This window comes from Streptomyces sp. NPDC001544 (assembly GCF_042894285.1).
Classification (GTDB): Bacteria; Actinomycetota; Actinomycetes; order Streptomycetales; family Streptomycetaceae; genus Streptomyces.
The window spans coordinates 113986-229328 of record NZ_JBIAVN010000001.1; the positions used below are offsets into that span (position 1 = coordinate 113986).

The following is a 115343-nucleotide window of genomic DNA, read 5'->3' on the forward strand; positions in this document are numbered from 1 at the left end:
CCCTCGCCCTCGAGGAGCCCGCACTGCGCGCGACCCTCGTCGACATCGACGACCAGTTCGACCACGTGGACGACCTCGTGCAGGAGCTCCTCGGCAACAGTCCCGAGGACGAAGTCGTCTGGCGGGCGGGCACCCGCAAGGTCGCCCGGCTGTCGCCCGCCGACTGCGCGGAGCAGCAGTACGAGGCACCGTTCGTGCGCCGCAGCGGTTCCTACATCGTCACCGGCGGCCTCACCGGCCTGGGGCTCGCGACGGCCCGCCGCCTGGCCGAACAGGGGGCCGGCCGGCTGGTCCTGTGCGGAAGACGGCCTCCCGGCCCGGAGGCGGAAGAGGCCATCGCCGGGCTGCGTGAGCTCGGGACGTCCGTCGCCGTGGCGCAGGGGGACATCGCCGACCCGGACGTGGCTCCCCGCCTGGTGCGGGCCGCGATCGAGGAGGGGCACCCGCTGCGCGGGGTCGCCCACTGCGCCGGCGTCCTGCACGACCGCATGATCACCGACCTGGACCCCGACGACATCCACACCGTGCTGCGGCCCAAGGTCACCGGGGCACTGCGGCTGGAGGCGGCCGTCGACTCCCACGACCTCGACTGGTGGGTGTTCTACAGTTCCGCGGCCGCCCTCCTCGGCTCACCCGGCCAGTCCGCCTACGCGGCCGCCAACGCCTGGCTGGACGCGATCGCCCAACGCCGCAGAGCGGAGGGCAGACCTGCCACGTCCATCGCCTGGGGCCCCTGGCGGGAGGCCGGCGCCGCGCCCGAAAACCCGGCCCTGGCAATGGAGTCCCTCACCGTGGCCGAGGGACTGGACGCCCTGCAGACCCTCGTCGTCCACCGCCACACGCACACGGGTGTCGTGCACCTCGACAGCCGGCGAGTCCTCGAGGCCTTCCCCTCCCTGGCCGACATCCCCTTCTTCAGCGACAGCCTCCGAGTCCATGACACCTCCGTGGACGACTGGCCGGGGCCCGGCGCCCTGGACACCCTCGGCGAGCGGGCCGCCGACAAGATCTGCGAGCGGCTGGCCGAGCGAACCGCCGCGATCATGGGCTTCCGCGCCCCGGACCTCGACGACACGGTTCCGCTGCCCGCGCTCGGGCTGGACTCCCTGATGGCCGTCCGCATCCGCAACGCCGTCCTGCAGGACTTCGCCGTCGAGCTGTCCCCGGACCTCATGCTGCGCGGGGCGACCCTGACCGAGGTCGGTGACACCGTCCTGGCGGAGCTCGGGCTGCGACGCGAGGCACCCGACGCGCCACGACAGGACACCCCCGCGGGGGCCCTGCCCGCCGCGACGCTGCCGTCCTCCATCCAGCCACGCGACGCCGCCGAGCGTCTGGTGGCCGGTGCCTGGGCGGAAGTCCTGCCGGAGCCGCCGACGGACGTCCGCTGCCACCTCCTCGCGGCCGGCGCGGACCAGCGCGTCGCGGAGGAACTGATCGAGGCGATCCGCCGCCGCCTGGGCGAGGACACCGAGCTCACGCTGACCGCCGAGACGGTGCTCGAGCACGGCACGGTGGCCGCCGTCGCGGAACTCGTCCGGCCGGCCGTCAACCCCACCGGCGACAGCGTCGTGAACCCCCTGCGGCCGTCACGGCCGGGCTCCTCCAGGCCGCCCTTGTTCACCTTCCACCCCGCCGGCGGCCCGACCTCCGTCTACCAACCGCTGACCCGGCTCCTGCCCCGCGACCAGCCGGTGTACGGGATGGAACGGCTGGACCGCGTGAACTCGATGGAGGAGATGGCCGCGCACTACCTGTCCCTCATCAGGCGGATCCAGCCGCGGGGGCCCTACCGGCTCCTCGGCTGGTCCTTCGGCGGCTGCCTCGCCTACGAGACGGCACAGCAGCTGACCGACGCGGGGGAGAGCGTCGCCTTCCTCGGACTGATCGACACCATCCTGCCGGCCGCCCTGCCGGACCTGGACTCCGAGGAACTGCTGCTCGAACGCTTCCGCCGGTTCGCCGCGTACATCGAGAAGACCTACGGACAGCACCTGGACCTGCCCTACGACGAACTCGCGGCCACGCCCGACGACCAGCAGATCGACGTCGTCATGCGCGTGGCGGCGAGGGCAGGGCTCGACATGAGCCCGGGCGTCATGGAGCACCAGCGCACCTCCTACATCGACGCCCGGGTCGGCGAGCGCTACGTCCCCCGCCCGTACGGCGGCCCCGTGGTGCTCTACCGCGCGCAGCAGGCGCAGCGCCTCACGACGGCCCTCGACCCGCGTTACCTCAGGTCGGAGGCCGATCTGGGCTGGGCGCCGCTGTGCCCCCGTCTCGAAGTGGTGCCCGTCGAGGGCGACCACCTCTCCCTGATCGACCCGCCGCACGTCACGGCGATCGCCCGCCACCTCACGCGGTCCCTGACGGTGACCGGATGAGCCGCACCGCGCGCCGGCCGCGCATCCGGGCGTACCTGCTGGGCGGCGTGCTGCTGATGTCGCCCCTGGCCGCGGCGGGGCACGCCACAGCGGCGGGGGCCTCCCCAGCGGCGGGGGCCGTTCCGGCGGAGCATGTCCCAGTGGCCGGGTCCGCCCCAGCGGTGGGGGCCGTTCCGGCGGCGGGGCACGTCCCGGTGGCCGGGTCCGTTCCAGCGACCGGGTCTGCCCCAGCGTCCGGGTCCGCCCCGGCAGCGGGGCACGTTCCAGTGGCCGGGGCCGCCCCAGCGGTGGGGACCGTCCCAGCGGTGGGGGTCGTCCCAGCGGTGGGGGCCGTCCCAGCGGTGGGGGCCGTTCCGGCGGCGGGGCACGTCCCAGCGACCGGGTCTGCCCCAGCGGCGGGGCACGCCCCAGCGACCGGGTCCGTCCCAGCGGCGGGGCACGCCCCAGCGGCCCGAGACGCCCAAGCGACGGGGCACGTCCCAGCGACCCGGCACGTCACGGTCGCCGGGGGCCGCCCCGGGCCGGCCCTTGCCGACGACGGCGCCTACATCAGCCGTGTGGAACCCCTCGACGAGCGCGTGCTCGACCTCACGGTCGAGTCACCGGCCATGAGAGCCGCCATGCCGGTGCGCGTCATCCTCCCCCGGCACTGGCGGGAGGAACCGAACAGCACCTTCCCGGTCGTCTACCTGCTGCAGGGGGCGAGCGACGACTACACGTCGTGGACCCGTGAAACCGACATCGAGGAACTCGCCGCCGACACCGACGTCCTCGTCGTCATGCCGGAAGGCGGCCGGGCCGGCTTCTACACCGACTGGTGGGACCACGGCAGGAGCACGGCCCCGCGCTGGGAGACGTTCCACACCGGGGAACTGAGGCAGTTGGTGGAACGCGCGTTCCGCGGCGACGGCGCCCGGGCGGTCATCGGACTGTCCGAGGGCGGCCTGGGCGCGCTGAACTACGCCGCACGTCACCCGAACACCTACCGCTTCGTCGGTTCCCTCAGCGGTGTCGTCGACACCTCCGACCCGGTCATGCGGTTCGGCATCGCCGTCACCTGCCTGCGTGAGCACGTCGACCCCGAGCGCCTGTGGGGGCGCCCGGACGCGCAGCGACGGATCTGGGACGCCCACAACCCCTCCCGCATGGTGAGCAGGTTCAGGAACACCTGGGTCTACCTCTACGCCGGGACGGGAGTTCCCGGCGGACTGGAGCAGGGGTTCGACGCGGCCGCCTCCCTGCTGGAGAAGCCCCTGGGCCCCTCCACCTACGCGTTCGCCCGTGACCTACGCCGCAGCGACGTCAAGGTCACCACCGACCTGTTCAAGCCCGGCACCCACGCGTGGCCTTACTGGCAGCGGGAGTTGCACCGCATGTGGCCTTCCGTGCTCTCCGCGCTGGGGGCCGGCGCGTCCGAGCGCTGACCGCCGGTTCGCACCCGCCCGGAGGTCTTGGAGGTGCCGTCGCCTGCCCTCTGTGCTGGCATTGCACCTGGGGGTACTCGTGCCGACCCGCGGCCGAAAGGGGCCACCGTGACCTGGCAGGCTCAGCCGTCCCGCCCGCCCGGGGAGGCGCTCGGCGCGCACATCGTCGTCGTCACCATTCCGCAGCCAGGCCATGTCCTGCCCACTCTCGCGGTCGTGAGCGAACTCGTGCGGCGCGGCCACCGCGTGACCTACGTGGCCAGCGAGGAGTTCGCCGGGCCGGTCCGTGAGGCCGGCGCGGATGTCTTCCTTCCCCTGGTGGGCCGCCCGCCGGTGGGTGCCATCCCGGACGGCGACCTGGAGGCCGGGGTGCTGCTGCTGGCCCGCCAGGCGAGCGAACTGGTACCGCGCTTGCTCGACGTCTTCGCCCGGGACAGACCGGACGTCGTCCTCCACGACCTGCTGGCCTGGGGCGGGCAGGTGGCGGCGCACCGTATGGGTGTCCCGGCCGTGCAGCTCAACTGCAGTCACGCTCCGTACGCCGGCTGGGAAACCGAGATGTGCGGTGTCTCCTCGCTCCGGCAGGCCGCGTTCCACGACGCCTTCCGCTCACTGCTGAGCAGCAACGGCGTCGGCGTCGGCCTCGAGTCCTTCCTCACCGAGCCGTCGTCCGGCGTGGTGTTCACGGTCAGGTCCTTCCAGCGGCGTCCCGAGACGGTCAGCGAGGCGCACACGTTCGTCGGGCCGGCGCTCGGACCGCGGAGCTTCCAGGGGGACTGGCACCGGTCCTGCGCGGACCGGCCCCTGCTGGCGATCGCGATGGGTTCCTCCCCGGACGTGTCCCCCTCGTTCGTCGAGGCCTGCGTGGAAGCGTTCGAGCCGGTCGGCTGGGAGGTGGTCATGGCCGTGGGGGATCGGATCGACCCGGACCGGATCGGCCCGGACCGCGCCGGTCCGCAGGACGGGGCCGCGGTACCGGAGAACTTCCGGCTCATGCGCCGCATCCCCCAACTGAGCGTCCTCTCCCAGGCCGGGGCCTTCATCGGTCACGGCGGGATGGGCAGCGTCATGGAGGCGATGTACCACGGGGTTCCGCTGGTGGTCGTCCCCCGGATGGCGGAGCAGATGGTCAACGCGCGCCAGGTCGAGCGACTCGGCCTCGGCCGCTGCCTCCCACCGCAGGGCCTGACACCAGGGGCGCTTCGTGAGGCGTTCCTGGATGTCGTCTCCGACGACCGGATCGCGGCGCGGGTGCGGAGGATGCGGCAGGAAGTCCGGACCGCCGGTGGTGCGCGGGCGGCCGCGGACGTCGTGGAACGGGCCGTCAGGAACGGTCGGCCGTCCTTGCCGCCTGCCGGCGCGTCGTACCGAGTGGCGCGGGAAGTGGTGCGGGGGGCGCCGCACGGCGCCGGACTGCCAGACACGCCTCTGCCTCGTGCACATTGATGACCAGGGAGCCGATCAGGTCGAGCAGTGCCGCCTCGATCTCCCCGCTCTGGTCCCTCCGCCTCGGGCCGTGCCGTCCACCGGATGCGGCGTCCAGGTGGCGGTACAGAGCCCAGCGGGCCTCCAACTGCTGCTCGAGTTCGTCCGCCGGCAGCCTCCGCAGAACCGCGAGATCCAGTGGTGCGAGTGCTGACGCGGCGTCGGCGACGGTGACGGGGCGCGCCGGCCGGCTGGTGCGGCACCCTTCGTCGAAGTTCTCGTCTGCTGTCGCCTGAATTGCTGTCATGGGCGTGTCCCGGTTTCGATGGGGGCGCAGTCTTGCCACTACTGGTATAAGTGCAGGATCTGGAAATGCCCGCAAGCAACGTGAGATATTGTCACCCTTTTGGAGGGGCGTACCGCGGGGCGCAAGACGGGTTTGCGTGGGCCCGCGGTCCGTGGAACCCGTGCGTCCGATCAGCGCACGCGCCAGGCGGGTGCCTGCAGCAGGTCGCCGCGATCAGAAGGATATTCGTCCATATCCACATCGCACCAGACCACTTTTCCGCCCGCGCACAGTCTGTCGGCTCCCCATCTTCGGGTGCAGTACTGAATGATGCCCATTCCTCTTCCGCTCTCGGCGTACTCGTGGGCGGTGAGGTGCACCGGCAGACTGCGGTTGGTGTCGAGCACTTCGACCCGGATGTGGTCCATGAGTAAACGCACGGCCAGCTCGAAGTAGGCTCCGACACCGCTCCGGGAAGCCGGTTCGGTGGAGCCGGAATGCTGTACGGCGTTCGTGACCAGCTCGGAGACCACGAGCAGCAGTCTGTCCGTCGCCGCGGGACCGACCTGCCAGGACAGCAGGGCCTCGTGTACCTGCCGCCGTGTGACGGACACCGACCTGGCTGTGCACGGCAGTCTGAGAAGTATCGCTTCGGCGCCCTGATCGGCTAAGGACGTATTCAGCTGCGCGCATGTTCCCGGAATGCGGTGCAGGAAATCCAGGTATCGGCATGTTGCGCCGGAGGAAAGACAGCTGGGCTGGTTGACTTCTTCCACCTATGACTCCCGGGTGCGGTAATCCGTGACGGGCAGTTAGACGCTACCCAGGGAGAACGTAAAGGAGGGGGGAATTCGGGATGTGATTGTGGGCGCAGGGAGCTCGGAGTGGTTAGTCGGATGGTCCGAATGCCCCTGTGCGCGCTCCACAGAGGGATGCGTTTGGACGGTATCCGTTGACGGAGCCGTCTGTTGAGGCTGCTGCCCGCGGGCATGCCGGTGGCCCGGCTGTCGACCGGGCCACCGGTGGTGCTGTGCTGTTGTGGTTGTGGTTGTGGTTGTGGTTGTGGCGCTGTGGGTCAGGGGGTGTAGGTGAATCCGCCCGTCACGTTCGCGCTGCCGGCGGGGGTGGTCACGACGACCGGGGCGTTACCGGCCGCACCGGCAGGCGTCAGACCGGCGACGAACGATCCGGAGGGGTCGACGACGACGTTGGTCGCGGGCGCGTTGCCGAAGGTGACCTGGGCTCCGGTCAGATGCGACCCGGTGATCACGAACGGCGTACCGCCCGCGGCCGGCCCGGTCGCCGGAAGGATGGACGTCACGGTCGGCGGGGTGGGGGCCACGTAGGTGAAGCCCCCGGGGACGGTCGCACTGCCCGCCGGGGTGGTCACCTGGACCGTCGCGTTGCCCGCGGCTCCGGGGGGCGTCAGCCCGGTCAGGACCACTCCGCCGATGACGTTGACGTTGGTGGCCGGCACCCCGTTGAAGGTGACCGTCGCGCCCGTGAGGTTGGTGCCCACGATGGTGAACGGCGTACCGCCGGTCGTCGGTCCGGTCGGCGGGGTGATACCGACGACGGTCGGCGGCGGTGTGACCGGCGGGGCGACGTAGGTGTAGTTCGCGGGAGAGCTGGTGCCTGCGGGCGTCGTGACGACGACCGGGACGCTGCCCGCGGCGTGCGCGGGCGCGGTGACGACGAGCAGGAAGCCGAACGGGTCCTGGGTCACGATGGTCGCCGGTGTACTGCCGAAGGTGACGGAGGTGGCTCCGGCGAGGTTGGCTCCGATGAGCAGCACTTGGTTCCCGCCCGTGGTGGGACCGAAGCCCGGCACGGCGGCGAACAGGGTCGGCTGGGTGAGGACGGCGGGCAGGCCAGGCAGCAGATTCGCTGACATGTTGGTCTCCTGGAGGAGTTGTCGGTGACTGATCCGACCGATGGCGCCGGTGTACGTTCACACGGGAGCAGGCAGCGTCGCCCCCTGGTCGCGCGAGACGGACGAGCCCTGTGATGTCGTCGGCTTTGTCAGAGGTGGGTCTGCTCACTGAGAGACACGCATCGGAACGGCTCGCTGAGTGAGAGTGGCCCTGGGAGCGGACCACCGTGTGGCCTGCATGCCGCGTCGATGTGGGCATCACGACGCCGTAAGAGCTGGGCAGCTCCGCAGACCGGCGGACATTCGAGATGTCGCGCTGTCCGGCGCGGATGGGCTGCCCGCCGGTATTTCAGTGATACTTCGCGATCGGGCACGCGAACAAGGCCCCTCCATGGATGTCACCCGAACGGGGGAGCTCGCACTACGGCGGGCTGACCGGATGGCGAAGCCCGCTGACCGGATGGCGAAGCCTGCCGACCGGATGGCAGAGCCCGGCGGACCGGCCCGTCGCGAGCCGGTCCGTCAGGAAACGAACGTCACCTGCGGAACGCGTGGAGACGCTCCTCGCCGATGCGTGACCTGGCCTCCGGATCGGTGACGCCCATCCCGGGCCGCGGGGCGAGGCACAGGACCCCGACCTTGCCGATGTGCTGGTTGGTCTGGACGGTGCGCGCCGCCGCACCCACGTCGTCCAGGGTGTAGGTCCTCGACAGCGCCGGGACCAGTTGCCCCAGCGCGAACAGCCGGTTGACCTCCCACTGCTCGTGCAGGTTGGCACCGTGGCTTCCGATGATCTTCTTCAGCCGCATCCACAGGTACCTGTTGTCGTAGAGGTGCTCGTAACCCGTGCTGGATCCGCAGGTGATGATGGTGCCGCCCCGTCTGGCGAGGAAGACCGACGCCGCGAACGTCTTCTTGCCGACGTGCTCGAACACGATGTGCGGGTCCTCGCCGACGACGTCCCGAATGGCTCGGCCCATTCTCTTCCAGCCCTCGGGCTGCTGCAGGAGGGTGGGATCCCCCTCCTCGACGTCCGAGCGGTTGATGACGGCTTCGCACCCGAGAGACCTGAGAAGTTCCGCCTTCTCGGCGGAATTGACGACACCGACGGGGATGCCGCCCCCGTTGAGGACGAGTTGGACGGCATAGGCGCCCAGGCCGCCGGTGGCACCCCAGACGAGAACGACGTCGCCCTGCTTCATCCGGGCTCCGCGCTCACTGACCAGCATGCGGTAGGCGGTGCTCGCGCACAGCGGATTGACCGCGGCCTCCTCCCAGCTCAGGGCGGCCGGCTTCGGCATCAACTGGCTGGCCCGCACGATCGCGTAGTGCGCCAGGCCGCCGAAGTTCGTCTCGAAACCCCAGGCCTTCTGCCCCTCACCGAGCATCCCGTCCCGATGGGTGTCCGGGTCCTGCTCGTCGACGTACGCGGGTGAGATCACCACGTGATCACCCACGTTCCATCTGCGCACGGAGGAGCCGGTACGGACGATGACGCCCGCCGCGTCGGACCCCACGATGTGGTACGGGAGATCGTGCCGGGCCTCCCAGCCCCCCGCTTTCCCCATCTGCTTGAGGAACTGGAACGTGGGGACCGGCTCGAACATCGCGGTCCACACGGTGTTGTAGTTCACCGAGCTCGCCATGACGGCGACGAGGGCCTCGTCGGGAGCCAGTTCCGGCATGGGAACCTGGGTGACCGCGAGCGATTTCCGGACGTCTTTGTCCTCCACGGACCGGAAGGTGTCGACGTCCTCCGCCCGGACCGTGGCGGCGGGAAAGTACTTCGGCACGGGGAGGGACTGCAGGTCCGCGGCGCCGGCCTCTGCGATGACTGCTTCAGACATCTCAGAGATGTCAGACATGGAGGACTGCATCAGGACTCCCTCGGGCGGATGTCGCGGCGCCCGCTCGACGGACGCCGGTCTTCTCTCGGAACTGATCTCTAGCAAGCATCCGCCCCGTTGATGCCGCAACCGCAAAGTCCCGCAAAAGGGCTCAGGCAGGAGAGTGGTGCCACGTGTCACGGGCCCACCGGACCCGGCAGACCAGCGCGCCCCTGGGGAGAACGCGCGTGGCCGCATGCCCGTACGAGTGAGCCCGACGGGTGACGCGCCGCGCCGTACCGCTCCACCGGGCGGGGCCAGGACCAAGTGGTGTCGTTTCCCGCCACTTGCTGAACGAAGAGTTCCGCTTCGTGCTGCTTTTCTCACGCCTTATGACTGCGCATTTAATAACCCGCACCGGTCGCACCGGGTCGTGTCAGAATCCAGCCAGCATCAGTGGTTGTCGGGGGAATGGTGGTGGCCGGAATGACGCAGGCGAAAGCAATGATCATCGCGGCGGTCATCGGGGCGGCGGGCCTCGTTGTCGCGGGTCTCATCGCCCTGATCGGAAACAGCGGCTCCGAAGAAACCAATTCCTGCAAAGGCGGTCAAGGAGCCGTGCAGAATTGCGGCCCGAGCAATCGCATCGACATCAACACGACGCCGACGGAATCAGCGGCTGCCGACAGCTCCGCTCGATGATCACAACGAACGGTTGAGCGGATCCATGAGTATGGACGGAATGGTCGTGCGCGCCGTCAAGGGCCTGATCCTGACGGGGACGCTTCTCCTCGGCACCGGCGGCTGCGCCGAGCAGCACAACACCTGCACCCACACCACCAACTGCGGCAACCAGAACGCGGCGACGGAGAACTCCGCGGCGGCCGGCTCGCCGAAGTCCGTGCTCGGCACCGACGCGAAGTCGGCGGCCGAAGGCCCGCTGCGGCTCAGTACGCACTGGCCGGCGTTCCGGGACTGCGACGGTGCCACCTCCGTGGCCATGCCCGCCGGCGGACGGGCCCTGGACTCGTTCGCCCTGAAGCAGCAGGACTTCCGCACGGAAGTGACGCAGCACGGGGGCGGCGTCTGGGGGAGCGGGCACCTCTACCTGGACATCAGTGCCGAACAGGGCAAGACGATCGTCGTGGACGACATCCGGCCGCAGTCCCGCGTCCCCGAGCGCATCAAGCCGCCGGCCTGGGTCGCGCTGACCCAGGGCGGCTGCGGTGACGTCTACGGACGGGCCTTCGAGCTCGACCTCGACCGGCCCAAGCTGACCGACAAGGGCGTGCAGGGCATGCCCCAGTCGGGCGAACCCACGGCTCCCGCCAACCCGCTCGGCCCCGCCTTCAAGGTCACCTCCGAGGACCCGGCCGTCGTGCGTATCGACGCCCAGGCCTGCCGGGGCAACTATTCCTGGTCCCTGGTCATCGACTACTCCTACGACGGGAAGTCGTACAGCAAGGCCATCGGCCCGTTCAAGTCGATGGGAAAGGCCGACGCCCACACGGTCACGTACATTCCCGACCCCATGACCGGCAAGCCCGGAAAAGCCCAGCCGGCACCCGAGAAAGGGATCGGATGCGTGTGACGCCCAGGAAAGGTGCAGGCGGTGAGAGCGGCCGGTCGCGCGGCGCTGAGCGGGGCTGTACTCCTGACTCTCCTGACGGGCAGCGGGTGCGTACAGAACAACCACTGCGTCAAAACCCGCAACTGCGGGAACAGGAACTCGGACGTCGACGGCGGCCGTGACGACAGTGGTGACGGCAGTAGCGGCGGCGGTGACGGCAGTAGTGCCGTCGGAGGGAATCGGAGCCCACAGCCATCCCCCGACTCCCCGAACGACGGGACGGAGCAGAACCGGGCCGGCGCGATGTCCGTGAACGCGCGTTACAAGATGTACGTCACTCCGCAGACCTTCGTCGACCTGGACCGGCGGAGTGCGGTGACGGCGCCCGAAGACGCCGCCGACAGCGAGTTCTACGTGACCGTGGCCGGTCAGTCCTTCCAGTTCGCCGACGCCCAGGGCGGACCGGGCACCGCCCTGGTCGAGTACGGCCTCATAGGCCTCGACGACATCCCGAACTGCGCGGCCCTCACACCGACGAGCTCCTACGTCTCCCTCGACGCCCTGGAAGGCGGCACCGGACTCTGCGTCCACACCAGCGACCACCGCTGGGTCCTGGTACAGCCCTCCACGACAGACCCGTCGACCGGCGACGGGTTCACGCTCGACGTCAGCTACCTGGCATCGTCCTGACCGCCTGGACGCAGCTCCCAGGCCCGCCGACCATGCACCCTGGGAGCCGGTCCGCGAGAGTCCCGCAGGATGCTCAGTCGAGACAGAACTCGTTGCCCTCGACGTCCTGCATCGCGATGCACGACTCATTGTGCTCATCGGCAAGCAGCACCTGCACGCATGTCGCGCCGAGCGCCTCCAGCCGCGCTCGCTCGGCTTCGAGGGCGGCGAGGCGCTCCTCACCCACGAGCCCGGTGCCGACGCGCACATCAAGGTGCACCCGGTTCTTGACGACCTTGCCCTCGGGGACGCGCTGGAAGTACAGCCGCGGGCCCACTCCCGAGGGATCGATGCAGGCGAACGCCGACCCCTGCCGCTCGGGCGGCAGAGAGCGATCGAACTCGTCCCACGTGGCAAACCCCTCCGGCGGCGGCGGAACGACGTACCCCAGCACCTCGCACCAGAAGCGAGCGACACGCTCGGGTTCTGCGCAGTCGAAGGTGACCTGGAACTTCTTGATCGATGACATCGGCGCACCATAGCAGGGGGTGCCTGTCGCCCATCTCCCTTTGCGGGACCGGCCGTTGTCGCGCATCGCCACCAAGCGCGGAATCGGCTCCGGTCACAGTCCCGTGGACGGCGGGCGAGGTCGCCGGTCAGCCCAGCGAGGCGCTCGCCGCGCGCAGTTCGTCCAGGGCCGCCAGGGCGTACCCGGCCAGCTCGTCCTTGCCGTCACGGTCGCCCTCGGACCACCGGGCGTATCCCCGTTTGAAGGCGAGGACACCCAGCTCGCCCGCCAGAGCCGCGGTCGGATCGGGTGTGCCGCGGGCGACCAGAGCATTCGTCATCGCGGCCGCGAGGCTGACGCTCTTGAGGGCGTCACGCTCCTGAAGTTCGGCGCTGGCGGCGACGGCCGCCTTCAGGCGAGGTGCGAGCTCGCGGCTCATGGGGCCCATCGCGCTCGACGCGCGCTCCAGACCGGCGGCGACCGCCTCGAGCGGGCTGGCGTCAGCGGGCGCGTCGGCGATCCCCTCGGCCAGCAGCCGGCTCAGCGTCTCCTGCCCGGCCACCAGCAGCTCGCGCTTGTCGGGGAAGTGCCGGAAGAAGGTGCTCTTGGTGACTCCTGCACGCTCGGCGATCTGCGCGACCGTCGTGGCGTCGTACCCCTGCTCGGTGAACAGGTCGACGGCAGCCACGACGAGGCGTTCGCGTGCGCCTGGTTCCCATCTACCCATGGTCACCATCCTAAGTGATGGGACTCTTGTCCCATCACTGCGGTAGGGTCATGGGACAAGAGTCCCATCACTTCTGGGGGAGCTTCCCATGCGCGTTTTCGTCACCGGCGGCACCGGTCTGATCGGTTCCGCTGTCATCGCCGAACTGCTCGACAACGGCCACACCGTCCTCGCACTCGCTCGCTCCGACGCCTCCGCGCAGGCCGTCGAGGCGGCCGGCGCCGAGCCCCTGCGGGGAGCCCTCGCCGACCTGAACAGCCTTCGCGCCGGCGCCGCCCGGGCCGACGGGGTGATCCACCTCGCGTTCGACCACGACTTCAGCAGCGCCGACACCCTCGCGAAGTCGGTCGCGGAGGAGGGTGCCGCCCTCGCGGCCCTCGGCGAGGAACTCGTCGGCAGCGACCGCCCCCTCGTCACCTGCTCGGGCACGCCCGCCGTACCGGGCCGCGCATCCGTCGAGAGCGACCCGGTGCCGACCGACGGGCCGATCGGCGGTCGCGGTCGTACGGTCACGTCGGTCCTGGGCCTGTCCGCGCGCGGAGTCCGCAGCAGCGCCGTACGCCTGCCGCGCACGGTGCACAACCAGGGCCACGGCGGATTCGCCGGCCTGTTGACCGACCTCGCACGCCGCACCGGGGTGTCCGGTTACCCGGGCGACGGCGAACAGCGCTGGCCGGCCGTGCACGCGCTCGACGCGGCCGTCCTGTTCCGGCTCGCCCTGGAACAGGCGGAAGCGGGTACCTCCTGGCATGCCGTGGCCGACGAGGGGGACAAGGTCCGCGACATCGCCACGGTCATCGGCCGACGGCTGGGCCTGCCGGTCGAGTCGGTGCCGGCGCAGACCTTCGGTCCCCTCGGCCAGATCTTCGCGAACGACCAGCCCTCGTCCAGCGCCCACACCCGACAGACGCTCGGCTGGGAGCCCAAGCACCCCAGCCTTCTGGAGGACCTGGAGAACATCAAGCCCTGACCGCCGACCAGGACGTTCGGGCAGGTCCCACGTGACCTTCGACGACGCCCGAACTCCACGTGAGGACGAGGCCGGCGGTGACAGCGTCGAGGCCCTGGCGGAGGAAGCCGCCGAAGCCCTTCACGGGCTTCGGCGCGTCCTGTTCGGCCTGCCGGATCCACCCCACCGCCCGGCCCGTTGCTCGGACGGCCCAGGGACGGCCCAACGACTCAGTACCGGAAGCGTGCGGTATCGCCGTCGATCCGCAGCAGGAAATCTCTGATGACCTCACCGCCGTTTTCGGGCACCAATTCGACGCCAAGCGCATGGATGGCCTCGTCGGCCGCGATGGCCGCGTCCTCGTCCTTCCGCTCCCATGCAGCCCGCGATGCGTCAATGAACGGCTTGAGGGCCGGCCAGCCGGTCGAGGGCTCGAACCGGCAGTCGGTTCAGAACATGTCGACGGCTTCGAGTCTGAGGACGCCGACGACCTGATCACCTCGGCGCAACTGCCAGACCTGAGCTCCCATCACGGCCCCCTCCATGGAGGTCGCACCGTATCGTGGCCGGGCTCTTACAGAGCACGGATCCGTCACCGCTCGCGTGTACGACTGCATGGTCGCCCCCGGCAGGACTCGAACCTGCGGCCAAGCGCTCAGAAGGCGCTTGAGCCGACCAAGGCGGGTGGCCGAGCAGTCGCCTCCGCCGGTTGAGGAGTGAGCCACGATCAGGGCCCGGTGGCCAACCACATGGTCACGGCCGCGGTGGCGATGAGTGCGACATTGAGTGTGATCCGGCGGTCTTCTCCGGTCAGGTGAACGGCGATCGCACCGGTCTGCAGAAGTACGAAGCCGATGGCTGCGGCCGACGCCGGCCAAACTGCGGTACCGGTCAGTGGTGGCAGGACCAGACCGGCCGCGCCGAGTATTTCGACCGCCCCCAGCGCCCTGAGGGCGGGCAGGGGAATACGGTCGACCCAAGCCATCATCGGTCGGAGTTGATCGCGGCTGCGGATCACCTTCAGCGTGCCTGCGTAGAAGTAGAAGAGCGCGAGCATTCCCGCGACGATCCAGTAGGCGATGTTCATGGTTCCCGTTCACGGGGCCCCGGTTCGCGGGGTCCTGTCGATTGCGTCGAGTGCGAGGGAAGACCTGGAGACGGCCGGTCCGTCGTCCGAGGGGTTCGGATGCGAAAGGCGGGAGCGGCACGGTCCCAGAGGCCGGAGGGAGGGCGGCCGGGCCGTTTCCCCTCCCTCCGGCTTCAGGCGAGGTCGGTGGCGGGCCGTGTCGCGTAGCGGCTCATCGCGTCGAGGTTGGCCTGGGGCGTCAGCGGCCGGCCGTCGGCGAGCACCTCCTGGAGGTCTCGGAAGTACTGCAGGTACAGGTCGGGTGTGAAGGTGCTGAGCATGACCGCGGGTTGGTCGGTCAGGTTGGCGAAGGTGTGCGGGGCGCCGGGTGGAACCATGACGAGCGTCCCCGCGGTGGCGTCGTAGTCCTCGTCCCCGACGGTGAACCGCACGGTGCCGGAGAGGATGTAGAAGCCCTCGTCGTGTCGGCCATGGCGGTGCTGCGGTGGACCCTGCGTGTGCGGGGCGAGGACGGACTCGGCGATCGCGAGGCGGTGGCCGGTGTGGCTGCCGTCCTCCAGAACGCGCATGCGCGTGGTGCCCAGAACGATCGTCTCGCCGTCGCGGGGACCCACCACCGATACGGCGGGGTCGGCCTGCGGCTCGTTGGTCTTCACTTCATCGGTCATGGTCAAGAGTCCACCGCCGGGACGTCGCCGGTGTCCAAGACCCCTTCCGCGGAGCTGATACCTCATGGATATCGTTGCAGCGTGGAGCTACGGACCTTGCGCTACTTCGTGGCGGTCGCCGAGGAACTCCACTTCGGCCGGGCCGCCACCCGGCTGCACATGAGTCAGCCGCCGCTGAGCCGGGCGATCAAGCAGTTGGAAGCCGAGGTCGGGGCTCTGCTCTTCGCACGCTCGGCCACCGGCGTCACGCTCACTCCGGTGGGTGCGGTGCTGCTCGACGAGGCGCGGGCACTGCTCGACCACGCCGACCGCGTCCGGGTGCGCGTGAGCGCGGCAGCCGGCGTCGCGACCATCACCGTCGGCATCCTGGGCGACGGCACCGATCCGGGCGTGGCCAGGCTGGCCGCGGCCTACCGCCGAAACCACCCCGGAGTCGACATCCGTATCCGCGACACCGATCTGACCGACCCGACGTGCGGACTGCGCGCCGGACTGGTCGACGTCGCCCTCACCCGGGCGCCGTTCGACGAGACCGCCCTGACGGTGCGTGCGCTGCGGAGCGATCCGGTCGGCGTGGTCCTGCGCGCCGACGATCCGCTGGCCCGCCGCGATGAGCTGCGGCTGGCCGAGCTGCGCGACCGCCGCTGGTTCCAGTTCCCGCAGGACACCGACCCCGTCTGGCAGTCGTACTGGAACGGTGGCAGGCCGCGCGAGGGACCAGTGGTGCGCGCCGTCCAGGAATGCCTGCAGGCTGTGCTGTGGAACGGTACGGTCGGCCTGGCCCCGCTCGGGCACGACCTGCCCGTCGAGTTCACCGTGGTGCCGCTGATCGACATGGCGCCCAGTCGAGTGGTGGCGGTGTGCAACGAAGGAGACACCAATCCGTTGACCCGATCGTTCATCGAGATCGCGACGGCCGTGTACCGCCACTGAGGATCGGCAATGGCGCTGCCGCGGCTCGTGAACAGTTCGCACGCTCGTCATCCAGGGACGTAACGGAGTCGGCTCACCTTGGTCAGCCTCCGTGACCACCGTGCAGGGGTGCCAGCTGCCGGCTGAGGCTGAGGACGTTGTCGATGGCCCGGGGGTCGGTGACACCGCGGAAAGCGGGGACAGGCCGAGCTTCGGGGCCGATGAGCAGACCGGTCTGCCCGTCGAGCGATGCATCAGTGGCGGCGAAGACGGAGGGCCGGGCGGCAACGGAGGCCGGGCCGGCGGTGGAGCGCTCGAAGGTGCGGCGGACCAGGGGCCACAGCAGACGCGTACGGTCCGTACCCAGGGCGGCTGCGGGGTGTGCCACGAACGCCCGGCCTCTCTCCTGCCGAGTGGCTCGCGCCCTCCGGAGTACGCACCAGGAGCAGCGCGGTGCGGTGGACGGGCGTGTGAACGTACTGACCGAACGGCGTTTACTCAAGCTGGAGTTGAGTACGCGTGCTCATACCCTGCGCCCGCTGCGCGGTCAGGATGGGTGCACGGCGCCGACGAGAGCGCCGGTGTGATCCAGCTGAGCCTGTCAGGGGAAATTTTCATGTCGCGTCGCATCGTTTTGTCCGTGGCTGCCGGTGTCGTCGTCCTCGGGGGTGCCGGTGCCTTCGCCCTCGCCCACGCCGGGGGCCAGCCTCCGGCGCTGGCGCACAGCACGGCCCGCTACACCGCTCCCGACGGTGACCGCGACGGCTCGTTGACCTTCACCACTGACGTCACGGCGTCCTCCGACGTCAAGAGCGTGAAGGTGCTGGCCTGGCCGGCGAACTCGTCCTTCGCGAGGAAGGGGCTGACTGCCAAGGACATGGCCGCCGCCGAGTCGGCCGTCTGCAAGCCCTCGGGTGGGGACACCGAGCGGTGCACCTATGAGGTCACCGTCACCCGCGCCGATGCCGACGGGTCCCCGCGGGGTCTGTGGCACGTGGCTGTCCTGACCACCGCCGAGGACGGCGACACGACGCTGGACACCAAGGCAGCCGACTTCACACGGTGATGTGATCCAGGCTGGCATGTGGTCGCGCCACGCATACGGTCGGGGCCACGTCAGGTCGCTCACCGGGTAGATGGACGACCTTGGTCAACAGGCCGTGGTACTCGGTTGAGGGTTCGCCGGGGTTCGGCCCGCGCCCTCTCAAGCTGCGCACGATCACCGCTTCAGGCGGATCCGGGGCCCGTCTGACCTTGAGCGATGACCGCTTACACGCCATTTCAGTTGGCGTGATCTTGCGGCAGTCTGGGGCGATGACTGCTGCGCTTGTCGAGCGGATGGCGCCGGAAGACCTGTGGACGTTGTTCCAGCGGGTGGTGCCGCCGGCGCCGGTCCGCCCTCAGAGTGGAGGGCACCGGCGGCGAGGGGACCGCGAGGTGCTGGCTGCCATCGTCTTCGTGGCCACCTCAGGCTGCACCTGGAACCAACTGCCACCAGGCTTCGGGCTGTCGGGCGTGACGGCCTTCCGCCGGTTCACCGAGTGGACCGAGGCCAGGGTGTGGGCCAGGCTTCACCGCCTGGTCCTGGATGAACTCGGTGCCCGAGGTGAGCTGGACTGGTCGCGGTGCACGATCGACTCGGTAAGCGTCCGGGCCCTCAAAGGGGGCAGCTGACGGGACCGAATCCGACCGACCGCGGCAAGAAGGGATCGAAAATCCACCTCGTCGTCGACCGCCAGGGCCTGCCTCTGTCGGTCGGCATCTGCGCCGCCAACCTCCACGACAGCCAGGCACTCATCCCGCTGGTCCGCGGCATCCCACCCATCCGCTCACGTCGCGGCCCGCGACGCCGACGGCCCGCCAAGCTGCACGGTGACACGGGATACGACTACCGCCACCTGCGGCGATAACTTGCTTCCCGCGGCATCCGGCACCGCCTTGCCCGCAAGGGCATCGAGTCGTCCCGGCGGCTGGGCCGGCACCGCTGGGTGGTGGAGCGGACCGTGTCCTGGCTGTCCGGCTGCCGCCGCCTGCACCGCCGCTACGAGCGCAAGCCGGAACATTTCCTTGCCTTCACAGCCATCGCCGCGACTCTCATATGTCACCGCCGACTGGCCAAGTGAAATGACGTCTTAGGGCTGTCATCTGGCCAGGACCCAACTTACTCTTGATTGCCATGTACTTTGTGTTGCAAAGTTAGATCTTCAGTGGGCGACCTTCTGGCAGTCCGCTCACGAGCGCCGCCAAAGCGCCGACCACAAGGGGGACAGATGGGAACATCTGTATCGAGCAGCGCGGGATCAGAACCGAGGGCGACCGCAGCCGCCTTGTTGGCTGCGACGGAAGGCCTCCGGGCGAGGACCCGCACGCAGACCAACGGAGCATGGACTCCCCTTCTCGGCTTCGGGCTCCTTGCACTGGCGGCCGTTCCGATCGCGCGGTACGCCTTCAACTTCGGAGCCCACGGGCGCTACATCGGGTCCTATCCGGCCTTTGCCTATGCTGAGCTGACAGGCCTGTGCGTCGTCCACGAACCGGGAACCCCCTGTCTAAAGGGTGAATTCGACGGAGCTGTCCTGCGCTTTACGGCATGGGGCGTGTGGTTCGCGCTCCTCCCCCTCACATGGTTCGTCTTCGCCCGCTGGTACCGCCTGCGTGGCGAGACCCGGGGCGTCGTCCCCCGACGCGGCATGTGGGTCCGCGTGACCGCCACAGCCACCACTGTGATCACGGCAGCCCTGGGGGCGCTCCTGCTCGGCAAGGACCAGCCGTGGGAGGCCGTGCTGCTGGAGAACAGCTACGCCTCCCCGTGGTACCTGGTCGGCATCGGACTTCTCGCTCTCGGCATTACCGAACGCAGTTGGATCGCCGCGGCGGCCGGCACCGCTCACGCCCTGCTACTCACGGGGTACCTGGGAGCCTCCTGGGGCAGTGGATGGCTTCCCAGGCAGCACCCCGCCCACCCCGGCTGGGCCGACGGACCGCAGGCCAAGGCCTTTCTGCTCGCTGCCGTCCTGCTCCTCGCCGGTCTGGGCGAGTGGACAGCAATCCGACGCCGGGGCGAGCCCGGTGTCGCAGTCACGGGTGCGGTCGTCTCATGAGCGTCGAAGACTCGACCGCTACGCAGGACGACCAAGAGGAACTGCATCCCACTCAGGTGCTGGACGACACCGTCCACCAGCGCGTACGGCTCGGCGTCCTTACCATCGCTCGCGAAGCCGACCGGGTCGAGTTCAGCTTCCTAAAGAAGCAACTCGCCGTCACCGACGGAAATCTCTCCCGGCACCTGAAGGTGCTGGAGGAGTCCGGAATGATTACCGTGGAGAAGGGCTACGCCGGTCGACGCCCCCGAACATGGGTAACCCTCACCCGTGAGGGTGCGCAGGCCCTGGACGCCGAACTCCGGGCCCTACGCGCACTTGTGCTACGCCTTGAGGCTCCCCGCCCCGTGCCCGGTACACCCGACGCATGATCACCGATTTAGGAGTTCGATCGCTGCGTGGCACTGCCGGGGAGCCGCCTGGCCACGCTGACCGTGCCAGACCGCCTGGGAGTGCTGGTGTCCGGCGCCGTTGATGTCACTCGTGGATGTCAGAACGGGGCCACCGCGTGCACGCGCTGACACGATGGTCCCGTGGTTGACCTGGAGCGCATCCAAGCAGAAACCGTGGCGTACTTCCGAGCACTCGATGAAGCCGCCACCCAGCGGCACTACTTCCGCCATGCCGACGAGGAGGGCGGCTTGTGGTACATCGAGGCCGTACCCGACCGCGGTGAGTTGGTCGTCATCAAGCAAGCCGAGCTGACTTCGGCCGGCCAACTCCACCGCTACAGCTGGGAGCACCTGGAGGACGAGCACGGCTTCCTCACAGACCAAGCGGTCGATCCTGAACACGATCCGCTGGAGGCCATCCCGGCCGAAGAGTTCCTGCGGGTGTGGAGGCGGTGAGCAGGCTGGACAACCACTTTAGGAGAAAGGCTGGGGCGTCGGGCCGGTGACCTGCCGTTTTACCGGCCGAGCTGCCTGGCGGGGAGACACCCGCCAGGCAGCCCTGTTGACCGCTGCTGACACCCGCATCTGGCACGCCGATCCCCCTCATAGCTAGTTAGTTCGGGCCTCTGACTTGGGTCGGTGTACCACCCCGCGCCTCTGCTCCATCGCCGGTCAGCGAGCAACCATCCGGCTGAGTCGGGACGACCGAATCCTTTGGGACGCGTAGCTGGCGCCAACAGGCTTGCCCCCGCTCTCCCAACACTGCAACGATGCGAGTTCAACCTATATAGGCTGGCTTGTGGGGGGAGAGCAATGGGAGTTGGGGACATCTCTGACCTGGCACGAGCGCTCATCACCGAACCAGCAGAGGACTCCGGTAGCGACACGGCCTCCCGATACAACTTTCAGCATGAGTGCGCAGCTCGCCATTGCTTTGCCATGATCAATGGATCTGAACTGTCCGGCATAGTGTGCGAATGGCACGTCGATTATGTACTTCTATACCGAGACGGCCCTAACGAACTCGTATCCGTTAAGCACCGCGAGCCGCAGGTGGGCCCTTGGACTTATTCGGAGCTTTGGTCGAAAGGGGGTCTGGCAACTCTCTACGAACGCTGGAAAGTAGCGCCAGAATCTAAATGTCGGCTCGTGACTAATGGGTTCATGAAGTCCCGGCAGGATAAGGCGTTGGACTTCGCTAAATCCCTGAGCGCTGGCCTCATTGATGAATATATTGAGGATGTTGCCGCCCGGCTTCACTGCGGCCACGATGAGGCAAGATCCTTCCTTTCGTCGCTACGTATAGAATACGGGACGCCGGACCGAGTGACAATGCGCGCGCATAACATCGTGGAGACGGTGGAACCTGCCCTAACCCAAGCGGGTATAAACAGTGTCACTGCCGCCGAAGCTTGGGACGCGGTTGTCAGCCTTGTTGCAGCAAAATCAAGAGACTTCAACAATCGCGATTTTTCATCGATTAATCTGGCGCACCCAGATGCACTGGATGCTGATTTTCTGACCTCAGCTAAGGCTGCTAGGCGAGTTATTAGGCCAGACGATGTCGTAGCCGCAATCTCACCGAAGTCGCAAAGCTACTCGACTGGGTACTCAACCGTATCCAATCTCTGGGTTCGAGAACCGACTTCCAAGTTCGTGGGTAGGCATGATGTCCTTGAAGACATCAGCGGCCGATTTGAAGTCGATGCATTGGATAGCCCCACGCTGGCTCTGGTTGGAATGAGCGGCGTTGGAAAGAGTGAGGTGATGTCTCAGTACGCTTGGAGAAACGCAGACAAATATCAATTCTCCTGGTGGGTGCGCGCTGACTCCTGGGAATCCATGCTCGCAGACCTTTCATCTCTGGCCGAGGAGCTCGACCTCCCATCGCCGGACACCGATCGCGGTCTGCAGAAAATGAAGCAATACTTCCTTCGCAACCGCGGCCTCCTTCTGATCGACGGAGCTGAAGCGCTACCCAAAATTATTGACTTTATACCTGAGCGATCTGCGACTCGATTCCTGATTTCGAGCCTAGATCAAAATTGGGATGCTCACGTGCCGGCGCGAGCAATTCGACCGCTAGGGCATGACGACGCAACCTCTCTGCTTGCTGCTATTCTGACTGATGCTAGTAAAGAGGACGTGGCAGCTCTCAATCATGCTCTGCGAGGGCTTCCGCTAGCCCTGAAGCAGGCTGCTGCGTATATCAAGGTTTCCGGAATGCCCGTCGCGTCCTACTCCAGTATGGTGCGCGATCGCGCAAAGGACCTCCTAGCTCGATCCGCCCCCCGGGAACATACTGGATTGACAGCCGCTCTCTCCATAACGATGGAACGTCTGCAGGAACACCATCAAAATGCACTTGATCTTCTGCGTGTTCTGTCCTATCTCGCCTCGCACGGATTTCCGACCGAACTGTTCAAGGTAGATCTCCGCCTTACCAAGGATGGGGAATCGGGTGCCGGCTCTAGCGGTCACAACCCAGTCGAGATTGCTCTGCTCGCAGCAGACGAGCTGAACGGGATTTCGGCTGGCGCAAGTCGAATGCTTAATAATTTTAAGGATGACCTGCTTCTGTTCGATGCGGTAGCAGACTTGCGGCGGTTTTCTTTGGCCGACCCCCAACAGGTCGGTATAAGCTGCCACGCTCTAACGCAGGCGGTGGTCCGCCAGTCGATGACGGAGCTGCAAAGGCAGGAAGCCATCGAGACTGGCGCAGCGTTGCTTAACAAGGTAGCCAACTTGAACCCCTTTGACTCGCGCTTCTGGCCGCACTATCGGCACATTATGCCGCACTTCGAGACAATTATCGGTCACTTGGAGTCTCGAAATGTGCTGCCCTTGAATGCGCTTATGCTTTACGCCGCAATGTCTATGAATCTCGGCATCCGAGGAGTTAGAGAGGCGAGCCTCTCTTATGCCAGAAAGTCATTGACAGCGGCGGAGAGTCTGGAAAAAGCTAGTATCAACACCGTCATGTTTGCGCGCACGCTCCTGGTGGAGGCGCTAATCGGAACAGATAGCTGGAGTGATGCTCTGCGCATCGTCGATGAGAGTATTCGACTAGCCAAGGTTGGTAAAGCTGACGGGTTTTCACTGGCGAATCTACATATGAAGAGAGCATCTATTCTGCAACTACAGGGCAAGCTGACGGAGGCGATTTCGGAGCTAGATAAATCGGATGATTATGCCGGCCTGAGCAGAAAGCCGGATGAAATCGTCGCTTTTCAGCGGGCCATCAGGGCTAACAGGGCCACCTTGCGGCGAGAAAGCGGCGATGCGCGCGGAGCTGCGGCAGAGTTTGAGGACTTGGTCGCCAATTATCCTGAAGATGCGTCGCGTAATGGGTTGGCGACTCTCTATAGCAATCTTTCTCTGGCCTATCTTGACGCCACCGATTTCACTCGCGCTCTTCTTGCCTCGAAGAATGCCTTGGATATTGACTATTTGAATTCGGACGGCGTTCATGCGGATGCTGCGCGAGATTGGAACAATGCTGGTCTGGCGCTGCTTGAACTGAATAATGCAGGGGATGCTGCCGCAGCATTTAAGGCGTCATTGGGTATTCATGCGCGGCTTAGTGCAAGAATTACCACGCGTCATCTCGTCGTCCGCACTAACTTGGGTCGAGCTCAAATGGCTCAGGAGGACTACGCGACAGCTCGGAGTACCTTCGAGGAAGCCCTCAAGGAACAAGAAGAGATCCTGGGCCCCGAGCATCGCGACATAGCGTCAACCCTGGTTAACCTAAGCGTGGTTTATTCCGCGCTCGGACTTTTCGGAAATGCGGCGTCTGCAGCTCTTCGTGCGATCAAGATTGATATCGCTGTGTACGGTGATAATCACCCGGAGCTAATCGCTGACTATAGTAACATGTCAGGCCCGCTAATTGCGTCTGGTCAGTATCGGGCGGCCCTCAAGTGGTTGAATAAGGCGTACAAGATAGCTCTGGATACTTTCGGCGCCAGCAATGTGAGGGTGGGCATGTGCCTCCTGAAGATGGGAATCTGTAAATACAGCATGGGTGATTTCGAGGACGGCGTGCGGGCTGTACAGGTGGCCGCAACCATCCTTGACTCGAAACTCGGCATCAATCATCCAGAGGCTGTTTTGTGTCGCGACACACTCACTCAAATGCGTGAAGGGAAGGAGTTGTTTAAACGCCCTTGAAGGAGATGGTCGCTGGCTCGCGTGAGGTCGGCGTAGCGGCTTTGGGGTGGCGCTGCTTTGGCGCGAGTGATCATGGCCCCGCAAGCTTGCGGCGCGTCGGGCGGTCTGTGGACCTGCCCGGTAAAGCACGACGTTGGGGCCATGACCTGCGAGGCTCGCGCCAAAGTGGCTCCGTAAAGCCGTGGAGTCGACCGCCCCAGCCACGACGTACCCCTTCTCTGGCATCAGGCGGCCGATCGCCAAGAGTGCGGCACGGGCGCCGGCCGGGCCGCGCGCGGGGAGCGGAGCGAGTCTCAATGACGGAGTCAAGCCGCTTGCGTGGCCGGGGGAGTGCTGGTGAATGCCCGGTTGTCGCGCAGTAGTGCCCACAGGACGCTGGTGCGTCGCCGGGCCAGTGCGATGACGGCCTGGACGTGATTGCAGCCCTCCCCTCGCTTCTTGAGGTAGAAGTCGCGGTTCGGGCCTTCGCGGATGATGCTGGTCTGCGCGGACATGTAGAAGACACGTCGCAGGCGGCGGCTGTAGCGCTTGGGTCGGTGCAGGTTGCCGGTTCGGCGGCCCGAGTCGCGGGGCACGGGTACGAGCCCGGCGGCGGAAGCGAGATGGCCGGCGTCGGCGTAGGCCGTCAGGTCACCGGCCGCCACAACGAATTCGGCGCCGAGTATCGGGCCCAGGCCGGGCATTGACTCGATGATCTCCGCTTGCGGGTGGCGGCGGAAGGTGTCGCGGAGCTGCCGGTCGATCCGCTTGAGGCGTTCGTCCAGGGCAAGGATTTGGGTCGCCAGGTCGGCGACGAGCTGCGCGGCGACCTCCGCGCCCGGGAGGGCAGTCTGCTGGGCCTGAGCGGGCTCCAGTGCGGTCGCCGCCACTGCGTCGGCGCCCCGCACGCTGCGGGCTGCCAGCCAGGCCGTCAACCTGGCCCGGCCGCGGCGGCGGATTGAGGCCGGGGTTTGGTAGCCGGTCAGCAGTACCAGCGCGCCCTTGTGGTTCGAGTAGTCGAAGGAGCGCTCCAAGGCAGGGAAGACGCCGGTCAGCACGTCGCGGAGCCGATTGGTCATCCGCACCCGGTCGGCGACCAGATGTGACCGGTGAGCCGTCGGCAGGGCAAGGTCGGCGGCCAGCTGCGCGGGCACATCGATGGTGGCGAAGTCACTGCGGTGACGTGCCGTCTCGGCGATGACATAGGCGTCACGGGCGTCGGTCTTCGCTTCGCCACGGTAGGCGCCGGACATGCGATTGACCGTGCGGCCGGGCACGTAGACAGCCTGCTGGCCATGGCCCGCAAGCAGGGCCAACAGCAGCGCAGAGGACGTCCCGGAGATGTCCACGGCCCAGCGGACTTCGCCCGCCAGGCTGAGAATCTCGTCGAGTGCGGTCAGGATGGCCGACTCGTCGTTGTCGATCTTCTTTGACCACAGAGTCGCGCCGGTCTCGTCGACGACCGCCGCTGCGAGCTGCTGATCCACACAGTGATCCCGGAGATCGGCAAGCAGTGGACCGACACGGGGGAGATCCACGAGCAACGCGACCTGAAGGGCCGGGCTGAGGGGGAGACCCGCACGGTGCCGGGACATCCGGCCCTGACACGCATCCTGCGGCAGTGCATCGCCGACGAACAGCTCCAGCCGGGTGATCTGCTTTTCCAGGGGAAGACCGGCGGCATCCTCGCCGGATCCGTCATCCGCCGGGCGTGGCGCAGCGCGCGCAAGGCCGTGCTGCCGCCGCACGTTTTCGAGTCGCCCACCGGTCGGCGCGTGTACGACAACCGGAACACGCGCCTGACGAAGTGGCTCAACGACGGCATCCCGCCTGCCCAGGTGGCCGAGTGGGCCGGAAACAGCGTCGCCGTCCTCCTGGCCACCTACGCCCGCTGCATCGACGGGCAGCTGCCGGATCTCAAACGGCGGCTGGAAGCCGCGGGCGATCTTCCAGAGCCGGAGGTGCAAGACGCTGGCTGATCTTCGACCGTTCCAGAACTTCGACACGTATTCGACACGGCCACCCGCGAAAACCCGGTGACAGCCGGACAGCCCCGGAGTCTGCCCTTGATCATCAAGAGGGTGGCCGGGGCTTAGTCGTGGTCGGCGCTGCCCGCCCTGACCAGCAAAAACGCCCTCCCGAAGGAGGGCGGTGCAGGGGCGCCCCCGGCAGGACTCGAACCTGCGGCCAAGCGCTTAGAAGGGAGTCGTCTTCTTCTGCGTTGCCACCCGTTTGAGCTGCGGTGACGTTGTGGCTGAGGTGTACTTCGCCGCGAACATCACCGCGTATTTACCGGAGAGGACCACTCCGGTTCCCCCGTCAGTAGGCGGCAGGATCCGTTGTGCAAGCGCAGCGCTCGTCGCGGCACTCCGGATGAGGGTGCCGGTCACGGTACGGCCCCGCTGATCCGGGTGGGCAGGACTATCCGGCCTTCGCGTGTGTCCCGGAGGAACTCCTCTTCGGGGATCTGAGCGGTTGCCAGGTCTTGCCACGCGGCCAAAGCGATCTCGCACAGCCCTGGAAGGCGTGCGGCATGTACAGCGCCTCGGGAGCGGCTCTTCGCCAGGTCTCGCGCCTTCCTCTCCCCGTTCCGGTCCCGCCGGCGCAGGTTCAGCAAGGGTCTGTTTGCCACTTGCAGTGCATACTCAAGGGCCAGACCGCAGACTTCATGCCCTACCTCCTCAACCGTGGCGAGCTCACCGGTCGGAAGGGATGGAAGGAGAGCTGGCCAGCGCAGCACCACTACTCGGTCCCACAATGCGGGAGGAAGCGTGTTGCCAACGTGGTGGCTCTCACCGACCGGTAGATCACCGAGCCGACGCTCCGCTTCGTGGGTTTGGCCGACGTAACACAGGCCCGCGGCCGTGTAAATGCCGTACACCACGGGCCCCTCGACACCAGCTGCCCCCGCGAACGGGACGGTCAGCAGTGCGCGGCGCACCCGGTAGGCGAACCGGTCCCGGCGCTCTTGCCAGAGGGCGAGCGTGGAGGCGTCCGCAGTCAATCCCCGCAGGGACTCCCGCCAGGCGAGGTAGAAACCGTCGACTCGCAGTTCCTCCGAGGAGAGGCTCCCGCCAGGGGCGCTTGCTACACCAGGGTCAACTGTCATGGCAGAGAAGCATCCTTGAAGGTGGAGTGAGGTGCCAGCCGGCGGTACGGCTCTACGGTTGTCGTCTCGGCCTGCCAGCCCGGAAGCCTCAGCTGGCAGGGTGCACGTAAGTCGTCCCCTGAAGCACTCATCGGCTGTCATGATGTTTGTTCGGGACGAACGGGGTGGGGGAGTCAGTGCCGCAGACCACGATCACTGTCATGGCGACCGATGACAACGAGCGGGGAGACCTGTTCGGACGACTCGTTTGCGATGCCTTTCATTCTCTTGGCTATGAAGATTTCCAGCTGAATGTCAATCGCAGCGGCCGTGAGATCGACATCAAGGGGAGACATCGGGTCGAACAGAAGCTTCTCGTCGCCGAGTGCAAGGCTACAAGTCGCCCCATCGGTGGGGCTGACCTAAACAAATTCGCTGGCGCTTCACAGGTCGAATCTCACATTGCTTCGGCTCCCGCCTCCTCCTATTTCGTGTCCCTCTCGGGATTCACCGCCTCAGCAAGGCAGCAAGAGGCAGAGGCTGGCCGCCGTATGATCCTAATGGATGCTGGCGATGTAATCTCCGAGTTGATCCGGGGAAAGGTCATCGTTACAAGAGAGCGGGCCATTGGCGCAGCAGCGACGGCAACGACACGTGTCCCACGCGAGGCGTCCATTGATGATCAGCCCCTACTTATTGCGCACGAAATTGGTTGGGTCTGGTGTGTGCGCTTCAAGACTTCTGGTGAATTCACGCATTACACGCTGATCCATGCCGATGGCCACGGCATCAGTGACTCTCTGGCTTCCGAAATCAAGGAGGTGGATCAGAACTCGACAAACGCCCTCTCTGGGCTGACATATGTCTCGTCTGTTGCTGTACCTGAAGCGACGCGGGGAGAGCGCGAGGCGCGGAATGAATACCTGCAGTTTCTACTGCGGGAATTCGGATCGGTAACCCTGGAAGGCCTACCCGTCGATCAGGAGACCGGGTTTCGCAGCCTCCGCTTGGACGCATTGTATGTTCCGCAGCGGTTCCTGCCTGTCACTTCGCCTCAAGAATTGGAGAGGGGTGAATCGGAAGACGGCGAAACAGGGGCCAAGTCCACGTATGAGATCCTCGAAGAAAACCGTCATGTTGCCGTATTGGCTGGGCCAGGAAGTGGCAAGACGACGCTGCTGAAGCGTCTTGCTGTCGAGTATGCCGATGCTGACAGCAGCAGCAGTTTCGCTGACCGTTTGCCGAACGAAAGCCTATTCCCCCTCTTCATACGCTGTCGCCAGCTGGGGGATCGCTGCCGGCAACCTATCGTCAAGATACTAGGTGCGCTCATCGAGCAGGCTGAGGTACTGGACAAAAATGAAGCGTTTACGAACGTTGTCTCTGTCTCGCTCAAGGCTGGAAATGCTCTGATCCTGGTTGATGGGCTAGACGAGATCAACGACCCGCGAGATCGCCTGGCGTTCACCACTCAGCTACGCACCTTCATCGCCACGTATCCGAAGGTGCGAGTTATTTTCACTTCGAGAGAGGCAGGGTTTAGGTCAGTTGCCGGGGCCGTAGGCTCAGTGTGTTCGACCTACCAGATCTCTGATCTTTCGGATGACGATATTCGGCAACTCTGCGTGTCCTGGCACAGGGAAATGCTCGGAGATGGTCGCGCCTCACAAGACTTGGCCAGTGATGCCTACTTGGCCATTGTAAACAACCCTCGCGTTGCGGCTCTAGCGGTCAACCCTCTGCTTCTAAACACGCTGTTGCTTGTAAAGCGATGGATGGGTGAGATTCCGTCGAAGCGGACGGTGCTGTATAGCAAGGCCATCGAGGTGCTTCTCATGACCTGGAACACCGAAGGCCATGAGTCGCTTGATCTTGAAGAGGCGCTACCTCAGCTCGCGTATGCCGCCTTCTCCATGCTGAAGGCGGAAAAGCAGAGCGTCTCCGCGAGGGAGCTTCGGGGTCTTTTCAGCAATGCCCGTAACGACATGCCTGAAATTCTGGGCTACTCGCGACTTTCCGTCGATGAGTTCATTCGCCGAGTTGAGGAGAGAAGCAGTCTAATCGTCCAAAGCGGAGTCATCGTTGAGAGTGGGATCTCGCGACCTCTCTATGAATTCAAGCATTTGACTTTCCAGGAGTATCTGGCAGCTCTGGCTGCCGCCGAGTCATGGCACCCTGGCAGAGAAGAAGAGCCCGACCCATCCGTAGTTTTGGAGCCCTACTTCGGAAATCAAAGCTGGCTGGAAGTAATTCCGCTCGCGGCAGTCATGTCGGGAATTAAACATGCCAAGCTCATAGTTCGCAAACTGATAGACGCGATTCGAGAGTATGAAGTCGAAGATTTCGAAGCGCACTATGATGAAATTCGTAGGGTTCCTACCGAGCATCCCCTCTATCTAAACCTGTTGAGCTGTATTGTGGATGGGGCGCCTATCCATCCAGACCTAGCTCACGAGGCTATGCAGACCTTGATTTCTCATTGGGGAGGGCAAGTCAACCTTGCCGTCGAGTTTCGCGGGAGCAGGCTTCGCCCACTTCTGGCCGACCTTGCTTGGGATGGATATGTAGGAGATAGCGCCCGTTACATTCGCTGCGGTCAGATACTTTCCTTGCTGCGATTCGATGAATTGCCAGCCGATGCTTCGGTGTTGGTAGAAGGTGTCCGGTCCCCCGATGAGCGTACTGCGATCACTACAGTCCTTGCACTGACTCACCATTACACCGGTGCCTGGCTTCGTCGACGTGTCTCGCCTCGGAAGCGCCCCTATGTGGGGCACGTAAATCTCAAGGTAGCGCTACTCGAATACATTCTGGGAAGCGAGAATCCGGATAGGGTATTTGCTGGGATCTGGGCCCTCGGTTGGGCGATTCCGTCCTATCGTTGGACCAAAGATGAGGTGCGAACCATCATCGAGGTGATTACTCGGCTGTGGCGTAGCGAATGGGATGAGGAAGTGTGTGATCTCTACTGGTGGGTTGTGAGCATCCTGCCTGCTGATGGGATTCGGTTTACTGAACAAGAGCTTCCACTGCCTGATGACCTGAAAGAGTTTATGGCATACGCTTTCGCTGCAGAAATGACGGGTGACTGCGCGGACGCGAAAAAGGCAGCCGTGAAACTGGCGTACTTCTATCAAGACCACTATACGGACGAAAGAGTCCTCCAAGAGGTTTCGGCAATCGAGCGGACTGGCTTGGTGGACCCTGAATGGTTCGGCAGTTTGAGGCGAGCTGTCAGTCATCCGACTCTTTTCGCGCTGTAAACCGTACGCGGCAGGCCAGCGAGCCTTATGGCACTCTGGGAGCGGAGCGGCCTCTACCGGGTTGGATGCGCTGTTCCGCTGCGCATCGGCTTGTGGTCCGAGCAGTCGTGGAGCTGCCCCTTCGGGAGCTCTCGGCAGCGGTCGAAAGTCGTGGGAGTCTTGGGGGTGACGACTGGCGAGCGGAGAGGGAGAGTGAGTGTCGCAGCAGGCCAACCCTCGGGGAACCTTCCTGAAGATCGCCGACACGTTGAAGACGTGGATTGAGACGGACCCAGACATGGTGGAGCTCCCGTCTCTGGCTGAGGTCATGAGGGATCACGAGGTCTCGCGTGGAGTCGCGCTCCGCGCGTTCGCTGTGCTGAAGCAGGAAGGCGTGGCCGAACCGGCGCCGGGCGGACGTTGGCGCGTCGTGCGCGCGGGCGTGCGAGTCGACAGGCGTCCACTCGATCAGCGCATCGCGGACATCATCACGGCTGATGGGCTCGAAGTAGGGGAAGCCTTTCCGAGCGCTTCCGCGCTCGCCGAGCGGTTCGGGGTCTCACGTCCCACAGTGACCAAGGCACTTGAGAAGTTGGAGGCCGCCGGCGTGCTGGCGGGGGGAGGACAGGGCAGGGTGCGGACGGTCCGCGCCGTGCCGACGCGAGAGGAGCGTTCGTAGCTTGCCGAAGTTGACGGAGTGGGCCTATCCCCTAGCTGAGTCGTTGCTCGCTGAGCCGCTGCCACGCCGCTGGAAGCACTGTCTCGGGGTCGCCGAGCGGGCGCGCACCATCGCGCTGATTCTTGACCAGGACGCGGACCTGTTGGAGGCCGCGGCGGTGCTGCACGACATCGGCTACGCGCCGGACCTCGCCAAGACGGGCTTTCATCCGTTGGACGGCGCGCGCTACCTCCGGGACGTTGCAGGCGCCGACGAACGGGTCATCAACCTGGTCGCCCATCACTCCTGTGCCTGGATGGAGGCTGAAGCGCGCGGCATGCGCCAGGAGCTGGACGGCGAGTTCCCCCGCGAGTACGCGCACCTGAATGACGCGCTCTGCTACTGCGACATGAACACCACACCGGACGGCACGCCCACGAACCCAATCGACCGGATCAACGAGATCGCGGGTCGGTACGGGCCGGACAGCCTGATCGGGACGTTCATCCGTCGTGCCGAGCCCGAGATCCTGGCGTGCACGTCCCGCGTACTCGAAAGGGTGTCCGCAGCCAAGCGTCAGCCGATGTAGGGAGTCGTGCGGGCCCGGTCCATGGCGTGCTGGATCCGCAGCCGCATCGTGGGATGCACGTCCAGCGCCGACAGGTCCGCCGGGGCGACCCAGCGGACCTGAGTGGTCTCGTTGCTTGTGCGGAGCGCACCGCCGACCGGCCGCGCGCGGAAGCAGATGCTGAACTGCTGGCGGACCTCGCCGTCGTCGTACTGCATCACGTGCCCGGGGTCCGTGTAGATCCCGGACAGGTCAACGACTTCCGCCTTGATGCCCGTCTCTTCCCAGACCTCACGGGCCACCGTGTCACTGATGGACTCGCCCACATCGTGGCCACCACCGGGCAGTGCCCAACGCCCGTTGTCGGATCGTTGAATCATGAGCACCTGCCCAGCTTCATTCTGGACGAACGCCACGACCGAGGGCACGACCGAGTTGGCCGGCGGGGCGTCCGGGTCGTGCAAGTAGTCGATCCGTCCCATGCTCAAGCTCCCGTGATGTCGCGTTCGGTTACTGGCCTGGCACCTTCCCAGGTCTGCTGAACGCTATTGGCAAAGGTGTCGAACAGACCACCTCCGGGGAGTCGCCGCAGGTGGAACACGGGCGCCATGTAGGCGCCGATGCCGTAGACATGGGTGTTGGCCAACATCTCGTCATCAGCGCGGTAGATCGAGTTGTAGAGCACCGTGTCGTGCAGGCGGAAGGCGATCTCGGGGTGGCTGGTGAACAGTGGGCGGTAGTTGACCAGCGCATTTCTGATCTTGCCACCCATGATGCGGTGCCCTTCGTCGATGCCGCGTCGGATGACGGCTTCGCACTCTGGATCACCCATGAGCACTCGGATGCGGACACCGCTCTCGGCTTTCGCCTTCAGCGTCGAGAAGAAGAGCGGGTCTTCCGCCAGGTAGATGCCGGCATACACAAGGATGTCGATGCGCTCGGTGGCGCGTTCGCACATCTCGCGCCAGAGGCCTGATGGCACGACATGCCGATGAGGGTAGACAGCCTCGATCTCGGCTTTGCTCAGGTCAGATACGGAGTCCTGCGTCCGGGAGTCGTCCCACAGCGTCGTCACGTCGACGTTCAGCGCCGCCGCCGTTGCGTACTGGTGACGCCGGTAAGGGACTTTGCCCTGCGTGATCCATCGTTCGACCGTCTTCGGGATGACCCCGATCTCTTCGGCGAGGCTCTGCACGGTCATGCCGCGGGCGAGGAGCGCGGACCGTAAACGCTCGTTCGACATCTGCACCCCCGTAGGGACTTCTAGGGACTTCTTGACCGTAACCAGAAGACCGCTTGCTGTCTACGTACGGGGTAACGAACTCCCCTGACCTGCAGGGATTCTGAATGTGCGCCAAGAAGTCCCGGCGCGAAATCAGGAGGTTCCGTCGATGTACTTGACGGTCCCTCATGCAGTACCTGTAAAACAGGTACTGCAACGACCGAACGCAAGACCTCGGTCGGAAGGCGGCTTCATGCCGCATGCGCAGAAGGCGGGGACGCTGCAATCCCGCTGAAGGCCAGAGGACAGGGCTTCGGCCCGACTGGCGAGGTGGCCCGGTGACCGCGAGCAACGGCCGGAGAGTGGGGACGTGGTCCCCCTTGCAGTGCTTCACACCTGTTGACCTCGACTGATGGGAAAGCCAGTGCACCGACGAAGAGCGTGGGCGCCGCCGCGATGGACCGGCCGGCGGACGCCAGTACGTCATCCAGGTTCGTGAGCGGAACGCGCGCTCACGGCCGATCCGGTCCGTTCTCTACCTGCCATCGCAGCGGCTAGCGCTGCGGCCGGTTGCCTCCCTCGCCCGTCCGGCCCCGCACTCGGTGCGGCGGTCGTACGGGCGGGGGCGCGGGGAGCCGGATCTACCCGCTTCAACGGCTCGCGGCTCCGGTGCTGTAGCACCGGAGCCGCTGTTGTTTGGGCCGTTCCCGTCTCACTGGAGTTCGTCCCATGAAGTACATCGTTGCTGGTCATGAGGCCGTCACCGCTGCGGAGTTCGCGGAACTGGCGCTGGGTACCCCGGTTGAGCTGTGGCTCGGGGTCGAGGGCGAGACGGCCGAGGAACGCGCGGCCCGCCTGGACGCGGCGCGCGACATCCTCTCCGACCCCCAGTTCCGCGACCTGCCCGACGACCTGATCCGCCTGGCCGCGCGGGTCGTCGAGGAGAACCCGGAGCTGTTCAACGTGGTTCCGCTGGTGCGTCCCGCCCGCCGCCGCGTGCTGCGCAAGGGGGTTGCGGCATGAGCGAGGGTTTGACGCTGGACGGCCTGGCCGCGCCGCTGCGGGCGCTGCGCCTGCTGGCCGCGGACTTCGGGCATCTGGCGGCGCCGGCCGTGCGGGTGACCCCGATCTATCCGGAGCGGCTGGAGCTGGCGTTCCATGACGACCTGGCCGGGTTCGAGGGCTGGCGGGATGCGCTGGGCATCGCGCCGGACGCGGTGACTCACGGCACGCAGAGCGGTGGCCGTACGCGCGTGCTGCGGTTGTCCGTGGAGTACGCGGGCGCTGAGCTGGAGCTGGTGGCTTACGCCCCCATTCCGGCTGAGGTGCTGGTGGGAGCGGTGGCGTGATGTCGGGGGCGTTGGGCAAGTGCTTCGACCCGAACGGCGCCCGTTACGGCATCCCCACCTACCCGTGGCGCCTGGCCCCGGACGGTTTGGCCACTCGCCGTCAGCTCCGCGAGCGGGGCTTACGGCCGGGCGGTCAGCCGATCGCCGCGCAGGTGATGCGGGTCAACCGCAGGGCCGGGGGCGTGCGGGTCGGCTACCTGTACCGCGTCGACCGGGCCAAGCCCGTGCGGCCGATGACCTCCCGGAAATGGGGAGCGCTCGCGCTGGCGATGCTCGCCCGGCGCACCTGCCCCCGCTGCCTGCTCGATGTCGGCTACTGCATCCCCCGCCGTTTCGGCGTCTGCGGGATGTGCATCGCCGCCGAGGAACAGCGCACCACCTGACCCTGATCGAGACAGGAAGAACTGATGAACGACACCCGAGAGCGGTCCCTGAGCAGGGGCCAGGCGCTCGTACTGAGCGCCGCGGCGGTGCCCATGGTCGCGTTCGGCGGCTTGGGCGCGATCGGCACCTACAGCAACATCACCTCCGTGTTCCACCGGTCGGCCACCGCGCTGGGCGTGGTCGCGGCCGGTGAGGGCGCAACGCTCGTTCTGGCCCTGGTCCTGGTCGGGCTGACCATGCTGGGGCAGTCCTCCCCGGCGGCCGTGCGGGTCGGGCTGTGGACGCTGCCCGCCGTGGCCTCCCTGACCGGTGCCGCCGTCGCGCAGTCGACCACGGAAGCGGTGGTGTTCGCCGTCACCCCGCTGGCCATGTGCGTATCAGCTGAGGGCATGGGCCTGCTGGCCCGCCGGATCGTGGTCTACCGCACCGGCGTGGACGCCGAAGCGCAGCGCCGCAACGCGGCCGTCATGCAGCGGCTCGCCTACCACCGGGCCCGCGCCGCGAACCACCCCGACGAGGGCGCCCGCAACGACTCCGAGCGGGAGTCGTGGAAGCTCGCCAAGAAGGTGGGCACCGGTGACGCTCTGCTCGGGGCGCGTCTGGTCGGTGTCCAGCGCGAGCGGATGACGGCCGGCGCCGATGCCGCGCTTGCGGGCATGTTCGCCGTGCCCGTCACGGCACCTGCCCCGGGTGTGACGGCCGCCCCCGAGCCCCCCGCCGTCGAGGACGCGGGCGAGGAGGGCGTCACGCCCCCCGTGACGGAGGAAGACACGCAGGTCACGGACGCAGCCGAGACCGTACCGCCGGAACCCGTCACGCCCGTGACGGCCCCCGTCACACCGCCCGTGACGCTGGAGGAGATCGCGGCCGTGGCCGGGGTTCCGACCCCGCAGGCCGGCGAGCCGCTGACCGACGCTCAGCTTGTCGTCGTCCTGCGGCACCTGCGCTACTGCGACGATCCGCCGCTGTCCTACCGCCAGGCCGTGACCGGCTTCCGCGAGGGCGGATTCGTCGGCGGGGAACAGCGGGTGCGCAAGGCGTGGGGCTCGCTGATGTCCCACGAGGAATCCGAAGCCTGACCGTCTGTCCGGCACCACCAATGAGGGCCAGCCCAGGGCAATTGGGCTGGCCCTCGTTGCGACTGCCGGAAGCAGTCGACCGCACCAGTGAAGCAGACCCGGTGAGCCCCGGCGAGCGGCCCTGTCGCAGACCCGGCGAGCAGACCCGGTGAGCCCGCCCAGCACCCGCACAGACGGAGTGCCGGGGCACAGCGCACCGCCCATCACCCCTCCGACCAAGGAGACTCACTGTGTCCAGCCGTACCCGCACCCGCGGCGTGAAGACGGCCGCGGGTGTCCACACCGTCCACATCCCGCGCCAGCGCGGGCGCCGGCGCGCTCAGCCGTTCGTCGTCGTCGTTCCGGAGCACCCTTCCCTGACCCGTGAAGCGCTCGGCTTCCTGGGCCGGGTGCTGTGGCGCTTCCGGGGCGCGCTCGCCCCGACCTTCCTGGCCCTGCTGGCCTGGCCGCTGACCGCGATCCTGCACGCGCTCGCCTGGTGGTCCGGCCTGCTGGTGGCGCCCCTGGCCGTCGCCCCGGCGCTGTGGCTCGGCTTCGTCCAGATCCGCCGACCGGCGCGCACGGCCGCGGTCGTCTGGCGGGCCGGTCTGGCCCTGCTCGCCACGGCCGGGTTCGCCTGGCTGGCCCTGGCCGCCGGGTTCGGGCCGCTCGCGGGTCCGCTGCCCCTGCTCTGGCTGTTGGCCTGGCTGGTCGCTCAGACCGCGTGGCTCGTCGTCCGCCGCTCCCACTGACCCGAAGGGACCCTGTCTGATGGCAACCGCCTACGCCGCGCCCGGTGCCGGAGCCAACGGCTCACAGGCCAAGCGCGCGATGAACACCAAGAACTTCGGCGCGACGTTCTCGCCCGGGTTCACCATCAACGTCAACGCCAACAAGACCAACAACGGCGTGCCCGCCGTCGCCGGCGGCTCCGGCGCCAACGGCCGCAGCAGCGCGGAGGCCCTGCTCCCGGCGCCGGAGTTCACCTCTCCGGCGCAGGTGCGGAACTACTGCAACAGCCTGCGCGCGGCGGCCGTGACGCTGTCCATCGAGGTGGCCATGGGCGCCGAGATCATGAAGGGCGTGCTGGCCGCGGTCCCCGACCCGGAGGGACGCCCGTTCGGCTCCCGGGCCCGCGCGGCGAAGGTGGCCCGCAAGCTGCAGAAGTCCGCCGACGCGCTGCGGGACGCCGCGAAGAACGCCGCCGCCACGTACTCCACGTTCCAGCAGCAGTACGAGGAAGAGATCAACCGCGTCCGCCACCGCGCCCGCAGGCCGCAGCAGCCGGTCATGAACTGGGCCCAGCAGTAAGGAGGTCTCGTCAATGGCTGAGCGCGACTCACAGCACCAGCTCGCCGAGCTGCTGGAACTTCAGCTCAAGGGCGGCTCGGACGCTGGTGGGGTGGGCAAGTACCTGCTCCACCGGGCCAAGCCCCACATCCCGCCGTGGCTCGGCTGGGCCGGGACCGGCCTGACCGGGGTCCTGGGCCACCTGCGGTGGGCCGACAGCGCCCCGGCGGCCGTGGGCCTCACCCTGGGCTCGGTGGTGCTGACCGGCGCCACCTGGCTGATCGGCAAGAACACCAGCCAGCAGCGGCGCCTGCACTCAGCCATCACCGTGGCCGCGGGCTCCGCCTGGCTCACCGCCGCCTGCCTCGCGGGCCCGACCGCGAACCCGGTCGGTGACCTGTACCTGATGGGCGGGCCCGCCCTGGCCCTGTCCTGGAACGTGCGCCTGGTCCTGCGGCACACCCCCGACGCGTCCGGTGAAAGCGCGGACAAGGGACTGCTCGAGAAGGTGGGGCTGGCCAGGGCGCAGATCGGCAACGCCAAGGTGGAGCCGAACCGCGTCACGGCACCGGTCGCGCTGGAAGCCGGCACCCAGACCAACGACGACATGACCAAGGCACTGGGCAACATCGCCTCCGCCCTGGACCTGCCGAAGTCCGCCGTCCGCTACACCCCCGATCCGGGTTCCGCCCGGCGCGGCGACCTGGTCATCGTGCCGGAGGACATGCTGGCCGAAGTCGTCGAGTGGGAAGGGCCCTCCAACCTGGGCGGCTCGATCGCTGAGCCACTGGTCATCGGCCGGTACGACGACGGCGCCCCGCTAGTGATCTGGCTTCCGGGCGACCCGGAAGCGGGCCGCAACTCCACCCACGTCCTCGTGGCCGGCGGCACCGGCTCCGGCAAGGGCGACACCGCCCTGAACCTGCTGACAGAGATCGTCTCCCGCCGGGACGTGATCGTGTGGTTCTCCGACCCCAAGGCGTTCCAGGACTTCGCCGCCCTGCGCCCCGGGCTGGACTGGGCCGTTGAGGGCGGCACCCAGACCGAGGTCCTGGTGGCGGCCGTCGAGGCCGCGATTCCGGCGCGTACGCGCTGGCTGGGTGCCCACGGCTACCGGCAGTGGGTACCGGAGGCGGCGCAGGCGCAGAACAGCCCGGAGCACACCTGCCGTCCGGACGGGCGGCAGTGCGGCTGTGAGGGGATGCCGTTCCTGGTGGCCTGGTTCGAGGAGGCCGCCAACACCCTGCGCGCCATGGGCGACGACGCGTTCACCGGCATCGCGCAGGAAGCCCGCTCCGCCGGTATCTCGCTGATCGTGTCGCTTCAGCGACCGTCCTACGACCAGATGTCCACCTCCACCCGCGCGTCTCTGCCGTCGGTGATCGCGCTGGGCTGCGACGCACGCGACGAGGGGTTCTCGCTGCCAGACGAGGTCCTGGCCGCGGGCGCCCACCCCGGGGCGTGGGGCAACCGGCGGCCGGGCTACTGCTACGTCGTCTCGCCCGGCATCCCGGAAGACCGCTATCCCTCCCCGGGCCGTACCCGGCGCTTCACCCACCGGGCGGTGCCGGTCATGGAACTGCTCGCCACCTGGGCACAGCGCAACGGCGCCAGCGCCGACCCTGTCACCGCCGGCGCCGCTTCCAGCGTCGCCGGGCGCGCCTACACCGGCCGGGCCACGTCCGGCACCGAGCAGCCGACCGGCCTGCGGGCCGTCGAGCAGGAGGACGACGACATGGAACAGGGCGGCTTGCTGGTGGACCCCGAAGACCAGGACATCGACCCGGAGGCCGACCTCCCCGCACAGGAGGACGGCGACGACGCCCCGATCTTCGGGCAGGAGACGGGCCGCAAGCCGTCACCGGAGGAAGCGCGCCGGCTGTTCGCGGACGCGCTGGCGGAGTTCGAGAGCGAGGGCCGGATGATCGTGGGCCCGAAGGACTTCACCGACTGGTGCGACGCCCACAACCTGTCCCGCTCCTGGGTGTCCCTGCGGCTGAAGGAAGCGGCGAAGGAGGGCCGGTTGGAGGCGACCAACACCACCGGCCGGTGGCGCATCGTCCCCGCCCTCACGGCCGCCTGACACCCGTAACGCGTTACGCCCGCCTAACACTCAAAACCCTAGGCAGGCACGCGCGTTACCTGCCCTAACAGCGGCCGGTCACACGGCCTAACACCTGCTCGTAACACCCTCCCGCGGGCCCGCGCACACCCTCGTGCGCGGGCCCGCGGCCGTCCCGAAGGGAAACGCCGTGACCCACCCCGAGCGGCCCACGGCCGTCGAACTCCACTACCCCCAGCCGATCACCGTCCCGCCCGCCGCGCCCCTCGTGCCGGTACAGCCGAGCCCGCCGACGGCCGTGCAGAGCATTGTGCTGCCCGACGGCCGGATCGTCACCGGCTACGCCCTCACCCCCGCGCCCGTCCCGGCGCCGGTCGACACGCGGCCGGCCGTCTCGCGGACCGCGGTGAACATCGCGCTCGGAGGCATCGGCGTCGGCGCGGTGTGCGGCGGCCTGGTCCTGCTCACCTCGTTCATCGCCGCCCTGACCGCGTTCATCACCCAGCTCATCATCCTGGCCGCGGTCGTCTTCGGCGGGTGGATCGCCGTCCAGCTCTTCGGCGCCACCAGCCGTCACCACCACGGCGGGACCACGGTCAACATCCGCAAGGCCGTCATCAAGCGCAGCCACTTCCACGGCTGACCCCCGAGAGGAGAGCCGTGTTCGAGATCCGCGTCATCTGCGAGCCGGACGACGCCGACCGCGTCAGCCAGGCCCTCGCCGCCGCGTTCGACACCGGCCCGGCACGCCAGTACCCCACCCGCGACCGCAAGCGCACCCGCCTGTACATCACCGCCGACCACCGGCCCACCACACCCGAAAGCGAGTGATCCGATGTCGTTCGGAGAGACCCCGATCACCCTCGTCGGCAACCTGACCGACGACCCGGAACTGAAGTTCACCGACTCCGGAACGGCGCTGGCGAAGTTCACGATCGCCGTCACCCCGCGCAGCTTCGACCGCACCTCGAACCAGTGGAAGGACGGCACCACCGCCTTCTACCGCTGCGCCGCCTGGCGCACCCTCGCCGAACATGTCGCCGAGTCCATGGGCAAGGGCTCTCGCGTCGTGGCCATCGGCCGGATGCGTCAGCACGACTGGACCACCGACCAGGGCGAGAAGCGCTCGATGCTCGCGGTCGAGGTCGACGACATCGGCGCCTCCGTCCGCTTCACCACCGTCCAGATCAACGCCCGCCGCACGAACGGCGCCGCCCCGGCCGGCGACCCGTGGAACACCGGGAACAACCGCCCGGAGCCGGGCGACGAGCCCCCGTTCTAGCTGTGCCCGGGGCGACTGCCTCTCTCGCCAAAGACACGCGGTCGCCCCGGCAGTCCAGTCCCATCCAAGAGATCTGGAGACCTACAGCATGACCCATCCCGCCGCGCCGTCGCAGGGCGGCAACATCAGCCTGTGCACCGGGTCCGGTGCGCTGGACCTGGCCGTGGAAGCCGTCACCGGTCTGCCCACGGTCATGGTCGGTGAGAAGGACCCGGCCGCGTCCCGGCTGCTGGCCGTCCGCCTGCCCCATGCCCGCAACCTCGGGGACATCACGGCCGTGGACTGGGCGGACCTGTCCGCCTCGATGCCGCGTCCGGCGGCGCTGACCGCCGGCTTTCCCTGCCAGGACATCTCCAACGCCGGACCTCGAGGAGGGATTGCCGGTGACCGATCGGGACTGTGGAAAACGATCGCCCACGCCATTCGCCATCTTCGACCCCGGCTCGTGTTCCTGGAGAACGTCGCCGCCATCCGAAGCCGGGGGCTCGATGTCGTCGCCGCGGACCTGGCCGCGTGCGGGTATGACGCGCGGTGGATGTGCCTACGCGCTGGAGATCCCGAAGTCGGAGCCTGCCACCGGCGCGACCGCTGGTTCGCCCTCGCGTATCCCGCTGCTGAAGACCCCCACCTCCCAGCTCGGGCGCAACGGCGGACCGCAGCACCCGGAAAAGCGCAAAGCCGGGGGGCATGGGCCCACGCTGGAGGACGAAGTGGTCTTCTTGCTGCCCCCGACGGACGCCTGAGCCTGCTGCCCACTCCGGCCGCCGCCGACGGAACCGGCGGCCCGGGAACCTCCGCCAAACGGCAGGGCGGCATGAACCTGCGCACCGCCGTGACCCTGCTGCCCACCCCGGCGGCACGCGACTGGAAGTCCGGCGCCTCCAACCTGCTGGGGGTCAACTCCCGGCCGTTGAACGAAGTGGTGGTCAACCTGCTGCCCGCCCCCAAGGCGTCGGACGGGCCGCACGGCGGGCCGAACCAGCGCGAGAGTGCCGGGAACTACTACCTCCCCGGCCAGGCCGTCCGCCTGGACGGCCGGTGGGTGGCCACCAACGGCACCGACTACGGGCCCGCCATCCGCCGCTGGGAAACCGTACTCGGGCGCCCGGCGCCGGAGCCGACCGAATCGGGGACGAAGGGCAACCGCCGGCTGTCCCCGGCGTTCGTGGAATGGATGATGGGCGCCGATCCCGGCTGGGTGACCGGCACGGACCTGGGCCTGTCCCGTTCCGACCAGCTAAAGATCCTCGGCAACGGCGTCGTCATCCACCAGGCCGCCCACGCCTACCGCGCGCTGCTCGCCACCCTCGCCCCCGAAACCGCGGCCCCCACCGTCCCGTCCCAGCTCGCCCTGGACATCGCCTAGACGCGCCCCGGGGCGACCGCCTCTCTCGCCAAAGACACGCGGTCACCCCGGCAATCCAGTCCCATCCAAGAGACCTGGAGACCTCCAGCATGACCCATCCCGCCCCTGGGGGGCGCGGCATGCCCCTCATCAACGTCACCGACATGCCGCTGATCGCCCTGGACAGCCTGCACCTGCTGGCCGCCGCGCTCTACGCGGCAGAGCACAACTGGCCCGTCATTCCACTGCACCCCCACACCAAACGCCCGGCCGGGCACCCCGAACGGTCCTGCCCCGGCACCGGACGGTGCGCGGACGGGCACCGCACCCCCGAGCAGCGCGCCACCACCGACCCGGAACTGATCCAGGCCGCATGGGCGCGCGCCGCGTACAACGTGGGTATCGCCACCGGCCCGGCCGGGCTGCTGGTGATCGATCTAGACGTGTGCAAGCCAGGAGAGAAAGAAGGAGCGCCTGACGGCGCCGCTTCCTTGAGCGCGCTCTGCGAGCGCGCCGGCGAGCAGCTTCCGCCCACCTACCAGGTGCGGACCCCCAGCGGGGGCCGCCACCTGTACTTCACCGCCCCGCCCGGCGGGCGCCTGCACAGCAGCGTCAACCGGCTGGGACCGCACGTCGACACCCGGGCCTGGGGCGGCTACGTCGTCGCCCCCGGCAGCACCACCCCCGACGGCGCCTACGAGGTGCTGGACGACGCGCCCGTGGCCGAGCTGCCGCACTGGCTTGTCCCACTGCTGATCGAGCCGTCCCGGCCCACAGCGACAGTCCCGGCGCCGCTGCTCATCCACGAGTCGGTCACCCGACGAGCCAGGGCGGCGCTGGAGCGCGAGGTGGCTTCGGTGGCCAGGACGACCGAAGGCAGCCGGAACAACCGGCTGTTGGAGGGCGCCCGCGCGTTGGGGCGGTTCGTCGCCTGGGGCGAGATCCCGCGGAACGTGGTGGAGGAGGCTTTTCAGGCGGGGGGAGAGGCGGCAGGACTGTCCGCGTCCGAGTGCCGGGCCACCATCCGTAGCGCGCTGGATTGGTCCATTCGTACCTGCCGGCCCCGGGACGTCGCATGACCCCCCGCCCTGAAAAGCCCACCCAACCCAAGTCCGAGCGGTCGCGCCCGGCGGGTGGCGGCGCCGAAGCGGGCCGTGGCACGAAGGGCGACGGCCGTCAGGCCGTCCTTTCAGTTCTTCGTTCTGGCCCGCACGCGGTCGGCAACGCCCGCCGGGACGGCGAGGACCCGACGCCGGACCGGCCGGGGATTCGCATCTTCGCCCCGCCGGTCTACCGCCACCACTACGACGGCGCCCGCTGGTCCAAGCGCTACGGCTCCACCCCCACCGCCGCCTACGCCTGCCCCTGCGGCCAAACCGGATCCGCCAAAGGGCAAGACGCCGTGGCCGCTCTGGTGACCGAGTACGAGTCCCACAAGCACTTCTGCACCGGCACACCCACGCCCCGCACCGAAAGGAGGAACGCCGCATGACCAGCACCAACGTGTCCGCCCCGTCAATCGACGGTGCCGCCCTGCTCGATGAGGTCGAAGCGTTCCACCGCCGCTTCAGCATCTTCCCCACCGAGTCCGCGTATGTGGCCGTGGCGTTGTGGGACGCGCACGCGCACCTGATCGACGCGTTCGACGGCACGGCCCGGCTCGCGTTCCTCTCGCCCGAGCCGGGGTCGGGCAAGTCCCGTGCGCTGGAGATCGTGGAGACGCTCACCCCGCGTGCGGTCACCACGGTCAACGCGTCCGCCAACGCCCTGTTCCGGCTGGTGGAGGCTGACGGGGGAACCCCGACGTTGCTCTTCGACGAGATCGACACCGTGTTCGGGCCCAAGGCCGGGGGCAACGAAGAGGTCCGCGGCTTCCTGAACTCCGGCTACCGACGCGGTGCGAAGTCCCTGCGCTGCGTCGGGGACGGCTCGAACCAGTCCACCGAGTGGTTCTCCTCGTTCTGCGCCGTCGCCATGGCCGGACTCGGTTCCCTGCCGGACACGATCCTGACCCGCTCGGTCATCATCCGGATGCGGAAGAAGGCGCCCAACGAGAAGGCCGAGCCGTACCGCCGGCGCGTCCACGAGAAGCAGGGCCACGCCCTGCGTGACCGGCTCGCCGAGTGGGCCGCCACCGTGCACGACCAGGTCGCCGAAGCCTGGCCCGAGATGCCCGAGGGCGTCTCCGACCGGCCCGCCGACGTGTGGGAACCCCTGCTCGCCGTCGCCGACGCGGCCGGCGGGCACTGGCCCGAGCGCGCCCGCGCCGCCTGCGTCGAACTCATCAAGGCCGCGGGCGAGGGCAACGAAGCCTCCCTCGGGGTCCGCCTGCTGACCGACCTGCGCGACAAGGTGTTCTGCGGCGCCGACCGCATGCCCACCGCCGCCATCCTCGAAGTCCTCCACGGGCTCGATGACGCGCCCTGGGCTGACCTGAACGACGACGGCAAACCGCTCACGGCCCGTGGGCTGTCCAAGCTCCTGAGCCAGTACGTACGCCCCGACAACACCCCCATCCGCCCCCGTGGCATCCGGGTCGGCAGCGGCACCCCGAAGGGCTACTACGCCGAGGATCTGACCGACGCTTGGGCGCGCTACTGCCCCCCGCTCCCTGAGAAGTCCGCAACATCCGCAACAGCCGCAACACCGCAGGTCAACGGGGGTGAATCCGTGGCGGAAGACTCCGACGAAAGCCGCCACAAGCACGCCGAAACCGGCACACGCCCTCTGCGCGCCGTCGGCTGACACCCCCGCTCCCACGGTGCCGCCGCGCCACCGCGCGGCGGCACCTATCCGCAACACAACCGCCATCCGCCACAAACGCAAGCCGCTGACCTGCAATGTTGCGGCGTGGCGGATGTTGCGGATTCCCCAGAAGGCCCCCAGACGTTGATCAAAACAGAAGAGAGGACGGCGGTATGAGCGCCGGCGCGCGAGACGACAAGCTCACGCTCGCGGAGATCTGCAGGGACCTGAAAGTCTCCCGCTCCACCTTCTACGACTGGCGAGCGAAAGGGCGCGCCCCTCGCTGTATCAAGCTGCCCAACGGTGACATCCGGGTCCGGCGCAGCGACTACGAACACTGGCTGGACGCGCGGGAGGACGCCGCCTGATGGACGGAACGACGTACAACGTCAAGATCTGGAAGACGGCGGTCTACAAGGGCAAGCGCAAGACCACACACACCGTCCGATGGGAGTTGGACGGCAAGGAGTGGCGAGCACCGTTCGACACGAAGGCGCTGGCGGACGCCTTCCGCTCCGAGTTGGTCAGCGCCACGCGCCGTGGTGAGGCGTTCAGCCTCACCACGGGGCGTCCCGTCTCGCATCAGTCCGGGGCGAGCGCGGTGAACTGGTACGACTTCGCCGTCCAGTTCGCTGATGCTCAGTGGCACCGGACCAGCGGGAACAGCCGTAAGAACACGTCCAAAGCGCTTATGTCGACCACCGTTGCCCTGCTGCGCACACCGCCCACTTCCTTCCGGCCGGTTGACGTGCGCACCGCGTTGCGGGAGTTCGCGTTCAACACGCGGCGCCGGGAGGACGCGCCGCCCGAGGTGGCCACGATCCTGAAGTGGGTGGAGCGCAACACGCTGACTATGGCCGTCTGGGAGGACCCCGCCAAGGTCGACGAGGTGCTTCGGGCCGTCGACACGAAGTTGGACGGCACACGCGCGGCGGCAAGCTCCGTCAAGCGCAACCGGCGGATCCTGAACGTGTCCATGGAGTACGCCGTCAAGCACGGAATCCTGCGAGCGAATCCCCTGCCGAAGGGGAGAGGAGCGGCACCGAAGACTTCCTCCGCGGTCGACAAGAGGTCACTTCTCAACCCGGAGCAGGCGGCGCGCCTACTGGGGTGGGTGCGCCGGCGTCCCCGTGGCGGCAAGCGGCTCCACGCCTTCTTCGCCACGATGTACTACGCCGGGCCACGCCCGGAGGAGGTCGTGGCGATGCACGTCGCGGACGTTCGCCTGCCCACGGAGGACGCAGACGACCAGTGGTGTGAGCTGCTGTTCCACACGGCGCAGCCGGAGGTCGGGAAGAACTGGACGGACGGCGGTGAGATCCACGAAGAGCGCGGACTCAAGGGACGCGCCTCGGATGACACGCGCGTCGTGCCGGGCCATCCGTCGCTGACGCGGATCCTGCGCGAGCACATCGAGACTGAGAGCCTGAAGCCTGGAGATCTGCTGTTCCCGGGCGAGAAGGGCGGCATGCTCGCGGGCTCGGTCATCCGGCGGGCATGGCGGACTGCTCGCGCCGAAGTGCTCTCTCCGGAGGAATTCGCCTCACCGCTCGGCAGGCGGGTGTACGACCTGCGGCACACCTGCCTGACGAACTGGCTCAACGACGGCATCCCGCCGGCGCAGGTGGCTGAGTGGGCAGGCAACAGCGTCCCCGTGCTGCTGGCAATCTACGCTCGGTGCATCTCGGGACAGTTGCGGGACCTGAAACAGCGGATCCTGGCGCGTGGGGATCTCCCCCTGCTCTGAGGCCGGGGACCCGAGGGGGGCGTTCATGCGTGACGGATCCATAGATGAATCTGTTACGCATGAACGCCTGCTCCAACTGCTACTCTGCGAATCTGTACTTTAGCTTCTCCGGAATTATTGCTGCCGTAAGCTTCTCAAGCGTGTCGTGTAGGTCGGCATCCATGAGAATGTTAATGATTAGCGCTGACATGCGATGCCATGCGGAAGTTTCGAGCGTTTCGGCGATAGGCGCACAAGCATAGAGAAGCATATTTGCGTCAAAAGATTCGGTGCTCGCTTCGAGTGTTCTCTCCGTTAGATCCTCGAAGCCTGCGGAACCCCTGACGTGCAAGTATATGTAGCCGATCTGGGCAACAATTGCGATCCTGTTTCTTGTGTCATGGATGCGCTTGATTTCTGTTTCTTCGAGGCGACAGATTGTCTCCTCCATGCTCGGCGGCGTGGAGGGTTGCAGGGCTTCTCTGCCTGCCAGTTCGTGGGCCGCGAGGACAGTCTCAACCGACGCCCTGAACGCCTCTCGTTCCTCCTGTGTTGCGCTTGAGGGTGCCGCGTCGGCCATTATTTCAGCTAGCTTCTGGGCGCCGACTTCTTCGTGTCCAAGGAAACTTCCAATCGTCAGGGCGGCAAGATTTTGGATACTCTGCTCGTTCGCGACTTGCCAGATCGGCGGTGCATATTTTGCCGTCGGTGGCGGGTGAAGGTAGGCGTTCCTGAAATGCCGGGAGGCGACGCGCGAGATGATCTCGGCTTTGTCTTCTTGATTATTTGCGCGCTTCAGTGCTCTTTCGACCCTACGGTCGACGCTCTGGTCCCCGTGTCTGACGAACCATTCGAAGGAGGATCGGATCCCTTTTTCGGGGATTCTCAGACAGGGCTCAAAAAGGTCTAGATTCCTGGGGTCCACGGTGAAGATGCGGAGAACGGCTTCGTGGACAGACCGGCCGCGCCGGCCGACCAACGCCATGGCCTCCGCCAGTTCGGCAACGTCGTTGCCCGGATCAGAGCACGAGCCTCTGCCTCGTCCTAGGTATGTCCGACAGTTGCGCGGTACAGCACCGATAGTTCTCCAGCGCTCGAGCTGCGCGACGCTCACACCCAGACCCTTGCGCTTCAGCTCTGCGATGAGGGCGGCGTCCGCAGCGCTTGGGCCGGTCCTTGTCACAGAGCCACTTTAGAACCCCGCGACGTTGGTTTGAGCTGTGTCGTGCCGTACCTGGCTGACTTGCTGGCGCAGGGGCCCGAGGGGGGCTCCGTGAGATTGGGGTGCAACATGACCGACCGCCAGGCAGGTGAACGGCGCTTCGGTGTCGTGCGTGCTGTTGTCGCTGCCGCCGTATCGGGTGCTGTCCGAGCTATCGTCGCGTGGGTCCTGGGAGATGACGACTCCGGGGAGAGCGGGAACCTCCCGGAGGACTGAAGCCCTTGGCTGAGGGGCGAGGGTGCGACCGTGTCGGCGGGCGCATCTCGCCCCGCCCGTTACTTCTCCGCGTATTCACCGCAGCCACCCGCAGAAACCCGGTGACAGCCGGACAACGCCGGACGCCCCCGCGATCACTGGGGGAGGGTCCGGCGTCTTTTTGCGTGCACCTGCACCCATCCTGACCAGCAAAAACGCCCTCCCGAAGGAGGGCGGTGCAGGGGCGCCCCCGGCAGGACTCGAACCTGCGGCCAAGCGCTTAGAAGGCGCCTGCTCTATCCACTGAGCTACGGGGGCCGGGGACAAGGATAGGGCTCCTGGAACCTTGTCCCGGTTGCTTCGCCTCCGTGGCTCGATGTGGAGGTTCGGTGAAGCGGTCCTGATAATCGCAGGCAGGTACGAATCGTGCATCGCTTTTGGGGTCCGACGGCGCCTGGTGTTGTGCACTCGTTATGCCTGGCCTGTGCCTCCGTCCCAGTCATCCCTTACGTCCGTTCTGTCCACTCGGCGCGCAGACATGTCTATATGCTTCAGAATTACCCCGAAATTGGGCATTCTTCGCATGTGGTGACCTTGGACGTACGGCCTCAGCTACTCGACGCACTCTCCGCCCTGCGCGACTGTGTCGCCGCCGCACGCTTCCCGCTGCCCCTGGCGGGGGCTCCACGCGCGCGTGCCAACCGCGACGAACTACTCGCGCAGCTCGACGACTACTTGGTGCCCCGCTTGCGGGAGCCTGAGGCGCCGTTGCTGGCAGTGGTGGGTGGTTCGACCGGGGCGGGCAAGTCGACGCTGGTCAACTCCCTCGTGGGGAGTCGGGTCAGCGAGGCGGGCGTGCTGCGGCCGACGACCCGGACGCCGGTACTGGTCTGCAACCCGGAGGACCATCACTGGTTCAGCGGTATGCGGGTGCTGCCAGATCTCACGCGCGCGTGGGCTCCGAAGCAGGACCCGGGGGACGACCTTCCCATCCCCCGTGACGATCCCGCGCGCGTGCTGCGGATCGAGACCACCGACAGCCTCCCGCGCGGTATCGCCCTGCTCGACGCGCCCGACATCGACTCCCTCGTCGCCGACAACCGGACCCTGGCCGCCGAACTCATCTGCGCGGCCGACATCTGGGTGATGGTGACGACGGCCGCCCGATACGCCGACGCGGTGCCCTGGCACCTGCTGCGGACCGCCAAGGAGTACGACGTCACCCTGGTGACCGTCCTCGACCGGGTGCCCCACCAGGTGGTCTCCGAGGTCTCGCGGCAGTACGGGGCGCTGCTCGCCAAGGCCGGGCTCGGTGACGTACCCCGGTTCACCGTGCCCGAGCTGCCCGAGTCGGCCTGGGGCGGGGGTCTGCTGCCGGCCACCGCGGTTGCGGCGCTGCGGGCCTGGCTCGTCCAGCAGGCGCAGGACGGCGGCCACCGGCAGCACGTCATGGCACGCACCGTGTACGGCCTGCTCGACTCGCTCAAGTCACGCCTGCCCGAGCTGGCCAGCGCCGTCGCCGCCCAGTACGCGGCCGCGCTGCGGCTCACGGCCGCCGTCGACGCGGCGTACGACAGCGAGCACGCGCGCGTCCGGGGACGACTGCAGGCCGGGGCCGTACTCGCCGGGGACGCGCTCAAGCGCTGGCGTGCGTTCCCGCTGGACTGCACCGCCGGGGAACTCCTCGACACCCTGGCGGAGAGCCTGGCCGCGCTGCTGCTGTGCGCCGTCACGGCCGCCGACGAGCGCGCCGACGACGCCTGGCGGCGCGAACCCGCGGCGGGCGCCCCGGAACTCGCGGACCGGGATCCGTCCCTGGAGGGCACCGAGCACCGGATCGGACTCGCCGTACGGCGGTGGCGGCGCGAGCTCGAAGAGTACGCCGAGGACGAACTGCGCGAGCTCGACCGCAGCGTCGCACCGGACCCGGAGGTCGTGGCCGCCCTGGTCGCCACCGCGCTGCTCGGCGGCCGCCGGGCGCGCTCCGCGGGCGAAGGGCTCGCCGAGCGGATCGGAGCCCACGGCGCGCTGCGGCTGCGCGACCGCGCCGGCCGGCTGCTCGCCGACTACGTCGACCGGATCATGCACGGCGAACGCGAACGCCGCCTCGCCCCGCTCGACGCGCTCGAGGTCCATCCCGACCCGCAGGCAGAACTCATCGCCGCGCTGTCCGTACTGCAGAAGGAGAGATGACCGGTGACCGCCGTCACTGACCAGGACCACACCGGCCACATGGAGACCACGGGTCGCATGGACCACATGGACCACACCGATCACCCTTCGGAGCGGGAAACGCGGGAAACGCGGGAAACGCGGGACACGCGGGAAACGGGAGATCCGCGAGATCCGCGAGATCCGCGTTCGCGGGATTCCCGGGATTCGGGTGACAGCGCCGGCCACCGCCCCGAGCGTGAGCACCGCGACGAACACGCGGAGATCGACCGCGTCGACCGTCTCGACCGCCTCGGTCAACTCGGTCAGCTTGGACAACTCGGCCAGTTCGGCCATATCGACCAGCAGCGGCAGGCCGAGCCCACCGGTGAAGCGGTCGCCCGGGACCCGGCGCCTCGGGCCCCTTCCGCACCCTCGGCACCATCCTCGGCACCTGCACCACCTCAGGTGCAGCCGTCCGACATGGCCGCCTCGGAGGTCGCGGACTCCACGGCCGACGAGGCCACCGAAGGAATCCCCGGCCAGGGCCAGGGCCAGGGCCAGGGCGAGGCCGAGCAGGCGCAGCACGGGAAGCACGGGAAGCACACGCACGTGCGGGACGACGACCCCTCCGAGCCTGAGCCGGCCCCCGACGCCACGGACGTCTGGGACGACGGCCTCATCGCCCGACGGGTGACCGAGGCCGGCGGCACCGCTCCCCCCGGCCAGCCCTCCGGCTTCGAGACCAGGAAACCCGCCGCGCAGCCGGTCACGCCCCTCGCCTACGACGGTCCGCTGCGCTCACGCCTGGACGCCCTGCGCGAACTCGTCGGTCTCTCCCGCACCCGCCTCGACAGCCGGACGCTCGCGGAGGCGGGCCGGGTCCTCGACGAGGCGGTGGCACGCCGCAAGCTCTCCGGCCAGCACACCGTCGTAGCCATCGCCGGCGCCACCGGCAGCGGCAAGTCCACGCTGTTCAACGCGCTGGCCGGGGTGGCCATCTCGGAGACCGGCGTGCGACGGCCGACCACCGCCTCGCCCATCGCGTGCAGCTGGAGCGACGGTGCGGCGACCCTGATCGACCGGCTGGGCATCCCGGGGCGGCTGCGCCGCCGCCCGGTGAACAGCCCGGAGAACGAGGGCCAGCTGCGCGGGCTGGTCCTGGTCGACCTGCCCGACCACGACTCGGCGGCCGTGGAGCACCGCGAGCAGGTGGACCGCATCCTGCGGCTCGTCGACGCCGTCATCTGGGTCGTCGACCCCGAGAAGTACGCCGACGCGGTGCTGCACGAGCGGTATCTACGGCCCCTGGCGGGCCACGCGGAGGTCATGTTCGTCGTCCTCAACCAGGTCGACCGGCTGCCCGGCGAGGCCGCCGACCAGGTCCTGGACGACCTGCGGCGGCTGCTCGACGAGGACGGTGTGGCCCTGGGGGAGTACGGCGAACCGGGTGCGGTCGTGCTCGCCCTGTCCGCGCTCACCGGGGACGGTGTCGGCGATCTGCGCGAGGCGCTCGGGGAGTTCGTGGCCGAGCGCGGGGCGGCGGCCCGCCGTGTCGCGGCCGACGTGGACGCCGCCGCGGCCCGGCTGCAGCCCGTGTACGCCACCGGGCGTCGCGTCGGGCTGAGCGAGGAGGCACGTGAGGAGTTCGCCGCCCGGCTCGCGGACGCCGTGGGCGCCACCGCCGCCGGGGAGGCCGCCGAACGCGCCTGGCTGCGCAATGCCAACCGCGCCTGCGGCACGCCCTGGCTGCGGCTGTGGCGGTGGTGCCAGGGCCGGCGCGAACCCACGACGGGACGGCTCCAGGCGGCCCCGCAGGCGGAGGAGGAGGCCACGGCACGCCAGCGGGTCGAGCAGGCGGTGCGCACGGTGTCCGACCGGGCCTCGGAGGGGCTGCCCACGCCGTGGGCGCAGGCGGTGCGCGAGGCGGCCGTACGCGGCTCCCAGGGGCTGCCGGAGGCACTGGACGAGCTGGCGGCGCGGGCCGGGTTGCCGCCGGGGCGTCCACCGCGGCCGGGCTGGTGGCCGGTGGCCGTGATGGTCCAGGCGGCCATGACCATCCTGCAGATCGTGGGTGGACTGTGGCTGCTGGGACAGATCGTCGGCGTCATGACGCCCAACCTGGGCGTGCCGGTGCTGCTGATGGTGTGCGGCATCATCGGCGGGCCGATCGTCGAGTGGGGCTGCCGGATGGCGGCACGCGGTCCGGCGCGGCGCTACGGGCTGGAGGCGGAACGCCGGTTGCGGGAGGCGGCCGCGGGCTGCGGCCGGGCCCGGGTGCTCGATCCGGTGGCCTCGGAGCTGCTGCGGTATCAGGAGGTGCGGGAGCAGTACGGCCGGGTCGCGAGGACGGGGGCCACGGTGCTCTGACCCCGGTGGAAGGGAGGTGAACCACTCGTCCGGGTGACGGAGTTCTCCACAGTCGGCCGGTGGTCCACAGCGCTCGGCGGGCCCGGCCCGACGGCGGCAGTCTGGCATCGGACGCAGCCGTACGGGACGGGCCCGTACGCGTATCCGTCCGGCGGGAGCCGCCGGGCGAGGGAGGGATCCGCGATGAACGAGACGATGGTGTGCGTGGTGGGCAACGTGGCGACGAAGCCGGCGTACCGCGATCTGGCCTCGGGGCCGTCGGCACGGTTCCGGTTGGCGGCGACGCCACGCTACTGGGACCGCGAGAAGAGCGCGTGGACGGACGGCAGTACGAACTACTTCACCGTGTGGGCCAACCGGCAGCTCGCCGGCAACGCGGCGGCCTCGTTGAACCTGGGCGATCCCGTCGTCGTCCACGGCAGGCTGAAGGTGCGCGAGGAGACACGCGACGGGCAGAAATGGGTCTCCGCGGACATCGACGCGGTGTCGATCGGGCACGACCTGGCGCGCGGCACGTCGGCGTTCCTGCGCACGCCGAAACAGGAGGCGGTACTCCCGCGGCGACCGGAACCCGACTGGGAGACCCCGCCCGTGGACGCCGACGCCGACGCGGCCGCCCAACGGGAGCCGGAAACAGTAGCGGTGACGTGACGTCAGCCACAGCGGCGATAACGATTCCGAGTCGGATCGGTCATCCGACCAAATGACCGGCGAGCGCGGTGCGCTTGATCCATAAGATGCCGGGCGTAGCTCTCGGGGCTGCTGATTCTGCTGGTGGGACCGTTCCCCCCACGTCGACGGGTCCTGCTCGAAGGGGAATTTAGTGCTTTCTGCGTTCTCTGGGCCCTTGGGGTTCGTCACGGCGTCCGCGCGGTCCACGCGCGGACGCGGGCCGGTCCGCGCCGCCGCGGCGACCCTGGTCACCGGGCTGGTGGCCGCCGGGCTGCTCGCCGGGGCCGATGTGGCCGCCGCGGACGGAACACCGCAGCAGCAGGCCGGGGCGACCGCCACCATAGGCGGCCTGAAGACCTACGGCGAGGCCGTGGTCCACGGGGACGGCGGAGACCAGCCGGTGTCCGCCGGCCTGTTCGAGATGTCCGTCGAGGGTGGCGGCACCCTGCAGACGTACTGCGTCGACCTGCACAACCCCACGCAGAAGGACGCCAAGTACCAGGAGACCCCCTGGAGCGGGACCTCGCTCGGCACCAACAAGGACGCCGGGCGGATCCGTTGGATCCTGCAGAACTCCTACCCCCAGGTCAACGACCTCGCCGCGCTCGCGCACCGGGCCGGTGTCCGCGGCCTCACCGAGCAGGACGCCGCGGCCGGCACGCAGGTCGCCATCTGGCGCTACTCCGACGGCGCCGACGTCGACGCGGTCGACCCGCAGGCCGAGAAGCTCGCCGACTATCTGCAGAAGAGTGCCCGCTCCCAGGCGGAGCCCGAGGCCTCCCTGACCCTCGACCCGCCCGCGGTCTCCGGTCGCCCCGGCGGACTGCTCGGACCGGTGACCGTGCACACCAACGCGCGCAGCGTGACGGTGACACCACCGGCGGACGCGGCGATCACCGGCGTCCGCATCGTGGACGGCACCGGCAAGCCGGTCACCTCGGCCTCGAACGGCGGCCGCCTGTTCTTCGACGTCCCCGAAAGGGCCACCGGGGGCACCGCCCACGCGTTCAGCAGCGGGGGAGGTTCGGCCGAACTGACCGTCCAGGCGTCGACCACCGTCCCGGTCGGCCGCGCCTTCACCTCCGACAGCCGCAGCCAGACCCAGATTTTGGCAGGCTCCAGCGAGTCGACGGTCTCCGCCACCGCTAGCGCCGACTGGGCGGGCAAGGGCGCGATACCAGCCCTGTCGGCCGCCGAGAACTGCGCCAAGGGCAGCCTGGACATCAACGGCGCCAACACGGGCGACGAGCCGTTCACCTTCGACCTGATGGACACCGGGTACACGATTCCCGCGGCCGCCTCCCGCACGGTGACGGTCCCCCTCCAGGAGGACCAGGCCTACGACTTCACGATCACCGGTCCGAACGGCTTCCAGCAGCGCTTCACCGGCGTCCTGGACTGCCGCACCCAGTCCGCCGAGACAGGCAACGCCATCCGGACCCTCAGTGAACCCAGCCCCGCGTCGGTGGGCGGCACGGCCGGCGGCACGAACCTCGCCGCGACCGGCGGCTCCGCCGTGACGCCCCTGATCGCCGGAACGGCCATCGGCCTGGTGGTGATCGGCGGCGGGGTGCTGGTGGTGCTGCGCCGGCGGGAGTCGACGGGACGCTGAGCGAGGCGTCCTGACCCGGGCCGGTCAGGCTCCGAACGAGTGGAGATCGGTCGCGGCGAGGGTTTGCTGCGCGTCGTACGCCTCGAAGGTGCCCTTGCGCCGGAAGCCGAGGCGGGCGGCGAGCTTCAGCGAACGCTCGTTGGCCGTCTGGGTCACCACCAGGACCGGCTGGTCGGGAAGCTCGTCGGCGGCGCCGCGCAACGCGGCCGTCGCGGCCTCGAACGCCAGCCCCGCGCCCCAGGCGTCGCGTCGTAGTACGTAGCTCAGTTCCAGTTCCCAGCCCTCCTCGGTGACGTGTCCGGGAAGCTCCGCGGGACGTCGGGCGAGCAGAAGGGTCCCGGTGAGCCGGTCGGTCGTCCTGTCGGCGATGACGAACGCTCCGGGCTTTTCGGTGACGCCGGGGGTACCGGTCGCGTCGAGATACTGCTCGACAGCGTCCCGGGGCCTCGGGCCGCCCAGGTATAACCAGACCTGCGGATCGGTCAGGAGCTCGATGAGTCCGTCGCGGTCGGCGTCGTGTGCTTTGCGCAGCCGGAGCCGATCCGAGGTGAGCTCCGTGGCGGACAGCGTGGGCGATGTGTTCATGGAGCTCATCCTGCACGGGCCGGGCCGCGGTCTCCGGGTCATGCGCAACCCCCAATCGCTTCTGGCCCGGCGGCTCCCCAGGCCGCCCCCGGGCCGTCCCGGCGCCCGTCCGAGGCCGACGAGGCCGGCCAACGGTGACCGACGGTGTTCAGGGCGGCTGCCCGGCCAGGGAAGAGGCGACAGCAGGGGTGGCTTCTGCCGGCAGGAGCCACCCCTGCGTCAGGGCCACTGATCAGGCGTTGGCGCAGATCGCGTACACGCTGATGCCGACGCTGGGGTAGCCGTCCTGCCGGCCGAGCGCGATCCATCCGCTGCCGTCGTCGGTGGGGAAGCTGCCGACCAGGACCGCGCCGTTTCCTTGCGCTTCGCCGCCGCCGCCGATGACCTTCTTGCCCGCCGGGCAGTAGACGGTGCGCCGTTGGAAGTTGGGCACGTTGGCGTTGGGGAGCTTGACGATCTGGTAGCCGTCCACGGCTCGCGCCGGTGCCTCGGCTGCCGCCGCCCGGCCGGTGACGTTCTGCCCTGCGGTGGCCTGAGCGGCCCAGCCGGCTCCGGACACCAGGGCCAGCGCCAGAACGCCCGCACCGATCGCCTGTTTGCCTCGCATACGCATGTCCTCTCGTCCCGTGGACTCCGGGATGGCGGAGCCCTCGGTGGCCATCGTCGCCATGCCGAACGGACGGCAAGCAGGAAAACCACCTAAACGCCACGATGAGGCGAACATGGGGCATAGGGGGCGCTGAGGGTCGGCAGGTCCCGGGCATGGCGGACACCCCTTACGCCGCGGAACCCGAATCCTCGACGGCGCCTGTCCGGTGTCGTTGCCGTCCCGGAGGGACGGTGTGCTTCCGGGCCCCGTCGCCGCACGTCGGCCGAGTTCCTCACGGCTCCTCGGCAGGCACCCGGCAGCGCACCTGCTTCCCGATCGCCGAGCGTCGTACCTGCCACCCCGGCGCGAGCAGGTCGACCAGCCCGAGTCGGAAGTGAGCGACTTCGAGGTCGACCTGTACGCAAGTGATCTCACCCGAGCGATATGGCGCAAGGCGTCGAGCAGCGGTGCGGAGAACAACTGCGAAGAGGTTGCCGAACTCCCCGGCGGCGCGAGAGCGGTTCGGGACTCCAAAGACCCCGGCCGCGCCCCCCTGCGCCTCACCGCCTCGGAGTGGGTGGCCTTCCGGGACGGGCTTGGCCGGTACGGGCAGGGCCTCTGCACACGTGATGTCGCACGGGTGCAGAGGTCCGCTGAGGAGGCTTCCGAGCGCAGGGGATCACGACAACGCGCCGGACGTCATGGGTTCGCGGTGGAGGTGCGCGACACCAGTGCCGGCCGTTCACTGCCGTGTCCGCCTGGCTGAGCCGAGCAGTAACTCGGTCATGTCACGAGCATCGCGGCGGCGAGACGGGCTGGCAGACCACACGCCAGGCAAAACGACGCAGCACAGAAGAGCGAGTGGGCTGAGGACAGCGATCACGCCGATCCATGGATAGGCCACTGTGACGGGTACCAAGAGACCGCCCGATACCAGGCCAAGCAGCGGCCCCGCCCTCACGGTTCAGTTGCGCTCGCCATGCGCAGGGTTCCTTCCTGTTCACGGAGCTTCGGGCCCCGGCCCGACACCCACGCGTTTTACGGTCATACAGGACTGACCGTCATTCATGAGGCACCGGTGACCGCACGCACCAGGATGGCGAGTCCACGGCAAGCATGCGCGGTGCCCCATCCCCCGTCGATGGGAGCAAGTTCATCTTGCCCTGCCGCACAGGGCCTTGTGAGGCGTTTCCAGATATGGCAGGCAACGGCACTGCCGTCAGGGCCAGGGTGGACGGGTGTCAGAGCGCACGGGGAGCCGTTGTTGCTACCCCGCCCCCGGCGGTCGGAGGCGGGCCGCGGGCAGCTGCCGCAGGGCAGCGCGGCGGCGCAGCACCGCCCTGCGGCGCCGCCAGGTGCGCTCGGTCCGGCTGCGGGCCGGTCCAAGCCAGAACTGCTTGCCCACGACCTGAAGATTCCCACTCGCAGGCACCACATGCGCGAACTCCATCGGGCCACCCTCGTTCACCGGCACCACTGCCGGGACCACCTCAGGCGGCTGACATGAGCAGGCGATGCTTCGGCCGGCGCCTGCTCCGCAGGAGCCATCCGCTGCTGCGGCATCAGCGCCGGCACCCCGGGCGCCCTCAGGCCCAGCACGTCCCGCTGCTGCTCAGCAACCAGCGTGACCGGTCACTCGGAGACTGCATGTCCAGCGCCTGATGCGAACGCATGGAGTTGTATTCCTCCACCTTGACAGGGAAGCCGCGAATCGGCGCGGTGCAGCCGGATAACGCCGCTATACGGGCACACCCATGATCGCGAGGACCTCGTTGCGCAGAGAGTCCGTGTGGGCGGGCTGCTCGTCGAGGGCGCTCTTCCATAGAAGGTAGGACAGGCCGCTCTCGGCGCGCCGCCGCACGTCCGGCCCGGACCCGCACACGTTCTCCAGCCGGGTGGCCAGCCCGTCGGCCATGGGCGTGAGCTTGGCCTGCCGCGCCACGCGCGCCAGCTCGGAGTCCGGCTGACTCAGGCAGGCGGCGACCAGCCGGCCCAGCCCTCGCGGCACGGCCGCGATGATGCGCTCCACCGAGGCGGTCAGGTCCACCAGCGGGTCTCCTGTGTCCCGTGCCGCGTGCTGGGGTATGTCCGCGCGCAGGGCCGCCATGACCAGCTCTTCCTTGCCCGCCCAGCGCCGGTAGAGCCCGCCGAGGCCGATCCCGGCGGATTCGGCGACATCCTTCATCCGCAGCCCGTCGTATCCGCGTTCCTCCAGGAGGGCCAAGGCGTGTTCGAGGGCCAGACGGTCGATGTCCGAGCGGCGGGGGCGACCGCGGTGCGCGTTCTCCATGCCATTACGGTAACGTGCATTATCGGAAATGATAATTCTCGGAAAGGTCGCCGCCATGGCTTTCACCACCTCGACCCGTGCACTCGTCCTCGGCGGCGGTGGCATCACCGGCATCGGATGGGAGATCGGCGTACTGGCCGGACTGCTCGACAAGGGTGTCGACCTGCGTGACGCGGACACGGTGATTGGTACGTCGGCCGGCTCGATCGTGGGCATGAACTACACCTCGGGAACCGACTGGGAGGCGCTCTTCACCGACCAGGCCCACGCCGGCGAGCACGAACCGGTCATACGCACCGACCCCGGCGTCTACGAGGGCTGGATCGAGGCGTTCCGCGCCGGCGCGGGCGATCCCGAAGCGGTGGGCGCCGGATTCGGCCGGGTGGCCCGCAAGTACGGCGCGAGCGTCGACCCCGAGACCCGTCGCGCCGTCGTCCGGGCCCGGCTGCGCACCACGCAGTGGCCGGCCAATATGCGCGTCGCGGTCACCGACGCCGACACCGGCCGCCTGGAACTGCTCGGCCCGCACGCGGGGGTCTCCATCGAGACCGCCACCGCCGCGAGCGGCGCCGTCCCCGGCATCTGGCCCAGCGTCCGGTTCAACGGCCGTGAATGGATCGACGCCGGGATGGTCTCCGCCGCCAACGCCACCCTGGCAGCCGGACACGACCGCATCATCGTCCTCGCCCCCATGTCCGAGGGCCACGCGGGCATTCCCAGCGCCCAGGACGACGTCGCCCGCCTCAACGACACCGCCCGCGCCTTCCTCGTCATCCCCGACGACGCCAGCCGCGACGCCATCGGCCCCAATCCCTACGACCCCAACCGCGCCCAGGCCGCGGCTGAGGCCGGTCGCCGTCAAGGCCGTGCCAACGCCGCCGATGTCAAGGCGCTCTGGGGCTGACCGGGCCGCCCCTCTGCCACGCCCACGGCCGCCCCTGCGTCCCTCGGCCGCTTGAATGATCGGACGGCGAGGCGACTGGATCCTGGGCCGTCTGTGGGCCGTGCGAGGGTGTCCGAGGCCGACCGACGGCGACCGGCAGCGACAGTCGAGCCTCGGCCGTCAGCGGCAAAGCCCCAGGTCAGAGCCCCGTGATGATACGGGTTTCCGCCCAGGGGTGGCGGTCGGGCAAGATGGGCTGTATCTGCCCACTGCCAGATTTCAAGCTGCCGGACGGTTTCTCTTGGCTGAGTTCATTTACACCATGCGCAAGGCGCGCAAAGCGCACGGCGACAAGGTGATCCTCGATGACGTCACCCTGAACTTCCTGCCGGGGGCGAAGATCGGCGTCGTCGGCCCGAACGGCGCCGGTAAGTCGACCGTGCTGAAGATCATGGCGGGGCTGGAGCAGCCGTCGAACGGTGACGCCTTCCTCTCGCCCGGGTACACCGTCGGCATCCTGCTCCAGGAGCCCCCGCTGAACGAGGAGAAGACCGTCCTGGAGAACGTCCAGGAGGGTGTCGCCGAGATCAAGGGCAAGCTCGACCGGTTCAACGAGATCGCCGAGCTCATGGCCACCGACTACTCCGACGCGCTGCTCGAGGAGATGGGCAAGCTCCAGGAGGAGCTGGACCACGCGGAGGCCTGGGACCTCGACGCCCAGCTCGAGCAGGCCATGGACGCCCTCGGCTGCCCGCCCGGGGACTGGCCCGTCACCACCCTCTCCGGTGGTGAGCGGCGCCGTGTCGCGCTGTGCAAGCTGCTCCTGGAGGCGCCCGACCTGCTGCTCCTCGACGAGCCCACCAACCACCTCGACGCCGAGTCCGTGAACTGGCTGGAGCAGCACCTCGCCAAGTACGCGGGCACCGTCGTGGCCGTCACCCACGACCGGTACTTCCTCGACAACGTGGCCGGCTGGATCTGCGAGGTCGACCGCGGCCGCCTGCACGGCTACGAGGGCAACTACTCCAAGTACCTGGAGACCAAGGCGACCCGCCTCAAGGTCGAGGGCCAGAAGGACGCCAAGCGGCAGAAGCGGCTCAAGGACGAGCTGGAGTGGGTGCGGTCCAACGCCAAGGGGCGGCAGGCCAAGTCCAAGGCGCGTCTCGCGCGGTACGAGGAGATGGCCGCCGAGGCCGACAAGATGCGGAAGCTGGACTTCGAGGAGATCCAGATCCCGCCGGGGCCGCGGCTCGGCAACGTGGTCGTCGAGGTCGACAAGCTCAACAAGGCCTTCGGGGACAAGGTCCTCATCGAGAACCTCTCCTTCACGCTCCCGCGCAACGGGATCGTCGGGGTCATCGGCCCGAACGGCGCCGGCAAGACCACCCTGTTCAAGATGATCCAGGGGCTGGAGAAGCCCGACTCCGGCAGCATCAAGGTCGGCGAGACCGTCAAGATCTCGTACGTCGACCAGAGCCGCGAGAACATCGACCCGAAGAAGACGCTGTGGGCCGTCGTCTCCGACGAGCTCGACTACATCAACGTCGGTCAGGTCGAGATGCCGTCGCGCGCGTACGTCTCCGCCTTCGGGTTCAAGGGACCGGACCAGCAGAAGCCGGCCGGTGTCCTGTCCGGCGGTGAGCGCAACCGGCTGAACCTCGCGCTCACCCTCAAGCAGGGCGGCAACCTGCTGCTCCTCGACGAGCCGACCAACGACCTCGACGTCGAGACCCTCAGCAGCCTGGAGAACGCGCTGCTGGAGTTCCCGGGCTGCGCCGTGGTCGTCTCCCACGACCGGTGGTTCCTCGACCGCGTCGCCACGCACATCCTCGCCTACGAGGGCGAGTCCAAGTGGTTCTGGTTCGAGGGCAACTTCGAGTCGTACGAGAAGAACAAGGTCGAGCGGCTCGGCCCGGACGCCGCGCGTCCGCACCGCGCCACCTACAAGAAGCTGACCCGGGGCTGATCGATCTTGCGCCACATCTACCGCTGCCCGCTGCGCTGGTCGGACATGGACGCGTACGGCCACGTCAACAACGCGGTCTTCATCCGTTACCTGGAGGAGGCCCGTATCAACTTCTTGCACCGTCCGGAGAAGGAGTTCAAGCAGGGGTCGGTGGTGGCGCGCCACGAGATCGACTACAAGCGGCAGCTCGTCCACCGGCACCACCCGGTCGACATCGAGCTGTGGGTCTCCGCGATCAGGGCCGCGTCCTTCACCATCAGCTATGAGGTGAAGGACGACGACCTGGTCTACGTACGGGCCTCGACGGTGGTCGTGCCGTTCGACTTCGAGGCACAGCGACCGCGCCGGATCACCGAGGAGGAGCGGGAGTTCCTCCAGGGCTACACGGACGACGAGGCGGAGGCCGTCGCCGCATGACGGTGCTCCCTCTCGCCGACGAGGGGGAGGCGGCCGACCTCGTCGCCTTCCTCGCCCGGCTGCTCCACTACGACCGCGGGGCCGCCGTGCGCCTCCAGGCCGCGGGTACCGCGCTCGCCGTGTTCGGGCGGCCGCCGTCCTTCGAGGTGCTGGCGATCCGCGCGGTGCGGCTCGAGAAGCCGTACGAGAACGGGCTGGACGTCACCTTGGACGTGACCGTGTCCGCGGGTGAGTTGCTGGAGTCGATCGACGAGACGGCGGCCACGGCCGTCGTGCCGGGCGCGGTGACCGGGCCGCCGTGGGCGGGGCTCCTTCCGCCGCGCGGCGGGTGGCGGGCGCAGCCGGGACTGCCGGCCCCCGACACCCTGCGGACCATGGTCGCCGCCGCCGTCGCCGAATTCCGCTCCCGTACGCAGGAGCTGGCGCCCGAGGCGCGTACCCGGGCCGAACTCGACCGGATCGGGCGGGAGATCTGGTCCCGGACGGTCGCGGACACCGGCCTTCCGGTGCGGGCCGTGCACGCGGCCCAGTCGCTGGGGTTCCTGCGGCCCGGCGGCGAGGGCGGCCTGGGACTGTACTCGTCGGGCACGTGGCTCAGGCTGCGCACGCCGTACGGATCCGTCGCCGTGCGCACGGCGGGGCTCGCGACCCTGGGCGTCAGCGTGCGCTGACCCGGCTCACCCGGCGGTGTTGATCATCGAGGCGGCGGCGTACGTCAGGTAGTTCCACAGCTGCTCCTCGTGCTCCTCGGACAGCCCCAGGTCGTCGACGGCCGCCCGCATGTGCCTCAGCCAGGCGTCGTGCGCCGCCCGGTCGACGGTGAACGGGGCGTGGCGCATGCGCAGCCGGGGGTGGCCCCGGTTGTCGCTGTACGTCGTCGGGCCGCCCCAGTACTGGATGAGGAACAGCGTCAGCCGTTCCTCGGCCGGGCCGAGGTCCTCCTCCGGGTACATCGGCCTCAGGAGCGGGTCCTGTGCGACCCCCTCGTAGAAACGGTGGACCAGTCGGCGAAACGTCTCCTCCCCGCCGACCTGCTCGTAGAAGGTCTTCTCCTGAAGCGTGCCGCGCCGAATCTCTTTCACGCCCCCCATGGTCTCAGACGCGCCGACCGAGGACCGAGGTCCTAGGACCACTCGCCCCGGCCCGCCCCGCGCCGCACAGTGGACGCATGGATTCCGACACCGGCCGCACGGGCTCCCACGCTCTCGGCGACAAGGACCTCGCCGAACTCGCCGTGTCCGCGCGTGAGGCGCTGGTACGGGAGATCGACGCGAGCGGGGTCTGGAAAGCCGACCCGGTGTGGCGGGAGGTGTTCGCGGCGGTGCCGCGGCACCTGTTCGTGCCGTACTACTACGTCGGCGTCATCGGCGGCTACGAACGCCGATGGGGCGAGAACCCGGACCCCGAGGCGCGGGAGCGCTGGCTGGACGGGGCCTACGCCGACGCCCCGCTGGCCACCAGACTGCGCGACGGGGAACTGCTCTCCTCCAGCAGCCAGCCCTCGCTGATGGCCAGGATGCTCGTCGCACTGCGGGTGGCCGACGGCGACCGGGTGCTGGAGATCGGCGCGGGCACCGGTTACAACGCGGCCCTGCTCGCCCACCGGCTCGGCGACGACGACCTGGTCACCACCGTCGACCTGGAACCGGAGATCACCGAGTCGGCCCGGCGGCACCTGGCCGCCGCCGGGTACCACCCGGCCGTGATCACCGGTGACGGGTCGCGCGGGGTCCCCGAACGCGCCCCCTTCGACCGGATCATCGCGACCTGCGCCCTGCCGTCCGTACCGCGCGCCTGGCTCGCCCAGTGCCGTCCCGGCGGACGCGTCCTGACCCCGCTCGCCACCGGCCTGGCCGCGCTGACCGTGGCGGACCCCGGGCACGCCGAGGGGCGCTTCCTGGCGACGCCCGCCTACTTCGTGCCGCTGCGCGGCGGGGACCGGCCCGAGCCGGGGCCGACGTCCTTCGAGGGGCTGCCCGACGGGGCCCGACGCCAGGACCTGTTCCGCTTCCTGCTCACGCTGACCCGGGACGTCCTCGACCCCCGGGAGGCGTACGCGCTGTGGCAGCGCGAGGGCAGGCCGCCGCGCGAGCGGTACGGCGTCACGGTGGACGGCGACCGCGAGTGGGCGTGGCTGGACGACCCGGAGGGGCCGTACACCTGGCCCCTCCCGTGACGACGCGTTACGCGGTTACCCGCGCCGGACGGTGATCGTCGTCCACGCGCCCACGTGCACCCGGTCGCCGTCCTGCAGCGGCACCGGCACGAAGGGCTGGATCGGGTCCTCCGAGCCGTTGACCGTCGTGCCGTTGGTCGAGTTCTGGTCGACGACCGCCCAGCTGCCGTCCGGCTGCTGGACCAGCACCGCGTGCTGGTGCGAGACACCCGGGTCCTCCGGCGGCACCGACAGGTCGATGTCGGGGGTGTCGCCGGTGGAGTGGCGGCGGCGGCCGATGGTGACCTGGTTGCCGGTGAGCGTGCGCTGCTGCTCGGGCGAGTACGCGGGCAGGTTCAGGCCCGTGGCCTCGGGGCCGGATCGCTGCATCATCGCCATGAAGTACTCGCGGTCCGGGCCGATGGTCGCCGTCCAGGTGGCCGGTCCCTGCGGGGCCTGCGGCGCCTGCGGGTAGCCGTAGCCACCGCCCGGGCCGGGCGGGGCCTGGGTGGCGCCGGGCTGCGGGTAGCCGTAGCCGCCGCCGGGGCCGGACGGGTTCGTGGCCGACGGCGGGGAGATCACCCAGTCGTCCTCGCCGCCGCCGAAGGACGGACCGCCCGCCGGCGGGCGGCGGGTCTCCTGCGGGAAGGCCGGCGGGGCCGGCGGACCGGCCTGCTGGTAGGCGGACGGCGGACCACCGGCCGTGGCACCGGGACCGGGAGGCGGCGGAACCGGCCGCGACGGATCGCCGCCGAAGCCACCGGATCCGGGCGCACCGGGAGCACCGGGAGGGTTGGGCGGGCCGGAGCGACCGGCCGGCCCGGACTGCTCACGGCCGAACGGCGGAGGGCCGCCCTGGCCCTGACCGCCGCCGAAGCCGGAGGGGCCGGGACCGCCGGGGCCGCCGGGACCACCCTGGCCGGGACCGCCGCCGAAGCCGGAGGAGCCGGGACCACCGGGGCCGCCGGGACCACCGGGGCCGCCGGGACCACCCTGGCCCTGACCGCCACCGAAACCGGAGGAGCCGGGACCACCGGGACCACCAGGCCCGCCCTGGCCGTGACGACCGGGCCCACCCGGCCCGCGTTCGCCTCCGAAGCCCTGAGGACCGAAGCCCTGCGGACCCGGACCCTGCGGACCGGAACCCTGGGAACCGGGCCCCTGAGCACCGCCGCCCTGGCCGGGACCGCGCCGGCCGCGTTCGCCGCCGAAGTGCGTCGGGCCGGACGGCTCGCTGCCGAAGGGGCTCGGCGGGATCGGCTCGGCGGGGCGGTTCAGCTGGGACGGGCGCGAGCCCTCGTACTCGTACGGGTCACCGCCGCCGTACGACGGGCCGGGCGGCTGGAAGCGGGGGGCGGCCTGGCCGGGCGCGGGCGGGCGCGGGGCGGCCGGGGTGTAGGAGGTGGCCGTGTTGGTCAGGAAGTTCCAGCGGCACTCCTCGCAGAACGGCGCACCGCCCTCGCGGGGCGTGCGGCACTGCGGGCAGAGCTCCGGCTCCTGGTTCGGCCCCGAGGACAGGTTGCGCCCGCCGTGCTGGCCTCCCTGGCCGGGAGGCGGCGGGAACCCGTACCCGCCGCCCGGGGGCGGCGGAGGGGGCGGAGGTACGGCACCGGCCATGCGGTGACCGCAGACCTCGCACCAGTCGTCGGAACCCGACTGGTGTCCGTTCGGGCAGGTCGGCATGTCGGCGCTTCCCCCTCTCTCGCAGGGTCCTGCTGAGTCGTTCCGGGGTGTCCCCCGGAGAGTCCTATGTCACTTCTTTACACGAACAGTCTTCGTGGACCGGGTCTCGAGAGTCATCTCGTCGGCCTCCGCGACCTTCGTCTTCAGTCGCACAGTACCTGTCGCGGCGTCGACCACGTCCACCACCTTCGCAAGCAGTTTCGCAGTATCCGCGTTTCCGGAGGCACTGGCGAGCTGAACGGCCCGCCCCAGTTTGGCCGTTGCCCCGTCGAAATCGCCCGCTTTGCGAAGGTCCAGGCCCTTCTGGATGGCTTGTGCCAGTTCGGCCTGACCGGTGTAGTGCGCGACCTGCGGATTGATCGAGGTCGAGGCGGTCATGTCGTCGGTCCAGACCGCCCGTACGAGGCCCTGGGCGCCCAGGTTCCGCACGCTTCCGTCCGGCTGCGGGACGACCAGCGACACCCGGGCGGCCAGCATCTCCTGGCCGATGCCGGCCGCGGGGACCTCGACGCACACGTGGTAGTCACGCGACTCGTCCCCCCAGGAGCCGGTGGGATAGTCCCCGGCCCGCGGCCCCGCCTCGGTGCGGCGGTCGGTCAACTCCTCCACCCGCGGCGCGACTTGCTTGACGAATCTGATGGTGGTGCCGACCGGCGTCCACAGTCTGAGGGCGACGTCCGCGACCTCCTTGCCCATCGCCGTCTCCATCATCCGCGTGAAGTCGGCGGCGAGCCCGGTCGGGTCGGCGACTATGTCGGCGGTGCCGAGCAGCGCCGAGGCGATCGCTGTGACTTCTTTCACTTCCCAGTCGGTGCCCACGCCCCGCGCGTCACAGGTGAAGCGTCCGGCGCACTCGTCGAGGGCGGCCCGCAGGTCCTCCGGCGACTCGTGTTCGTTGCGGCCGTCGGTGAGCAGGATGCCGTGCCGGATGGCGACGTCCGCCGAGGACAGCAGACGGTCGGCGAGCCGCAGCCAGGTGCCGATCGCGGTGCCGCCGCCCGCGCTGAGCCGGCGCAGCGCCTGCTTGGCCTGCTCCCGGGTGGTGGCGTCGGCCACGGCGACCCGGCCGCCGCCCGGGTAGACCTCCTTGGCCACGTGGGTGCCGCCGATCACCGCGAAGTGCACACCGTCGCGCAGGGTGTCGATCGCGGCGGCCGTGGCGTCACGGGCGTTGCGCATCTTGACCGGCGGGTAGTCCATCGAGCCCGAACAGTCCACCATGAGCGCCACGGCGGCGGACGGGCCCTGCCCGGGGGCGTACAGGTGGGGTGCCGCCACCGCGCTCCCGATGGTCCCACCGCCGGTCGCGCTCACCGTGACGATCGCGTTGACCTCGCGGCCGCCCTCCGGCAGGTACTCGTTCTGGTACACGTCCACCGAGAACTGCGGCACGTTCGACTTCGAGAAATTGGCCATGACTGCTCTGATCCCCCTCCGAACCCACGGCTCCCGTGGGCGATGACAGTACGCGGACCGGTCCCCTCCGGTCCGCCGGAGCCTCCCCGTGTGCGGCCCCTCAGGCCGATCCTGCCCCCTGCGGCGGGGCCGGGAACGGCAGGACGGCCACTGTTACGTTGTCGTGGCCCCCGCCGTCCAGGGCGTGGCCGACCAGGACCCGGGCGGCGTGCAGCGGGCGTGCGGCGGCGTCGACGGGGATCGCCTCGGCCATCTCCCCGGCGGTCTCCGCGTAGTTCCACAGGCCGTCCGTGCACACGACCACCACACCCGGCCGGTCCGGCTTGAAGGAGGCGGTGTGCGGCTCCAGCTCGTAGGCGTCCGCGCCGAGCCAGCCGGTGATCGCGTGGGCGCGCTCGTCGGCGTAGGCCTCCGCCTCGCTCATCAGGCCCGCGGCCACCATCTGCGCGGCCCAGGAGTCGTCCTCGGTGAGCCGGGCCGGGGGCGCCGCGCGGTCCAGCGGCACCCAGTAGACGCGGCTGTCGCCGACCCAGCCGACGACCAGCAGGCCGGAGGTGACCACCGCGCCGACGATCGTGCAGGCGGGGGCGTTCTGGTGGACGGCGTGCTCGCGGGCCTCGGCGGGCTCGTCCACGAGGGCGTTGACCGCGTGGGAGGCGGCCACGATCGCGTCGTGCATCGCCTGTTGCGGGTGGGTGCCGTGCGGCAGGGCGGCCAGCAGCGACTCGCCCGCCGCCCGGGACGCGGCCAGCGAGGCGTCGTCGGGGCGGGTCGCCGAGGAGACTCCGTCGCAGACGATCGCCAGGGCCACGGGTGAGCCGTCGGACAGCGCGGTGTGGCCGACCGCGAAGGCGTCCTCGTTGCGGTGGTGGCGCAGACCGCGGTCGCTGACGGCGGCGACCGGGCCGGACTCCTGCTCCATGTGGTCGCGTTCGCGGGGCTGGGCGTGCCCGCAGTTCTCGCAGTAGCCGTCGTCGTCCACCCGGCCCGCCCGGCACGCCACACACACCTTGGCCTCCTCGGCCGCGCTCGCGGCATCGGCGGCCGCCCGGGGGTCGGGGGCCTGCAGCGGGTAGTCGTCGGGCTGCGCGGGCCGGTCGAAGCGGACACCGGCGGCCGGGGGAGCGGGAGCGGCCGGGGGCGGCGCGGGCGCCGCCGGGGGCGGGCCCGGTTGCAGCGGGGAGCCGCCGGAGTCGGTGCCCGGGAGGTCCTGCGGCAGGTGCAGCTCCGCCGGCGTGCCGGAGGCGTCCGGGGCCGGCACACCGGGCCAGGTGGCCCCCTCGCCGGGTTCCCGGCCGGAGGCGCCCAAGCCGTTCATGGTGAGCGTCGGGTGGTCCTGCGGCGGCGCGGGCACCACCGACAGGTCGTACCCGCACACACCGCAGAAACGGTCGTCCGACTCGAGCGGCTCCGCGCAGTTCGGGCACTGCGACAGTGCGGCCTGCTGGGGCATCTGCGACATCAACTACACCCACGTCCGGGGGCGGTAACGGTTGGCCCGTTCCACCAGGTCGATCCTCTCCTCGCCGCCGGGCGCCAGCCGGGCCAGCGTGCGGTAGGCGCGTTCCAGGCCGAAGCGGAGGCCCCGCTCGTCCAGACCGCTGCCGAGCAGCACCCGGCCACCCGTGGCGGGCTGGGCGCCCTGACCCCCGGAGAGTATCCAGTCGAGCGCGCTGCCGAGGACTTCCGCCGACAACCGCTCACGCCGCGCGGGATCCAGACCGTACGCCTGCAGGGCCTCCACCTGGGCCGCGGCGGCGGTCAGGTCGTCCAGGAAGGGTACGTCCGCGGCGGTCGCCGTGCGCTGCCTGAGCCGCGCCCGTACGGCGGCCACGCGCGCGGCCGTGTAGTGGATGGAGGACTCCGGCACCGACTCCAGCGTCCGTACCGCACCCCGCCGGTCCCCGGCCGCGAGCGTCACGCGGGCCAGACCGAACGCGGCGCTGACATGGCTCGGGTCGGTGGACCACACCAGGCGGTAGTACTCGGCGGCGTTGTCGAGCTGGCCGAGCACCTCCGCGCACATGCCCAGCGCCAGCTTGGGCGCGCTCTCCCCGGGGAAGGCGTCGTAGATCGCGTCGAAGGAGAGCGCGGCGCCCTCGAAGTCGCCGGTTACCAGCGCGGACACGCCCCGGTACCACACCACCCGCCAGTCGTCGGGCCGTTCCCCCTCCAGCTTCGCCAGGGACAGCACGGCGGTCTCGGCCTCGCCGTGCTCCAGCCGGGCGCGGACCTGCATCAGCCGGGTCTCCACCGTCTGCTGCGGCGCCGCGGCGAGCGCAGAGATCAGCTCACCCGGCGCCGAGGCCATCAGCCCCGCCAGGAAGCCGGCGTTGGGGTCGGCCGGGTCGACGTGCGGCACGGGCAGGGCCAGGGCGGCGGCCCGGGTGTCGAGGGGCTTGACCAGGCCGGACCCGCCGCCCGGGGAGGCGGACAGGGACGCGGGGCCGTTCTTCGCGCGGGCCGCTCTCGCCCCCAGCCGTGACACGTCCCCGTCCAGGCCGGGGAACAGCTCCGTGTCCGTGACCTTCACCTCGGGCCCGAACAGCGTGGACAGCGCGGGCCGGGGCCGCCCCGTCTGCAGGGACACCACCTCCCGCAGCACGCCCGTGAGCTGCTCGGCCATCTCCTGCGCCGAGGCGAACCGGCGGGCCGGGTCGGGGTCGGTGGCGCGGACCAGCAGCCGGTAGAACGACTCGTAGCGGCGGAAGACCTCGATGTTGTCCGGGTCGGGCAGGGAGTCCACGAAGACGTTCGTGTAGCCCTGGAAGTCGAAGGTGAGGACGGCGAGGGTCCGGCCCACCGTGTACAGGTCGGACGCCACCGACGGGCCGACCTCGGCGACCTCCGGAGCCTGGTAGCCCACGGTGCCGTAGATCGCCGACTCGTCGTCGTCCATGCGGCGCACCGCGCCCATGTCGATCAGCTTGAGCTGGTCCTCGGTCTGGATGGCGTTGTCGACCTTGAAGTCGCAGTACAGCAGGTTGCGGCTGTGCAGATGACCGAGCGCCTCCAGCGCCTCGATGCCGTACGCGCACGCCTGCTCCACCGGCAGCGGGTCCCGCCTGCCCTCCGGGGTGCGGCGGGCGTTGGCGATCTCCTTCAGGGACTTGCCGCCGACGTACTCCATGACGATGTAGCCGTCGAGGGAGCCGGTGCGCTGGTCCAGGTGCTCCACGAAGTTGTAGATCCGCACGATGTTGGCGTGCTCGATCTCCGCGAGGAAGCGCCGCTCGGAGATCGCGGCGGCCATCGCGTCCTGGTCACCGGTGTCCAGCAGGCCCTTGAGCACCACCCACCGGTCGGAGACCGCGCGGTCCACCGCCAGGTAGATCCAGCCCAGCCCGCCGTGCGCCAGGCAGCCCACGACCTCGTACTGGCCGTGCACGATGTCCCCGGCCTTCAGCTTCGGCACGAAGGAGTACGGATGACCGCACTTGGTGCAGAAGCCCTCGGTGCGCCCGGGGTGTTCACCGCGCGCCCGGCCGACCGGCGCCCCGCAGTCCGAACGCGAGCAGAACCGCTTGCGCTCGGGCACCTCGGGGTTGTCCAGCACCATCGCGCGCGGGTCGGGCCGGGGCACTCCCGGGACGGTGACCAGCCCGGCGCCCAGCCTGGCGCGCGCCGACGACCCGGCGGAGGAACCGGAGCTGCGCACCGACACCGAGCGGCCCGTCGACGTGCCCGACACCGAGCGGGACAGCCGCCCGGACACCGAACGGCGGGACCTCGACGAGTGCGCGGAGTGCGACGACGTGCGGCTGCTGGAGGGCGCGCTGGAGCTGCCGGGGGAGTCCTTGCCGCCGCCGGTGATCCCGGTGGCCGGCGAGCCCACCATGCCGCTCGCGCTGACGACCGGGGCGAGACCGCAGGTGTCGCAGTACAGCTCGCCGCCGCCCACGTCCTCGTAACCGCCCTCGCAGCCCGGCCGCTGGCACGTCTGCTCCGCCTGACTCATACCTGTTCCCCCCTACGGTCCTCGGGCCCGCCCTGCTCCGGCACCCGCGGCGCGCCGATCAGTTCCGCCGCCGCCCGCTGGTAGCGCAGCACGGCCTGTTCGGCGACCCGCAGGTCGCAGGGCGCGCTCCACAGCATGCGGCGCGCCGCGTCGTAGCGCTCGACGAGGAACGGGTCCTCGGCGAGCCCGTGCCGGGCGACCTTCGCCTTGTACGCGTCGAGGCGGCCGCGCAGTTCGGCACGGACCGCCAGCGGGGCGGTGACCGCGGTCAACGACTCGCGGGCGCGCAGCAGTTCGTCCTCCGCCTTCTCCTCCAGGGACTCCAGGAGCGGGGAGAGCCGGTGCCACTGGGCCTGTCTGCGGTACTCGGCGGCCGCCGCGAGCTGCTCCTGCAGCGCGGTCGGCGGTCCGCTGACCACCGGGACCTCCGTCGCGGCGATCTTCGCCAGCACCTCGATGCGCGCGGTGCGGGCCTCGGCGAGGGTGCGGTCCGCGCGGGAGAGCACGTCCCGCAGCTTCACCAGCCGCTGCTCGGCGTCCTGGCGGACCGTCAGCACGGCGTCGATCTCCCGGCGCACGTCCTCCAGGGCGCGTGCCTCACGGTCGTACACCGTGGTGTCCGGCCGGCCGCCGCCCGGCGCCGAACTGCCCTCGGCCGGCACCCAGAAGGCGAGCGGGTCCGAGACCACCTGCTCCCGCAGCCCGGTCAGGGTGCGCGTGATGCCCTCCAGGTCGTCGCCCGCCGGATGCTCACCGGGGCGCACGCCCACCGAGTGCGCCAGCTTGCGGGTGCGCTGGAGCTCCGCGGCCAGTAAATCGATCCGGGCGGGCAGCGCCGACCACACCGCGTCGGCGGCGACGACCATGTCCAGCGAGCGCGCGTACAGCTCGTTCATCCGGTCCACCAGCGCGGCCAGGGAGAACCGCTCGCTGAGCCGGTTCGTGCCGGACAGCAGCGTCGGCGCGTTCGCGGTCGCCACCGTGCCGCCCGGGACCGTGACGGACTCGCCGCGCAGCAACTCGGTCAGCTCCACCAGGTCCTCGCGGCTGGACCAGCGGCGCCGGGCGCGGATCTCCCGGGCGGTGCGCAGCGTGGCCGTGTAGGCGTCGAAGTACGACCACAGCAGCGTGATCGACGCCTCCGTGGCCGCCCAGCGCTCCTTCGTCACGCCGGTGAGCTCGGCGCCTTCGAGGAGTCTGCGGCCCGCGTGGTCCTGCAGGGCGAACAGCGAGGTCTCGATCGCCTCGTGTTCCGCGCCGAGCCGCGCCAGCGCACGGTCCACCTCGTCCCGGTCCATCACCGGCCCGGTGGGGTCCGTGGCGCCCATCGATCACCTCTCGCTCTTGTCGCCCGAAGTCTGCTGGAGTTCATGCCCGAAGATCGCCTGCGCGACGCCCCGTTCAGTTCTTCCGCAGATAGTCCGGGGCGGGTGGCTTCGAGGGGCCGGAGTCCGTCCCCAGTGTGGCCGACAGCCACTTGTCGTACGACGCCTGCCAGCCGCTCGCGCGGTACTGCACCAGGATCTGGTTGACCCGGCGTATCAGATCGGTCGCGTCCTTCTTCATGGCCACGCCGTAGTAGTCGGTGGTGAAAGGGGCGCCCTTCAGTTCGACCGTCGGGTCCTGGGCGGCCTGGCTGGCGGCGAGCGCGGCGTCGGTGACGACGGCGTCGACCTCGCCGAGCTGCAGTCGTACCAGGCAGTCGAGCTGGTTGGGGACGGCGACCAGCTTGCCGGCCTTCTTGTCGGCGGCCAGTTGCGTGTAGGCGGTCGAACCGGCGGCCGCGCACACCCGGCGGTGCGCCAGGGTGACGTCGTACCCGGTGATGGGCGACGACTTGGGTGCGAGGACCTGCTGACCGGTCTTGAAGTACGGTGCGGAGAAGGCGACGTCGGCCAGCCGGTCACAGGTGATGGTCATGGTGCGGACGACCATGTCGACCCGGCCGGTCCGGACGGCTTCGGTGCGCTGGCTGGTGGGGATGGCCTTGAACTGGACCGCGTCCGGCTTGCCGAGGATGTCCTGGGCGATCCGGTGGACGAGGTCGATGTCGAAGCCCTCCAGCTCCGCGCCCCTGGTGTTGGGGTTGCGGTAGCCCCAGCGGTAGCTGTTCTGGTCGACGCCCACGATGATCTTGCGGTCGTCGCCCTTGCGGGCCTTGATGGCGTCGATCGTCCGGCCGTCCGCGCCCGACGGGGACAGCGTCTGCTTCTCCGGGGCGTCGCAGGCCTTCGCCCGCGCCTGCCGGGCGGTGGCGACGCCCTGCCCGCCGACGCCCTGTCCGACGCCCTGCCCGCCCCCGAACGGCCGGCTCAGCGGCAACAGCAGCACGGCGGCCAGCGCCAGCGCGCACAGGACCGCCAACGCCCCGACGCCGCCCCATCCGCGCAGGGCGGCCCGCACTCGTCGTGCGTTCATGTTCGCGTCCCCTGTCACCGGTACTCCGAAAGCCTGCGGCCGATGCCGAGCAGGGCGCCCGCGGCGCCGAGGACGGCGAGGACCGCGGCGCCGGCCGGGAGGCCGGTCATCGCGTCGCGGCCGTCGCCCGCCGAGCGCTGGAACTCCTTCTGCTCGTGGGCGAGCGCGTCCTTCAGGTTCGTGTCGACGGCGTCGAAGCACTCACCGGTGGCGCCCTTGGCGCCGATCACCAGGTCGAGCGCCTTCTCGTAGTTGCCGTGCTCGTCCTCGGAACGGGCCGACGTGTGGCGCTTCCGCCACGCCGCCATGTTGCCCTCGGCCGCCTGGACCGGCTTGCTGCCCGCCTGGTCGTCGGCGAGGCCGGCCGCCTCGGACAGGCCCTTGCCGAGGTCCTTCATGTCCCTGTCGAAGTCGTAGTAGTAGGCGTCGTAGGTCTCGTCGCCGACCTTGATGGTCTCGGCGCCGCGCGCGACCAGGCTGAGGTTCTCGTTGCCGCGCGCCTTCAGCGAGGCGATGCGGGCGTCGTGCAGCACGTTCAGCGAGCGGACGCCGTGATCGTAGGAGCTGTCGAGGCCCGCACGGGCGACGGCGTGGCCGACGACCAGCCAGAGCAGGACCACCGCGGCGGTGGCGGTCGCGGCGACCAGGCCGTGGTTCAGGACGCGGTTGGTGCGCCGGTACTCGCGGTGCTGGGCCCAGGCCAGCGCGGCCAGGGCGAGGACGCCGAGGGCGATCGCCGCCCACGGGTAGGGCGTGGCGTCCCCGTAGTCCGAGCTCAGCCGCTGGTTCTCCTTCTTGTAGAGATCCTCGGCCGCCGGGAGCATCTCCTTCTGCATCTTCTCGTTGGCGTAGCGCAGATACGCGCCGCCCACCGGATAGCCCTGCCGGTTGTAGGTGCGGGCGCGCTCGATCAGGCCCTTGTACTCCGGGAGCAGCTTGTTCAGCTTGGTGACCGTCGCTTCCGACGGGGAGCCCGGGTCGGAGGCGGCGGCGGCCGTGACGAGTCCCGCGGCGGCGGTGCGGATGTCCTTCTCGTACCGGTCGCGGGAGTCGGCGTTCTCCTGGCCGCCCGCCAGGAACCCGCTGGAAGCGGCCGTGTTGGCGTCGGCCAGGGAGCGGTAGATGTCGGCGGCGCCGGAGCTGAGCGGCTGGCTGCTGTGCAGCACGTCGTCGGCGGCGGCCGCCCGTTCGCTCTCCTGCCAGGCGGCGACCGCGCCGAACACGACGACCAGCAGGGCCAGGACGGCGCCGATGAAGCGCAGCCGGCCCGGTTCGGTGGTCGCGGCGGCGCGCAGCCGGTCGACACCCTCGGCGAACGCGGTGCGGCGGGGCGGCGCCGCGACGGGTGCCGGGGCCTGGACGGGCGCCTGGACGGGCGCCGGGGCCGGTACCGGTGGCCGTCCCGGCGCCGGTGGCGCCGCGCTGCTCGTCGGCGGGTGTGTCACCTTGACCTCCCCCATGGTCATTTGCTTGCCGACCAGTATCACCGCCTGCGCTGACATTGGGCAGCGGGGGGCAGCATTGTCACCTCCCCGTGCTCATGAATACGCGCCGTGAATCCGTTCGGTTCCCTGGGGGCGGTGCTCGGAGGCGGTGCCGGCCCGCGGTTCAGATCTCCCAGTGCTCCCGCGCCCGTTCCACCGCCTCGGGCCCGGCCCCCAGCCGGTCCAGTCCCAGCAGCGCCGCCCCCAGCACCGGGCTCGCCGTCACCACCCGGGCCACCGCCTTCGGCGCCCGTGCGGCCAGCAGCTCCCGGATCCGGTCGTCGAGCCGGGCGTGCCCGGCCGCGAGGACGCCGCCCCCGAGCAGGACGGGGGTCTCCTCGTCCAGCAGGTCCAGGCGGGACAGCGCCACCGTCGCCATGGTCACCACCTCCTCGGCCAGCCGGTCCACGACCGCGCCGGCCACGGCGTCCCCGCCGGCCGCCGTCGCGAACAGCACCGGCGTCAGCTCGTGCCGCCGGACCTGCTCGACCCGTCCCAGGTGCAGCGCCTCGATGAGGGCGTACACGGAGTCGAGCCCGAAGTGCGCCGGGAGCGTGCGCGTCAGTTCGGTGGGCTCGCCCCGGCCGTCCTCCGCCCGGGCGGCGAACCACATGGCCTCCTCCGCCAGGCCCCAGCCGCCGCCCCAGTCACCGGAGATGCGGCCGAGGGCGGGGAAGCGGGCGGTGCGGCCGTCGGGGCGCATGCCGACGCAGTTGATGCCCGCCCCGCAGACCACCGCCACGCCCCGGGGTTCGGCCACGCCCGCGCGCAGGATCGCGAAGGTGTCGTTGCGGACCTCCACCGTCGTGCCCCACGCGCGCGCGTGCAGTGCGGCCGCCAACTGCTCCTCCTCCACGGGCAGATCGGCGTTGGCCAGGCACGCCGAGACATGGGAGACGGACTCCACCCCGGCGGCGGTGTAGGCCCGGGCCACCGCCCGCCCCAGTGCGTCCACCGCCGCGGCCACGCCCACCGTGGGCGGGCGGAACCCGCCGCCGCGGGCCGTGGCCAGGACGCGGCCGTCCGCCGCCAGGACCGCGACGTCGGTCTTGCTGTTGCCCGCGTCGATGGCGAGGACACTTGCGGTCAGGCCCACGCGAGGTGCTCCCGGTTGTGCGCGACCAACTGGTCGGTGAGGGCTTCGGCGTACTCGTACTGGCCGATCAGGGGATGGGCCAGCAGGGCCCGGAACACCCGGTCCCGGCCGCCGCGCAGCGCCGCCTCCAGCGCCAGCTCCTCGTACGCCGTCACGTTCGCCACCAGCCCCGCGAACAGCGGGTCCACCTCCGGCACGGGCAGCGGCACGGGACCCGTCGGTCCGACCGCCGCCTGTACCTCGATCACCGCGTCGTCGGGCAGGAAGGGCAGCGTGCCCCGGTTGAGGGTGTTCACCACCTGGTACGGGCTGCCCGAGCTCCCCAGCAGGGCCGCCGCCAGGTCCACCGCGGCCTCCGAGTAGTAGGCGCCGCCGCGCCTGGCGAGCAGCTCCGGCTTCTCGTCCAGGGCCGGGTCGCCGTACATGGCCAGCAACTCCTTCTCCATGGCGGCCACTTCCGCCGCCCGGGAGGGCTTGGTGCGCAGTTCCCGCACCACCGCGTCATGGGCGTAGTAGTAGCGCAGGTAGTACGACGGGACCACGCCGAGGCGGTCCAGGAGCGGGCGGGGCAGCCGCAGGTCGTCGGCGACGGTGTCGCCGTGGTCGGCCAGCAGTTTGGGCAGGAGGTTCTCGCCCTCCGGGCCGCCGAGGCGGACACCGGTCTCCCAGGTGAGGTGGTTGAGCCCGACGTGGTCGAGGTGGACGTCGGCGGGTGCCACGCCGAGCAGGCCGGCGAACTTCCGCTGGAATCCGATGGCCACGTTGCACAGCCCGACCGTCTTGTGCCCGGCCTCGAGCAGGGCGCGGGTGACGATGCCGACCGGGTTGGTGAAGTCGATGATCCACGCGCGCGGGTTGGCCCGGCGGACGCGTTCGGCGATGTCGAGCACCACCGGAACCGTCCGCAGCGCCTTGGCCAGACCGCCCGCGCCGGTGGTCTCCTGACCGACGCAGCCGCACTCCAGCGGCCAGGTCTCGTCCTGCTCACGGGCCGCCTGTCCGCCGACCCGCAGCTGCAGCAGCACCGCGTCCGCGCCCTCGACGGCGGCGTCCAGGTCGGCGGTGGTGGTGATCCGGCCGCCGTGGCCCTGCTTGGCGAAGATCCGGCGGGCCAGGCCGCCCACGAGTTCGAGGCGGTCGGCGGCCGGGTCGACGAGCACGAGCTCCTCGACGGGCAGGGTCTGCCTGAGACGCGCGAATCCGTCGATGAGTTCGGGGGTGTAGGTCGACCCTCCGCCGACCACGGTGAGTTTCACTGGAGACTGCCTCGCTTCCGGGTGCGGGGAACGGTGGTCATCGGCCGGGGGTCCGGGAGTGCACAGCATGTGGGGTCAACCCTTCACTCCGGTGAGCGTGACGCCCTCGACGAACGCCTTCTGGGCGAAGAAGAACACGAGGATCACGGGGGCCATGACCAGCACGGTGGCGGCCATGGTCAGGTTCCAGTCGGTGTGGTGCGCGCCCTTGAAGGACTCCAGGCCGTAACTCAGGGTCCAGGCGCCCGGATTTTCGGAGGCGTAGATCTGGGGCCCGAAGTAGTCGTTCCAGGCGTAGAAGAACTGGAACAGGGCGACGGCCGCGATCCCCGGCCTGGCCATCGGCAGCACGACCTTCAGCAGGGTCCGCAGGTCGCCGCAGCCGTCCACCCTGGCCGCGTCCAGGTACTCGTTGGGGATCGTCATCAGGAACTGCCGCAGCAGGAAGATGGAGAACGCGTCACCGAACGCCATGGGGATGATCAGCGGCCACAGCGTGCCCGACAGGTCCAGTTGTTTCGCCCAGAACAGGTACATCGGGATGATGATCACCTGCGGCGGCAGCATCATCATCGAGATCACCAGCATGAGCGACAGGTTCCGGCCCCGGAAGCGGAACTTGGCGAGCGCGTACGCCACCGGGATCGAGGACACCACGGTGAGGACGGTGCCGAGGCCGGCGTAGACCAGGGTGTTCTTCCACCAGGTCAGGAAGCCCGGTGTGTCGAACACCTTGCGGTAGTTGCCCCACTCCCAGGTGTGCGGGATCAGGTCCCGGCTCAGTGACTGGGTGTCGCTCATCAGCGAGGTCAGGAAGATGAAGACGAAGGGGAGCGTGAAGAAGAGGGCGGCCGCCACGCCGAGGGAGTGGATCGCGACCCACTCCAGGAGCGCCCGGCGGCGGGCGGTGCGCTCGGCGGGGGAGGCGGGGGTCTTCAGCTCGACCGGTCTGTCCAGCACTTGGGTCATCGTCAGTCACCTGCCTGAATGAGACCGCCCCGGCGCCGCATCAGGAACGCGGTGAACACCATCGACAGGGCGAAGAGGACCAGGGCGACGACGCACGCGGAGCCGTAGTCGAAGCGCTGGAAGCCGAGGTTGTAGACCAGTTGGGGGAGGGTCAGCGTGGACTTCTCCGGATAGCCGGGCTCGAACATCGTGCCGGCGCCCTGGATCACACCGGAGGCGACCTTTCCCGCGATCAGGGGCTGGGTGTAGTACTGCATGGTCTGGATGACCCCGGTGACCACGGCGAACATCACGATCGGGGAGATGTTCGGCAGCGTGACGTACCGGAAGCGCTGCCAGGCCGAGGCGCCGTCCAGCTCCGCCGCCTCGTACTGCTCCGTCGGCACGTCGAGCAGCGCGGCCATGAAGATGACCATCAGGTCGCCGACGCCCCACAGGGCCAGCAGGGTCAGGGCGGGCTTGGACCAGGTGGGGTCGTTGAACCAGCCCGGGGCCGGGATGCCGACCTTCTCCAGGATCGAGTTCACCGGGCCGGTGCCGGGATTGAGGAGGAAGGCGAAGGCCATGGTCGCGGCGACCGGTGGAGCGAGGTAGGGCAGGTAGAAGAGGGTGCGGAAGACACCCGTGCCCGTCTTGATCTTCGTGATGAGGAGCCCGATGCCGAGTCCGAACACGACCCGGAGGGTGACCATCACCAGGACCAGCCACAGCGTGTTGCGCAACGCGGGCCAGAAGTAGGGGTAGTTCTCGAAGACGTACTTCCAGTTCTTCGCCCCGCTCCACGTCGGCGGCTTGAAGCCGTCGTAGTGCATGAACGAGAAGTAGACCGTGGAGATCAGGGGGTACGCGAAGAAGACCGCGAAGCCGATCAACCAGGGCGACATGAAGGCGGCGGTACGCAGTGCCTTTTTCCGCTGCTTCGCGGCGAGGCCGGCCCTGCGGCGCTTCGAGGCGAGCGTGATCGTACTCATCGCTACTTCGCCTGCGCGATGTCCGTGTCGATCTGCTTGGCCGTCTGTTCCAGACCGGCCTTCAGGCTCTTGACCTTCCCGCTCTCGTAGTCGTATCCGAAGTTCTGGATCGTCGTGAGGTACACGCCGCCGTTGATGGACGCGGGGCTCGTGTTCGAGTACGGGTTGGAGGCGATGTCCAGGAACGTCTTGAACCGCGGGTCGTACTTCAGCTTCGGTGACTTCAGCGCGGCCAGCGTGGACGGCACGTTGTGCAGGTCGTTGGAGAAGCCCACCACCGCGTCGGTGTCCGTGGTGACGTACTTGACGAACTCCCAGGCCGCGTTCTGCTTCTTGCTGGTGGCGGCGATGCCGGCGATGGTGCCGGTGATGTAGCCCTTGCCGTACTGGCTCACCCGGTCGTCGGGCACGGGCAGCGGGGCGACGCCGATCTGGAACTTCGGCTTGGTGGCGAGCGCCATGCCGATCCGCCACTCGCCGTCGAGCTGCATCGCGACCTGGCCGGTCTGGAAGGGGTGCTTGGGGCCCCACTCGTCGCCGAGCGTGGAGCGGAACCTCTCCAGCTTCTGGAATCCGCCGAGTTCGTCGACGAGCTTCTTCTGCAGGGTGAAACCGGCCTGGAAGGCGGGATCCTCGGCGAGGTTCGACTTGCCGCTCTTGTCGAAGTACGTGGGGGAGAACTGCGCGAAGTAGTGCTCGGTGGTGGTCTCCCAGCCGTGGTAGTCCGGCATGAACCCGAGCTGCTTGTAGCCGTCGCCCTGCGTGATGGTCAGTTTCTTGGCGTCGGCCTCGAACTCGGACCACGTCCTGGGCGGGTTCTTGATGCCCGCCTTCTGGAACGCCGTCTTGTTGTAGTAGAGCCCGTACGCGTCACCGAGCAGGGGTGCCGTGCAGCGGTCCCCGTCGAACCGGGTGTACTCGTTCATCGGCTTCGGGAACGTCTTGGCCGGGTCGATGCCCGACTTCTTGAAGAAGGGGCTGAGGTCGACCAGGGCACCCGAGGAGCAGAACTTGCCCACGTTGTTGGTGGTGAAGGAGGAGATCACGTCGGGCGCCTTGTCACCGCCGGTGCGCAGCGCCTGGTTGATCTTGTCGTCGGTCATGTTGCCGACGACGTTCACATGGATGTTGGGGTGCGCCTTCTCGAACCCCGCGACCAGCGACTTGACGGCCTTCACCTCGTTCGGCGCGCTCCAGGCGTGCCAGAAGTTGATGGTGGTGTCCTTCGAGGCGTCGTCGGAGGCGGTGGAGGCCGACTGGCCGGTGCACGCGGTGGTGAGCAGTGCCAGCGACGCGGTAAGAGCAAAAGCCGTCTTTCGGGCAAGTGAGGGTATGGCTTCGGGCATGACGGGATCTCCCTGGAAGGGCGGTGAGGTGAGGGAAGGGCCGTGCGGGAAAAGACGGGGGCCGTGCGGGAAGGCTCAGCGCGAGGTGTCGAAGACCTCGTCGCGGGTGGTCGCGAGCGCGCTCTCCAGTGCGCCGCGCAGGACGGGGTGTTCACGGACGTCGCCCACGACCAGGTGCGGGCGGGGTGCCGCCAGCTCCTCCAGCTCCGCCTGGATGAGCGCGCGCAGCACCTCGCCGCCGGCGGTGAGGGAGGCGCCGCTGAGGACGACGAGTTCGGGATCCAGGACGGACACGAGGGAGGCGAGACCGGTGGCCAGCCGCGTCGCGTACGTCTGCAGGAGCTGCCGGTGCGGTCCGCCCGCGTGGTCGGCGGCGCGGGCCACCAGCTCGGCGGCGGCCTCGGCGTACGGGCCCGCCGGCACGTCGCCGATGCCGAGTTCGCGGGCCAGCCTGGGGATGGCCTGCGAGCCGGCCAGCTCCTGGTAACCGCCGCTGTTGGCCTTGGTCACCTGCCGGACCAGGGGGGTGCCCGGTACCGGCAGGAAGCCGACCTCGCCGGCGCCGCCGGTCCAGCCGCGGTGCAGCCGCCCGCCGAGGACCAGGGCGGCTCCGAGGCCCTCCTGGTTCCACAGCAGGACGAAGTCGCCGTGGCCCCGGGCCGCGCCCAGCCGCTGCTCCGCTATCGCGACGAGGTTGACGTCGTTCTCGTACTCGACCGGCATCGGCAGCGCGGCGGCGAGTTCGTCGAGCAGCGTCGGGGAGTGCCAGCCGGGCAGGTGGGAGGCGTAGCGCAGCCGACCGGTGCCCGGGTCGAAGGCGCCCGGGGTGCCGATGACCAGCCGGTGCAGGTCGTCCCGGGCGAGTCCGGCGGCCTTGACGGCGCCGTCGAGGGCGTCGGTGACCTGCCGGACGACCGGCTGTTCCGGACGCCTGCCGGGAGTGGGCAGTTCGTACTCGCCCACCGTGCGGCCGGTGATGTCGGCGACGGCGGCGCGGATGCGGCCCGGGGTGACGTCGAGCCCTGCGGCGTGTGCGGCGGCGGGGTTGACCGCGTACAGCTGTGCGTTGGGCCCCGGGCGGCCCTCGCTGGTGCCGGTGGCCAGGACCAGGCCCGCCGCCTCCAGACGGGCCAGGAGCTGGGAGGCGGTCGGCTTGGACAGGCCGGTGAGCTTGCCGATCCGCGTGCGGGACAGCGGCCCGTGCTCCAGGAGGAGATCGAGTGCGGCGCGGTCGTTCATGGCGCGCAGCACGCGCGGGGTACCCGGCGTACCGGCGGATCCTGCCATGGGTCGACACCTGCCTTTCCAACTGCCCAGCTTCCCAGTGACCTGGGGATCACGTCCACCCGGTGATCGATTGGGTGATCACTGTTAGGAAAGTTTCCTATCGGGGTGGGAGGAAGGTAAGCCCAGGACGAAGCGGGCGTCAATAGACATCGCCCCCGAGGCGACGGACTCTTGCCTCGGGGGCGGGTGGCCTACGGCCGGTTCAGCCGGCGAGGAACGGCGCCGTGTCCAGGGTGGGGAACGGAGCCGGGAGGGGGAGCGGGTCGCCCAGGTCCACCTTGATGTCGGTGTCGTAGTAGGCCTCGGTGGGGTCCTCGCCGGGGAGGACGGGGTCCGTGTAGCAGTGGGCCGTCCTGGCATGGCGGTCGATGAGGACGTACACGGGGATGCCGGCGGCGGCGTAGGTGCGGTACTTGGGGCCGGTGTCGGTCTCGTGGTTGGTGGAGGTGACCTCGCCGACCAAGGCGAGCATGTCGACGGGGTACCAGCCCTCGTACCGTGCGTAGTGCGCGTCGTCGGCCGCGTTCGGTCTGCGGCGGAGCACGTAGAGGTCCGGGACGAGCAACGCAGTGGTGGCTCCAGTGCTGTCGGTGCACCGGAAGCCGTTCCCCCTGCCGACGCGGGCGACTCCGGCCGCGCGGAGCTGGAAGAGCGCGGTCATGGCCGTGTCGCTGTGCGCGTAGTCGGGGGGCGCCGAAGGCACGTACGCCCGGCCCTCGATGTACTCCGGGATCACGGGCATCGGTGACGCCGCCTCGTACGCCGCCAGGAGGGCCACGGGCTCCAGGCGGGACATGAGATCCGGGGTGTCGGCGTCCATGGGCGGCAGTGTGCGGCCCATGGACGTGCCGAGGACGTTCCTCCCCCCGCCGTTCACCCGAACGAGCGTGCCGAACCGTCCCCCTACTTCCCCGACGCCCCCGACCTCTGCGCGGCGATCGGCGTCGTCGCCGCCACCTGCGGGGATTCCGAGTCGGCGTACACCGCGGGCGCGGCCACCGCGGCCGTCGGGTCAGGGGTCTCCTCCTGGTCCTCCACGGCCGTCGCCCCGCCCACGATGCGGATGCTGGCCGCGTCGAAGGCGCGCTTGATGCGCCAGCGCAGCTCGCGCTCCACGGACAGGGCCTTGCCGGGCATGGTCTTCGCGGAGACCCGTACCACCATGGAGTCCAGCAGCACGCTGTCCAGGCCGAGCACCTCGATCGGGCTCCACAGGAGCTCGTTCCAGGGCTCCTCCTTGCTCATCTTCTCGGCGACCTCGTCGAGGGTGGCCTTCAGCCGGTCCAGGTCCTCGTTCGCCTTGACGGTGACGTCCACGCCCGCCGTCGCCCAGCCCTGGGAGAGGTTGCCGATGCGCTTGACCTCGCCGTTGCGGACGTACCAGATCTCCCCGTTGTCGCCGCGCAGCTTGGTCACGCGCAGCCCGACCTCGATCACCTCGCCGGAGGCGACGCCCGCGTCGATCACGTCGCCGACGCCGTACTGGTCCTCCAGGATCATGAAGACGCCGGAGAGGAAGTCGGTGACCAGGTTCCGGGCGCCGAAACCGATCGCCACACCGGCCACACCGGCGGACGCCAGCAGCGGGGCCAGGTTGATCCGGAACGTGGACAGGACCATCAGCGCGGCCGTGCCGAGGATCAGGAAACTCGCCACCGACCGCAGCACCGAGCCGATCGCCGCGGCCCGCTGCCGACGCCGCTCGGCGTTCACCAGGAGCCCGCCCAGCGAGGAGCCGTCACCCGTCTGCGCGGTCCGGGTCATCCGGTCTATGAGCTGGGTGATCGCCCGCCGCACCACCGCTCTGAGCGTCACCGCCACGACCAGGACCAGCAGGATCTGCAGGGCCATGGCGAGCCAGGTCGACCAGTTCTGCTCGACCCAGCTGGCGGCGTTCGTCGCGCTCTCCTGGGCGTCCTGGAGCGACGGCACGGTGGCCGTCGACCCCGAGGGGGACGGCGACGGCGACGCACCGGCGGCCAGTAGGACGGCGGGCAAGGACACGGCAGGTACCTCCAGGTGCAGCACCCGTCCGATGCGACGGCGGATGTCGCTGAGGTCACGGAAAGGTCACCGGACGGGCAGAACCACCACACTAACGGGGCATTGTGTGTGCCAACGCCGGATCCGTGAAGGAGAGACCGTGCTCACCTGCGCTTGAACAGGCCACGATCCGGGGGATGAATGCGGTGTGGTCGAAAACACTCCCAGCCCGTTACCGGGAGATGGTGGCGCATCCACCAGCCCTGAGGAGAGACTGACTGCAGATCGTCCCGGCGCGAGCCACGCGCCGCCGACGCCCAAGGAGGCACCCGTGCCGCACGTCCTGGTCCTCAACGCGTCGTACGAGCCGCTCGGCGTCGTACCGCTCCGCCGCGCGCTCATCCTCGTCCTGGAGAACAAGGCCGTCTCGCTCGAGGAATCCGGCGCCTATATGCACAGCGCGACCGTCACAGTCCCCGCACCCAGCGTGGTCCGGCTCAAGCGATTCGTACGGGTTCCCTACCGGGGGCCCGTTCCTCTGACGAGGCGCGCGCTCTTCGCGCGCGACGGCGGCCGGTGCATGTACTGCGGTGGCGTCGCAACCAGCGTCGACCACGTCGTCCCGCGCAGCCGTGGGGGCAAGCACGCCTGGGACAACGTGGTGGCCTCCTGCCGCCGCTGCAACCACGTGAAGGCCGACCGGCACCTCGTGGAGATCGGCTGGCGACTGCGCCACAAACCGGCTCCGCCCACCGGTCTGGCCTGGCGCATCATCGGGACCGGCCATAGGGACCCGCGCTGGCTGCCCTACTTGCAGCCGTACGGCGCGGACGACGCCTTGGCCCGGATCGACGGCATCTCCGCCTGACGATCCGGGCCTTCGCACACCCGGGGCACGCGCGCGGTGCGGCCCCGGGAGTCCCCTGTGCCCCCGGGGCCTGGCACCCGCCCGGCGCTCAGGCGTGGCGCAGTTCCGCCGGGTGGGCCGAGCGGCGCAGCAGGGGCAGTGAGGTGGCCGCCGCCAGCAGGCAGCACGCGTACACCCCGACCGGGACCAGCAGCGCCGGCCACGGCACGGCCGGTGCGACGTGGTCGGAGGCGACCGAGGCGTACCAGATGCCGATCGCCATGCCGCCCGTGCCCGCCAGCGCGACGGCGGGGGCCAGCGGCAGGGCCGTCTCCAGCAGCAGCGCCCGGCCGAGCACGGCCCGCGGCACCCCGGCGGCGACCTGCGAGGCCAGTCCGCGGCGGCGGTTCCCGAGGGACTCGGCGGTGGCGACGGCGAGCCCGGAGAGGGTGATGGCGAGGGCGACGAGGATCGCGGCGGCCGTCAGGTCGATGCCCGTCGTGTAGAAGGACATGCTCATGCCCAGGTGGCCCGCGCGGTCCATGGCGTGCAGATCGGCGAGGAGCGCCTGGCGGACGCCGACGAAGCCCGTACCGACGACCGTGACGAGCAGCACCGCCGCGTGCGTACGGGACGCCGCCCACGGGTCGTCGCGCAGTCGCTCCGCCGCGATCAGCGTCGCCGCCGCACGGGCCCGTGCCGCCAGCAGCCGTCCCAGCAGCAGGGCCGTTCCGCCGGCCAGCCACACCGTGCCCGTGCCGACGACGAGGACCAGGCCGAACAGCACCAGCGGCATCCGCCCGCGATCGGCGCTGGAGGTGTTCACGACGGCCCAGAGCGCCAGTACCAGGACGACCAGCACACCGCCCGTGAACACCAGCCCCGGCCTCCCCCCACTGCTCGGCCGCACCCGGCGCACCCACCCGAGCGGCGAGGCCACCACCCGGCGCAGCACCAGCGCGCCCGTCGCCGCACCCAGTACCGGCACGCCGAGGGCGACCAGCACGACGCCGATCGCGGCCCGCGCGCCCGGGTGGTCCCACTGGCTCAGCAGGACCGGAACCGCGACGGCGGTGGTGACGGCCGAGCCCAGCAGACAGGCCAGCCCGGTCTCCGCGGCGGCGATCCGGCGCACCTGGGCCGGGGTGGCACCCGCCAGCCGCAGCCCGGCCAGCCGCCGGTCCCGGTGCACGGCGCCGATGCGGGTGCACTGCCCGAGAAAGCCGAGCACCGGCACCAGCAGGAGCAGCAGGCTGACGATCACTCCGGAGCGCTCGCCGGGGGTGTTGAGCAGCCCGTTCCCGACGGACACGGAGCAGTACCCCTGGAGCGAGGCCAGGGCGACCGCCGCGAGGGCGAACCCCGTCGCCAGCGCGGCCCCCACCGCGGTGAGCGCGACCCGCCACCACTCGCCCCGGTCGGAACCCCGGGTCAGCCGCCAGGCGAGACGCACGTCCGCGGCGATCACGCGACCACCCCCGCCGGCGCCACGGTCCCGTCGCTCAGCCGCACCTCGCGGTCGGCGTACGCCGCGACCTGCGCGTCGTGCGTGATCAACAGCACCGCCGTGCCGGACTCCCGGGCGGTGTGCACCAGGGCCGTCATCACCTGCTCGCCCGCCAGCGAGTCCAGGGCCCCCGTCGGCTCGTCCGCGAACACCACCCTGGGCCCGGTCACCAGCGCCCGTGCCAGGGCGACCCGCTGCGCCTGGCCGCCGCTCATCTCACCCGGCCGCAGCTCCTCCTGCCCGCGCACCCCGAACCGCTCCAGCCATTCGTCCGCCCGCGCACGCGCCTCGGCGCGTGTGGACCCGGCGAGCATCAGGGGCAGCGCGACGTTGTCGGCGGCGGTCAGTTCCGGGATCAGCTGCCCGAACTGGAAGACCACGCCGAAGTCGGAGCGGCGCAGTTCGCTCAGCCGTTTCTCCGGCAGTTCCTGCAGCGCCAGCCCGTCGTACGTCACCGAGCCCTGGTCCGGGCGCACGATGCCCGCGAGGCAGTGCAGCAGAGTGGACTTGCCGCTGCCGCTGGCCCCGGTCACGGCGAGGATCTCACCGGCGCGCAGTTCGACCGAGGCGCCGCGCAGCGCCCGTGTCCCGCCGTGCGCCTTGACGAGGCCCCGGCCCGCCAGGAGCGGCACCGAGGCATCCCCCTTGTGGTTCATGCTGCGTCGACCTCCGCGGTCAAAGTGGTCAGCCGGGCCGCCGTGGTGTTCATCCAGCGGAGGTCGGCATCGAGGTGGTTGAGGGCGTAGTCCGCCGAGAGCACGGTCGCCAGATCGGTGCCCGGGGTGGTTTTGAGGGCCGTCAGCTCCCGCATCCGCTCCATGTGCGCGGCGCGCTGGGCGCCGAGGTAGGCGGCCGGGTCGCCGCCCGCGAGGATCGACACGACGACCTTGGCGAAGATCTCGTTCGTGACGAAGGGCGCCGGCGGGGCGATCTGCGCCGCCCACTGGGTCAGTTCCCGCGCGCCCGACCGCGTCGAGCGGTACAGGGTGCGTTCCGGTCCGCCGTCCGCGTCCGTTCCGTCGACCTCCGCCAGGCCGTCCCGGACCAGGCGCTGCAGGGTGGTGTACACCTGCCCGTAGGCCAGCGGACGGGCCTGCGGGAAGCGTTCGTCGTGGCGTCGCTTGAGGTCGTAGCCATGGCTCGGCCCCGCAGCGAGCAGTCCCAGAAGGATGTGGCGGGTGCTCATGGAGATCAGTATGCACTGAGTACATGTGCTGAGTGAATAGTGGGACCCGGTGTGGCGGCGGCGTGATGAATCCATCACTCGGTCCCGGTCACGTCTGCGATCGCGTCCACTGGGTAGGCCTGCGATATCCCGCAAGAACGCACCGCCGTACCGACGAGGCCACAAGGAGGCCCCCGTGACCGCAACGGCACACGCCCCGCTCCCCGCCCTGTCCAAACCCTCGGCGGAGCCGTCCGCCGACACCCAGGAGCTGTACGCCAGTTTCTTCAGTGCCGAAGGCACCTCCGCCGAAGCCCCGCTGACGAGTGAGCCGCCGCTGCCCGAGGCCGAGCCGCTCACCAGTGAACCGCCACTCGCCGACGCAGCCCCGCTGACCAGCGAGTCCGACCCGACCCCGGACTCCTACGGCCCGGGGCTGTAGATGGCCGAACCGCTCGACGCCGCACCCCCCGACGCCGCACCCCTCGACGAGGAGCTGTCGCGGCTCGCGGACCTGCACGGCGTCGCCACCTCCTACAGTCCTTCCCCGGACCGCACCGTCGCGGCCTCCGCCGAGGCCGTCGTCGCAGTCCTGGCCGCCCTCGGTGTCGACGCCGCCACCCCCGAGGCCACCGCCGCCGCCCTCGCCGAGCGGGAACGGGAGCTGCGCGAACGCCTGCTGCCGCCGACCCTGGTCCACTGGACCGACGCCGGAGCCCGCCCCGCCGCCCTCGACGCCCTGCCCGCCGGCACCGGGCTGCGCGTGGAGACCGAGCAGGGCGAGACCCGGGACGCCGCCGACGAGCTCCCGACCGGCGTCCACCGTGTGCGCGCCACCGCCCCCGACGGACGTACGGCCGAGGCCCATCTGATCGTCGCCCCGCCCCGGCTGCCCGCCCCCGCCGGGCGCTCCTTCGGACTCCTCGTCCAGCTCTACTCCCTGCTCTCCACCCGCTCCTGGGGCATGGGCGACCTCGGTGACCTCGCCGAGCTGGCCGCCTGGGCCGGGCGCACCGCGGGCGCCGGATTCGTGCAGGTCAACCCGCTGCACGCGGCCGTGCCCGGCGCTCCCACCGACCCCTCGCCCTACCGGCCCTCCTCCCGCCGCTTCCCCGACCCGGTCCACCTGAGGGTCGAGGACATCCCGGAGTACGCGTACGCCGAGGACCAGGAGCACCTGCGGGCCGTACTGGAGCGGGCCGCACGGCTGCGCGCCTCGGTGCTCGACAAGGGCGCGCTGATCGACCGTGACGCGGTGTGGGAGCTGAAGCGCCAGGCGCTCCGGGCGGTGCGCGAGGTTCCGCTCGGGCCGGGACGGCAGGCCGCCTACGCCGCCTTCCGCGCCGAACAGGGCCGGGCCCTGGAGGATCACGCCACCTGGTACGCCCTCGCCGAGGTGCACGGCTCCGACTGGCAGGCCTGGCCCGCCGGGCTGCGCGACCCCCGCTCACCCGAGACCGCCCGTGCCCGCGCCGACCTCGCCGACCGCGTCGACTTCCACTCCTGGCTCGCCTGGCTCACCGACGAGCAGCTCACCGCCGCCCAGCGCGCCGCCCGCGAGGCCGGCATGCCGGTCGGCATCGTCCACGACCTCGCCGTCGGCGTGCACCCCGGCGGTGCCGACGCCTGGGCCCAGCAGGACCACTTCGCCGCCGGCATGTCGGTCGGCGCCCCGCCCGACGCCTTCAACGCCCGCGGCCAGGACTGGGGCCTGCCGCCCTGGCGCCCCGACCGTCTGGCCGCCTCCGGACACGCCCCCTACCGCCGTCTGCTGCGTGCCCTGTTCCGCTACGCGGGCGCCCTGCGCATCGATCACGTCATGGGTCTGTTCCGGCTGTGGTGGGTGCCGCAGGGCCGGCCGCCGACGGAGGGCACGTACGTCCGGTACGACGCCGACGCCATGCTCGCCCTGCTGGCGCTGGAGGCCTCCCGGGCGGGGGCCGTCGTCATCGGCGAGGACCTGGGCACGGTGGAGCCCGGGGTGCGCGAGACGCTGCAGCGGCGCGGGGTGCTCGGCACCTCGGTGCTGTGGTTCGAACGGGACTGGGAGGGCGACGGCCGTCCGCTGCCGCCCGAGAGCTGGCGCGCCGACTGCCTGGCCACCGCCACCACCCACGACCTGCCGCCCACCGCCTCCCGCCTCACCGGCGAACACGTCGAACTCCGCGACTCCCTCGGTCTGCTGACCCGCCCGGTGGCCGAGGAGCGCGCGGAGGCGGCCGCCGACAGCCAGGAGTGGCTGGCCGTGCTGGGCCGGCTCGGTCTGCTCGGGACGGCGGTCCTGGCGGAGGAGGCGGAGGAGGCCGAGATCCAGGCCGTCCACCGCTTCCTGCTGCGCACCCCCGCCCGCATGATCGGCGTCTGGCTCCCCGACGGCGTCGGCGACCGCCGCCCGCAGAACCTCCCCGGCACCTGGGACCAGTACCCGAACTGGCGCCTGCCGATCGCCGACGCCGAGGGGCGGCCGGTGACGCTGGAGGAACTGACGGGGTCCGCGCGGCTGCGGGCGCTGCTCGCGGTGCTCGGGGAGGGCTGAGCGGTGCGGCGTACAGGGCACCCCGGCCGCGCGCTGCCCGACGGCGTTCGCTACTTTTGCACCGTGGACAAGAAGAACGCCCTGCGCGCCGGCGCCCTGGCCGCCGGTACGACGCTGATGATGCTGCTCATGTCGTCCCCCGCGCTCGCGGTGACCCGCGACGACGGCGACGACCCCGGCTCGCCCCTGGGCATCGGCGCGACGCTGGGCCTCTACGTCGTCGCCCCGCTCGCCATCTTCGCGGTCATCACCGGCCTGGTGATGGTGCTGGACAAGTCCGACAAGACGAAGCTCGTCAACGCCAAGCCCAAGGCCAAGGCCTGACCTTCGCGACTCCCGTCGAGGGCGCCGGTGACGCCGGCGCCCTCGACGTGCTTCCGGGCGGCCCGGTTCACGCGGGGTCGGGCGCCGTCATGTACCGCTGCACGGTCGGCGTGAGCCAGGCCGTGATCTCCTCGCGGGTCAGGGCCACGGCCGGACCGAAGCGCAGCACATAGCGGGTGAGCGCCAGGCCCAGCAGCTGCGAGGCGCACAGCGCGGCCCGTGCCGGGGCCTGCCCGGGATCGGGGCAGGCCTGCCGGGCCATGGGCAGCAGCTGGTCCCGGAAGATGCCCTGTATGCGCTCGGCCCCGGCCTGGTTGGTGACGCCGACCCGGAGTACGGCGGTCAGCTCCTCGTTCTCCTCCCACAGGTCGAGGAAGTGGGTCACCAGCGCCCGCCCGATCTCCTCGCGCGGGATCGTGTCCAGGTCCGGCAACCGCAGGTCGAGTGCGACGGCCGCCGCGAACAGGCCCTCCTTGTTGCCGTAGTAGCGCATCACCATCGATGGATCGATCCGCGCGTCTTTGGCGATCGCGCGGATGGTGGCCCGCTCGTAGCCGTCGGTGGCGAAGCGCTCGCGCGCGGCGGCGAGGATCGCGTTGCGGGTGGCGTCGGAGCGGCGTGGTGCGGGGCTGGCGGTCATGGCGGAAGCGTAGGTCAACACCCGTGGGCCAACAAGTGTTGACCCGATGCTCGCTGCCGGAGTACCGTTGCCAACGAGCGTTGACCAACAGGCGTTGGCATACCAGGAGGCCCTCATGACCGGCACCGCTGGCACCACCGGCTCCACCCGCTCCACCGGAAGCGCCGCCCGTGACGTCGTCGTCGTCGTGGGTTCCGGTCCCACCGGCCTGCTCCTCGCCGGTGACCTCGCCACCGCCGGCGTCCCCGTCACCCTCGTGGAGAAGCGACCGCACGGGATCAGCAACCTCTCCCGCGCGTTCGTGCTGCACGCCCGCACCCTGGAGCAGCTCGACGCCCGCGGCCTCGCCGACGGCCTGGAGGCGGTCGGACGCCCCCTCGACCGGCTCCGCCTCTTCGGCCGCCTCACCCTCGCCCTCGACACCCTGCCGTCCCGCTTCAACCACCTGCTCGTCCTGCCGCAGTACGAGGTCGAGAAGGCGCTGGAGCGGCGCGCGGCCGAGGCGGGCGTCGAGTTCCGGCACGAGACCGAGGTGACCGGCCTGACCCAGGACGCGGACGGCGTCACGGTCGCGGTCCGCGGCCCAGGGGGGTCCCCCCGCTCGAGCGAAGCCGAGAGTGGGGGAGGCGCGGCCGGGACCCTGCGGGCCGCGTACGTCGTCGGTGCCGACGGTGCGCGCAGCGCCGTGCGGGACGCGATCGGGCTGCCCTTCCCGGGCAGGTCGGTGATCCGTTCCGTCGTCCTCGCCGACGTGCGGCTCGCGGAGCAGCCGGACACCCTGCTCACCGTCAACGCCGTCGGTGACGCGTTCGCCTTCATCGCCCCCTTCGGCGACGGCTACCACCGCGTGATCGGCTGGCACCGCGGCCGCGACGTCCCCGAGAGCGAACCCCTCGACCTGGCGGAGGTCAAGGAGATCACCCGGCTCGCCCTGGGCCGGGACTTCGGGATGCACGACGCCCGCTGGATGTCCCGCTTCCACAGCGACGAGCGCCAGGCGCCGGCCTACCGGGTCGGCCGGGTCTTCCTGGCCGGCGACGCCGCCCATGTGCACACCCCGGCCGGCGGCCAGGGCATGAACACCGGGCTGCAGGACGCGGCCAACCTGAGCTGGAAACTCGCCCAGGTCGTCGGCGGCCACGCCCCGGAGAGCCTCCTCGACACCTACCAGGCCGAGCGCCACCCGGTCGGCAGGGCGGTGCTGCGCAGCAGCGGCGGCATCGTCCGCCTCGCCATGGCCAGGCGCCCCTGGGAGCTGGCGCTGCGGGGCGCCCTCACCGCCTTCCTCGGGGTGGTCGGTCCGGCCCGCCGCAAGGCCGTCGCACAGGTCACCGGCCTCGGCTACCACTACGGCGCCCCCCGCGGCGCCCACCGCCTCACCGGCACCCGCGTGCCCGACGTCCGCCTGGCCGACGGGGGCCGCCTCCACCAGGCCCTGCGCGGCGGCCGCTTCGTACTGATCACCCCGGACAAGTACGAGGACGGGCCCGGGCGCGCGGACCGGCTGACCGTGGCGCGCTGGGCGAGCGGGCGCCGGACGAGCGTGCTGGTGCGCCCCGACGGATACGTGGCCTGGGCGGACGACGCGGCCGGCCCGGCGGCGATCGGGGCGGCGCTCGCGGCCCACGTGGGGTGACCCGTGACGAGAGGGGCGCCCGGCAGACTGCCGGGCGCCCCTCGGGCGTACGTACCGCGAAGGCCTAGCCGGCCGCGTCCGCGTCCGCCGCCTGCGCCTTCAGCGCGCGTTCCACACCCGAGCGGGACTCCGAGACCAGCCGGCGCAGGGCCGGGGCGGGCTCGGCGGAGGCCAGCCAGGCGTCCGTCTTGGCGAGGGTGTCCTCGGACACCTGGACCGACGGGTAGAGGCCGATCACGATCTGCTGGGCGATCTCGTGCGAACGGGCGTCCCAGATGTCCTTCACGACCTCGAAGTACCGGTCCGTGTAGGACGCCAGCAGCTCCCGCTGGTCGGTCTGCACGAAGCCGCCGATGACGGCCTCCTGCACGGCGTTCGGCAGCTTGTCCGACTCGATGACCGACGTCCAGGCCTCCGCCTTGGCCTCCGGCGTCGGGCGGGCCGCGCGGGCGGTGGCCGCGTGACGCTCACCGGCCGCCGTCCTGTCCCGCTCGTACTCGGCGGCGATCTCCGCCTCGTCGAACCGACCGACCGCCGCGAGCCGCTGCACGAAGGCCCACCGCAGCTCGGTGTCGACGGCCAGGCCCTCGACCGTCTGGGTGCCCTCCAGCAGCGCGTCCAGCAGGTCGAGCTGCTCGGGCGTACGCGCCGTCGCCGCGAACGCCCGCGCCCACGCCAGCTGGTGGTCGCCGCCCGGCTCGGCCGCGCGCAGATGGGCCAGCGTGGCGTCCGTCCAGCGGGTGAGCAGGGCCTCGCGGGCGGCCGGGTCGGCGTACAGCTCGATCGCCAGCTTCACCTGCCGCTGCAGCGACTGCACGACACCGATGTCCGACTCCTTGGCGATGCCGGACAGGACCAGGGAGAGGTAGTCCCGGGTGGCGAGCTCCGCGTCCCGGGTCATGTCCCACGCCGACGCCCAGCACAGGGCGCGCGGCAGGGACTCCTGGAAGTCGCCGAGGTGCTCGGTGACGACCTTCAGGGACTCCTCGTCCAGCCGGACCTTGGCGTAGGACAGGTCGTCGTCGTTGAGCAGGATCACCGCCGGGCGGCGCCTGCCGGCCAGCTGCGGTACGGCGGTCAGCTCGCCGTCGACGTCCAGCTCCAGGCGCTCACCGCGCACCAGCTTGCCGCTCGCCTCGTCGAGGTCGTACAGACCGACCGCGATCCGGTGCGGGCGCAGCACCGGCTCGCCCTTGGCACCGGCGGGCAGCGCCGGGGCCTCCTGGCGGACGGCGAAGGACGTGATGACCCCGTCGGCGTCCGTCTCGATCTGAGGCCGCAGGATGTTGATGCCGGCCGTCTCCAGCCACTTCTTCGACCAGGTCTTCAGGTCCCGGCCGGAGGTCTCCTCCAGGGCGCCGAGCAGGTCGGACAGCCGGGTGTTGCCGAACGCGTGCCGCTTGAAGTAGGCCTGCACACCCCGGAAGAACTCGTCCTCGCCGACGTACGCCACCAGCTGCTTCAGCACGGAGGCGCCCTTGGCGTAGGTGATGCCGTCGAAGTTGACCAGCACGTCGTCCAGGTCGCGGATGTCCGCCATGATCGGGTGCGTGGACGGCAACTGGTCCTGCCGGTACGCCCAGGTCTTCATGGAGTTGGCGAACGTCGTCCACGAGTGCGGCCACCGCGAGCCGGGCGCGGCCGCCTGGCAGGCGATGGAGGTGTACGTGGCGAACGACTCGTTCAGCCACAGGTCGTTCCACCACTCCATGGTGACCAGGTCGCCGAACCACATGTGGGCCAGCTCGTGCAGGATGGTCTCCGCGCGCACCTCGTACGCCGCGTCCGTCACCTTCGACCGGAACACGTACTGGTCCCGGATGGTGACCGCGCCCGCGTTCTCCATCGCGCCCGCGTTGAACTCCGGCACGAAGAGCTGGTCGTACTTCTCGAACGGGTACGCGTAGTCGAACTTCTCCTGGAACCAGTCGAAGCCCTGCCGGGTCACCTCGAAGATCGCGTCCGAGTCGAGGAACTCCGCGAGGGAGGGCCGGCAGTAGATGCCCAGCGGCACGGACTGCCCGTCCTTCTCGTACACGCTGTGGACGGAGGTGTACGGACCGGCGATGAGGGCCGTGATGTACGTCGAGATGCGCGGCGTCGGCTCGAACTCCCAGACGTTGTCCTTCGGTTCGGGCGTCGGCGAGTTGGAGACGACGGTCCAGCCGTCCGGCGCCTTCACGGTGAACTGGAAGGTGGCCTTCAGGTCCGGCTGTTCGAAGGAGGCGAAGACCCGGCGGGCGTCCGGCACCTCGAACTGGGTGTAGAGGTAGGCCTGGTCGTCGACCGGGTCCACGAAGCGGTGCAGACCCTCACCGGTGTTGGTGTACGCGCAGTCGGCGACGACGCGGAGGATGTTGCGGCCCTCCAGCAGGCCCGGGAGGGCGATACGGGAGTCCTCGAAGACCTCGGCGGGGTCGAGCGGATCGCCGTTCAGCGTCACCTCGTGCACGGTCGGGGCCACCAGGTCGATGAACGACCCGGCTCCGTTCTCCGCCACGTCGAAGCGCACCGTGGTCACGGACCGGTAGGTACCGCCCTCCTGCGCGCCGGAGAGGTCGAGATCGATCTCGTACGAGTCAACGGTGAGCAGCTTCGCCCGCTGCTGCGCCTCTTCGCGAGTCAGGTTTGTGCCAGGCACGCGGTCATCTCCTCGTTATGTGTCGGTTACGTCATCCTTCCACGTGACCCGTGGGGAAAGCGATGTCCGGATCCCGCCGGTGGGCGGGGCGCGAACACGCCAGCCTGGACGCATGACGACGTACACGGCCCGGCCCATCGACCCCCGGACCCTGAAGGAACTCCGCCTCACCGACGACGCGGGACGGCGAGCGGTCCCCCTGACCGACGACGAGGGCGGCAGCCCACTGCGCTGCTGCCTGCGCCACAGCACCCCCGGCGAGCGGATCGCACTCGTCTCCTACGCGCCCCTGCGTCGCTGGGCCGCGGAGCACGGCGCCGACCCGGGCGCCTACGACGAACAGGGCCCGGTCTTCATCCACGCGGACGAATGCCCGGGCCCGGAGGGCGACGGTCACCCCTTCACCGACGAGCACCACACCGTCCGCCGCTACTCCGCCGCCGGGCACATCCTCGGCGGCCGGCTCGTCGAGGCCCCCGAGGACTTCGCCGCGGCCTTCACGGAGGCCTTCGCCGACCCCGACGTGGCCCTCGTCCATGTGCGGGCGGTGGAGTACGGGTGCTTCCTGTACGAGGTGCGGCGGCCCTGAGCCACCGACGCGCGTGCCACCGGCACGCCGAAGGGGCGGTCACCTCCGGGCATCGAGGCCGGAGGCGACCGCCCCGGGCGGGATGTTCCCAGGGCCTGTCCGGCGGATCAGGTCGCAGGGCACGGGCGGTGCCTCATCGGCGCTGGTGGGCGTGCCAAGCCCCGCGTCTGCGGCATGACCCGCCGGACAGGCCCTAGGCGGAGGTCACGTCCTGCTTGGCGGACAGCTCCGCCGCCACCAGCTCCGCGATCTGCACGGCGTTCAGGGCGGCGCCCTTGCGGAGGTTGTCGTTGGAGATGAAGAGGGCCAGCCCGTTCTCCACCGTCTCGTCGGCGCGGATGCGGCCGACGTACGACGGGTCCTTGCCGGCCGCCTGGAGCGGCGTCGGGATGTCGGTGAGGGCGACGCCCGGGGCGCCGGCGAGCAGCTCGGTCGCGCGTTCGACGCTGAGCGGGCGGGCGAAGCGGGCGTTGACCTGCAGGGAGTGGCCGGAGAAGACGGGGACGCGCACGCAGGTGCCGGAGACCTTCAGGCCGGGGATCTCCAGGATCTTGCGGGACTCGTTGCGGAGCTTCTGCTCCTCGTCGGTCTCGTTCAGGCCGTCGTCGACCAGGTTGCCCGCGAAGGGCAGCACGTTGAAGGCGATGGGGCGCTTGTAGACCTGCGGCTCGGGGAAGTCGAGCGCCTCACCGTCGTGGGTGAGCTGGTCCGCGTCGGCGACGACCTTCTGCGTCTGCCCGTGCAGCTCCGCGACGCCCGCGAGCCCGGAGCCGGACACCGCCTGGTAGGTGGCGACGACCAGCGCTTCGAGGCCCGCCTCCTCGTGCAGCGGCTTCAGCACCGGCATGGCGGCCATCGTGGTGCAGTTCGGGTTGGCGATGATCCCCTTGGGCCGGTTGACGGCCGCGTGCGGGTTCACCTCCGACACCACCAGCGGCACCTCGGGGTCCTTGCGCCACGCCGAGGAGTTGTCGATCACCACGGCGCCCTGGGAGGCGACCTTCTCGGCCAGCGCCTTGGAGGTGGCGCCGCCCGCGGAGAAGAGGACGATGTCGAGGCCGGTGTAGTCGGCGGTCGCCGCGTCCTCCACCGTCACGCCGTCCAGGACGGTCCCGGCGGAGCGGGCCGAGGCGAACAGCCGCAGCTCGGTGAAGGGGAAGTCGCGCTCGTCAAGGATCCTGCGCATGACCGTGCCGACCTGACCGGTGGCTCCGACGATTCCGATCCTCACTGCGACTCCTTCTCCGTGGCTTGCGGGCGCCCCGTGCGTGGCCGGGGCCTTTCCATCATGCGGTCGCCCCCGGCCCGCGTGTCCAATCCTTTGCGCCGGGTGCCCGAGGGGTGGGACGCGATCATCCCGCGGCCGGTTGCGGTCCTGCCGTCCGCACCGCGCTGAGCTGGAGGAATTCCCCCGACGGGCACTTCGCGCCGGAAGCTGTGCTGCCCGGCACCTGCCCATGGGCGCCGCACTCATACGGCGGTGTGACGTATACCTCTGCCCGCACCGCCGCACAGGGGCCGAAAAAGGGCCCCGGCCCGCCGAACGTTTTCCCCCGCCCCGGCGTCGTAGGGGAAACGCGGCGAGGGGAGGAGCGGCTGTGCTGCGCAGAAGGGCCCGCCGCGGCCAGGGGGCGGACCACGCAGGGGCCGATCCGCTGGACGCGGCACAGGAACGCCGGGTGCGGGCGGTGCTCGCGCTGGGCGGCGTACCGCAGGCGGACCTGCCGGACGGGGTGCAGCAGGTCCGCCTGCGGTTGCTGGAACGGGCCGCGAAGGGCGAGGAGGCGCCGCGCGACGTGTCCGCGTGGGCGGCGGTCGTCGCCTCCAACCTCGCCATGGACTGGCATCGCGCCAAACGCCGCCAGGAACGGCTCGGCGAACGCCTGGCCGCGCTCCGGCAGACGGACCATCCCTCCGGCGAGGACACCAGCCTGCTCTCCCTCGCCGTCGCCCGGGGCCTGGACGAACTGCCCGACGCCCAGCGCCAGATCCTCGTCCTGCGGTTCTACGCCGACCTGCCGGTGCGCGGCATCGCCGAGGAACTCGGCATCCCCGAGGGCACGGTCAAGAGCAGGCTGCACACGGCGGTACGGGCCCTGCGCGCCCGCCTGCACGAGGACGAGGTGGTGTGACGTGACGGCCGCACACGACGGCAGCAACGGCTACGACGGCAGCCATGGCAGCGGCTACGGCTACGGCTACGGCAACGGCTACGACGGCGACGACGAGCTGGACGCGCTGATGGCGGTGCTCGCCGACGAGCCGCTGCCCGGCGAGGCCCGCGCCGACGCCGCCTTCATGGCCGGGCACAGGGCGGCCACGGCCGACGTGGCCCTGCTGCGGGAGCAGCTGGGGATCATCGGCGACGCGCTGGCCGGCCCCGAGCCGCGCCCCCGCCCGGCGACGCGGGCCGCACCCGCCGGGGAGCGCTGGTACCGGCACCCCGGGGTGCGGACCCTGTCCTTCGGCGCCCTCGTCACCGCCGCCGTCGCCTCCGTCGTCCTGGGGCTGGGCTGGCTCGTCGTGTCGAACCACGGCGTCAACGAGGTCTCGGGCGGCTCCGCGAGCGACAAGTCGGTGTCCGGGGGCAGCGCCCACGCACCCGCCCGCTTCGGCTGCCCGGACCTCGTGGTCGAGGGCGACATCACGAAGGTCCAGCGGGTCCCCGGCACCGACGAGGACCGCGTCACCCTGCGCGTGACCCGGCACTACGTCCCCGAGAAGGGAAAGGGTGAGGTGACCTTCCTGGTGGCCCGGGAGACCGTGCCCGACCCCAGGCCCGGCCAGCATGTCCTCGCCGCCCTGCACAAGGGCCTCGCCCAGCCGGCCCGCTGGCTCACCGACACCACCGAGATCACCCGCGAACGCGCCGCCTACACGAAGAAGCCGCCGAAGCCCGGCCCCACCACCTGCGAGTGAGGGGTGCACGGCGCCCGCCGTCACGCCCGGTCAGACGTCCTTGGAACGGGCGTAGTGCCGGGACGCCTTCGCCCGGTTGCCGCACGCGGCCATCGAGCACCAGCGGCGGGTGCCGTTCCGCGAGGTGTCGAAGAAGTGCAGTACGCACGCCTCGTGCGCACAGGAACGGATCCGGTCCGGCGCGGTGGCCAGCAGTTCGAGGTAGTTCCGGGCGGCGAGCCAGGCGGGTCCCCATGAGGCGTCCGCGAACTCGGCACGCTCCACCGGCCCCTTCACGGTGAGCCCGGCCCGGATGCGGCCGTGCTCCAGTACGGCGTCCACGAGCGCCACCCCTTCCTCGGAGTGCCCGCCGACGGCCGCCCCGAGGGCGTCGCGGGCCTGGTGCAGATGGCGCAGGGTGCGGACGTCCGGCTCGTACTCCAGCCCGTTGGCCGCCAGCCACACCGCCAGCCCCTCGGTGTCGGTGAGCAGGTCCTGTGTCACTCCCTCGCGGTTCCAGCGTGTGTTGAGCAGGTCGAGCGCGAGGGGCTCGCCGGTGAGGGGGCGGGGGTCGCTGACGGCGGACATGGCTGGCTCCTTCCCGGCTAACCACTCAAGAGTACTTCACTGGTTGACGCGCTCGTTGTCTAACCTTTAAATGTATTGAAAGCGGTTAGTTCGCTGGATCCGTCGAAAGGACAGCCATGCCCCTGCGCACCGGCCACACCGGCCTCAACGTCACCGACATCGACCGCTCCCTCGCCTTCTACCGGGACGTCCTCGGCTTCACGCTGCTCACCGAAGGGAAGGAGGACGGCCGGCGGTACGCGTTCCTCGGCGACGGCGGCGACAGCCTGGTCCTCACCCTCTGGCAGCAGGCCGAGGGACCGTACGACCGGACCCGGGCGGGCCTGCACCACCTGGCCTTCACGGCGGACTCCCCGACCCGCGTCGAGGAGTACCAGCGGGCGCTGACCGCGCACGGCGTGGAGTTCGCCTACGAGGGCGTGGTCGCCCACGGGGAAGGCGCGGCCTCGGGCGGCATCTTCTTCCACGACCCCGACGGCACCCGCCTGGAGATCTCCGTGCCGCATGGCCTGGAAGGCGCTCCCGCCCCGCACGAGTCGGCTCCGACCTGCGGTTTCTTCTAGCCATGGCCGTCTACCACCAGGGCTCCCGGGCCGTACAGGACCGGGTCGGCGTCCGGGAGTCGGCCGACCACGTGGGCCGCGCCGTCGGCAGCGGCATCAAACCGGTCGCCGCCGCCTTCCTGGAACTGCAGCCGATGCTGATCGTCGGCGCGGCGGATCCGGCCGACGGCCGGGTCTGGGCGACGCCCCTGTCGGGCCCACCCGGCTTCGTGCGGGCGACCGGCCCGCACCGGATGTCCGTCGCCGGGGGTGCCACCCACGCGCCCCCGACGACGGCCCTCACCACCGAGGGCACCTTCGTCGGCACCATCGCCCTGGACCCCCGCACCCGCCGCCGCATGCGCCTCAACGGCCGGCTCCAACCCACCGCGCGGGGCTTCGCGGTCGAGGCCGACCAGGTGTTCTCCAACTGCCCCAAGTACCTGCAGCGCAGGAAGACCTACGAGACCGTGCCCGACCGCGTCCCGGAAGCGCCGCTCCGGGCCGCCGAACTGACGGATGCCCAGGCACGCTTCATCGGCGAGGCGGACACCTTCTTCCTCACGACCGTGCACGCCCGCGGAGCCGACACCAGTCACCGCGGCGGCAACCCCGGCTTCGTCCACGTCACGTCACCGCGCGAACTGACCTGGCCGGACTACCCGGGCAACGCCATGTTCCTGACCCTCGGCAACCTGCTCACCGACCCCCGCGCCGGCCTGCTCTTCCTGGACTGGACGACGGGCACCACCCTCCAGCTCACCGGCGAGGCCCGCACGGAGTACGGCACGGACGGCGAGCGCCGGGTCCACTTCACCCTCACGGAAGCCGTCGAGACCAGGTTCGCGCTGCCGCTGCGCTGGTCACCACCGGAATACTCGCCAGCCAATCCGGAGCCGGCACGCTAGCGTCCGTCCATGCGCCGAAAACTGAGGGTGGCGGCCTACGCCGTGTGCGTCCGCGACGGACAGATCCTGCTCGCCCGTTCCCCGGCCCCCGACGGCACGCCCGAATGGGTCCTGCCCGGTGGCGGCATGGAGCACGGCGAGGACCCGTACGACACCGTCCACCGTGAACTGATGGAGGAGACCGGCTACCACATCGAGGTGACCGGTCTCCTCGGCGTGGACTCCTTCCGCCACGTCCTGCGCCGCCGGCCCCTGCGCCCGCTCACCGACCACCACGGTGTGCGGATCATCTACGAGGGCCGCGTCACCGGCGGCGAACTCCGCAACGAGGTGAACGGCTCCACCGACCTGGCCGCATGGCAGGACCTGGACGCCGTACCCGGCCTGGCCCGGATCCCACTGGTCGACACCGCCCTGCGCCTGTGGCGCGAACGCCCGGCGGCGGGCCGGGTGGTGCCCGGGGCGGACGGGACCGGGTGAGCGGCCCGGGGTCCCTCCCCTACCCCGGCAGATGAACGCTGAGTGACCGCCTCCCGGACGGCCGCGGACCGCTCCATGACCGCGCCCCGTACCCGGTGATCCACGTACGGTGATCGGCGCTGCCCGTTGCCGCCTCGTTCACGTGCAGGCCACCCCCGGTGCCAACGATCCAAAGTGAGCGGGATGTTCGCGACAGCGACCGCCCGCGACCACTGCCGACGCAGTTCGCACTCGGGGAGATCGCGCCATGTCGCGCATACGCTCTGTCGCCAGCTCCACGCTGGGGGTCAACCGCCGTACCGTCCTGGCCGCCGCCGGAGGGGTGTCACTGGCCGCGGGCGTGGGATACGCCCTGCGCCCGACGGACAGCCACGCCGCCACCACCACGCCGACCGAACAGGCGCCGGTCGCCAACGGCCGCAAGGCGCCTGCCCCGCCGCTCGCCCCGTACACCAAGGGGACGACCGTCGCGGGCGTCGCCGCGCCCCTGGGCAGCTCCGGCTACCGCCGCCTCGGCGACGGCCCCGGCTGGAAGCGCGTCGTGCGCGGCGATCTGGCCACGCCCAAGTCCGGGCGCGCGGACCGCCGTACGGCCCTCGCCGCGTTCGTGCAGTTCACCGACCTGCACCTGATGGACGTGCAGCACCCGCTGCGCCTGGAGTACCTGCGCGCCACCGACGTGCACGCCTGGCGCCCGCACGAGGCGCTGACCGTGCAGGGCGCCATCTCGCTCGTCGAGCGGGTCAACGCGCTGCGGGGCGCCCCCGTCACCGGCGCACCGCTGCACTTCGTGATGACCACCGGCGACAACACCGACAACAACTCCCACTCCGAGCTGGAGTGGTTCATGAAGGTGATGTCCGGCGGCCGGATCACCCCCAACTCGGGCGACCCCAGACACTACGAGGGCGCCCAGAACAGCGGTATGAAGCTGTACTGGCAGCCCGACTCCACCGTCCGCGACAACGACAAGTCGCTCGGTTTCCCGCACCTGACGGGCTTTCTGGCCGCCGCGATCCGCGAGGCCCGCAGCCCCGGCCTCAACCTGCCCTGGTACTCCACCGTCGGCAACCACGACTCGCTGCCGCTCGGCTGCTACGGCTCGCACGGCGACTCCTACCTCGCCGAGGCGGCCATCGGCGGCAAGAAGCTGCTGAGCGTGACCGCCGCCGAGGCCAAGAAGCTGCAGGACGCCATCAAGAACGCCAAGGACCCGAGGGGCGTGCAGTACCGGGACTTCCTCAAGGCGCACGCCCGGTCGATGCGCTCGGTCACCCCGGACGAGAAGCGCGCCCCCTACACCCCGGCCGACTACCTCAAGGCCCACCTGGACCCGGCCAACCAGGGCCTCGGCCCGGTCGGGCACGGCTACTCCTCGGCCAACGTGGCCGCGGGCACCCAGTACTACGCCTTCCGCATCTCCGACGACGTGATCGGCATCAGCCTGGACACCACCGACGCGGGCGGCCACTACGAGGGCTCCATCGGCACCAAGCAGCTCAACTGGCTGGACAAGACCCTCGCCGACAACAAGGACTCGTACGCCGTCGTCTTCAGCCACCACACCAGCAAGACGATGACGAACACCCGGCCCGACCCGGCCCGTCCGACCGAGCGCCGGCACAACGGGGCCGAGGTCGTCTCGGTCCTCGCCCGCCACGCGAACGTCCTGGCCTGGGTGAACGGCCACATCCACAAGAACGTCGTCACCCCGCACCAGGCGTCCGGCAACCGCTCCTTCTGGGAGATCTCCACCGCCTCCCACGTCGACTACCCGCAGCTCGCCCGCGTCATCGAGCTGGTCGACAACAAGGACGGCACCCTCTCCCTGTTCACCACGCTCATCGAGTCCGCCGCCCCGCACCGCACGGACTTCACCGACCTCTCCCAGACCGGCCTGGCCGCGCTGTACCGCGAGCTCTCCTTCAACGCCCCCGGGGCCAGCACGAGCCTGGCGGGGGACGCGGTCGACCGGAACACCGAGCTGGTGCTCAAGAAGGGGTCAACTACCCGTCGCTAAAGCGTCGGGTTTGCACAACGGGCATCACTGGCTGTGGTGCTGCGTTTGCGTCCAGCCCCGTCCCGCTGACGCGGTGGCGGGGCAGGGGCCGTTGACGGGGCCCCGCGTCGCCACAACTCCCACGCGCGAGCGCGGATGTTACGGGAGCTGTTCCGGTCCGCGTGCGCAACGACGCCGCAGTTCCGGCACGCGAACCGGGCTTGCGAGACCCGGTTCGCCTTGTCGATGTACCCACACTCGGCGCAGGTGCGGGAGGTGTACGCCGGATCGACGTGCACCACCGGTACCCCTGCCTTGCGGGCCTTGTACGCGATGAACTGCCCCAGCTGGGCGAAGGCCCAGCTGGAGTGGGTGGCCCGTTGGGGCTTTCGAAGCCGTACCCGCTCGCGGATGCCTGTCAGGTCTTCCAGCGCGATCCCGCGACCGGTGCGTTCCGCCTCGGCCACCACATGCTTCGCGATCTTGTGGTTGATGTCCCGAGCCCGCCGCGCCTCCTTGAGCCGGCGCTTCTTCAGCCGACGTTTGGCGGACGGGGTGTTTTTCTTCTGCAGCTTGCTGCGGAGGGCGCGCTCCCGTACCCGGACCCGGTTGATCTCGCGTCCGGCCATGATCTCGCCGTCGGAGGTGGTGGCGATGTTCACGATCCCCAGGTCGATGCCGAGGAAGTCCACCGGATCCGTGTTCGCCGGTGCTTCGGGCACCTCGCAGGTGGCGTTCAGGAACCACATGCCGTTCCGGCACACCAGATCGGACTCGCCCTTGCGGTACAGAGCCAAGGTGGCCAGTTGCTCCAAGGATGCGGTGAACCCTACGTCCTTGATCCGCCCGGCAGTCGTCCAGATCGAGACTCGCCGCTCGGCGATCTGCCAGGACAGCATCCGGTCGTCGTACGGCTGCGCCCCGTACGGCCGGAAGACGACCGGCCTCTCCGTCGCCCTGCGGTAACGCTTCGAGCCCGGCCTGCCCAGATTCCCGGCTCGAAGGTTCGCCTTCACAGTGGCGTACGCGTCACATGTCTTCTTGATCACGTGCTGAGCGGCCTGCGCCCCCAGACCCCACCGCGCCTTGATCTGCCCGTAGGTGTGCTCGCGCAGCGCGAAATTCCTCCGCACTCCCCTTTCGAACGCGACCTCACTGGCCCAGGCCGCCGCTTCGTTGCAGGCACGCAGCGTTGCCTCCAGCGCTGCCGCCTGCAAGGGCGTCGGCAACAGCCTGACCTGCACCATCAACTTCACAACCAGCAAAGCTATACGGGCGTACGACAGGCCGCTGACACGTTCACCACGCATCACCCGACCGAGTGACCCCGTGCTGAGTGCACGCAGCACTGGATCCGCCACACACCCGGCTGTTTCGTGGCCGAGCACGCACGAGTGATACCGCGGCACTTCGGGCGGTGATGACGAGGATGCGATTCCTCCCGGGACTGAAGCCCTGGGCTCCTCACAAGAAACGGCTGAAACACACTCAACCGGCGCACAGCAAGGCAACCTGCCGTCACGGCGTAGTGTCCCTCCCGGCGACCGAGCTCGACACCACCGTTCAGCTGGGGGAAGACATGCACGCACGCAAGGCACTGCTGGGAGCGACGGCCGCCGTGACCCTGTCGGTGACCCTGGCGGGGCCGGCCCTGGCCGCCGCTCCCGCCACGGAAGCCGCCGGCCACTCGGCCACCCGTCAGGCCGTCGAGGCACAGGTCGAGGTCGGCGTCACCGGAGTGACCGCCACAGCGAAGGACGCACACGGCACCTGGTCCGTCACCGCGGGCGTCGGCAACCTCCGCACGGGCGCCCCGCGTTCCGCGGAAGACCGCTACCGCGTCGGCAGCATCACCAAGACCTTCGTCGCCACCGTCCTGCTCCAGCTGGAGGCGGAGGGCCGGCTGTCCCTGGACGACAAGGTGGAGAAGTGGCTGCCGGGCGTGGTGCGCGGCCACGGCCACGACGGCCGCGACATCACGGTCCGCCAGCTCCTCAACCACACCAGCGGCGTCTACGACTACACCTCGGACGAGGACTTCGCCCGCACGTACTTCGCGAAGGACGGCTTCTTCCGGCACCGCTACGACACCCTCACCCCGCGGCAACTGGTGGCCGTCGCCATGCGCCACAAGCCGGACTTCGCGCCGGGCACCTCCTGGAACTACTCCAACACCAACTACGTCCTGGCCGGCATGGTGATCAGGAGCGTGACGGGCCACTCCTACGCCGAGGAGATCACCCGCCGCATCATCGCCCCGCTCCGGCTCACGGCCACGTCCCTCCCCGGCACGCAGGCCGCACTGCCTCGCCCGAGCAGCCGCGCCTACGGCAAGCTCGCGGACACGGCGACGGGACCCACGTACGACGTGACCCGCCTCAACCCCTCCATGGCCTCCTCCGCGGGCGAGATGATCTCCGACTCCGACGACCTGACCCGCTTCTACCGTGCCCTGCTGCGCGGCCGGCTCCTTCCGTCCGAGCAGCTGAAGGAGATGAAGACGACGGTGACGGTCGAGGGCGCGCCCAACCTCCGCTACGGCCTCGGCCTCGCGGACATCGCCCTCTCCTGCGGCGTCCACGTCTGGGGGCACGGCGGCGGGATCCACGGCTCCACGTCCTCGGCGACCACGACAGCGGACGGCCGGCACGCCCTGGCGTTCAACTTCAACGCGGACTGGACGGGGGACGACGGCGCCGTGATCGAGGCGGAGTACTGCGGAAAGTGAGGGCCTAGCCCTCTCAGCCCTCTCGGCCATCGGGGAGGGAGTCCAGCCAGTCGGTCAGCCGGGCTCCCTCCTTCGTCATGATCTCCGGGTCGCGCAGGGCGTTGGTCAGCAGCGACATGCCCTGGTACGCGCCCACCAGGGTCAGCGCGAGTCCGTCCGGGTCGGGTTGGCCCAGCTCCCGGAACTGCCCGGCCACCCAGTCGAGGAGCCGCCGTACGACCTTCCCGGCCTCGGCGTCCAGCCCGCCCTCCGTGCGCTTGTCCAGCTCCGCGGCCAGCGTCCCGGTCGGGCAGCCGAAGCGGGCCGCGAGGTCGCGCTGCTCCACCCAGCCGGCCACCAGCGCCTTCAGACGCTCCCGGGGGCCGGTGAGCCGGTCCAGTTCGCCGGTGACGGCGTCCAGTTGCCGGGAGTGCTCGGCGAGGGCGGCGGCGACGAGGTCGTCCTTGGTCTTGAAGTAGTAGTAGACGTTCCCCGTCGGCACGTCGGCGGCACGCGCGATGTCGGCGATCGTGGTCCGCTCGACGCCCTGCCGGTGCACCACCTCGGCCGCCGCGGCCATCAGCCGCCGCCGCTTGGCTCCGGCGGCCTGCGCTCTCGGATTCTGTCCCGGATTCAGTGAGTCAGTCACCCGACTAACTTTAGGGGGTGACCTGTGCTACGGTCTCCGGGCGAACTGAGTCAGTCAACTAACTAAGTCGCTGGGAGAAAACATGATCGTCGTGACGGGCGCCACCGGTAACGTCGGCCGGACACTGGTGCGGCTGCTGACGGACGCGGGGGAGCGGGTGACCGGTGTGGCCCGCTCGATCACGGAGGCGGACGTGCCGCCGGGGGTCCGGGCGGTGGCCGCCGACCTCGGCGACCCCGAGAGCCTGCGCCCCGCCCTCAAAGGCGCGGGGGCCCTGTTCCTGCTGGTGGCGGGGGAGGATCCGCAGGGCCTCGTGGGTGCGGCCAAGGCGGCGGGCGTGCGCAGGCTGGTGCTGCTCTCCAGTCAGGGGGCCGGCACCCGTCCGCCGGCGTACGCGCACGCGGCCGGCTTCGAGGCGGCCGTGCGGGAGTCCGGTCTGGAGTGGACGGTGCTGCGCTCCGGCGGCCTGGCGTCGAACGCGTTCGCCTGGGCCGAGCCGGTCCGTCTGCACCGCACCGCCGCGGCGCCCTTCGGTGACGTGGGCCTGCCCTTCGTCGACCCCGACGACGTCGCGGCGGTGGGCGCGGCGGTCCTCCGGGCGGAGGGTTCCGCACACGCCGGAGCGACCTACACCCTCACCGGCCCCGCGCCCACGACCCCGCGCGAGCGGGCGGCCGCCCTGGCGGCGGCGCTCGGCGAGCCGGTCGGCTTCGTCGAGCAGACGCGGGAGCAGGCCGAGGCGCAGATGTCCGCCTTCATGCCGCCGCCGGTGGTGGCCGGCACGCTGGCCCTCCTGGGCGCCCCCATGCCGGAAGAACAGCAGGTCAGCCCCGATGTGGAGCGGATCCTCGGGCGGGCCCCGCGCACCTTCGCCGAGTGGGCGGCACGCAACGCCGCGGCGTTCCGGTGAGCGTCACCGCTGTTCAGGCGACATCGCACTCCCGCAATGGTGCCGTCCTCTTCCGTGGTCCGCCCTCGTCGTCTTTCCGGAACAGGAACGAATAGCAGCGATAAGCCATGGAGAGCGAGGAGCCGAACATGCTGCTGTCCTCGTATGTCGCGTGAAACTGGATGACGGTGGTCAATGACTGGCCCGACCGCGTGTAGGAGACGAGTGCGGCATCGTTGCGCCGTGCGACGCCACGCGTCCGCGCCTCGCTCGGGTAGTGGCCCCGTGCCTCATGTTGCATGTCGCTCTCGTACGACTGCGCCAGGCGCGCTATCCGGCGCAGCGCATTTTGCTCATTGCGTTCGTTGGTCCGGTTCTGACGGTAGTTCAGGGTCATGAGCGTCGCAGCGATGAGCAGCACCACGACGATGGGTGCCATGAGGGCGATCAGGCAGCCACGGGACGGTGCTCCGGCGCGTACGGACCGCGCCGGAGCACCGGAATTCGAGGGAGCGGGACTCATGGGGCCTCTGGCCTGCGCGTGGTGGGCCCGTACGTCATGAACGCCTGGGCGTAGGCCGTGGTGCCGGTCTTGTTGGGATGGTAGCTCTCGCGGCTGAGGCAGTTGTCACCCCAGAACCACCAGCAGACCTTCGTGCGGTCATCGTCGTGGTGGAAGTCGCCGTCGCCGTTCGGCCCGGCCACCACTCCGTTGATGCCTTCCGTCGGATCGCAGATGCGCTTGCCCTCGAACGCCGATTGCGGAGACCGGAATCGCACGCCGTCCGCGGCCATGGAAGTCGCAAGCTCGCTCTGCTTGCTCTCGAAGTACTGGGCCATGTTGTTCAGGATGACGCGCTGGGACGCGCTCACCAGCGTCGAACATGCCTCCGTGCGACTGAAGAGCAGGGGGTATCCCATCAGTGAGATGGTCGCATTCGGTGCTTGGCCATGGATCTTTTTCAGCACCGCCTGCGTATTGTCCACGGCCGTGTCGATGTCCGCCTTCATCGAGGATTCGGAGGGGCATCCGCTGAGTACGCACGCCTGAATCTTCTTGTCGAACTGGGCGTCGTTGCCGCCGATGGTCAGCATCACCAGGGTTGTGTCCGAGCTGAGTGCCCCAGAGTCGATCTGATACTTCTGATGGAAATTCCCGTCATTGCCCCAGATTTCCGGGTTGCTGTCGTCCGTCGGCCGCATCTGCCATGTCTTGGCTCCCGAACAGGCGATGAACTGGAAGTCGACACTCGCGGCGTAGTGATCCGAAAGTGTTCCGACAGTCTCCGTCTGACCCGGGAGAGTCACCTTGCGCGGCCACGCGTTCTTGCTGCGTCGACAGGCGTTCCAACTCTGTTGCCCGTGATCGCGGTCAGTTTCCTCGTCGTAGTCTCCGGAGCCTTCGCCGGAGGTGTAGGAGTCACCCATGGCCACGACCATGTACTGCGGTTTGCCCGGGAGCTTCTGGAAGGCGACCGAGGTGAAGGCCACGTCGTCGTCGGCGGTGCCGTCGTCGGTGGCGTTCGACAGCTCCACCTGCGGTGTGCCGGTGAACTGGTAGACACCGAGTTCGACCCAGGTGTTCTTGCCGTGGTGGGTGTTGATGTACCGGTGCCGGTCGCCGCCCGCCACGCCTTTGATCACGTAGTGGGCCTGCTGCGTCTGGGCGCCGGTGTCGGGCATGTGGACGAGGACGCGGGCCCAGCCGTTCAGGGACTGGTTCAGCGTCCAGGTGCCTTTGATGGTCATCAACCCGCTGTCGCCGCCGAGGTGGTCGGTGTTGCGGGTGTGGGTGTACCAGTAGTGGCCGCCGTAGCCGCCGCCGACCTGGTGCAGATCGGCCTTCGCCTGGTACGGGCCGAGGCCGGGACCGGTCGCGGTCGGGTCCGGGTAGAACGTGAACTTGAAACTGCCCGCGGAGTTCACCTGACTGGGTTTGCAGCCGCTCCAGGTTTCGGTCCCCTGGGCGACGGAGGCGACGACGCTGGTGCCGTCGGGGGCGGCGGAGCAGTCCGGTGTGCCGTGCTGGAGGCGGGTGCCGCGTCCCGGCTCCGAGATCACCGTCTGGTACTTGATGTTCTCGTGTCCGCAGTCGTTGGCGCAGTCACTCTTCCAGGTGGCGTGGGGCTGGTTCCACCAGTACTTCGCGTAACAGGCCTCGTCGGGACAGTCCGGTGGCGACTTCGGGTCGCAGCTGTTGTTGCCGTTGCAGAAGGTGCTCAGCGGCGGCGAGACCTGGCTGCGTAGTTCGGGGGTGGTCCACCAGGCGGGCCTGAAGCCGGCGGAGGAGAAGCCGGATTCACCGGGCCAGTCCTGACGGCCTGAGGTGCTGTAGGAGAAGCCGGTGTCGATGGAGAAGGCGGCCCAGCCCATCACCTTCTCCTCATACGGCCAGTCCTGCGGGTGTGCCGCGTCGTGGTTGGCGTCCGTGCCGTCCGCGGAGGTGTCCATGAACGGGTGTCCCCAGCTCTTCGCGTAGAGCGGGTTGGCCGGGTTGTTGTACCAGCCCAGGCCCCAGTGCCCGTTGTGCTGCGAGGCCTGGGAGGGCGGGTTGAAGCCGAGGTTGTAGTTCCAGGCGGCCGTGAACCAGTTCTCCACCATGGACGGGTCGTCGTTGTTGACGGTGATCTGCTGGCCGGCCGTGTGGACCTCGTTCCACTTGTCGGCGAGGATCTTCATGGATGCGGCGATGTTCGTCGCGTAGTCGACCGCCACGGCCTTCTGCAGGGAAGGCGTCAGGCTCGTCTCCCCGGCCTTCTCGTGCCCGGCCAGGCGCATGCCGTCGGTGACCTGTCCGACGCCGTAACCGCAGTCCGCCTTCTCCCAGTGGATCCGCCAGTTGGAATCCGGGTCACCGTCGACGTGCTTGTGGCCGTAGTAGCCGTCCACGGCGGCCAGAGGGTTGCCCATCTGGCCGGGGATCGAACCGCCCTCGGCCTCCCACAGGTTCGACTCCTGCGCCATGATCCCCAGCAGGACGTTGACCGGGATGCGCCCCTTGCCGTCACCGCCCTTCAACGCCGGCAACGGAAACAGGCCCTGCGGGTCGATGGTGCTCAAGGTGGTCTGACTGCGGTAACCGCCCTGCTGGATGACGCTCGCGTGCAGCTTGTCGCGTACCGCCATGTCCGCGGCCCACTCGACCTGGTTCGGGGTCGGCTGCAGAGCCTGTGCGTTCACGTCGTTGCGGGAGACGCCGCACCAGCGGTCGGTGTCCCGGGGGTCGTTCGACACCGCAGCCGCGGTCCGCGCCGGGTGCTTCCCTCCGCCGCCCTGGCCGGAGGCGGCGAGCGCGGGCGAGAACGTGGACTTCCCCGTGGCGGACCGCGTGCCCGGCGTCGTGTTCGTCGTCTCCGGCGCGCCCTGGACGGACTGGGTGATCTTCTTTCCGGTCGTGGTGGCGGTGGAGGTCACCGTCGTCACGGCACCCGACGCCGCCGTCGCCGGGGCCTGCGCCGATCGCTCCTCGGATGGTTCGGCCCTGGTGAAACCCCTGCCCGCGTTCTTGATCCGCTGCAGGCCCGCATGGACGCCGGGAGCGAGGACCGGCTGGACGGCCAGACGCCCCAACGTGGAGACATCCGTTCGAGAGGGGGCGTTGAGACGGGTGATGCCGGTGCCCTGTGTGCGCGGGCTACCGGTGGGGTGGCCCGTCAGGAACACCCGGCCCGCCGCTCCCTGGGCGAGGTCCAGGTCACCGAGCCGGCCCGAGGCGATCATCGACGGTCGGCCGTGCCCGGTGACCACCTTCACGTGCGCGGTGGTGTCGTCGCTGCGGTCGACGAAGGCGATCCGCCCGCGCGCGGCGGAACGGATGTCGAACGGGACGGTGTCGGCGGTGGCCAGGTTCTTCACCCTGCCGGAGCGGTCGATGTGGACCAGATGCCGACCACGTGCGGCGACCGTGCCGTCCGGTACCGGAACGGCGCTGGTGACCTCGCCTGTGGTCACACTCGTACCGGTCGTCCTCCCTGCCGTGTTCACGGTCAACACACGCGTCTTGGTGCGTTCCGGGTCGTTCATGTCCCGGTACGCGGTGAATGCGGCGGTGCGGGTGGCCGGGTTGCAGGTCGGGTCGAAGTAGGCCAGCGACACCGTGAACGGCAGCTTGGTGACCTGCCCGGTGTCGAGGTCGACCATCGCGGCGAACGCACCGCCCTGCATCAGGTCCGGCTTGTTCGTGAACGCCCGCGGCGCGTAGACGACGGCGGCGTGCGCGTGGTCGATGACGCACTGGTTGCCGATCCACGAGTCCGCGGTCATGCCGGGCTCGGCCAGGACGGTGGCCGTCTTCCACTCGTACGCCTTCGCGCTGTCGGCGACCAGGACATGCAGGCCATCGGCGTCGGCTGCCGCGGTGACCGCCCGGTCCTGGGAGGTTTTCCAGCCCTTGCCCAGCTTGTCGCCCGGATCGACGACACGGCCGGACGGTTGCGGCGGTCCGGTCTGGCTGCTGCCGGGCGTCCGCGTCGGCGCCGCCGCGGCGGGCGCCGCCTGCAACAGCCCGCCGGCCAGTGCGGCACACGCCACCGCAGCAGCCAAGGATAAAGGTGCTCGTCTTCTGGGTCTCAAAAGTGTCTTTCCATCTCTCGTCGAGGCCACCGTGCCCTTTTGGGGACGACTCGGCCGCCCACGGCCGGAACGCGGCACCTTTCACCTCACGGGCATCGGCGTAGGAATATCAATGGCGATACGCGGAGGTGGCCCGGTGCAGGTGCTAAAGCGTTTCCCCCGCTTTTGCGCGCGTTCACATCACGACTGGTCCAGGCCGCTTCGTGAGAGTGCCCGATCATTAGACAGGGGGCACAGGAGGATCACAAGGTTTCTTTCCGGTCGGCACGGGCGCCCGAATCTCTTCCCTCCCCGGTCGACAGCGTCGTCCACCGGACTTCGACATGAGACACGGTGTTCATCTGTATGAAACGTCCGTACTGCCTCATATCGGCTAACCCGCTCTCCGCGGGGATGGCTCGATCTTGTGCAAGGCGGGTGGTCGTGTGCGCGCGAGGCACGGACTGCGTGTGCTCTCGGTCTACGAGGGTTTCTTCTCCGGCGGCGCCCGGATCGTCCACAGCGATGTGGTGATGGGGCTCGGCGAGGGCGGCCAGCAGCGTCACCAGGTGCTGAGCATCCATGGTGAGGTGCACCGCGAGGCCACCCGGCAGCGGATGGAGGACGACACCTGTTACCGCTCGCTCACGGCGAGCGGTGTCGAGGTCACGTCGCTCGGGCGCAGCGCCGGGCTGGTCGACGGCTCCGTCGCGGCGGCTGTTTTCAGCGGACCCGAGCTGGCCGAAACGGCCCGCGCCATGGCCGGGGCCGATGTGATCCTCTCCCTCAAGGAGCAGCCGCTCGCGCTGCTGAACCAGGGCGGCCTGCCGCGCCGGCCGGTCGTCGTGTGCCTGCACCGCTCCGACCCCGAGAACCAGGGCGAGGCCCTCGACGAGCTCAAGGCCGCCATCGCCGACGGCACGGTCGTCGCGTGCGTGTGCTGCGCCGAGTCGACCCGGGACGCGTACCACGCCGCCGGGATCCCGGCCGAGCTGCTGCACGTGATCCCGAACGGGGTCGATCTGCTGCGGTTCCGGCCCGACCCCGCCGCGCGGGTCGCGTTCCGTGCCTCGCTCGGGATCCCCGACGCCGCGCCCGTGGTCGTCTTCGCCGCGCGGTACGCCACCATGAAGAACGTCCCCCTCTTCCTGCGCGCCGCCCGCGAGTGGCTGGCGCGCGAGGGCGGCGGGCACGTGCTGATGTGCGGCGCCGGGATGACCGAGGACAACCCGGCCCTCCGCGCGGACATCGCCGTCGCCTTCGGGGCCGACGAGCGGGAGCTCCGCGAACGCGTGCACCTGCTCGGGGTACGGCGGGACATGGAGGTCGTGTACGCCGGTGCCGACGTCGTCGCCCTCACCTCGGTCTCCGGGGAGGCGGCCCCGCTGTGCCTCATCGAGGGCATGATGTGCGGGGCCGTGCCGGTCACGACGGACGTCGGTGACAGCGCGTCCATCGTCGCCGGGCACGGCTTCGTCACGCCTGCGGATCCGGGCGCCATCGCTTTGGGCTGGGCCGGCGCGATCGCCGGGCGTGCCGTGTTCGCGCCGGTCCTGGCCCGCAGCCGTGAGCGGTTCAGCCGTACGCGGATGATCGCGGCGTACGCGGCGCTGCTCGAGCGGGTCCACGCGTCCCACGCCGGGGCGCGGGTGGCGTAGCCGCGTACGGAGAAAACAACGAGGAGGGGCCATCGGACGCCGTACCCGTCCGATGGCCCCTCCTCTCCCCTCCTGGTGCCGTCCCGCCCCCACTACCGGGGCAGCACCACGACGTGCGCGGCCGGCTCGCGGTCCGCCGCCGCCATCAGGGCCGTGCGGACGACCGTCGCCTGCTGCCCGAGGGACTCGCGGAGCTTCTTCGGGGTGATGTGGACGACCGTGATGCCCAGTCGCTCCAGGTGCTCCCGCTTGCGGCCGTACTCGGACCACATCGCGTCCTCCTCCTGCCGGGGGGCCCGTGTGTCCAGTTCCACCGCGACCGCCTGCTCGGGCCAGTAGGCGTCCACGCCGCCGAGGTGGGGGCCGCCGACGAGGCGGAGGTCGACGTTCCAGACCGGGTCGGGCAGGCCGTGCTCGCGCACCATCCGGTACAGGCGGTCCTCGGCGACGGCCCGGCCCTCCGCCAGCAGCGAGTCCACCGCGCCCACCACGTGCGGGCGGGTGAGCAGCTTCGCCCGGGTCAGTTCCCGCACCACGGCCGCCGGTTCGCAGTGGCCCGCCCGCACCGCCTCCGTCAGCAGCCGGCGCACCACCGCCGCGTCCGTGAGCCCGGCCACCGCGTCCGCCAGGGCGCGCGGCACCGGCGCCACCGGCAGGCCCGTCACCTGGCGCGGAGCGGGCATGTCGGACGTGCGGAGGACGTGGACGTAGCCCGCGGAACGCAGCCGGCGCAGCCGGGGGACCAGGACGTCGATCTGCTCCAGGGAGAGCAGCGCGGGCGTCGACGTGAAGCCGTGCAGGGTCAGCGCCGCCAGGCCCGTGATCATCGCGTCCGCGTACACCGGGCGGTGCGGGGAGTCCGCGCTGGGCTGGGTGGGCACTCCCGGCGCCGCTGCCGGCGGCGGCTCCTTGGCCGCGTACATCAGCGCCGCGTGCAGGCGCTCCTCGCTGGTCGGCGGACCGGGGTGGAGCAGGGTGACACCGGGCAGCAGCAACTGCCAGGGGCCGCCGGGGCGGCACTGTTCGTTCAGTTCGGCGGCGGTGACGCCCTGGGAGCGGAGCAGGGCCGTGGTCGTCACCCGGCGGTGCACCTCGGAGAGGTGGCGGAGGGGGCGGGGGGAGAGCGGGGTGTTGTGCGTCATGATCTCCCGATTCCCGTGTCCCGTCCGCCTCTTAACCGCTGTTACACGCTCGTCGACGAATGCGGACAAGCCGGTACTAAAGGACGGGTGTTCGGGTGCCGAGTAGACAGGGAAAACCCCTGGTCCGTTCGGGTACGGACCAGGGGTTACGGCTCTTATTGCCTGAATTCCGTAACGGTCACCGACCGGCCGACCTCAGGCCAAGGCCGCCCTCGCATCGCACTCCTGTCCGCGCAGCCCCCGGGCCAGGTCGTCCCGGGCCTCCAGCACCAGCCGGCGCAGGGCGGGCGCCGCGTCCGGGTGCGCGGCCAGCCACGCGTCCGTCGCCGCCAGGGTCGCCGGCGAGTCCTGGAAGGACGGGAACAGGCCCCGGACCACGTCCATGCCGATCTGGATGGACCGCTCGGTCCACACCCGCTCGATCGCCGCGAAGTACTTCTGCGCGTACGGCGCCGTCAGCTCCCGCTGCGAGGGCTGGTCGAAGCCCGCGATGGTGGCCTCCACCAGGGCGTTGGACAGCACGTCGGACTCCACGACCTGCGCCCAGGCCTGCGCCTTCACCGCCGCCGACGGGCGGGCGGCCAGGCAGCGGACCTGGTGGCGCTTGCCGGACGCCGTGTCGTCGCGGGCCAGTTCGGCCGCCAGCACGCCCTCGTCGGCCACCCCGTGCGCGGCGAGGGGCTCCAGGAACGCCCAGCGCAGCTCCTGGTCCACCTCCAGCCCCTCGATCCCGTCGGTGCCGTCCAGCAGGTCCTTCAGCAGCGCCAGGTCCTCCTCGCCGGCGGCCGTCGACGCGAAGAACCGCGCCCACGCCAGCTGGTGCTCGCTGCCCGGCTCGGCCCGCCGCAGCTCCCGCAGGGCGCCCTCGGACAGCAGCCGCTCGCCGGTCGGCCGCCAGTCGGGGGCCGCGTAGTGGACCAGCGCCGACTCCGCCCAGGCGTGCAGCATCTGCACCACGCCGATCTCGGACTCCCGGCCCGCGAACCGCAGCACCAGGCCGACGAAGTCCCGGGCGGGCAGCAGCGCGTCCCGGGTCATGTTCCACAGCGCCGACCAGCACAGGGCGCGGGCCAGCGGGTCGGTGAGCGCGCCCAGGTGCTCCCGGAGCGCCGCGAGCGAGGCCTCGTCGAAGCGGATCTTGCAGTACGTGAGGTCGTCGTCGTTGACCAGCACGAGCTCCGGTGCCTCGGCCCCCGCCAGCTCGGCGACCACCGTCCGCGGTCCCTCGACGTCCGTCTCCACGCGCGCGTACCGCTCCAGCGCGCCCTCGGGCGTACGCCGGTACAGGCCCACCGCCACCCGGTGCGGGCGCAGTTCGGGGTGGGACTCGGGGGCCTCCTGCAGCACGGCCAGCTCGTCGATCCGGCCCTCCGCGTCGAGCAGCACCTGCGGGGTCAGCGAGTTGACCCCGGCCGTCTGGAGCCAGGAGCGCGCCCAGGCGGTCAGGTCCCGGCCGCTGGTCTCCTCCAGGACCGACAGCAGGTCGCCGAGGCGCGTGTTG

General features: G+C 70.0%; 103 protein-coding genes, 2 tRNA genes and 2 pseudogenes (2 of these 107 only partly in view). 61 read left to right on the forward strand and 46 right to left on the reverse strand.

What is annotated here, in order from left to right:
• From ACFY0F_RS00500 to ACFY0F_RS00515, 4 genes are all read left to right on the forward strand, one after another.
• On the forward strand, positions 1-2384 hold the 3' portion of the coding sequence (locus ACFY0F_RS00500; protein ID WP_388786717.1) for an SDR family NAD(P)-dependent oxidoreductase. It extends 4156 nt beyond the left edge of the window; the window shows 2384 of its 6540 coding nt (coding positions 4157-6540); its start codon lies off the left edge, out of view; the stop codon is at positions 2382-2384.
• Positions 2385-2941: 557 nt separating this feature from the next.
• Positions 2942-3808 (forward strand): alpha/beta hydrolase, encoded by an 867-nt coding sequence (locus ACFY0F_RS00505; RefSeq protein WP_388786720.1) that lies wholly within the window; start codon positions 2942-2944, stop codon positions 3806-3808.
• 108 nt (positions 3809-3916) lie between these two features.
• Positions 3917-5254: a macrolide family glycosyltransferase gene (locus ACFY0F_RS00510; RefSeq protein ID WP_388786722.1), complete on the forward strand. Its 1338-nt coding sequence runs from the start codon at positions 3917-3919 to the stop codon at positions 5252-5254.
• A gap of 70 nt (positions 5255-5324) precedes the next feature.
• Complete coding sequence (locus ACFY0F_RS00515) at positions 5325-5447, forward strand: hypothetical protein (protein ID WP_388786724.1); 123 nt, start codon at positions 5325-5327, stop codon at positions 5445-5447.
• A 263-nt stretch (positions 5448-5710) separates the two neighbouring features.
• Here ACFY0F_RS00515 and ACFY0F_RS00520 read toward each other — a convergent pair whose 3' ends face one another.
• From ACFY0F_RS00520 to ccrA, 3 genes are all read right to left on the reverse strand, one after another.
• Positions 5711-6295: an ATP-binding protein gene (locus ACFY0F_RS00520; RefSeq protein ID WP_388786727.1), complete on the reverse strand. Its 585-nt coding sequence runs from the start codon at positions 6293-6295 to the stop codon at positions 5711-5713.
• 299 nt (positions 6296-6594) lie between these two features.
• Positions 6595-7413, reverse strand: a complete 819-nt coding sequence (locus ACFY0F_RS00525) for an IPT/TIG domain-containing protein (protein ID WP_388786729.1) — start codon at positions 7411-7413, stop codon at positions 6595-6597.
• Between the two features lie 515 nt (positions 7414-7928).
• Positions 7929-9239, reverse strand: coding sequence for a crotonyl-CoA carboxylase/reductase (gene ccrA / locus ACFY0F_RS00530; protein WP_388786730.1), 1311 nt, complete (start codon positions 9237-9239; stop codon positions 7929-7931).
• Between the two features lie 465 nt (positions 9240-9704).
• On the opposite strand from ccrA, the gene ACFY0F_RS00535 reads away from it, so the two are divergent.
• From ACFY0F_RS00535 to ACFY0F_RS00545, 3 genes are all read left to right on the forward strand, one after another.
• Positions 9705-9920 carry a hypothetical protein gene (locus ACFY0F_RS00535; protein ID WP_388786733.1) on the forward strand — a complete coding sequence of 72 codons (216 nt, stop codon included), beginning with the start codon at positions 9705-9707 and terminating at the stop codon, positions 9918-9920.
• A 25-nt stretch (positions 9921-9945) separates the two neighbouring features.
• Positions 9946-10809, forward strand: a complete 864-nt coding sequence (locus ACFY0F_RS00540) for a hypothetical protein (protein WP_388786735.1) — start codon at positions 9946-9948, stop codon at positions 10807-10809.
• 282 nt (positions 10810-11091) lie between these two features.
• Complete coding sequence (locus ACFY0F_RS00545) at positions 11092-11478, forward strand: hypothetical protein (RefSeq protein ID WP_388786738.1); 387 nt, start codon at positions 11092-11094, stop codon at positions 11476-11478.
• Positions 11479-11551: 73 nt separating this feature from the next.
• Here the strand turns inward: ACFY0F_RS00545 and ACFY0F_RS00550 are convergent, their stop codons facing one another.
• Together ACFY0F_RS00550 and ACFY0F_RS00555 are read right to left on the reverse strand one after the other, a co-directional pair.
• Positions 11552-11986 carry a VOC family protein gene (locus tag ACFY0F_RS00550; protein WP_388786741.1) on the reverse strand — a complete coding sequence of 145 codons (435 nt, stop codon included), beginning with the start codon at positions 11984-11986 and terminating at the stop codon, positions 11552-11554.
• A gap of 127 nt (positions 11987-12113) precedes the next feature.
• Positions 12114-12692, reverse strand: a complete 579-nt coding sequence (locus tag ACFY0F_RS00555) for a TetR/AcrR family transcriptional regulator (protein ID WP_388786743.1) — start codon at positions 12690-12692, stop codon at positions 12114-12116.
• 88 nt (positions 12693-12780) lie between these two features.
• Here ACFY0F_RS00555 and ACFY0F_RS00560 point away from each other — a divergent pair, with 88 nt between their 5' ends.
• Positions 12781-13662 carry an SDR family oxidoreductase gene (locus ACFY0F_RS00560; protein WP_388786745.1) on the forward strand — a complete coding sequence of 294 codons (882 nt, stop codon included), beginning with the start codon at positions 12781-12783 and terminating at the stop codon, positions 13660-13662.
• 599 nt (positions 13663-14261) lie between these two features.
• On the opposite strand, the gene ACFY0F_RS00565 is transcribed toward ACFY0F_RS00560, so the two are convergent.
• From ACFY0F_RS00565 to ACFY0F_RS00575, 3 genes are all read right to left on the reverse strand, one after another.
• Positions 14262-14330: transfer RNA gene (locus ACFY0F_RS00565), tRNA-OTHER, on the reverse strand.
• A 38-nt stretch (positions 14331-14368) separates the two neighbouring features.
• Positions 14369-14728, reverse strand: coding sequence for a DoxX family protein (locus ACFY0F_RS00570; protein ID WP_388786748.1), 360 nt, complete (start codon positions 14726-14728; stop codon positions 14369-14371).
• A 173-nt stretch (positions 14729-14901) separates the two neighbouring features.
• Complete coding sequence (locus ACFY0F_RS00575) at positions 14902-15396, reverse strand: cupin domain-containing protein (RefSeq protein ID WP_388786751.1); 495 nt, start codon at positions 15394-15396, stop codon at positions 14902-14904.
• Between the two features lie 81 nt (positions 15397-15477).
• On the opposite strand from ACFY0F_RS00575, the gene ACFY0F_RS00580 reads away from it, so the two are divergent.
• Positions 15478-16329 carry a LysR substrate-binding domain-containing protein gene (locus ACFY0F_RS00580; protein WP_388786752.1) on the forward strand — a complete coding sequence of 284 codons (852 nt, stop codon included), beginning with the start codon at positions 15478-15480 and terminating at the stop codon, positions 16327-16329.
• Between the two features lie 82 nt (positions 16330-16411).
• Here the strand turns inward: ACFY0F_RS00580 and ACFY0F_RS00585 are convergent.
• A pseudogene (locus ACFY0F_RS00585) lies at positions 16412-16657 on the reverse strand (short-chain dehydrogenase); the annotation flags it as partial.
• 267 nt (positions 16658-16924) lie between these two features.
• On the opposite strand from ACFY0F_RS00585, the gene ACFY0F_RS00590 reads away from it, so the two are divergent.
• The 6 genes and pseudogenes from ACFY0F_RS00590 to ACFY0F_RS00615 all read left to right on the forward strand — a co-directional run bounded on the left by ACFY0F_RS00590 (position 16925) and on the right by ACFY0F_RS00615 (position 23974).
• Positions 16925-17374 carry a DUF5707 domain-containing protein gene (locus ACFY0F_RS00590; RefSeq protein WP_388786755.1) on the forward strand — a complete coding sequence of 150 codons (450 nt, stop codon included), beginning with the start codon at positions 16925-16927 and terminating at the stop codon, positions 17372-17374.
• Between the two features lie 248 nt (positions 17375-17622).
• Positions 17623-18431 (forward strand): annotated as a pseudogene (locus ACFY0F_RS00595) (IS5 family transposase).
• A gap of 474 nt (positions 18432-18905) precedes the next feature.
• Positions 18906-19409, forward strand: a complete 504-nt coding sequence (locus ACFY0F_RS00600; protein ID WP_388786758.1) for a hypothetical protein — start codon at positions 18906-18908, stop codon at positions 19407-19409.
• Entirely contained in the window at positions 19406-19780 is a 375-nt protein-coding gene (locus tag ACFY0F_RS00605) for a winged helix-turn-helix domain-containing protein (protein WP_388786761.1), read from the forward strand. Before ACFY0F_RS00600 ends, ACFY0F_RS00605 begins: the two co-directional genes overlap by 4 nt.
• A 162-nt stretch (positions 19781-19942) precedes the next feature.
• Positions 19943-20257, forward strand: a complete 315-nt coding sequence (locus ACFY0F_RS00610; protein WP_388786763.1) for a hypothetical protein — start codon at positions 19943-19945, stop codon at positions 20255-20257.
• Between the two features lie 357 nt (positions 20258-20614).
• Positions 20615-23974 carry a dsDNA nuclease domain-containing protein gene (locus tag ACFY0F_RS00615; RefSeq protein ID WP_388786766.1) on the forward strand — a complete coding sequence of 1120 codons (3360 nt, stop codon included), beginning with the start codon at positions 20615-20617 and terminating at the stop codon, positions 23972-23974.
• 305 nt (positions 23975-24279) lie between these two features.
• Here the strand turns inward: ACFY0F_RS00615 and ACFY0F_RS00620 are convergent, their stop codons facing one another.
• A complete protein-coding gene (locus ACFY0F_RS00620; RefSeq protein ID WP_388786767.1) occupies positions 24280-25440 on the reverse strand; it encodes an IS110 family transposase in 1161 nt (386 codons plus the stop codon).
• A gap of 3 nt (positions 25441-25443) precedes the next feature.
• On the opposite strand from ACFY0F_RS00620, the gene ACFY0F_RS00625 reads away from it, so the two are divergent.
• The 4 genes from ACFY0F_RS00625 to ACFY0F_RS00640 all read left to right on the forward strand — a co-directional run bounded on the left by ACFY0F_RS00625 (position 25444) and on the right by ACFY0F_RS00640 (position 31530).
• Positions 25444-25932 (forward strand): hypothetical protein, encoded by a 489-nt coding sequence (locus ACFY0F_RS00625; protein WP_388786770.1) that lies wholly within the window; start codon positions 25444-25446, stop codon positions 25930-25932.
• A 1330-nt stretch (positions 25933-27262) separates the two neighbouring features.
• Positions 27263-30304, forward strand: a complete 3042-nt coding sequence (locus ACFY0F_RS00630; RefSeq protein WP_388786772.1) for an NACHT domain-containing protein — start codon at positions 27263-27265, stop codon at positions 30302-30304.
• 196 nt (positions 30305-30500) lie between these two features.
• Complete coding sequence (locus ACFY0F_RS00635) at positions 30501-30962, forward strand: GntR family transcriptional regulator (RefSeq protein ID WP_388786774.1); 462 nt, start codon at positions 30501-30503, stop codon at positions 30960-30962.
• Between the two features lies 1 nt (position 30963).
• A complete protein-coding gene (locus ACFY0F_RS00640; RefSeq protein WP_388786777.1) occupies positions 30964-31530 on the forward strand; it encodes an HD domain-containing protein in 567 nt (188 codons plus the stop codon).
• Here ACFY0F_RS00640 and ACFY0F_RS00645 read toward each other — a convergent pair.
• Complete coding sequence (locus tag ACFY0F_RS00645) at positions 31518-31991, reverse strand: NUDIX domain-containing protein (RefSeq protein ID WP_388786780.1); 474 nt, start codon at positions 31989-31991, stop codon at positions 31518-31520. The two genes, ACFY0F_RS00640 and ACFY0F_RS00645, sit on opposite strands and share 13 nt — an antisense overlap.
• A 2-nt stretch (positions 31992-31993) precedes the next feature.
• Complete coding sequence (locus ACFY0F_RS00650; protein WP_388786783.1) at positions 31994-32752, reverse strand: XRE family transcriptional regulator; 759 nt, start codon at positions 32750-32752, stop codon at positions 31994-31996.
• A gap of 708 nt (positions 32753-33460) precedes the next feature.
• On the opposite strand from ACFY0F_RS00650, the gene ACFY0F_RS00655 reads away from it, so the two are divergent.
• The 16 genes from ACFY0F_RS00655 to ACFY0F_RS00730 all read left to right on the forward strand — a co-directional run bounded on the left by ACFY0F_RS00655 (position 33461) and on the right by ACFY0F_RS00730 (position 45993).
• The gene (locus ACFY0F_RS00655; protein WP_388786786.1) at positions 33461-33754 is read left to right on the forward strand and encodes a hypothetical protein; all 294 of its coding nucleotides are present in this window, start codon (positions 33461-33463) and stop codon (positions 33752-33754) included.
• Complete coding sequence (locus tag ACFY0F_RS00660; RefSeq protein WP_388786788.1) at positions 33751-34080, forward strand: hypothetical protein; 330 nt, start codon at positions 33751-33753, stop codon at positions 34078-34080. The genes ACFY0F_RS00655 and ACFY0F_RS00660 overlap by 4 nt, the downstream gene beginning before the upstream one ends.
• On the forward strand, positions 34080-34463 hold the full coding sequence (locus ACFY0F_RS00665; protein ID WP_388786791.1) for an RRQRL motif-containing zinc-binding protein: 384 nt from the start codon (positions 34080-34082) through the stop codon (positions 34461-34463). The genes ACFY0F_RS00660 and ACFY0F_RS00665 overlap by 1 nt, the downstream gene beginning before the upstream one ends.
• A 24-nt stretch (positions 34464-34487) precedes the next feature.
• Complete coding sequence (locus ACFY0F_RS00670) at positions 34488-35543, forward strand: hypothetical protein (RefSeq protein WP_388786793.1); 1056 nt, start codon at positions 34488-34490, stop codon at positions 35541-35543.
• Positions 35544-35773: 230 nt separating this feature from the next.
• Positions 35774-36274, forward strand: coding sequence for a hypothetical protein (locus ACFY0F_RS00675; RefSeq protein ID WP_388786796.1), 501 nt, complete (start codon positions 35774-35776; stop codon positions 36272-36274).
• A 19-nt stretch (positions 36275-36293) separates the two neighbouring features.
• Positions 36294-36833, forward strand: coding sequence for a plasmid transfer protein TraA (traA, locus tag ACFY0F_RS00680; protein ID WP_388786799.1), 540 nt, complete (start codon positions 36294-36296; stop codon positions 36831-36833).
• 13 nt (positions 36834-36846) lie between these two features.
• A complete protein-coding gene (gene traB / locus ACFY0F_RS00685) occupies positions 36847-38895 on the forward strand; it encodes a plasmid transfer protein TraB (RefSeq protein ID WP_388786802.1) in 2049 nt (682 codons plus the stop codon).
• A gap of 169 nt (positions 38896-39064) precedes the next feature.
• A complete protein-coding gene (locus tag ACFY0F_RS00690; RefSeq protein WP_388786805.1) occupies positions 39065-39517 on the forward strand; it encodes a hypothetical protein in 453 nt (150 codons plus the stop codon).
• A gap of 17 nt (positions 39518-39534) precedes the next feature.
• Entirely contained in the window at positions 39535-39705 is a 171-nt protein-coding gene (locus tag ACFY0F_RS00695) for a hypothetical protein (RefSeq protein WP_388786807.1), read from the forward strand.
• A gap of 4 nt (positions 39706-39709) precedes the next feature.
• A complete protein-coding gene (ssb, locus tag ACFY0F_RS00700; RefSeq protein ID WP_388786810.1) occupies positions 39710-40156 on the forward strand; it encodes a single-stranded DNA-binding protein in 447 nt (148 codons plus the stop codon).
• An 88-nt stretch (positions 40157-40244) separates the two neighbouring features.
• Entirely contained in the window at positions 40245-41522 is a 1278-nt protein-coding gene (locus tag ACFY0F_RS00705) for a DNA cytosine methyltransferase (RefSeq protein ID WP_388786813.1), read from the forward strand.
• A 119-nt stretch (positions 41523-41641) separates the two neighbouring features.
• Complete coding sequence (locus tag ACFY0F_RS00710; protein WP_388786816.1) at positions 41642-42580, forward strand: bifunctional DNA primase/polymerase; 939 nt, start codon at positions 41642-41644, stop codon at positions 42578-42580.
• Positions 42577-42993 (forward strand): hypothetical protein, encoded by a 417-nt coding sequence (locus ACFY0F_RS00715; protein ID WP_388786818.1) that lies wholly within the window; start codon positions 42577-42579, stop codon positions 42991-42993. Before ACFY0F_RS00710 ends, ACFY0F_RS00715 begins: the two co-directional genes overlap by 4 nt.
• Positions 42990-44246 (forward strand): DUF3631 domain-containing protein, encoded by a 1257-nt coding sequence (locus ACFY0F_RS00720; protein ID WP_388786820.1) that lies wholly within the window; start codon positions 42990-42992, stop codon positions 44244-44246. The genes ACFY0F_RS00715 and ACFY0F_RS00720 overlap by 4 nt, the downstream gene beginning before the upstream one ends.
• Positions 44247-44419: 173 nt before the next feature.
• Complete coding sequence (locus ACFY0F_RS00725; RefSeq protein ID WP_360735380.1) at positions 44420-44614, forward strand: helix-turn-helix domain-containing protein; 195 nt, start codon at positions 44420-44422, stop codon at positions 44612-44614.
• Between the two features lie 86 nt (positions 44615-44700).
• Positions 44701-45993 (forward strand): tyrosine-type recombinase/integrase, encoded by a 1293-nt coding sequence (locus tag ACFY0F_RS00730; RefSeq protein WP_388786823.1) that lies wholly within the window; start codon positions 44701-44703, stop codon positions 45991-45993.
• 79 nt (positions 45994-46072) lie between these two features.
• On the opposite strand, the gene ACFY0F_RS00735 is transcribed toward ACFY0F_RS00730, so the two are convergent.
• Both ACFY0F_RS00735 and ACFY0F_RS00740 read right to left on the reverse strand, forming a co-directional pair.
• Positions 46073-47155: a hypothetical protein gene (locus ACFY0F_RS00735; protein WP_388786826.1), complete on the reverse strand. Its 1083-nt coding sequence runs from the start codon at positions 47153-47155 to the stop codon at positions 46073-46075.
• 479 nt (positions 47156-47634) lie between these two features.
• Positions 47635-47707: transfer RNA gene (locus ACFY0F_RS00740), tRNA-Arg, on the reverse strand.
• Positions 47708-47974: 267 nt separating this feature from the next.
• Between ACFY0F_RS00740 and ACFY0F_RS00745 the strand changes: the two genes are divergently transcribed.
• The 4 genes from ACFY0F_RS00745 to ACFY0F_RS00760 all read left to right on the forward strand — a co-directional run bounded on the left by ACFY0F_RS00745 (position 47975) and on the right by ACFY0F_RS00760 (position 54194).
• Positions 47975-49582 (forward strand): dynamin family protein, encoded by a 1608-nt coding sequence (locus ACFY0F_RS00745; protein WP_388786829.1) that lies wholly within the window; start codon positions 47975-47977, stop codon positions 49580-49582.
• Positions 49583-50152: 570 nt separating this feature from the next.
• Positions 50153-51910: a GTPase gene (locus tag ACFY0F_RS00750; protein ID WP_388789109.1), complete on the forward strand. Its 1758-nt coding sequence runs from the start codon at positions 50153-50155 to the stop codon at positions 51908-51910.
• A 183-nt stretch (positions 51911-52093) separates the two neighbouring features.
• The gene (locus ACFY0F_RS00755) at positions 52094-52561 is read left to right on the forward strand and encodes a single-stranded DNA-binding protein (protein WP_388786831.1); all 468 of its coding nucleotides are present in this window, start codon (positions 52094-52096) and stop codon (positions 52559-52561) included.
• Between the two features lie 196 nt (positions 52562-52757).
• Positions 52758-54194, forward strand: coding sequence for a Cys-Gln thioester bond-forming surface protein (locus tag ACFY0F_RS00760; RefSeq protein WP_388786834.1), 1437 nt, complete (start codon positions 52758-52760; stop codon positions 54192-54194).
• A 24-nt stretch (positions 54195-54218) separates the two neighbouring features.
• Here ACFY0F_RS00760 and ACFY0F_RS00765 read toward each other — a convergent pair whose 3' ends face one another.
• Together ACFY0F_RS00765 and ACFY0F_RS00770 are read right to left on the reverse strand one after the other, a co-directional pair.
• Positions 54219-54779: a GNAT family N-acetyltransferase gene (locus tag ACFY0F_RS00765; RefSeq protein WP_388786838.1), complete on the reverse strand. Its 561-nt coding sequence runs from the start codon at positions 54777-54779 to the stop codon at positions 54219-54221.
• A gap of 232 nt (positions 54780-55011) precedes the next feature.
• Positions 55012-55386, reverse strand: a complete 375-nt coding sequence (locus tag ACFY0F_RS00770; protein ID WP_388786841.1) for a hypothetical protein — start codon at positions 55384-55386, stop codon at positions 55012-55014.
• Between the two features lie 376 nt (positions 55387-55762).
• Between ACFY0F_RS00770 and ACFY0F_RS00775 the strand changes: the two genes are divergently transcribed.
• On the forward strand, positions 55763-56134 hold the full coding sequence (locus ACFY0F_RS00775; RefSeq protein WP_388786844.1) for a DUF397 domain-containing protein: 372 nt from the start codon (positions 55763-55765) through the stop codon (positions 56132-56134).
• A gap of 737 nt (positions 56135-56871) precedes the next feature.
• Entirely contained in the window at positions 56872-57030 is a 159-nt protein-coding gene (locus ACFY0F_RS00780) for a hypothetical protein (protein ID WP_388786846.1), read from the forward strand.
• A 76-nt stretch (positions 57031-57106) separates the two neighbouring features.
• Here ACFY0F_RS00780 and ACFY0F_RS00785 read toward each other — a convergent pair whose 3' ends face one another.
• A complete protein-coding gene (locus tag ACFY0F_RS00785) occupies positions 57107-57658 on the reverse strand; it encodes a helix-turn-helix domain-containing protein (RefSeq protein ID WP_388786849.1) in 552 nt (183 codons plus the stop codon).
• Between the two features lie 55 nt (positions 57659-57713).
• Between ACFY0F_RS00785 and ACFY0F_RS00790 the strand changes: the two genes are divergently transcribed.
• The 4 genes from ACFY0F_RS00790 to ACFY0F_RS00805 all read left to right on the forward strand — a co-directional run bounded on the left by ACFY0F_RS00790 (position 57714) and on the right by ACFY0F_RS00805 (position 61595).
• A complete protein-coding gene (locus ACFY0F_RS00790; RefSeq protein ID WP_388786851.1) occupies positions 57714-58562 on the forward strand; it encodes a patatin-like phospholipase family protein in 849 nt (282 codons plus the stop codon).
• A gap of 280 nt (positions 58563-58842) precedes the next feature.
• The gene (gene ettA, locus ACFY0F_RS00795; protein ID WP_388786854.1) at positions 58843-60507 is read left to right on the forward strand and encodes an energy-dependent translational throttle protein EttA; all 1665 of its coding nucleotides are present in this window, start codon (positions 58843-58845) and stop codon (positions 60505-60507) included.
• Positions 60508-60513: 6 nt separating this feature from the next.
• The gene (locus ACFY0F_RS00800) at positions 60514-60924 is read left to right on the forward strand and encodes an acyl-CoA thioesterase (protein ID WP_388786857.1); all 411 of its coding nucleotides are present in this window, start codon (positions 60514-60516) and stop codon (positions 60922-60924) included.
• A complete protein-coding gene (locus ACFY0F_RS00805) occupies positions 60921-61595 on the forward strand; it encodes a hypothetical protein (RefSeq protein ID WP_388786860.1) in 675 nt (224 codons plus the stop codon). Before ACFY0F_RS00800 ends, ACFY0F_RS00805 begins: the two co-directional genes overlap by 4 nt.
• Before the next feature lie 6 nt (positions 61596-61601).
• Here the strand turns inward: ACFY0F_RS00805 and ACFY0F_RS00810 are convergent, their stop codons facing one another.
• Positions 61602-62015, reverse strand: a complete 414-nt coding sequence (locus ACFY0F_RS00810) for a globin (RefSeq protein WP_388786862.1) — start codon at positions 62013-62015, stop codon at positions 61602-61604.
• Positions 62016-62092: 77 nt separating this feature from the next.
• Here ACFY0F_RS00810 and ACFY0F_RS00815 point away from each other — a divergent pair, with 77 nt between their 5' ends.
• The gene (locus ACFY0F_RS00815) at positions 62093-63100 is read left to right on the forward strand and encodes a methyltransferase domain-containing protein (protein ID WP_388786865.1); all 1008 of its coding nucleotides are present in this window, start codon (positions 62093-62095) and stop codon (positions 63098-63100) included.
• 15 nt (positions 63101-63115) lie between these two features.
• Here the strand turns inward: ACFY0F_RS00815 and ACFY0F_RS00820 are convergent, their stop codons facing one another.
• The 15 genes from ACFY0F_RS00820 to ACFY0F_RS00890 all read right to left on the reverse strand — a co-directional run bounded on the left by ACFY0F_RS00820 (position 63116) and on the right by ACFY0F_RS00890 (position 82967).
• The gene (locus ACFY0F_RS00820) at positions 63116-64762 is read right to left on the reverse strand and encodes an FHA domain-containing protein (RefSeq protein WP_388786867.1); all 1647 of its coding nucleotides are present in this window, start codon (positions 64760-64762) and stop codon (positions 63116-63118) included.
• 69 nt (positions 64763-64831) lie between these two features.
• The gene (locus tag ACFY0F_RS00825) at positions 64832-66178 is read right to left on the reverse strand and encodes a VWA domain-containing protein (protein ID WP_388786869.1); all 1347 of its coding nucleotides are present in this window, start codon (positions 66176-66178) and stop codon (positions 64832-64834) included.
• 100 nt (positions 66179-66278) lie between these two features.
• Positions 66279-67640: a PP2C family serine/threonine-protein phosphatase gene (locus ACFY0F_RS00830; protein ID WP_388786872.1), complete on the reverse strand. Its 1362-nt coding sequence runs from the start codon at positions 67638-67640 to the stop codon at positions 66279-66281.
• A 3-nt stretch (positions 67641-67643) separates the two neighbouring features.
• Positions 67644-70136 (reverse strand): tetratricopeptide repeat protein, encoded by a 2493-nt coding sequence (locus ACFY0F_RS00835; RefSeq protein WP_388786875.1) that lies wholly within the window; start codon positions 70134-70136, stop codon positions 67644-67646.
• Complete coding sequence (locus ACFY0F_RS00840; RefSeq protein ID WP_388786878.1) at positions 70133-71464, reverse strand: hypothetical protein; 1332 nt, start codon at positions 71462-71464, stop codon at positions 70133-70135. The genes ACFY0F_RS00835 and ACFY0F_RS00840 overlap by 4 nt, the downstream gene beginning before the upstream one ends.
• A 73-nt stretch (positions 71465-71537) precedes the next feature.
• Complete coding sequence (locus ACFY0F_RS00845; RefSeq protein WP_388786881.1) at positions 71538-72554, reverse strand: glutamate ABC transporter substrate-binding protein; 1017 nt, start codon at positions 72552-72554, stop codon at positions 71538-71540.
• 14 nt (positions 72555-72568) lie between these two features.
• Positions 72569-74014 carry a hypothetical protein gene (locus ACFY0F_RS00850; protein WP_388789111.1) on the reverse strand — a complete coding sequence of 482 codons (1446 nt, stop codon included), beginning with the start codon at positions 74012-74014 and terminating at the stop codon, positions 72569-72571.
• Between the two features lie 148 nt (positions 74015-74162).
• Entirely contained in the window at positions 74163-75134 is a 972-nt protein-coding gene (locus ACFY0F_RS00855; RefSeq protein WP_388786883.1) for an N-acetylglucosamine kinase, read from the reverse strand.
• Positions 75125-76390, reverse strand: coding sequence for a 6-phospho-beta-glucosidase (locus ACFY0F_RS00860; RefSeq protein WP_388786886.1), 1266 nt, complete (start codon positions 76388-76390; stop codon positions 75125-75127). The genes ACFY0F_RS00855 and ACFY0F_RS00860 overlap by 10 nt, the downstream gene beginning before the upstream one ends.
• A 75-nt stretch (positions 76391-76465) precedes the next feature.
• Positions 76466-77359, reverse strand: a complete 894-nt coding sequence (locus ACFY0F_RS00865; protein WP_388786888.1) for a carbohydrate ABC transporter permease — start codon at positions 77357-77359, stop codon at positions 76466-76468.
• Positions 77360-77361: 2 nt separating this feature from the next.
• Positions 77362-78330, reverse strand: coding sequence for a carbohydrate ABC transporter permease (locus ACFY0F_RS00870; protein WP_388786891.1), 969 nt, complete (start codon positions 78328-78330; stop codon positions 77362-77364).
• A gap of 2 nt (positions 78331-78332) precedes the next feature.
• Complete coding sequence (locus ACFY0F_RS00875) at positions 78333-79676, reverse strand: ABC transporter substrate-binding protein (protein WP_388786893.1); 1344 nt, start codon at positions 79674-79676, stop codon at positions 78333-78335.
• A gap of 75 nt (positions 79677-79751) precedes the next feature.
• Positions 79752-80963 carry an ROK family protein gene (locus ACFY0F_RS00880; RefSeq protein ID WP_388786895.1) on the reverse strand — a complete coding sequence of 404 codons (1212 nt, stop codon included), beginning with the start codon at positions 80961-80963 and terminating at the stop codon, positions 79752-79754.
• Positions 80964-81165: 202 nt separating this feature from the next.
• Entirely contained in the window at positions 81166-81783 is a 618-nt protein-coding gene (locus tag ACFY0F_RS00885) for a Uma2 family endonuclease (RefSeq protein ID WP_388786898.1), read from the reverse strand.
• 83 nt (positions 81784-81866) lie between these two features.
• Positions 81867-82967 (reverse strand): mechanosensitive ion channel family protein, encoded by a 1101-nt coding sequence (locus tag ACFY0F_RS00890; RefSeq protein WP_388786901.1) that lies wholly within the window; start codon positions 82965-82967, stop codon positions 81867-81869.
• 310 nt (positions 82968-83277) lie between these two features.
• On the opposite strand from ACFY0F_RS00890, the gene ACFY0F_RS00895 reads away from it, so the two are divergent.
• The gene (locus ACFY0F_RS00895; protein ID WP_388786904.1) at positions 83278-83814 is read left to right on the forward strand and encodes an HNH endonuclease; all 537 of its coding nucleotides are present in this window, start codon (positions 83278-83280) and stop codon (positions 83812-83814) included.
• An 88-nt stretch (positions 83815-83902) separates the two neighbouring features.
• Here ACFY0F_RS00895 and ACFY0F_RS00900 read toward each other — a convergent pair whose 3' ends face one another.
• Genes ACFY0F_RS00900 through ACFY0F_RS00910 form a run of 3 tightly spaced genes read right to left on the reverse strand, consistent with a single transcriptional unit; the run spans position 83903 to position 86486 of the window.
• The gene (locus ACFY0F_RS00900) at positions 83903-85258 is read right to left on the reverse strand and encodes an ABC transporter permease (RefSeq protein WP_388789114.1); all 1356 of its coding nucleotides are present in this window, start codon (positions 85256-85258) and stop codon (positions 83903-83905) included.
• Entirely contained in the window at positions 85258-85956 is a 699-nt protein-coding gene (locus ACFY0F_RS00905) for an ABC transporter ATP-binding protein (RefSeq protein ID WP_388786906.1), read from the reverse strand. Before ACFY0F_RS00905 ends, ACFY0F_RS00900 begins: the two co-directional genes overlap by 1 nt.
• Complete coding sequence (locus ACFY0F_RS00910; protein ID WP_388786908.1) at positions 85953-86486, reverse strand: PadR family transcriptional regulator; 534 nt, start codon at positions 86484-86486, stop codon at positions 85953-85955. Before ACFY0F_RS00910 ends, ACFY0F_RS00905 begins: the two co-directional genes overlap by 4 nt.
• A 175-nt stretch (positions 86487-86661) precedes the next feature.
• On the opposite strand from ACFY0F_RS00910, the gene ACFY0F_RS00915 reads away from it, so the two are divergent.
• From ACFY0F_RS00915 to ACFY0F_RS00925, 3 genes are all read left to right on the forward strand, one after another.
• Positions 86662-86907 carry a hypothetical protein gene (locus ACFY0F_RS00915; RefSeq protein ID WP_388786911.1) on the forward strand — a complete coding sequence of 82 codons (246 nt, stop codon included), beginning with the start codon at positions 86662-86664 and terminating at the stop codon, positions 86905-86907.
• Positions 86908-89001 (forward strand): 4-alpha-glucanotransferase, encoded by a 2094-nt coding sequence (gene malQ / locus ACFY0F_RS00920; RefSeq protein WP_388786914.1) that lies wholly within the window; start codon positions 86908-86910, stop codon positions 88999-89001. It abuts the gene before it with no gap.
• A gap of 63 nt (positions 89002-89064) precedes the next feature.
• The gene (locus ACFY0F_RS00925) at positions 89065-89325 is read left to right on the forward strand and encodes a hypothetical protein (protein ID WP_388786916.1); all 261 of its coding nucleotides are present in this window, start codon (positions 89065-89067) and stop codon (positions 89323-89325) included.
• Between the two features lie 67 nt (positions 89326-89392).
• Here the strand turns inward: ACFY0F_RS00925 and ACFY0F_RS00930 are convergent, their stop codons facing one another.
• On the reverse strand, positions 89393-89965 hold the full coding sequence (locus tag ACFY0F_RS00930) for a TetR family transcriptional regulator (RefSeq protein ID WP_388786919.1): 573 nt from the start codon (positions 89963-89965) through the stop codon (positions 89393-89395).
• Positions 89966-90080: 115 nt separating this feature from the next.
• Here ACFY0F_RS00930 and ACFY0F_RS00935 point away from each other — a divergent pair, with 115 nt between their 5' ends.
• The gene (locus tag ACFY0F_RS00935; RefSeq protein WP_388786922.1) at positions 90081-91601 is read left to right on the forward strand and encodes an FAD-dependent monooxygenase; all 1521 of its coding nucleotides are present in this window, start codon (positions 90081-90083) and stop codon (positions 91599-91601) included.
• 64 nt (positions 91602-91665) lie between these two features.
• Here the strand turns inward: ACFY0F_RS00935 and pepN (ACFY0F_RS00940) are convergent, their stop codons facing one another.
• Positions 91666-94242: an aminopeptidase N gene (pepN, locus tag ACFY0F_RS00940; protein WP_388786925.1), complete on the reverse strand. Its 2577-nt coding sequence runs from the start codon at positions 94240-94242 to the stop codon at positions 91666-91668.
• 112 nt (positions 94243-94354) lie between these two features.
• Here pepN (ACFY0F_RS00940) and ACFY0F_RS00945 point away from each other — a divergent pair, with 112 nt between their 5' ends.
• Positions 94355-94831 (forward strand): DUF1203 domain-containing protein, encoded by a 477-nt coding sequence (locus tag ACFY0F_RS00945; RefSeq protein WP_388786928.1) that lies wholly within the window; start codon positions 94355-94357, stop codon positions 94829-94831.
• A gap of 193 nt (positions 94832-95024) precedes the next feature.
• Here ACFY0F_RS00945 and ACFY0F_RS00950 read toward each other — a convergent pair whose 3' ends face one another.
• Positions 95025-96062, reverse strand: coding sequence for an aspartate-semialdehyde dehydrogenase (locus tag ACFY0F_RS00950; RefSeq protein WP_388786931.1), 1038 nt, complete (start codon positions 96060-96062; stop codon positions 95025-95027).
• A 367-nt stretch (positions 96063-96429) separates the two neighbouring features.
• On the opposite strand from ACFY0F_RS00950, the gene ACFY0F_RS00955 reads away from it, so the two are divergent.
• The gene (locus ACFY0F_RS00955; RefSeq protein WP_388786934.1) at positions 96430-96963 is read left to right on the forward strand and encodes an RNA polymerase sigma factor; all 534 of its coding nucleotides are present in this window, start codon (positions 96430-96432) and stop codon (positions 96961-96963) included.
• A 1-nt stretch (position 96964) separates the two neighbouring features.
• Positions 96965-97750, forward strand: a complete 786-nt coding sequence (locus ACFY0F_RS00960; protein ID WP_388786937.1) for a hypothetical protein — start codon at positions 96965-96967, stop codon at positions 97748-97750.
• A 30-nt stretch (positions 97751-97780) separates the two neighbouring features.
• On the opposite strand, the gene ACFY0F_RS00965 is transcribed toward ACFY0F_RS00960, so the two are convergent.
• Positions 97781-98317 (reverse strand): CGNR zinc finger domain-containing protein, encoded by a 537-nt coding sequence (locus ACFY0F_RS00965; protein ID WP_388786940.1) that lies wholly within the window; start codon positions 98315-98317, stop codon positions 97781-97783.
• A 116-nt stretch (positions 98318-98433) separates the two neighbouring features.
• Between ACFY0F_RS00965 and ACFY0F_RS00970 the strand changes: the two genes are divergently transcribed.
• From ACFY0F_RS00970 to ACFY0F_RS00985, 4 genes are all read left to right on the forward strand, one after another.
• Positions 98434-98880, forward strand: a complete 447-nt coding sequence (locus ACFY0F_RS00970) for a VOC family protein (protein WP_388786942.1) — start codon at positions 98434-98436, stop codon at positions 98878-98880.
• 2 nt (positions 98881-98882) lie between these two features.
• Complete coding sequence (locus ACFY0F_RS00975; protein ID WP_388786945.1) at positions 98883-99767, forward strand: pyridoxamine 5'-phosphate oxidase family protein; 885 nt, start codon at positions 98883-98885, stop codon at positions 99765-99767.
• A 9-nt stretch (positions 99768-99776) separates the two neighbouring features.
• Positions 99777-100247, forward strand: coding sequence for an NUDIX hydrolase (locus tag ACFY0F_RS00980; RefSeq protein WP_388786948.1), 471 nt, complete (start codon positions 99777-99779; stop codon positions 100245-100247).
• A gap of 247 nt (positions 100248-100494) precedes the next feature.
• The gene (locus ACFY0F_RS00985; protein WP_388786950.1) at positions 100495-102267 is read left to right on the forward strand and encodes a TIGR03767 family metallophosphoesterase; all 1773 of its coding nucleotides are present in this window, start codon (positions 100495-100497) and stop codon (positions 102265-102267) included.
• Here ACFY0F_RS00985 and ACFY0F_RS00990 read toward each other — a convergent pair.
• Positions 102264-103502 carry an RNA-guided endonuclease InsQ/TnpB family protein gene (locus ACFY0F_RS00990; protein WP_388786953.1) on the reverse strand — a complete coding sequence of 413 codons (1239 nt, stop codon included), beginning with the start codon at positions 103500-103502 and terminating at the stop codon, positions 102264-102266. The two genes, ACFY0F_RS00985 and ACFY0F_RS00990, sit on opposite strands and share 4 nt — an antisense overlap.
• A 323-nt stretch (positions 103503-103825) precedes the next feature.
• Here ACFY0F_RS00990 and ACFY0F_RS00995 point away from each other — a divergent pair, with 323 nt between their 5' ends.
• Positions 103826-104974, forward strand: coding sequence for a serine hydrolase domain-containing protein (locus ACFY0F_RS00995; RefSeq protein WP_388786956.1), 1149 nt, complete (start codon positions 103826-103828; stop codon positions 104972-104974).
• Positions 104975-104987: 13 nt separating this feature from the next.
• Here ACFY0F_RS00995 and ACFY0F_RS01000 read toward each other — a convergent pair whose 3' ends face one another.
• A complete protein-coding gene (locus ACFY0F_RS01000; RefSeq protein ID WP_388786959.1) occupies positions 104988-105602 on the reverse strand; it encodes a TetR/AcrR family transcriptional regulator in 615 nt (204 codons plus the stop codon).
• 82 nt (positions 105603-105684) lie between these two features.
• On the opposite strand from ACFY0F_RS01000, the gene ACFY0F_RS01005 reads away from it, so the two are divergent.
• The gene (locus ACFY0F_RS01005) at positions 105685-106512 is read left to right on the forward strand and encodes an SDR family oxidoreductase (RefSeq protein WP_388786962.1); all 828 of its coding nucleotides are present in this window, start codon (positions 105685-105687) and stop codon (positions 106510-106512) included.
• Positions 106513-106525: 13 nt separating this feature from the next.
• Here the strand turns inward: ACFY0F_RS01005 and ACFY0F_RS01010 are convergent, their stop codons facing one another.
• Positions 106526-106930, reverse strand: coding sequence for a hypothetical protein (locus ACFY0F_RS01010; protein ID WP_388786965.1), 405 nt, complete (start codon positions 106928-106930; stop codon positions 106526-106528).
• A gap of 80 nt (positions 106931-107010) precedes the next feature.
• A complete protein-coding gene (locus tag ACFY0F_RS01015; RefSeq protein ID WP_388786967.1) occupies positions 107011-111021 on the reverse strand; it encodes a hypothetical protein in 4011 nt (1336 codons plus the stop codon).
• Between the two features lie 491 nt (positions 111022-111512).
• On the opposite strand from ACFY0F_RS01015, the gene ACFY0F_RS01020 reads away from it, so the two are divergent.
• The gene (locus ACFY0F_RS01020) at positions 111513-112700 is read left to right on the forward strand and encodes a glycosyltransferase (protein ID WP_388789117.1); all 1188 of its coding nucleotides are present in this window, start codon (positions 111513-111515) and stop codon (positions 112698-112700) included.
• Between the two features lie 92 nt (positions 112701-112792).
• Here ACFY0F_RS01020 and ACFY0F_RS01025 read toward each other — a convergent pair whose 3' ends face one another.
• Both ACFY0F_RS01025 and pepN (ACFY0F_RS01030) read right to left on the reverse strand, forming a co-directional pair.
• Positions 112793-113842 carry a hypothetical protein gene (locus tag ACFY0F_RS01025; protein ID WP_388786970.1) on the reverse strand — a complete coding sequence of 350 codons (1050 nt, stop codon included), beginning with the start codon at positions 113840-113842 and terminating at the stop codon, positions 112793-112795.
• Positions 113843-114037: 195 nt separating this feature from the next.
• Positions 114038-115343, reverse strand: the 3' portion of a protein-coding gene (pepN, locus tag ACFY0F_RS01030; RefSeq protein ID WP_388786972.1) for an aminopeptidase N. It continues 1283 nt past the right edge of the window; 1306 of the gene's 2589 nt are visible here — the last part of the coding sequence; the start codon falls outside the window, past its right edge; the stop codon is at positions 114038-114040.

Coding starts and splice junctions, on each gene's coding strand:
- ACFY0F_RS00525 (WP_388786729.1), bottom strand. CDS start 7,413: ATGTCAGCGAATCTGCTGCCTGGCCTGCCCGCCGTCCTCACCCAGCCG.
- ccrA (WP_388786730.1), bottom strand. CDS start 9,239: ATGTCTGAAGCAGTCATCGCAGAGGCCGGCGCCGCGGACCTGCAGTCC.
- ACFY0F_RS00535 (WP_388786733.1), top strand. CDS start 9,705: ATGACGCAGGCGAAAGCAATGATCATCGCGGCGGTCATCGGGGCGGCG.
- ACFY0F_RS00540 (WP_388786735.1), top strand. CDS start 9,946: ATGAGTATGGACGGAATGGTCGTGCGCGCCGTCAAGGGCCTGATCCTG.
- ACFY0F_RS00545 (WP_388786738.1), top strand. CDS start 11,092: ATGTCCGTGAACGCGCGTTACAAGATGTACGTCACTCCGCAGACCTTC.
- ACFY0F_RS00550 (WP_388786741.1), bottom strand. CDS start 11,986: ATGTCATCGATCAAGAAGTTCCAGGTCACCTTCGACTGCGCAGAACCC.
- ACFY0F_RS00555 (WP_388786743.1), bottom strand. CDS start 12,692: ATGGGTAGATGGGAACCAGGCGCACGCGAACGCCTCGTCGTGGCTGCC.
- ACFY0F_RS00560 (WP_388786745.1), top strand. CDS start 12,781: ATGCGCGTTTTCGTCACCGGCGGCACCGGTCTGATCGGTTCCGCTGTC.
- ACFY0F_RS00570 (WP_388786748.1), bottom strand. CDS start 14,728: ATGAACATCGCCTACTGGATCGTCGCGGGAATGCTCGCGCTCTTCTAC.
- ACFY0F_RS00575 (WP_388786751.1), bottom strand. CDS start 15,396: ATGACCGATGAAGTGAAGACCAACGAGCCGCAGGCCGACCCCGCCGTA.
- ACFY0F_RS00590 (WP_388786755.1), top strand. CDS start 16,925: ATGTCGCGTCGCATCGTTTTGTCCGTGGCTGCCGGTGTCGTCGTCCTC.
- ACFY0F_RS00605 (WP_388786761.1), top strand. CDS start 19,406: ATGAGCGTCGAAGACTCGACCGCTACGCAGGACGACCAAGAGGAACTG.
- ACFY0F_RS00615 (WP_388786766.1), top strand. CDS start 20,615: ATGGGAGTTGGGGACATCTCTGACCTGGCACGAGCGCTCATCACCGAA.
- ACFY0F_RS00630 (WP_388786772.1), top strand. CDS start 27,263: ATGGCGACCGATGACAACGAGCGGGGAGACCTGTTCGGACGACTCGTT.
- ACFY0F_RS00645 (WP_388786780.1), bottom strand. CDS start 31,991: ATGGGACGGATCGACTACTTGCACGACCCGGACGCCCCGCCGGCCAAC.
- ACFY0F_RS00650 (WP_388786783.1), bottom strand. CDS start 32,752: ATGTCGAACGAGCGTTTACGGTCCGCGCTCCTCGCCCGCGGCATGACC.
- ACFY0F_RS00655 (WP_388786786.1), top strand. CDS start 33,461: ATGAAGTACATCGTTGCTGGTCATGAGGCCGTCACCGCTGCGGAGTTC.
- ACFY0F_RS00660 (WP_388786788.1), top strand. CDS start 33,751: ATGAGCGAGGGTTTGACGCTGGACGGCCTGGCCGCGCCGCTGCGGGCG.
- ACFY0F_RS00665 (WP_388786791.1), top strand. CDS start 34,080: ATGTCGGGGGCGTTGGGCAAGTGCTTCGACCCGAACGGCGCCCGTTAC.
- ACFY0F_RS00670 (WP_388786793.1), top strand. CDS start 34,488: ATGAACGACACCCGAGAGCGGTCCCTGAGCAGGGGCCAGGCGCTCGTA.
- traA (WP_388786799.1), top strand. CDS start 36,294: ATGGCAACCGCCTACGCCGCGCCCGGTGCCGGAGCCAACGGCTCACAG.
- traB (WP_388786802.1), top strand. CDS start 36,847: ATGGCTGAGCGCGACTCACAGCACCAGCTCGCCGAGCTGCTGGAACTT.
- ssb (WP_388786810.1), top strand. CDS start 39,710: ATGTCGTTCGGAGAGACCCCGATCACCCTCGTCGGCAACCTGACCGAC.
- ACFY0F_RS00705 (WP_388786813.1), top strand. CDS start 40,245: ATGACCCATCCCGCCGCGCCGTCGCAGGGCGGCAACATCAGCCTGTGC.
- ACFY0F_RS00710 (WP_388786816.1), top strand. CDS start 41,642: ATGCCCCTCATCAACGTCACCGACATGCCGCTGATCGCCCTGGACAGC.
- ACFY0F_RS00715 (WP_388786818.1), top strand. CDS start 42,577: ATGACCCCCCGCCCTGAAAAGCCCACCCAACCCAAGTCCGAGCGGTCG.
- ACFY0F_RS00720 (WP_388786820.1), top strand. CDS start 42,990: ATGACCAGCACCAACGTGTCCGCCCCGTCAATCGACGGTGCCGCCCTG.
- ACFY0F_RS00725 (WP_360735380.1), top strand. CDS start 44,420: ATGAGCGCCGGCGCGCGAGACGACAAGCTCACGCTCGCGGAGATCTGC.
- ACFY0F_RS00755 (WP_388786831.1), top strand. CDS start 52,094: ATGAACGAGACGATGGTGTGCGTGGTGGGCAACGTGGCGACGAAGCCG.
- ACFY0F_RS00765 (WP_388786838.1), bottom strand. CDS start 54,779: ATGAACACATCGCCCACGCTGTCCGCCACGGAGCTCACCTCGGATCGG.
- ACFY0F_RS00770 (WP_388786841.1), bottom strand. CDS start 55,386: ATGCGAGGCAAACAGGCGATCGGTGCGGGCGTTCTGGCGCTGGCCCTG.
- ACFY0F_RS00780 (WP_388786846.1), top strand. CDS start 56,872: ATGAGCAGGCGATGCTTCGGCCGGCGCCTGCTCCGCAGGAGCCATCCG.
- ACFY0F_RS00785 (WP_388786849.1), bottom strand. CDS start 57,658: ATGGAGAACGCGCACCGCGGTCGCCCCCGCCGCTCGGACATCGACCGT.
- ACFY0F_RS00790 (WP_388786851.1), top strand. CDS start 57,714: ATGGCTTTCACCACCTCGACCCGTGCACTCGTCCTCGGCGGCGGTGGC.
- ACFY0F_RS00805 (WP_388786860.1), top strand. CDS start 60,921: ATGACGGTGCTCCCTCTCGCCGACGAGGGGGAGGCGGCCGACCTCGTC.
- ACFY0F_RS00810 (WP_388786862.1), bottom strand. CDS start 62,015: ATGGGGGGCGTGAAAGAGATTCGGCGCGGCACGCTTCAGGAGAAGACC.
- ACFY0F_RS00815 (WP_388786865.1), top strand. CDS start 62,093: ATGGATTCCGACACCGGCCGCACGGGCTCCCACGCTCTCGGCGACAAG.
- ACFY0F_RS00820 (WP_388786867.1), bottom strand. CDS start 64,762: ATGCCGACCTGCCCGAACGGACACCAGTCGGGTTCCGACGACTGGTGC.
- ACFY0F_RS00825 (WP_388786869.1), bottom strand. CDS start 66,178: ATGGCCAATTTCTCGAAGTCGAACGTGCCGCAGTTCTCGGTGGACGTG.
- ACFY0F_RS00830 (WP_388786872.1), bottom strand. CDS start 67,640: ATGTCGCAGATGCCCCAGCAGGCCGCACTGTCGCAGTGCCCGAACTGC.
- ACFY0F_RS00835 (WP_388786875.1), bottom strand. CDS start 70,136: ATGAGTCAGGCGGAGCAGACGTGCCAGCGGCCGGGCTGCGAGGGCGGT.
- ACFY0F_RS00840 (WP_388786878.1), bottom strand. CDS start 71,464: ATGGGCGCCACGGACCCCACCGGGCCGGTGATGGACCGGGACGAGGTG.
- ACFY0F_RS00845 (WP_388786881.1), bottom strand. CDS start 72,554: ATGAACGCACGACGAGTGCGGGCCGCCCTGCGCGGATGGGGCGGCGTC.
- ACFY0F_RS00850 (WP_388789111.1), bottom strand. CDS start 74,014: ATGGGGGAGGTCAAGGTGACACACCCGCCGACGAGCAGCGCGGCGCCA.
- ACFY0F_RS00865 (WP_388786888.1), bottom strand. CDS start 77,359: ATGACCCAAGTGCTGGACAGACCGGTCGAGCTGAAGACCCCCGCCTCC.
- ACFY0F_RS00870 (WP_388786891.1), bottom strand. CDS start 78,330: ATGAGTACGATCACGCTCGCCTCGAAGCGCCGCAGGGCCGGCCTCGCC.
- ACFY0F_RS00875 (WP_388786893.1), bottom strand. CDS start 79,676: ATGCCCGAAGCCATACCCTCACTTGCCCGAAAGACGGCTTTTGCTCTT.
- ACFY0F_RS00880 (WP_388786895.1), bottom strand. CDS start 80,963: ATGGCAGGATCCGCCGGTACGCCGGGTACCCCGCGCGTGCTGCGCGCC.
- ACFY0F_RS00885 (WP_388786898.1), bottom strand. CDS start 81,783: ATGGACGCCGACACCCCGGATCTCATGTCCCGCCTGGAGCCCGTGGCC.
- ACFY0F_RS00905 (WP_388786906.1), bottom strand. CDS start 85,956: ATGAACCACAAGGGGGATGCCTCGGTGCCGCTCCTGGCGGGCCGGGGC.
- ACFY0F_RS00910 (WP_388786908.1), bottom strand. CDS start 86,486: ATGAGCACCCGCCACATCCTTCTGGGACTGCTCGCTGCGGGGCCGAGC.
- malQ (WP_388786914.1), top strand. CDS start 86,908: ATGGCCGAACCGCTCGACGCCGCACCCCCCGACGCCGCACCCCTCGAC.
- ACFY0F_RS00930 (WP_388786919.1), bottom strand. CDS start 89,965: ATGACCGCCAGCCCCGCACCACGCCGCTCCGACGCCACCCGCAACGCG.
- ACFY0F_RS00935 (WP_388786922.1), top strand. CDS start 90,081: ATGACCGGCACCGCTGGCACCACCGGCTCCACCCGCTCCACCGGAAGC.
- ACFY0F_RS00945 (WP_388786928.1), top strand. CDS start 94,355: ATGACGACGTACACGGCCCGGCCCATCGACCCCCGGACCCTGAAGGAA.
- ACFY0F_RS00965 (WP_388786940.1), bottom strand. CDS start 98,317: ATGTCCGCCGTCAGCGACCCCCGCCCCCTCACCGGCGAGCCCCTCGCG.
- ACFY0F_RS00970 (WP_388786942.1), top strand. CDS start 98,434: ATGCCCCTGCGCACCGGCCACACCGGCCTCAACGTCACCGACATCGAC.
- ACFY0F_RS00975 (WP_388786945.1), top strand. CDS start 98,883: ATGGCCGTCTACCACCAGGGCTCCCGGGCCGTACAGGACCGGGTCGGC.
- ACFY0F_RS00980 (WP_388786948.1), top strand. CDS start 99,777: ATGCGCCGAAAACTGAGGGTGGCGGCCTACGCCGTGTGCGTCCGCGAC.
- ACFY0F_RS00985 (WP_388786950.1), top strand. CDS start 100,495: ATGTCGCGCATACGCTCTGTCGCCAGCTCCACGCTGGGGGTCAACCGC.
- ACFY0F_RS00995 (WP_388786956.1), top strand. CDS start 103,826: ATGCACGCACGCAAGGCACTGCTGGGAGCGACGGCCGCCGTGACCCTG.
- ACFY0F_RS01005 (WP_388786962.1), top strand. CDS start 105,685: ATGATCGTCGTGACGGGCGCCACCGGTAACGTCGGCCGGACACTGGTG.
- ACFY0F_RS01010 (WP_388786965.1), bottom strand. CDS start 106,930: ATGGCACCCATCGTCGTGGTGCTGCTCATCGCTGCGACGCTCATGACC.
- ACFY0F_RS01025 (WP_388786970.1), bottom strand. CDS start 113,842: ATGACGCACAACACCCCGCTCTCCCCCCGCCCCCTCCGCCACCTCTCC.